The organism is Streptococcus sp. FSL W7-1342, assembly GCF_037966635.1.
Classification (GTDB): domain Bacteria; phylum Bacillota; class Bacilli; order Lactobacillales; family Streptococcaceae; genus Streptococcus; species Streptococcus salivarius_D.
In genome coordinates, this window is record NZ_CP150200.1 from 115343 (window position 1) to 230685 (window position 115343).

97 protein-coding genes, 12 tRNA genes and 6 rRNA genes (2 of these 115 running past the window's edge) are annotated in these 115343 nt (G+C 41.2%); 99 read left to right on the forward strand and 16 right to left on the reverse strand.

Translation table 11 applies throughout. The features are described from left to right. The 26 genes from grpE to NSQ79_RS00795 all read left to right on the forward strand — a co-directional run. On the forward strand, positions 1 to 6 hold the final stretch of the coding sequence (gene grpE / locus NSQ79_RS00670) for a nucleotide exchange factor GrpE (protein ID WP_002886396.1). Its footprint begins 519 nt before the window's first position; 6 of the gene's 525 nt are visible here — the last part of the coding sequence; the start codon falls outside the window, past its left edge; its stop codon occupies positions 4 to 6. 85 nt (positions 7 to 91) lie between these two features. Then, positions 92 to 1915: a molecular chaperone DnaK gene (gene dnaK / locus NSQ79_RS00675; protein ID WP_049529382.1), complete on the forward strand. Its 1824-nt coding sequence runs from the start codon at positions 92 to 94 to the stop codon at positions 1913 to 1915. A gap of 3 nt (positions 1916 to 1918) precedes the next feature. Further along, complete coding sequence (locus NSQ79_RS00680) at positions 1919 to 2467, forward strand: hypothetical protein (RefSeq protein WP_049529383.1); 549 nt, start codon at positions 1919 to 1921, stop codon at positions 2465 to 2467. Between the two features lie 352 nt (positions 2468 to 2819). After that, positions 2820 to 3953, forward strand: a complete 1134-nt coding sequence (dnaJ, locus tag NSQ79_RS00685; protein WP_002886399.1) for a molecular chaperone DnaJ — start codon at positions 2820 to 2822, stop codon at positions 3951 to 3953. 104 nt (positions 3954 to 4057) lie between these two features. Further along, on the forward strand, positions 4058 to 4804 hold the full coding sequence (gene truA / locus NSQ79_RS00690; RefSeq protein ID WP_004182157.1) for a tRNA pseudouridine(38-40) synthase TruA: 747 nt from the start codon (positions 4058 to 4060) through the stop codon (positions 4802 to 4804). Beyond that, positions 4797 to 5558 carry a bifunctional hydroxymethylpyrimidine kinase/phosphomethylpyrimidine kinase gene (locus NSQ79_RS00695; RefSeq protein ID WP_049529384.1) on the forward strand — a complete coding sequence of 254 codons (762 nt, stop codon included), beginning with the start codon at positions 4797 to 4799 and terminating at the stop codon, positions 5556 to 5558. Before truA ends, NSQ79_RS00695 begins: the two co-directional genes overlap by 8 nt. Beyond that, positions 5548 to 6021: an ECF transporter S component gene (locus tag NSQ79_RS00700; protein WP_022496745.1), complete on the forward strand. Its 474-nt coding sequence runs from the start codon at positions 5548 to 5550 to the stop codon at positions 6019 to 6021. Before NSQ79_RS00695 ends, NSQ79_RS00700 begins: the two co-directional genes overlap by 11 nt. A gap of 378 nt (positions 6022 to 6399) precedes the next feature. Next, a 16S ribosomal RNA gene (locus NSQ79_RS00705) occupies positions 6400 to 7947 on the forward strand. Positions 7948 to 8001: 54 nt separating this feature from the next. Further along, positions 8002 to 8074: transfer RNA gene (locus NSQ79_RS00710), tRNA-Ala, on the forward strand. A 146-nt stretch (positions 8075 to 8220) separates the two neighbouring features. Beyond that, positions 8221 to 11120 (forward strand): 23S ribosomal RNA (locus tag NSQ79_RS00715). Positions 11121 to 11203: 83 nt separating this feature from the next. Continuing rightward, positions 11204 to 11319: ribosomal RNA gene (gene rrf, locus NSQ79_RS00720) — 5S ribosomal RNA — on the forward strand. 5 nt (positions 11320 to 11324) lie between these two features. Further along, a tRNA-Val gene (locus tag NSQ79_RS00725) sits at positions 11325 to 11397 on the forward strand. A gap of 2 nt (positions 11398 to 11399) precedes the next feature. Further along, positions 11400 to 11472, forward strand: a tRNA-Asp gene (locus NSQ79_RS00730). Between the two features lie 19 nt (positions 11473 to 11491). After that, positions 11492 to 11564 (forward strand) — tRNA-Lys (locus NSQ79_RS00735). A gap of 5 nt (positions 11565 to 11569) precedes the next feature. Further along, a tRNA-Leu gene (locus NSQ79_RS00740) sits at positions 11570 to 11651 on the forward strand. A 14-nt stretch (positions 11652 to 11665) separates the two neighbouring features. Beyond that, positions 11666 to 11738: transfer RNA gene (locus NSQ79_RS00745), tRNA-Thr, on the forward strand. Between the two features lie 6 nt (positions 11739 to 11744). Next, positions 11745 to 11816 (forward strand) — tRNA-Gly (locus NSQ79_RS00750). A gap of 6 nt (positions 11817 to 11822) precedes the next feature. Next, positions 11823 to 11908: transfer RNA gene (locus NSQ79_RS00755), tRNA-Leu, on the forward strand. Between the two features lie 14 nt (positions 11909 to 11922). After that, positions 11923 to 11996, forward strand: a tRNA-Arg gene (locus tag NSQ79_RS00760). Between the two features lie 6 nt (positions 11997 to 12002). Further along, a tRNA-Pro gene (locus NSQ79_RS00765) sits at positions 12003 to 12076 on the forward strand. 127 nt (positions 12077 to 12203) lie between these two features. Next, a 16S ribosomal RNA gene (locus NSQ79_RS00770) occupies positions 12204 to 13751 on the forward strand. Positions 13752 to 13805: 54 nt separating this feature from the next. Then, positions 13806 to 13878 (forward strand) — tRNA-Ala (locus NSQ79_RS00775). 146 nt (positions 13879 to 14024) lie between these two features. Beyond that, a 23S ribosomal RNA gene (locus tag NSQ79_RS00780) occupies positions 14025 to 16924 on the forward strand. A gap of 83 nt (positions 16925 to 17007) precedes the next feature. Continuing rightward, positions 17008 to 17123 (forward strand): 5S ribosomal RNA (gene rrf / locus NSQ79_RS00785). Together the 16S, 23S and 5S rRNA genes with 12 tRNA genes alongside form the textbook arrangement of a ribosomal RNA operon. Positions 17124 to 17128: 5 nt before the next feature. Continuing rightward, a tRNA-Asn gene (locus tag NSQ79_RS00790) sits at positions 17129 to 17202 on the forward strand. A 154-nt stretch (positions 17203 to 17356) separates the two neighbouring features. Beyond that, the gene (locus NSQ79_RS00795) at positions 17357 to 17854 is read left to right on the forward strand and encodes a sigma factor (RefSeq protein ID WP_049529225.1); all 498 of its coding nucleotides are present in this window, start codon (positions 17357 to 17359) and stop codon (positions 17852 to 17854) included. A gap of 107 nt (positions 17855 to 17961) precedes the next feature. Here NSQ79_RS00795 and NSQ79_RS00800 read toward each other — a convergent pair whose 3' ends face one another. Beyond that, positions 17962 to 18804 carry a mechanosensitive ion channel family protein gene (locus NSQ79_RS00800; RefSeq protein WP_049529224.1) on the reverse strand — a complete coding sequence of 281 codons (843 nt, stop codon included), beginning with the start codon at positions 18802 to 18804 and terminating at the stop codon, positions 17962 to 17964. Positions 18805 to 18946: 142 nt separating this feature from the next. On the opposite strand from NSQ79_RS00800, the gene tig reads away from it, so the two are divergent. The 9 genes from tig (at position 18947) to NSQ79_RS00845 (ending at position 28763) form a co-directional block, all read left to right on the forward strand. Beyond that, positions 18947 to 20230: a trigger factor gene (gene tig, locus NSQ79_RS00805; protein WP_002885606.1), complete on the forward strand. Its 1284-nt coding sequence runs from the start codon at positions 18947 to 18949 to the stop codon at positions 20228 to 20230. Between the two features lie 157 nt (positions 20231 to 20387). Beyond that, on the forward strand, positions 20388 to 20963 hold the full coding sequence (gene rpoE / locus NSQ79_RS00810; RefSeq protein WP_002885605.1) for a DNA-directed RNA polymerase subunit delta: 576 nt from the start codon (positions 20388 to 20390) through the stop codon (positions 20961 to 20963). A 252-nt stretch (positions 20964 to 21215) separates the two neighbouring features. After that, entirely contained in the window at positions 21216 to 22820 is a 1605-nt protein-coding gene (locus NSQ79_RS00815; RefSeq protein WP_073686610.1) for a CTP synthase, read from the forward strand. 94 nt (positions 22821 to 22914) lie between these two features. Further along, on the forward strand, positions 22915 to 23385 hold the full coding sequence (locus NSQ79_RS00820; RefSeq protein WP_014633685.1) for a DUF3013 family protein: 471 nt from the start codon (positions 22915 to 22917) through the stop codon (positions 23383 to 23385). A gap of 15 nt (positions 23386 to 23400) precedes the next feature. Then, positions 23401 to 23835 (forward strand): NUDIX hydrolase, encoded by a 435-nt coding sequence (locus NSQ79_RS00825; RefSeq protein ID WP_013989958.1) that lies wholly within the window; start codon positions 23401 to 23403, stop codon positions 23833 to 23835. Then, complete coding sequence (locus NSQ79_RS00830) at positions 23835 to 24308, forward strand: GNAT family N-acetyltransferase (protein ID WP_041817322.1); 474 nt, start codon at positions 23835 to 23837, stop codon at positions 24306 to 24308. The genes NSQ79_RS00825 and NSQ79_RS00830 overlap by 1 nt, the downstream gene beginning before the upstream one ends. Positions 24309 to 24360: 52 nt before the next feature. Then, entirely contained in the window at positions 24361 to 25314 is a 954-nt protein-coding gene (gene prmA, locus NSQ79_RS00835; protein WP_013989960.1) for a 50S ribosomal protein L11 methyltransferase, read from the forward strand. Continuing rightward, positions 25315 to 26058: a 16S rRNA (uracil(1498)-N(3))-methyltransferase gene (locus NSQ79_RS00840; protein WP_048790369.1), complete on the forward strand. Its 744-nt coding sequence runs from the start codon at positions 25315 to 25317 to the stop codon at positions 26056 to 26058. It abuts the gene before it with no gap. A 164-nt stretch (positions 26059 to 26222) separates the two neighbouring features. Next, on the forward strand, positions 26223 to 28763 hold the full coding sequence (locus NSQ79_RS00845; RefSeq protein WP_049529221.1) for a bifunctional 2',3'-cyclic-nucleotide 2'-phosphodiesterase/3'-nucleotidase: 2541 nt from the start codon (positions 26223 to 26225) through the stop codon (positions 28761 to 28763). Positions 28764 to 28804: 41 nt separating this feature from the next. Here the strand turns inward: NSQ79_RS00845 and nrdI are convergent, their stop codons facing one another. Next, on the reverse strand, positions 28805 to 29263 hold the full coding sequence (gene nrdI, locus NSQ79_RS00850; RefSeq protein ID WP_013989963.1) for a class Ib ribonucleoside-diphosphate reductase assembly flavoprotein NrdI: 459 nt from the start codon (positions 29261 to 29263) through the stop codon (positions 28805 to 28807). 167 nt (positions 29264 to 29430) lie between these two features. Between nrdI and NSQ79_RS00855 the strand changes: the two genes are divergently transcribed. From NSQ79_RS00855 to ilvA, 6 genes are all read left to right on the forward strand, one after another. Continuing rightward, on the forward strand, positions 29431 to 31650 hold the full coding sequence (locus NSQ79_RS00855; RefSeq protein ID WP_049529220.1) for a bifunctional (p)ppGpp synthetase/guanosine-3',5'-bis(diphosphate) 3'-pyrophosphohydrolase: 2220 nt from the start codon (positions 29431 to 29433) through the stop codon (positions 31648 to 31650). A gap of 12 nt (positions 31651 to 31662) precedes the next feature. After that, positions 31663 to 32106: a D-aminoacyl-tRNA deacylase gene (dtd, locus tag NSQ79_RS00860; RefSeq protein ID WP_049529219.1), complete on the forward strand. Its 444-nt coding sequence runs from the start codon at positions 31663 to 31665 to the stop codon at positions 32104 to 32106. A gap of 79 nt (positions 32107 to 32185) precedes the next feature. Next, positions 32186 to 32863 (forward strand): helix-turn-helix domain-containing protein, encoded by a 678-nt coding sequence (locus NSQ79_RS00865; protein ID WP_175062532.1) that lies wholly within the window; start codon positions 32186 to 32188, stop codon positions 32861 to 32863. Then, positions 32860 to 33825 (forward strand): IS3 family transposase, encoded by a 966-nt coding sequence (locus tag NSQ79_RS00870; protein ID WP_045771628.1) that lies wholly within the window; start codon positions 32860 to 32862, stop codon positions 33823 to 33825. Before NSQ79_RS00865 ends, NSQ79_RS00870 begins: the two co-directional genes overlap by 4 nt. A 460-nt stretch (positions 33826 to 34285) precedes the next feature. After that, complete coding sequence (locus NSQ79_RS00875) at positions 34286 to 38089, forward strand: glycoside hydrolase family 66 protein (protein WP_175062533.1); 3804 nt, start codon at positions 34286 to 34288, stop codon at positions 38087 to 38089. Between the two features lie 110 nt (positions 38090 to 38199). Beyond that, positions 38200 to 39450: a threonine ammonia-lyase IlvA gene (gene ilvA / locus NSQ79_RS00880; RefSeq protein ID WP_002883616.1), complete on the forward strand. Its 1251-nt coding sequence runs from the start codon at positions 38200 to 38202 to the stop codon at positions 39448 to 39450. 125 nt (positions 39451 to 39575) lie between these two features. On the opposite strand, the gene def is transcribed toward ilvA, so the two are convergent. Together def and NSQ79_RS00890 are read right to left on the reverse strand one after the other, a co-directional pair. After that, the gene (gene def, locus NSQ79_RS00885; protein WP_002883663.1) at positions 39576 to 40190 is read right to left on the reverse strand and encodes a peptide deformylase; all 615 of its coding nucleotides are present in this window, start codon (positions 40188 to 40190) and stop codon (positions 39576 to 39578) included. Between the two features lie 93 nt (positions 40191 to 40283). After that, positions 40284 to 40922 (reverse strand): cyclic nucleotide-binding domain-containing protein, encoded by a 639-nt coding sequence (locus tag NSQ79_RS00890; protein ID WP_155213060.1) that lies wholly within the window; start codon positions 40920 to 40922, stop codon positions 40284 to 40286. 107 nt (positions 40923 to 41029) lie between these two features. On the opposite strand from NSQ79_RS00890, the gene NSQ79_RS00895 reads away from it, so the two are divergent. Together NSQ79_RS00895 and rpsO are read left to right on the forward strand one after the other, a co-directional pair. Then, positions 41030 to 42187, forward strand: a complete 1158-nt coding sequence (locus NSQ79_RS00895) for an MFS transporter (protein ID WP_084915097.1) — start codon at positions 41030 to 41032, stop codon at positions 42185 to 42187. Between the two features lie 149 nt (positions 42188 to 42336). Next, positions 42337 to 42606, forward strand: a complete 270-nt coding sequence (rpsO, locus tag NSQ79_RS00900) for a 30S ribosomal protein S15 (RefSeq protein ID WP_002883618.1) — start codon at positions 42337 to 42339, stop codon at positions 42604 to 42606. A 216-nt stretch (positions 42607 to 42822) separates the two neighbouring features. Here the strand turns inward: rpsO and NSQ79_RS00905 are convergent, their stop codons facing one another. Beyond that, the gene (locus NSQ79_RS00905; RefSeq protein WP_014633812.1) at positions 42823 to 43413 is read right to left on the reverse strand and encodes a VanZ family protein; all 591 of its coding nucleotides are present in this window, start codon (positions 43411 to 43413) and stop codon (positions 42823 to 42825) included. A 298-nt stretch (positions 43414 to 43711) separates the two neighbouring features. On the opposite strand from NSQ79_RS00905, the gene NSQ79_RS00910 reads away from it, so the two are divergent. After that, a complete protein-coding gene (locus NSQ79_RS00910; RefSeq protein WP_175062534.1) occupies positions 43712 to 46279 on the forward strand; it encodes an SEC10/PgrA surface exclusion domain-containing protein in 2568 nt (855 codons plus the stop codon). Between the two features lie 87 nt (positions 46280 to 46366). Here the strand turns inward: NSQ79_RS00910 and NSQ79_RS00915 are convergent, their stop codons facing one another. Beyond that, the gene (locus NSQ79_RS00915) at positions 46367 to 47107 is read right to left on the reverse strand and encodes an amino acid ABC transporter ATP-binding protein (RefSeq protein WP_002886432.1); all 741 of its coding nucleotides are present in this window, start codon (positions 47105 to 47107) and stop codon (positions 46367 to 46369) included. Then, the gene (locus NSQ79_RS00920) at positions 47107 to 48654 is read right to left on the reverse strand and encodes an ABC transporter substrate-binding protein/permease (protein ID WP_002886433.1); all 1548 of its coding nucleotides are present in this window, start codon (positions 48652 to 48654) and stop codon (positions 47107 to 47109) included. The genes NSQ79_RS00915 and NSQ79_RS00920 overlap by 1 nt, the downstream gene beginning before the upstream one ends. Before the next feature lie 205 nt (positions 48655 to 48859). Between NSQ79_RS00920 and NSQ79_RS00925 the strand changes: the two genes are divergently transcribed. Further along, positions 48860 to 49714 (forward strand): undecaprenyl-diphosphate phosphatase, encoded by an 855-nt coding sequence (locus tag NSQ79_RS00925; RefSeq protein ID WP_002883622.1) that lies wholly within the window; start codon positions 48860 to 48862, stop codon positions 49712 to 49714. 59 nt (positions 49715 to 49773) lie between these two features. Here the strand turns inward: NSQ79_RS00925 and NSQ79_RS00930 are convergent, their stop codons facing one another. Beyond that, the gene (locus NSQ79_RS00930; RefSeq protein ID WP_045001980.1) at positions 49774 to 50145 is read right to left on the reverse strand and encodes a DUF3021 family protein; all 372 of its coding nucleotides are present in this window, start codon (positions 50143 to 50145) and stop codon (positions 49774 to 49776) included. Positions 50146 to 50351: 206 nt separating this feature from the next. Between NSQ79_RS00930 and mecA the strand changes: the two genes are divergently transcribed. The 35 genes from mecA to groL all read left to right on the forward strand — a co-directional run bounded on the left by mecA (position 50352) and on the right by groL (position 89566). Next, complete coding sequence (gene mecA, locus NSQ79_RS00935) at positions 50352 to 51101, forward strand: adaptor protein MecA (protein WP_014633671.1); 750 nt, start codon at positions 50352 to 50354, stop codon at positions 51099 to 51101. A 3-nt stretch (positions 51102 to 51104) separates the two neighbouring features. Beyond that, entirely contained in the window at positions 51105 to 52262 is a 1158-nt protein-coding gene (locus tag NSQ79_RS00940; RefSeq protein WP_014633670.1) for an MraY family glycosyltransferase, read from the forward strand. Between the two features lie 161 nt (positions 52263 to 52423). After that, the gene (gene sufC / locus NSQ79_RS00945) at positions 52424 to 53194 is read left to right on the forward strand and encodes a Fe-S cluster assembly ATPase SufC (protein ID WP_002883600.1); all 771 of its coding nucleotides are present in this window, start codon (positions 52424 to 52426) and stop codon (positions 53192 to 53194) included. A gap of 36 nt (positions 53195 to 53230) precedes the next feature. After that, complete coding sequence (sufD, locus tag NSQ79_RS00950; protein ID WP_002886437.1) at positions 53231 to 54493, forward strand: Fe-S cluster assembly protein SufD; 1263 nt, start codon at positions 53231 to 53233, stop codon at positions 54491 to 54493. A gap of 53 nt (positions 54494 to 54546) precedes the next feature. Beyond that, a complete protein-coding gene (locus NSQ79_RS00955; protein ID WP_084871118.1) occupies positions 54547 to 55779 on the forward strand; it encodes a cysteine desulfurase in 1233 nt (410 codons plus the stop codon). Beyond that, positions 55766 to 56200 (forward strand): Fe-S cluster assembly sulfur transfer protein SufU, encoded by a 435-nt coding sequence (gene sufU / locus NSQ79_RS00960; RefSeq protein WP_002886440.1) that lies wholly within the window; start codon positions 55766 to 55768, stop codon positions 56198 to 56200. Before NSQ79_RS00955 ends, sufU begins: the two co-directional genes overlap by 14 nt. A 75-nt stretch (positions 56201 to 56275) precedes the next feature. Next, positions 56276 to 57694, forward strand: coding sequence for a Fe-S cluster assembly protein SufB (sufB, locus tag NSQ79_RS00965; RefSeq protein ID WP_045001978.1), 1419 nt, complete (start codon positions 56276 to 56278; stop codon positions 57692 to 57694). Positions 57695 to 57976: 282 nt separating this feature from the next. After that, positions 57977 to 59623: a peptide ABC transporter substrate-binding protein gene (locus NSQ79_RS00970; protein WP_014633665.1), complete on the forward strand. Its 1647-nt coding sequence runs from the start codon at positions 57977 to 57979 to the stop codon at positions 59621 to 59623. Between the two features lie 130 nt (positions 59624 to 59753). Further along, a complete protein-coding gene (locus NSQ79_RS00975) occupies positions 59754 to 60668 on the forward strand; it encodes an ABC transporter permease (protein WP_045001977.1) in 915 nt (304 codons plus the stop codon). Between the two features lie 7 nt (positions 60669 to 60675). After that, entirely contained in the window at positions 60676 to 61710 is a 1035-nt protein-coding gene (locus NSQ79_RS00980) for an ABC transporter permease (protein WP_045001975.1), read from the forward strand. Positions 61711 to 61723: 13 nt separating this feature from the next. After that, a complete protein-coding gene (locus NSQ79_RS00985) occupies positions 61724 to 62764 on the forward strand; it encodes an ABC transporter ATP-binding protein (RefSeq protein ID WP_014633662.1) in 1041 nt (346 codons plus the stop codon). A gap of 1 nt (position 62765) precedes the next feature. Further along, complete coding sequence (locus NSQ79_RS00990) at positions 62766 to 63695, forward strand: ATP-binding cassette domain-containing protein (RefSeq protein ID WP_045771698.1); 930 nt, start codon at positions 62766 to 62768, stop codon at positions 63693 to 63695. Between the two features lie 126 nt (positions 63696 to 63821). Beyond that, positions 63822 to 64181, forward strand: coding sequence for a hypothetical protein (locus tag NSQ79_RS00995; RefSeq protein WP_002883594.1), 360 nt, complete (start codon positions 63822 to 63824; stop codon positions 64179 to 64181). 79 nt (positions 64182 to 64260) lie between these two features. After that, positions 64261 to 65127 carry an Hsp33 family molecular chaperone HslO gene (gene hslO, locus NSQ79_RS01000; RefSeq protein ID WP_045769213.1) on the forward strand — a complete coding sequence of 289 codons (867 nt, stop codon included), beginning with the start codon at positions 64261 to 64263 and terminating at the stop codon, positions 65125 to 65127. Continuing rightward, positions 65120 to 66097, forward strand: a complete 978-nt coding sequence (gene dusB / locus NSQ79_RS01005; protein ID WP_002883588.1) for a tRNA dihydrouridine synthase DusB — start codon at positions 65120 to 65122, stop codon at positions 66095 to 66097. The genes hslO and dusB overlap by 8 nt, the downstream gene beginning before the upstream one ends. A gap of 163 nt (positions 66098 to 66260) precedes the next feature. After that, a complete protein-coding gene (locus NSQ79_RS01010) occupies positions 66261 to 66704 on the forward strand; it encodes a zinc-dependent MarR family transcriptional regulator (RefSeq protein ID WP_045771699.1) in 444 nt (147 codons plus the stop codon). 1 nt (position 66705) lies between these two features. Then, positions 66706 to 67413 (forward strand): metal ABC transporter ATP-binding protein, encoded by a 708-nt coding sequence (locus tag NSQ79_RS01015; RefSeq protein ID WP_002883613.1) that lies wholly within the window; start codon positions 66706 to 66708, stop codon positions 67411 to 67413. Beyond that, positions 67406 to 68218, forward strand: a complete 813-nt coding sequence (locus NSQ79_RS01020) for a metal ABC transporter permease (RefSeq protein WP_045769215.1) — start codon at positions 67406 to 67408, stop codon at positions 68216 to 68218. The genes NSQ79_RS01015 and NSQ79_RS01020 overlap by 8 nt, the downstream gene beginning before the upstream one ends. Before the next feature lie 162 nt (positions 68219 to 68380). Further along, the gene (locus NSQ79_RS01025; RefSeq protein WP_045769216.1) at positions 68381 to 69319 is read left to right on the forward strand and encodes an AEC family transporter; all 939 of its coding nucleotides are present in this window, start codon (positions 68381 to 68383) and stop codon (positions 69317 to 69319) included. A gap of 129 nt (positions 69320 to 69448) precedes the next feature. Beyond that, positions 69449 to 70468 (forward strand): IS30-like element IS1139 family transposase, encoded by a 1020-nt coding sequence (locus NSQ79_RS01030; protein WP_171021848.1) that lies wholly within the window; start codon positions 69449 to 69451, stop codon positions 70466 to 70468. Between the two features lie 180 nt (positions 70469 to 70648). Further along, positions 70649 to 72835, forward strand: a complete 2187-nt coding sequence (locus NSQ79_RS01035; protein ID WP_014633653.1) for a PTS transporter subunit IIBC — start codon at positions 70649 to 70651, stop codon at positions 72833 to 72835. A gap of 97 nt (positions 72836 to 72932) precedes the next feature. Beyond that, positions 72933 to 73748, forward strand: a complete 816-nt coding sequence (locus NSQ79_RS01040; RefSeq protein ID WP_002886451.1) for an endonuclease/exonuclease/phosphatase family protein — start codon at positions 72933 to 72935, stop codon at positions 73746 to 73748. Positions 73749 to 73851: 103 nt separating this feature from the next. After that, a complete protein-coding gene (locus NSQ79_RS01045; protein ID WP_002883580.1) occupies positions 73852 to 75201 on the forward strand; it encodes a glucose-6-phosphate isomerase in 1350 nt (449 codons plus the stop codon). A gap of 192 nt (positions 75202 to 75393) precedes the next feature. Continuing rightward, positions 75394 to 76266 carry an Rgg/GadR/MutR family transcriptional regulator gene (locus NSQ79_RS01050; protein WP_014633652.1) on the forward strand — a complete coding sequence of 291 codons (873 nt, stop codon included), beginning with the start codon at positions 75394 to 75396 and terminating at the stop codon, positions 76264 to 76266. Between the two features lie 153 nt (positions 76267 to 76419). Then, positions 76420 to 77997, forward strand: coding sequence for an ABC transporter ATP-binding protein (locus tag NSQ79_RS01055; RefSeq protein ID WP_014633651.1), 1578 nt, complete (start codon positions 76420 to 76422; stop codon positions 77995 to 77997). Positions 77998 to 78153: 156 nt separating this feature from the next. Continuing rightward, the gene (locus NSQ79_RS01060) at positions 78154 to 78870 is read left to right on the forward strand and encodes a YebC/PmpR family DNA-binding transcriptional regulator (RefSeq protein WP_014633650.1); all 717 of its coding nucleotides are present in this window, start codon (positions 78154 to 78156) and stop codon (positions 78868 to 78870) included. A gap of 125 nt (positions 78871 to 78995) precedes the next feature. Then, on the forward strand, positions 78996 to 79325 hold the full coding sequence (locus NSQ79_RS01065) for a preprotein translocase subunit YajC (RefSeq protein WP_014633649.1): 330 nt from the start codon (positions 78996 to 78998) through the stop codon (positions 79323 to 79325). 128 nt (positions 79326 to 79453) lie between these two features. Further along, the gene (locus NSQ79_RS01070) at positions 79454 to 80203 is read left to right on the forward strand and encodes an isoprenyl transferase (RefSeq protein WP_002886457.1); all 750 of its coding nucleotides are present in this window, start codon (positions 79454 to 79456) and stop codon (positions 80201 to 80203) included. Between the two features lie 12 nt (positions 80204 to 80215). Further along, entirely contained in the window at positions 80216 to 81010 is a 795-nt protein-coding gene (locus tag NSQ79_RS01075) for a phosphatidate cytidylyltransferase (RefSeq protein ID WP_014633648.1), read from the forward strand. A 16-nt stretch (positions 81011 to 81026) separates the two neighbouring features. Continuing rightward, a complete protein-coding gene (gene rseP / locus NSQ79_RS01080) occupies positions 81027 to 82289 on the forward strand; it encodes an RIP metalloprotease RseP (protein WP_045769221.1) in 1263 nt (420 codons plus the stop codon). A 70-nt stretch (positions 82290 to 82359) separates the two neighbouring features. Further along, complete coding sequence (locus NSQ79_RS01085; RefSeq protein WP_096832809.1) at positions 82360 to 84222, forward strand: proline--tRNA ligase; 1863 nt, start codon at positions 82360 to 82362, stop codon at positions 84220 to 84222. A 481-nt stretch (positions 84223 to 84703) separates the two neighbouring features. Next, a complete protein-coding gene (locus NSQ79_RS01090) occupies positions 84704 to 86644 on the forward strand; it encodes an ABC transporter substrate binding protein (protein WP_002883690.1) in 1941 nt (646 codons plus the stop codon). After that, positions 86644 to 87447, forward strand: coding sequence for an ATP-binding cassette domain-containing protein (locus NSQ79_RS01095; RefSeq protein ID WP_002883592.1), 804 nt, complete (start codon positions 86644 to 86646; stop codon positions 87445 to 87447). The genes NSQ79_RS01090 and NSQ79_RS01095 overlap by 1 nt, the downstream gene beginning before the upstream one ends. A 167-nt stretch (positions 87448 to 87614) precedes the next feature. After that, positions 87615 to 87902 carry a co-chaperone GroES gene (groES, locus tag NSQ79_RS01100; protein WP_060775843.1) on the forward strand — a complete coding sequence of 96 codons (288 nt, stop codon included), beginning with the start codon at positions 87615 to 87617 and terminating at the stop codon, positions 87900 to 87902. A 44-nt stretch (positions 87903 to 87946) separates the two neighbouring features. Beyond that, a complete protein-coding gene (gene groL / locus NSQ79_RS01105) occupies positions 87947 to 89566 on the forward strand; it encodes a chaperonin GroEL (protein WP_175061612.1) in 1620 nt (539 codons plus the stop codon). A gap of 83 nt (positions 89567 to 89649) precedes the next feature. Here the strand turns inward: groL and NSQ79_RS01110 are convergent, their stop codons facing one another. The 4 genes from NSQ79_RS01110 to NSQ79_RS01125 form a co-directional block, all read right to left on the reverse strand. Continuing rightward, positions 89650 to 90495: a superinfection immunity protein gene (locus tag NSQ79_RS01110; protein ID WP_038675223.1), complete on the reverse strand. Its 846-nt coding sequence runs from the start codon at positions 90493 to 90495 to the stop codon at positions 89650 to 89652. Between the two features lie 86 nt (positions 90496 to 90581). Further along, positions 90582 to 90887: a DUF2752 domain-containing protein gene (locus NSQ79_RS01115; RefSeq protein ID WP_339313723.1), complete on the reverse strand. Its 306-nt coding sequence runs from the start codon at positions 90885 to 90887 to the stop codon at positions 90582 to 90584. Beyond that, on the reverse strand, positions 90887 to 91219 hold the full coding sequence (locus NSQ79_RS01120) for a TM2 domain-containing protein (protein WP_002889819.1): 333 nt from the start codon (positions 91217 to 91219) through the stop codon (positions 90887 to 90889). Before NSQ79_RS01120 ends, NSQ79_RS01115 begins: the two co-directional genes overlap by 1 nt. A gap of 184 nt (positions 91220 to 91403) precedes the next feature. Further along, on the reverse strand, positions 91404 to 92273 hold the full coding sequence (locus NSQ79_RS01125) for an RluA family pseudouridine synthase (protein ID WP_038675224.1): 870 nt from the start codon (positions 92271 to 92273) through the stop codon (positions 91404 to 91406). 65 nt (positions 92274 to 92338) lie between these two features. Here NSQ79_RS01125 and pbp2a point away from each other — a divergent pair, with 65 nt between their 5' ends. From pbp2a to NSQ79_RS01150, 5 genes are all read left to right on the forward strand, one after another. Beyond that, positions 92339 to 94666 carry a penicillin-binding protein PBP2A gene (gene pbp2a / locus NSQ79_RS01130; protein WP_038675226.1) on the forward strand — a complete coding sequence of 776 codons (2328 nt, stop codon included), beginning with the start codon at positions 92339 to 92341 and terminating at the stop codon, positions 94664 to 94666. Positions 94667 to 94714: 48 nt separating this feature from the next. Next, positions 94715 to 94867: a 50S ribosomal protein L33 gene (rpmG, locus tag NSQ79_RS01135; protein WP_002886472.1), complete on the forward strand. Its 153-nt coding sequence runs from the start codon at positions 94715 to 94717 to the stop codon at positions 94865 to 94867. Between the two features lie 8 nt (positions 94868 to 94875). Then, positions 94876 to 95052 (forward strand): preprotein translocase subunit SecE, encoded by a 177-nt coding sequence (secE, locus tag NSQ79_RS01140; RefSeq protein ID WP_002883656.1) that lies wholly within the window; start codon positions 94876 to 94878, stop codon positions 95050 to 95052. A 200-nt stretch (positions 95053 to 95252) separates the two neighbouring features. Continuing rightward, positions 95253 to 95792: a transcription termination/antitermination protein NusG gene (gene nusG / locus NSQ79_RS01145; RefSeq protein ID WP_002883644.1), complete on the forward strand. Its 540-nt coding sequence runs from the start codon at positions 95253 to 95255 to the stop codon at positions 95790 to 95792. Positions 95793 to 95922: 130 nt separating this feature from the next. Next, the gene (locus NSQ79_RS01150; protein ID WP_175061613.1) at positions 95923 to 96411 is read left to right on the forward strand and encodes a phosphatase PAP2 family protein; all 489 of its coding nucleotides are present in this window, start codon (positions 95923 to 95925) and stop codon (positions 96409 to 96411) included. Between the two features lie 131 nt (positions 96412 to 96542). Here NSQ79_RS01150 and NSQ79_RS01155 read toward each other — a convergent pair whose 3' ends face one another. Beyond that, a complete protein-coding gene (locus NSQ79_RS01155) occupies positions 96543 to 97352 on the reverse strand; it encodes a Cof-type HAD-IIB family hydrolase (protein ID WP_175061614.1) in 810 nt (269 codons plus the stop codon). Next, the gene (locus NSQ79_RS01160) at positions 97345 to 98112 is read right to left on the reverse strand and encodes a DeoR/GlpR family DNA-binding transcription regulator (RefSeq protein ID WP_175061615.1); all 768 of its coding nucleotides are present in this window, start codon (positions 98110 to 98112) and stop codon (positions 97345 to 97347) included. The genes NSQ79_RS01155 and NSQ79_RS01160 overlap by 8 nt, the downstream gene beginning before the upstream one ends. A 194-nt stretch (positions 98113 to 98306) precedes the next feature. On the opposite strand from NSQ79_RS01160, the gene leuS reads away from it, so the two are divergent. From leuS to pepC, 14 genes are all read left to right on the forward strand, one after another. Beyond that, positions 98307 to 100808, forward strand: a complete 2502-nt coding sequence (leuS, locus tag NSQ79_RS01165) for a leucine--tRNA ligase (RefSeq protein ID WP_049553851.1) — start codon at positions 98307 to 98309, stop codon at positions 100806 to 100808. A 98-nt stretch (positions 100809 to 100906) separates the two neighbouring features. Continuing rightward, positions 100907 to 101362, forward strand: a complete 456-nt coding sequence (locus NSQ79_RS01170; RefSeq protein WP_080611250.1) for a MarR family transcriptional regulator — start codon at positions 100907 to 100909, stop codon at positions 101360 to 101362. A 57-nt stretch (positions 101363 to 101419) separates the two neighbouring features. Further along, on the forward strand, positions 101420 to 102649 hold the full coding sequence (locus NSQ79_RS01175; RefSeq protein ID WP_175061616.1) for an acyl-CoA thioesterase/BAAT N-terminal domain-containing protein: 1230 nt from the start codon (positions 101420 to 101422) through the stop codon (positions 102647 to 102649). Positions 102650 to 102915: 266 nt separating this feature from the next. Further along, positions 102916 to 103782: an ABC transporter ATP-binding protein gene (locus NSQ79_RS01180; RefSeq protein WP_118189622.1), complete on the forward strand. Its 867-nt coding sequence runs from the start codon at positions 102916 to 102918 to the stop codon at positions 103780 to 103782. Further along, complete coding sequence (locus tag NSQ79_RS01185) at positions 103782 to 104624, forward strand: ABC transporter permease (RefSeq protein WP_148512927.1); 843 nt, start codon at positions 103782 to 103784, stop codon at positions 104622 to 104624. Before NSQ79_RS01180 ends, NSQ79_RS01185 begins: the two co-directional genes overlap by 1 nt. An 18-nt stretch (positions 104625 to 104642) precedes the next feature. After that, positions 104643 to 105098, forward strand: coding sequence for a LytTR family DNA-binding domain-containing protein (locus NSQ79_RS01190; protein WP_037610678.1), 456 nt, complete (start codon positions 104643 to 104645; stop codon positions 105096 to 105098). Between the two features lie 9 nt (positions 105099 to 105107). Beyond that, positions 105108 to 105533, forward strand: coding sequence for a DUF3021 domain-containing protein (locus tag NSQ79_RS01195; RefSeq protein ID WP_129852178.1), 426 nt, complete (start codon positions 105108 to 105110; stop codon positions 105531 to 105533). Positions 105534 to 105623: 90 nt separating this feature from the next. After that, positions 105624 to 106334 carry a MerR family transcriptional regulator gene (locus NSQ79_RS01200; protein WP_164332154.1) on the forward strand — a complete coding sequence of 237 codons (711 nt, stop codon included), beginning with the start codon at positions 105624 to 105626 and terminating at the stop codon, positions 106332 to 106334. 211 nt (positions 106335 to 106545) lie between these two features. After that, complete coding sequence (locus NSQ79_RS01205; protein WP_164332153.1) at positions 106546 to 107229, forward strand: ABC transporter ATP-binding protein; 684 nt, start codon at positions 106546 to 106548, stop codon at positions 107227 to 107229. Continuing rightward, a complete protein-coding gene (locus NSQ79_RS01210) occupies positions 107198 to 108499 on the forward strand; it encodes an FtsX-like permease family protein (RefSeq protein WP_148512929.1) in 1302 nt (433 codons plus the stop codon). Before NSQ79_RS01205 ends, NSQ79_RS01210 begins: the two co-directional genes overlap by 32 nt. Positions 108500 to 108683: 184 nt before the next feature. Then, positions 108684 to 110138 (forward strand): nicotinate phosphoribosyltransferase, encoded by a 1455-nt coding sequence (locus NSQ79_RS01215; RefSeq protein WP_037597395.1) that lies wholly within the window; start codon positions 108684 to 108686, stop codon positions 110136 to 110138. 11 nt (positions 110139 to 110149) lie between these two features. Then, positions 110150 to 110971 (forward strand): ammonia-dependent NAD(+) synthetase, encoded by an 822-nt coding sequence (nadE, locus tag NSQ79_RS01220; RefSeq protein ID WP_339313732.1) that lies wholly within the window; start codon positions 110150 to 110152, stop codon positions 110969 to 110971. 15 nt (positions 110972 to 110986) lie between these two features. Beyond that, positions 110987 to 111430 (forward strand): DUF805 domain-containing protein, encoded by a 444-nt coding sequence (locus tag NSQ79_RS01225; protein WP_080611570.1) that lies wholly within the window; start codon positions 110987 to 110989, stop codon positions 111428 to 111430. A 101-nt stretch (positions 111431 to 111531) separates the two neighbouring features. Further along, entirely contained in the window at positions 111532 to 112869 is a 1338-nt protein-coding gene (pepC, locus tag NSQ79_RS01230; protein ID WP_195968958.1) for an aminopeptidase C, read from the forward strand. Positions 112870 to 112975: 106 nt separating this feature from the next. On the opposite strand, the gene pbp1a is transcribed toward pepC, so the two are convergent. Beyond that, the gene (gene pbp1a, locus NSQ79_RS01235; RefSeq protein ID WP_339313735.1) at positions 112976 to 115267 is read right to left on the reverse strand and encodes a penicillin-binding protein PBP1A; all 2292 of its coding nucleotides are present in this window, start codon (positions 115265 to 115267) and stop codon (positions 112976 to 112978) included. Beyond that, positions 115267 to 115343, reverse strand: the 3' end of a protein-coding gene (gene recU / locus NSQ79_RS01240) for a Holliday junction resolvase RecU (RefSeq protein ID WP_175061017.1). The gene runs 520 nt beyond the window's last position; only the last 77 of its 597 coding nucleotides appear in the window; the start codon falls outside the window, past its right edge; it ends in the stop codon at positions 115267 to 115269. The genes pbp1a and recU overlap by 1 nt, the downstream gene beginning before the upstream one ends.

A 115343-nucleotide genomic window follows, 5' to 3' on the forward strand; every position in this document is an offset into this window, starting at 1 on the left:
AATTAATTGAAAACTTGTCCGAAATGACAGAAAACTATGAATGAAAGATAAAAAAAGCAAAATAGAAATTAAAGTAAAAAGGGGAAAACATATGTCTAAAATCATTGGTATTGACTTAGGTACAACAAACTCAGCAGTAGCAGTTCTTGAAGGAACTGAATCAAAAATTATCGCAAACCCAGAAGGTAACCGCACAACTCCATCTGTTGTGTCATTCAAAAACGGTGAAATCATCGTTGGTGACGCTGCAAAACGTCAAGCAGTAACAAACCCAGATACAATCATCTCTATCAAATCTAAGATGGGTACTTCTGAAAAAGTTTCTGCAAACGGTAAAGAATACACACCACAAGAGATTTCAGCTATGATTCTTCAATACTTGAAAGGTTATGCTGAAGATTACCTTGGTGAAAAAGTAACTAAAGCAGTTATCACAGTTCCTGCTTACTTCAATGATGCACAACGTCAAGCAACAAAAGACGCTGGTAAAATCGCTGGTCTTGAAGTAGAACGTATCGTCAACGAACCAACAGCAGCAGCCCTTGCTTACGGTTTGGATAAGACTGATAAAGAAGAAAAAATCTTGGTATTCGACCTTGGTGGTGGTACATTCGACGTATCTATCCTTGAACTTGGTGATGGTGTCTTTGACGTATTGGCAACTGCAGGGGATAACAAACTCGGTGGTGATGACTTTGACCAAAAAATCATCGACCACATGGTTGAAGAATTCAAGAAAGAAAATGGAATCGACTTGTCAACAGACAAGATGGCTCTTCAACGTTTGAAAGACGCAGCTGAAAAAGCTAAGAAAGACCTTTCTGGTGTCACTTCAACACAAATCAGCTTGCCATTCATCACTGCTGGTGAGGCTGGACCTCTTCACTTGGAAATGACATTGACTCGTGCGAAATTCGATGATTTGACTCGTGACCTTGTAGAACGTACGAAAACTCCAGTTCGTCAAGCTCTTTCAGATGCAGGTTTGAGCTTGTCAGATATTGACGAAGTTATCCTTGTCGGTGGTTCAACTCGTATCCCTGCCGTTGTAGAAGCTGTTAAAGCTGAAACTGGTAAAGAACCAAACAAATCAGTTAACCCTGATGAAGTAGTTGCCATGGGTGCTGCTATTCAAGGTGGTGTTATTACTGGTGATGTCAAAGACGTTGTCCTTCTTGATGTAACGCCATTGTCACTTGGTATCGAAACAATGGGTGGAGTGTTCACAAAACTTATTGACCGCAACACTACTATTCCAACATCTAAATCACAAGTCTTCTCAACTGCAGCAGATAACCAACCAGCCGTTGACATCCACGTTCTTCAAGGTGAACGCCCAATGGCAGCGGATAACAAGACTCTTGGGCGCTTCCAATTGACTGATATCCCAGCTGCACCTCGTGGTATCCCACAAATCGAAGTTACTTTCGATATTGATAAGAACGGTATCGTATCTGTTAAAGCTAAAGACCTTGGAACTCAAAAAGAACAAACAATTGTCATCCAATCTAACTCTGGTTTGACAGACGAAGAAATTGAAAAGATGATGAAAGATGCTGAAGCAAATGCTGAAGCAGATGCAAAACGTAAAGAAGAAGTAGATCTTCGTAACGAAGTTGACCAAGCTATCTTTGCGACTGAAAAAACAATCAAAGAAACAGAAGGTAAAGGCTTCGACACAGAACGTGATGCTGCTCAATCAGCTCTTGATGACCTTAAGAAAGCTCAAGAATCAGGCAATCTTGATGACATGAAGGCTAAATTGGAAGCTCTTAACGAAAAAGCTCAAGCTCTTGCAGTTAAACTTTATGAACAAGCTGCAGTAGCACAACAAGCTCAAGCAGGAGCAGAAGGTGCACAAACAGCAGATAACTCAGGCGACGACGTCGTAGACGGAGAGTTTACTGAAAAATAAGAAATGGGTAAGAAAGTTTTAAAGTATTTAAAAGAAAATTTTTTAACTATTGTCTCAATATTCGTTTCAAGTTTCATTGCTTTTTCTGCTTATACTGTATCTAAAGAGTCTCAAAAGATTAGTGTTAATTCTGGTGTACTACGTTATGAGATCAAAGCAAGTATGGATAAAAATGATGATTTAGAGGTAACAATAAAACCAACAGTTGGTTTCATTCGTAAGGTAAGTTATATTAAATTTTCAGATGGAAAAGTTAATGGTGTTAATGTTAGTGATGGTACGTACACTGAAAATAAAATTGAAGGAAGGATTTCAGCAGTCAGTACCATTCCATCGGAACTAATGACTAAAAGAGACGATAAGCAATATGTTTTTTGTCTTGTTGAAGGAGGAAATGGAACTCGTTACTTAAGCATGGTGGTAACTAGAAATGGGAAGAAACCGATTGTTTATGATGAGTTACAAACCTTAAACGATTCAGAAAGCCCAGAGTTTAACGATTTTAGGAATCTGAGAAATAAATTACTTCAAGATAAATTTATTGCGGGTTAGTTTTATTGGAAAGCTTTTTTCTAGTGGAGTCGGTTCATACTTCCGACTCCTATTTTAGATAATTATGTGAATCAATCGCTTATTAATTCTATACTGTGTAAAAAATGAGAATAAAAACACAAGCTAATCTTATTTTTGTATTTAGTTTAAACGTAATAAAGAAATTATAATGTCCGCAATTGAACACGGGTTCTGAAGTTGTTGTAATTATTATTAAAGAAAGGAACAAAGAGCGTTCGGGGAATTGAACTCGAGCGGAAAGCTTGGAAATTAGATAAACCTCCTAAGAAATCAGGATTTCTTGTCGGTTTCCTAAATTTCAGTCGCTTTCTGTTCGCTCTTAGTATCTTGTATGAACAATACTGAATATTACGATCGTCTTGGGGTATCTAAGGATGCCTCTCAAGATGAAATTAAACGTGCCTATCGTAAGATGTCTAAGAAATACCACCCAGACATTAATAAAGAACCAGGTGCGGAAGAAAAATATAAAGAGGTCCAAGAGGCCTACGAAACTTTAAGTGATGACCAAAAACGTGCAGCCTATGACCAATACGGACCAGATGGTGCGAATGGTTTTGGTGGTCAAGGAGGCTTTGGTGGCTTCGATGGTGGTGCAGGCTTTGGTGGCTTTGAGGATATCTTCTCTAGCTTCTTTGGTGGTGGTGCTACTCGTAACCCGAATGCTCCACGTCAAGGTGATGATCTTCAGTACCGTGTCAACCTAAGCTTCGAAGAGGCGATTTTTGGTGCCGAAAAAGAAGTTCACTACAATCGTGAAGCAACATGTAAGACATGTTCAGGATCTGGTGCAAAACCTGGAACTAGCCCTGTAACTTGTGGTCGCTGTCATGGTCAAGGGGTTATCAATGTCGATACGCAAACGCCACTTGGTATGATGCGTCGTCAAGTAACCTGTGATGTCTGTCATGGAACAGGTCAAGAAATTAAAGAGCCATGTCAAACTTGTCACGGAACAGGACATGAAAAACAAAGCCACAAAGTATCTGTCAAGATTCCAGCAGGTGTTGAAACAGGTCAACAAATCCGTCTTGCAGGTCAAGGTGAAGCTGGTTTCAATGGTGGTCCTTATGGAGACCTCTTTGTAATCATCAATGTTAATCCAAGCGATAAGTTTACTCGTGATGGATCAACAATTTACTATACACTTAACATTTCTTTTGTCCAAGCCGCTCTTGGTGATACTGTCGAAGTACCAACAGTTCACGGAAACGTTGAGATGACTATTCCAGCAGGAACTCAAACAGGCAAAACTTTCCGTCTAAAAGGAAAGGGTGCTCCACGTCTTCGTGGAGGTTCACAAGGAGACCAACACGTTACAGTTAAGATTGTAACTCCTACGAAGCTAAACGATGCTCAAAAAGAAGCTCTCCTTGCATTCGCCAAGGCAAGTGGAGATGAAAAAATCGCACCACAGAAAAAAGGTTTCTTCAATAAAGTAAAGGATGCCTTAGAAGATTTATAAAGGAAGGACGCTGAAAGCGTCTTTTTCTTTATGTCAAAGCTGTATGGGGTCAGTTGACAATCGACCTACTTTTTATCCTTGAAAAAATCTGATATGATAATTTTATGGTTAGATACAAAGCGACAATTTCCTATGATGGTACACTTTTCTCAGGTTTTCAAAGACAACCAAATGCACGTTCTATTCAAGAAGAACTTGAAAAGACTCTCTTACGGTTAAATAGCGGAACACCTGTCACCGTTCATGGAGCGGGTCGTACAGATGCAGGTGTTCATGCCTATGGACAAGTTATACACTTCGATTTGCCCCAGGAGCGGGATCCAGAGAAGTTACGTTTTGGTTTGGATACGCAATGTCCAGATGATATTGATGTTGTTAGTATCGAACTCGTATCAGAAGAATTTCATGCACGATACAATAAACACAGTAAAACTTATGAGTTCTTAGTAGATGCAGGGCGACCTAAGAACCCTATGATGCGTAATTATGCGACCCACTATCCCTACCCTCTAAGTTTAGCACCTATGCAGGAGGCTGCTAAGGATTTGGTCGGCACACATGATTTTACAGGCTTCACAGCTTCAGGAACTTCTGTAGAAAATAAAGTACGCACAATTACACAAGCTAGTGTATCTATCGATGAGAAAACTGGATTTTATATCTTTACTTTTTCTGGGAATGGTTTTCTCTATAAGCAAGTTAGAAATATGGTCGGCACCTTGTTGAAGATTGGCAATGGTCGCATGCCTGTTTCGCAAGTTAAGACAGTGTTGGAAAGTCGTGATCGTAATCTCGCAGGACCAACAGCAGCAGGAAATGGATTATATTTGAAGGAGATAAGATATGAGTGATGAATTGATTTTAGCGATTTCGGGGAATGATATTTTTAGTGGTGGCGGACTTCATGCAGACTTAGCGACGTTTACCACTAATAAACAACATGGATTTGTGGCTCTTACCTGTCTGACAGCTATGACTGAGAATGGTTTTGAGGTTATTCCGGTTGATACTAATGTTTTTAAACAACAACTTGACTCACTAAAAGATATCCCATTCTCAGCAATTAAAATTGGTTTGTTGCCTAACGTTGAAATCGCGGAATTAACGTTGGATTTTGTTAAAAAACATTCTGATATTCCAATTGTCTTGGATCCTGTTTTAGTATGTAAGGAGACTCATGACGTTGAAGTTTCTCAACTACGTGATGAATTGGTTAAATTTTTCCCTTATACCACGGTTATCACTCCGAACTTACCTGAAGTCGAACTGCTTATAGATAGAAAGGTTAAGACTCTTGATGATATGAAGCATGCGGCTAGCTATCTCAATGAATTAGGTGCTAAGACTGTCGTTGTCAAAGGTGGAAATCGCTTGGATGGTAATAAAGCGATAGATGTCTTTTATGATGGAACAGATTACAAATTGTTTGAAGAAGCTGTGCTAGACAAAAACAATACAGGTGCAGGATGTACATTTGCTTCAAGTATAGCTAGTGAATTAGTTAAAGGATGTTCAGAAACTGAAGCTGTGACAAATGCTAAAGCATTTGTTTATGAATCAATTAAACAATCAAATGAATTTGGAGTAGTTCAATATGCAAAATAAGAAAACAAAAGAGCTAACATTATTAGCTATCTTAACAGCTTTATCAGTGACCTTTGGATTCGTAGCTAAAATTCCGACTCCAACAGGGCTTTTAACTTTGGTAGATGCAGGAATCTACTTCACAGCCTTCTATCTTGGCAAGAAAGAAGGGGCAATTGTGGGAGGACTATCTGCATTTTTGATAGATTTGCTATCATCTGCTCCGCAATGGATGTTTATCAGTTTGTTAATCCATGGTGCACAAGGTTATTTTGCTGGATTTAAGGGTAACTATCGTATCCTAGGTCTTCTGATTGCTACAATTGTGATGGTGGGTGGCTATGCACTTGCTTCAGTATTTATGTATGGAACAGGAGCTTCAATCGCAGAAGTGATTCCTAATTTCTGCCAAAACGCTCTCGGCCTAGTCGTTGGATGGGTATTGTATCAAGGATTCAAAAAGGTTCAATCTAAAAAAGATTAATAGCTTTACTAAAATCCTATTGACAAGCATTAATTTGGGTGTTAAGATATAAAATTTGTCTTAACTGACTTGCCACAAACTTGAAAAGGTTCCAAAACTTTAAAAAAGTTATTGACAAGACAAGCTAGAGATGATATTATAAATAAGCTGTTTCGCGAGAGACAGCGGACACGAGAAGTGAAAAAACTTCAAAAAAAGTGTTGACAAGGCATTCTAAATTTGCTAGAATATAGAAGTTGTCTTAAGAGAGACAAAGACCTTTGAGAACTGAATAAGAAACCAAGTGCAGGGTTATAGAAGAAATTATAACCTGTCAATTTACAAGAATAAATCGTCAGACGACGGTAATGAGTTAACGCTCGAACAATTATTAAATTTTTTAATGAGAGTTTGATCCTGGCTCAGGACGAACGCTGGCGGCGTGCCTAATACATGCAAGTAGAACGCTGAAGAGAGGAGCTTGCTCTTCTTGGATGAGTTGCGAACGGGTGAGTAACGCGTAGGTAACCTGCCTTGTAGCGGGGGATAACTATTGGAAACGATAGCTAATACCGCATAACAATGGATGACCCATGTCATTTATTTGAAAGGGGCAAATGCTCCACTACAAGATGGACCTGCGTTGTATTAGCTAGTAGGTGAGGTAACGGCTCACCTAGGCGACGATACATAGCCGACCTGAGAGGGTGATCGGCCACACTGGGACTGAGACACGGCCCAGACTCCTACGGGAGGCAGCAGTAGGGAATCTTCGGCAATGGGGGCAACCCTGACCGAGCAACGCCGCGTGAGTGAAGAAGGTTTTCGGATCGTAAAGCTCTGTTGTAAGTCAAGAACGAGTGTGAGAGTGGAAAGTTCACACTGTGACGGTAGCTTACCAGAAAGGGACGGCTAACTACGTGCCAGCAGCCGCGGTAATACGTAGGTCCCGAGCGTTGTCCGGATTTATTGGGCGTAAAGCGAGCGCAGGCGGTTTGATAAGTCTGAAGTTAAAGGCTGTGGCTCAACCATAGTTCGCTTTGGAAACTGTCAAACTTGAGTGCAGAAGGGGAGAGTGGAATTCCATGTGTAGCGGTGAAATGCGTAGATATATGGAGGAACACCGGTGGCGAAAGCGGCTCTCTGGTCTGTAACTGACGCTGAGGCTCGAAAGCGTGGGGAGCGAACAGGATTAGATACCCTGGTAGTCCACGCCGTAAACGATGAGTGCTAGGTGTTGGATCCTTTCCGGGATTCAGTGCCGCAGCTAACGCATTAAGCACTCCGCCTGGGGAGTACGACCGCAAGGTTGAAACTCAAAGGAATTGACGGGGGCCCGCACAAGCGGTGGAGCATGTGGTTTAATTCGAAGCAACGCGAAGAACCTTACCAGGTCTTGACATCCCGATGCTATTTCTAGAGATAGAAAGTTACTTCGGTACATCGGTGACAGGTGGTGCATGGTTGTCGTCAGCTCGTGTCGTGAGATGTTGGGTTAAGTCCCGCAACGAGCGCAACCCCTATTGTTAGTTGCCATCATTCAGTTGGGCACTCTAGCGAGACTGCCGGTAATAAACCGGAGGAAGGTGGGGATGACGTCAAATCATCATGCCCCTTATGACCTGGGCTACACACGTGCTACAATGGTTGGTACAACGAGTTGCGAGTCGGTGACGGCAAGCTAATCTCTTAAAGCCAATCTCAGTTCGGATTGTAGGCTGCAACTCGCCTACATGAAGTCGGAATCGCTAGTAATCGCGGATCAGCACGCCGCGGTGAATACGTTCCCGGGCCTTGTACACACCGCCCGTCACACCACGAGAGTTTGTAACACCCGAAGTCGGTGAGGTAACCTTTTGGAGCCAGCCGCCTAAGGTGGGATAGATGATTGGGGTGAAGTCGTAACAAGGTAGCCGTATCGGAAGGTGCGGCTGGATCACCTCCTTTCTAAGGAAAAACGGAATGTACTTGAGTTTCTTATTTAGTTTTGAGAGGTCTTGTGGGGCCTTAGCTCAGCTGGGAGAGCGCCTGCTTTGCACGCAGGAGGTCAGCGGTTCGATCCCGCTAGGCTCCATTGAATCGCAAGATTCAAGTATTGTCCATTGAAAATTGAATATCTATATCAAATTCCATATGTAATTAATTACATATAGATAGTAACAAGAAAATAAACCGAAACGCTGTGAATATTTAATGAGTTAGGTCGAAAGACCAAAATAAGGTTAAGTTAATAAGGGCGCACGGTGGATGCCTTGGCACTAGAAGCCGATGAAGGACGTGACTAACGACGAAATGCTTTGGGGAGCTGTAAGTGAGCAATGATCCAGAGATGTCCGAATGGGGGAACCCGGCAGGTAATGCCTGTCACTCATTACTGTTAAGGTAATGTAGAGGAAGACGCAGTGAACTGAAACATCTAAGTAGCTGCAGGAAGAGAAAGCAAAAGCGATTGCCTTAGTAGCGGCGAGCGAAACGGCAAGAGGGCAAACCGAAGAGTTTACTCTTCGGGGTTGTAGGACTGCAACGTGGACTTAAAGATTATAGAAGAACTACCTGGGAAGGTAGGCCAAAGAGAGTAATAGCCTCGTATTCGAAATAGTCTTTATACCTAGCAGTATCCTGAGTACGGCGAGACACGAGAAATCTCGTCGGAATCTGGGAGGACCATCTCCCAACCCTAAATACTCTCTAGTGACCGATAGTGAACCAGTACCGTGAGGGAAAGGTGAAAAGCACCCCGGGAGGGGAGTGAAATAGAACCTGAAACCGTGTGCCTACAACAAGTTCGAGCCCGTTAATGGGTGAGAGCGTGCCTTTTGTAGAATGAACCGGCGAGTTACGATATGATGCGAGGTTAAGTTGAAGAGACGGAGCCGTAGGGAAACCGAGTCTTAATAGGGCGTATTAGTATCATGTCGTAGACCCGAAACCATGTGACCTACCCATGAGCAGGTTGAAGGTGAGGTAAAACTCACTGGAGGACCGAACCAGGGCACGTTGAAAAGTGCTTGGATGACTTGTGGGTAGCGGAGAAATTCCAAACGAACTTGGAGATAGCTGGTTCTCTCCGAAATAGCTTTAGGGCTAGCGTCGATGTTAAGTCTCTTGGAGGTAGAGCACTGTTTGGGTGAGGGGTCCATCCCGGATTACCAATCTCAGATAAACTCCGAATGCCAACGAGATATAATCGGCAGTCAGACTGCGAGTGCTAAGATCCGTAGTCGAAAGGGAAACAGCCCAGACCACCAGCTAAGGTCCCAAAATATATGTTAAGTGGAAAAGGATGTGGGGTTGCACAGACAACTAGGATGTTAGCTTAGAAGCAGCTATTCATTCAAAGAGTGCGTAATAGCTCACTAGTCGAGTGACCCTGCGCCGAAAATGTACCGGGGCTAAAACATATTACCGAAGCTGTGGATACCTTTATAGGTATGGTAGGAGAGCGTTCTATGTGCGAAGAAGGTGTACCGTGAGGAGTGCTGGAGCGCATAGAAGTGAGAATGCCGGTATGAGTAGCGAAAGACAGGTGAGAATCCTGTCCACCGTAAGACTAAGGTTTCCAGGGGAAGGCTCGTCCGCCCTGGGTTAGTCGGGACCTAAGGAGAGACCGAAAGGTGTATCCGATGGACAACAGGTTGATATTCCTGTACTAGAGTATATAGTGATGGAGGGACGCAGTAGGCTAACTAAACCAGACGATTGGAAGTGTCTGGCCAAGCAGTGAGGTGTGATATGAGTCAAATGCTTATATCTATAACATTGAGCTGTGATGGGGAGCGAAGTTTAGTAGCGAAGTTAGTGATGTCACACTGCCGAGAAAAGCTTCTAGCGTTAATTATACTCTACCCGTACCGCAAACCGACACAGGTAGTCGAGGCGAGTAGCCTCAGGTGAGCGAGAGAACTCTCGTTAAGGAACTCGGCAAAATGGCCCCGTAACTTCGGGAGAAGGGGCGCTGACTTATGGTCAGCCGCAGTGAATAGGCCCAAGCAACTGTTTATCAAAAACACAGCTCTCTGCTAAATCGTAAGATGATGTATAGGGGGTGACGCCTGCCCGGTGCTGGAAGGTTAAGAGGAGTGCTTAGCAATAGCGAAGGTATGAATTGAAGCCCCAGTAAACGGCGGCCGTAACTATAACGGTCCTAAGGTAGCGAAATTCCTTGTCGGGTAAGTTCCGACCCGCACGAAAGGCGTAATGATTTGGGCACTGTCTCAACGAGAGACTCGGTGAAATTTTAGTACCTGTGAAGATGCAGGTTACCCGCGACAGGACGGAAAGACCCCATGGAGCTTTACTGCAGTTTGATATTGAGTATCTGTACCACATGTACAGGATAGGTAGGAGCCTATGACCTCGGGACGCCAGTTTCGAGTGAGGCGTTGTTGGGATACTACCCTTGTGTTATGGCTACTCTAACCCAGATAGGTTATCCCTATCGGAGACAGTGTCTGACGGGCAGTTTGACTGGGGCGGTCGCCTCCTAAAAGGTAACGGAGGCGCCCAAAGGTTCCCTCAGAATGGTTGGAAATCATTCGCAGAGTGTAAAGGTATAAGGGAGCTTGACTGCGAGAGTTACAACTCGAGCAGGGACGAAAGTCGGGCTTAGTGATCCGGTGGTTCCGCATGGAAGGGCCATCGCTCAACGGATAAAAGCTACCCTGGGGATAACAGGCTTATCTCCCCCAAGAGTTCACATCGACGGGGAGGTTTGGCACCTCGATGTCGGCTCGTCGCATCCTGGGGCTGTAGTCGGTCCCAAGGGTTGGGCTGTTCGCCCATTAAAGCGGCACGCGAGCTGGGTTCAGAACGTCGTGAGACAGTTCGGTCCCTATCCGTCGCGGGCGTAGGAAATTTGAGAGGATCTGCTCCTAGTACGAGAGGACCAGAGTGGACTTACCGCTGGTGTACCAGTTGTTCTGCCAAGAGCATCGCTGGGTAGCTATGTAGGGAAGGGATAAACGCTGAAAGCATCTAAGTGTGAAGCCCACCTCAAGATGAGATTTCCCATGATTTTATATCAGTAAGAGCCCTGAGAGATGATCAGGTTGATAGGTTAGAAGTGGAAGTGTGGTGACACATGTAGCGGACTAATACTAATAGCTCGAGGACTTATCCAAAGAAAGTAACTGAGACATATTGACAACGATTTGGTTTCTTGATACAGTATAGATATTCAATTTTGAGTTGAGAATACTCAGAGTTAAGTGACGATAGCCTAGGAGATACACCTGTTCCCATGCCGAACACAGAAGTTAAGCCCTAGTACGCCTGATGTAGTTGGGGGTTGCCCCCTGTTAGATACGGTAGTCGCTTAGCGCAAAGGGAGTTTAGCTCAGCTGGGAGAGCATCTGCCTTACAAGCAGAGGGTCAGCGGTTCGATCCCGTTAACTCCCATAGGTCCCGTGGTGTAGCGGTTATCACGTCGCCCTGTCACGGCGAAGATCGCGGGTTCGATTCCCGTCGGGACCGTTCAAATAGAAATATTTGAGACTCGTTAGCTCAGTTGGTAGAGCAATTGACTTTTAATCAATGGGTCACTGGTTCGAGCCCAGTACGGGTCATATATGCGGGTGTGGCGGAATTGGCAGACGCACCAGATTTAGGATCTGGCGCTTAACGGCGTGGGGGTTCAAGTCCCTTCACCCGCATTATAGAAAAGTTAGCCGGCTTAGCTCAGTTGGTAGAGCATCTGATTTGTAATCAGAGGGTCGCGTGTTCAAGTCATGTAGCCGGCATAAAATGCGAACGTAGTTCAGTGGTAGAACACCACCTTGCCAAGGTGGGGGTCGCGGGTTCGAATCCCGTCGTTCGCTTGAGGAGCCGGGGTGGCGGAACTGGCAGACGCACAGGACTTAAAATCCTGCGAAAGGAAACTTTCGTACCGGTTCGATCCCGGTCCTCGGCATAATATAATAATGAGCACCCTTAGCTCAACTGGATAGAGTACCTGACTACGAATCAGGCGGTTAGAGGTTCGACTCCTCTAGGGTGCATTTTATCGGGAAGTAGCTCAGCTTGGTAGAGCACTTGGTTTGGGACCAAGGGGTCGCAGGTTCGAATCCTGTCTTCCCGATTTAGACCTTTGAGAACTGAATAAGAAACCAAGTGCAGGGTTATAGAAGAAATTATAACCTGTCAATTTACAAGAATAAATCGTCAGACGACGGTAATGAGTTAACGCTCGAACAATTATTAAATTTTTTAATGAGAGTTTGATCCTGGCTCAGGACGAACGCTGGCGGCGTGCCTAATACATGCAAGTAGAACGCTGAAGAGAGGAGCTTGCTCTTCTTGGATGAGTTGCGAACGGGTGAGTAACGCGTAGGTAACCTGCCTTGTAGCGGGGGATAACTATTGGAAACGATAGCTAATACCGCATAACAATGGATGACCCATGTCATTTATTTGAAAGGGGCAAATGCTCCACTACAAGATGGACCTGCGTTGTATTAGCTAGTAGGTGAGGTAACGGCTCACCTAGGCGACGATACATAGCCGACCTGAGAGGGTGATCGGCCACACTGGGACTGAGACACGGCCCAGACTCCTACGGGAGGCAGCAGTAGGGAATCTTCGGCAATGGGGGCAACCCTGACCGAGCAACGCCGCGTGAGTGAAGAAGGTTTTCGGATCGTAAAGCTCTGTTGTAAGTCAAGAACGAGTGTGAGAGTGGAAAGTTCACACTGTGACGGTAGCTTACCAGAAAGGGACGGCTAACTACGTGCCAGCAGCCGCGGTAATACGTAGGTCCCGAGCGTTGTCCGGATTTATTGGGCGTAAAGCGAGCGCAGGCGGTTTGATAAGTCTGAAGTTAAAGGCTGTGGCTCAACCATAGTTCGCTTTGGAAACTGTCAAACTTGAGTGCAGAAGGGGAGAGTGGAATTCCATGTGTAGCGGTGAAATGCGTAGATATATGGAGGAACACCGGTGGCGAAAGCGGCTCTCTGGTCTGTAACTGACGCTGAGGCTCGAAAGCGTGGGGAGCGAACAGGATTAGATACCCTGGTAGTCCACGCCGTAAACGATGAGTGCTAGGTGTTGGATCCTTTCCGGGATTCAGTGCCGCAGCTAACGCATTAAGCACTCCGCCTGGGGAGTACGACCGCAAGGTTGAAACTCAAAGGAATTGACGGGGGCCCGCACAAGCGGTGGAGCATGTGGTTTAATTCGAAGCAACGCGAAGAACCTTACCAGGTCTTGACATCCCGATGCTATTTCTAGAGATAGAAAGTTACTTCGGTACATCGGTGACAGGTGGTGCATGGTTGTCGTCAGCTCGTGTCGTGAGATGTTGGGTTAAGTCCCGCAACGAGCGCAACCCCTATTGTTAGTTGCCATCATTCAGTTGGGCACTCTAGCGAGACTGCCGGTAATAAACCGGAGGAAGGTGGGGATGACGTCAAATCATCATGCCCCTTATGACCTGGGCTACACACGTGCTACAATGGTTGGTACAACGAGTTGCGAGTCGGTGACGGCAAGCTAATCTCTTAAAGCCAATCTCAGTTCGGATTGTAGGCTGCAACTCGCCTACATGAAGTCGGAATCGCTAGTAATCGCGGATCAGCACGCCGCGGTGAATACGTTCCCGGGCCTTGTACACACCGCCCGTCACACCACGAGAGTTTGTAACACCCGAAGTCGGTGAGGTAACCTTTTGGAGCCAGCCGCCTAAGGTGGGATAGATGATTGGGGTGAAGTCGTAACAAGGTAGCCGTATCGGAAGGTGCGGCTGGATCACCTCCTTTCTAAGGAAAAACGGAATGTACTTGAGTTTCTTATTTAGTTTTGAGAGGTCTTGTGGGGCCTTAGCTCAGCTGGGAGAGCGCCTGCTTTGCACGCAGGAGGTCAGCGGTTCGATCCCGCTAGGCTCCATTGAATCGCAAGATTCAAGTATTGTCCATTGAAAATTGAATATCTATATCAAATTCCATATGTAATTAATTACATATAGATAGTAACAAGAAAATAAACCGAAACGCTGTGAATATTTAATGAGTTAGGTCGAAAGACCAAAATAAGGTTAAGTTAATAAGGGCGCACGGTGGATGCCTTGGCACTAGAAGCCGATGAAGGACGTGACTAACGACGAAATGCTTTGGGGAGCTGTAAGTGAGCAATGATCCAGAGATGTCCGAATGGGGGAACCCGGCAGGTAATGCCTGTCACTCATTACTGTTAAGGTAATGTAGAGGAAGACGCAGTGAACTGAAACATCTAAGTAGCTGCAGGAAGAGAAAGCAAAAGCGATTGCCTTAGTAGCGGCGAGCGAAACGGCAAGAGGGCAAACCGAAGAGTTTACTCTTCGGGGTTGTAGGACTGCAACGTGGACTTAAAGATTATAGAAGAACTACCTGGGAAGGTAGGCCAAAGAGAGTAATAGCCTCGTATTCGAAATAGTCTTTATACCTAGCAGTATCCTGAGTACGGCGAGACACGAGAAATCTCGTCGGAATCTGGGAGGACCATCTCCCAACCCTAAATACTCTCTAGTGACCGATAGTGAACCAGTACCGTGAGGGAAAGGTGAAAAGCACCCCGGGAGGGGAGTGAAATAGAACCTGAAACCGTGTGCCTACAACAAGTTCGAGCCCGTTAATGGGTGAGAGCGTGCCTTTTGTAGAATGAACCGGCGAGTTACGATATGATGCGAGGTTAAGTTGAAGAGACGGAGCCGTAGGGAAACCGAGTCTTAATAGGGCGTATTAGTATCATGTCGTAGACCCGAAACCATGTGACCTACCCATGAGCAGGTTGAAGGTGAGGTAAAACTCACTGGAGGACCGAACCAGGGCACGTTGAAAAGTGCTTGGATGACTTGTGGGTAGCGGAGAAATTCCAAACGAACTTGGAGATAGCTGGTTCTCTCCGAAATAGCTTTAGGGCTAGCGTCGATGTTAAGTCTCTTGGAGGTAGAGCACTGTTTGGGTGAGGGGTCCATCCCGGATTACCAATCTCAGATAAACTCCGAATGCCAACGAGATATAATCGGCAGTCAGACTGCGAGTGCTAAGATCCGTAGTCGAAAGGGAAACAGCCCAGACCACCAGCTAAGGTCCCAAAATATATGTTAAGTGGAAAAGGATGTGGGGTTGCACAGACAACTAGGATGTTAGCTTAGAAGCAGCTATTCATTCAAAGAGTGCGTAATAGCTCACTAGTCGAGTGACCCTGCGCCGAAAATGTACCGGGGCTAAAACATATTACCGAAGCTGTGGATACCTTTATAGGTATGGTAGGAGAGCGTTCTATGTGCGAAGAAGGTGTACCGTGAGGAGTGCTGGAGCGCATAGAAGTGAGAATGCCGGTATGAGTAGCGAAAGACAGGTGAGAATCCTGTCCACCGTAAGACTAAGGTTTCCAGGGGAAGGCTCGTCCGCCCTGGGTTAGTCGGGACCTAAGGAGAGACCGAAAGGTGTATCCGATGGACAACAGGTTGATATTCCTGTACTAGAGTATATAGTGATGGAGGGACGCAGTAGGCTAACTAAACCAGACGATTGGAAGTGTCTGGCCAAGCAGTGAGGTGTGATATGAGTCAAATGCTTATATCTATAACATTGAGCTGTGATGGGGAGCGAAGTTTAGTAGCGAAGTTAGTGATGTCACACTGCCGAGAAAAGCTTCTAGCGTTAATTATACTCTACCCGTACCGCAAACCGACACAGGTAGTCGAGGCGAGTAGCCTCAGGTGAGCGAGAGAACTCTCGTTAAGGAACTCGGCAAAATGGCCCCGTAACTTCGGGAGAAGGGGCGCTGACTTATGGTCAGCCGCAGTGAATAGGCCCAAGCAACTGTTTATCAAAAACACAGCTCTCTGCTAAATCGTAAGATGATGTATAGGGGGTGACGCCTGCCCGGTGCTGGAAGGTTAAGAGGAGTGCTTAGCAATAGCGAAGGTATGAATTGAAGCCCCAGTAAACGGCGGCCGTAACTATAACGGTCCTAAGGTAGCGAAATTCCTTGTCGGGTAAGTTCCGACCCGCACGAAAGGCGTAATGATTTGGGCACTGTCTCAACGAGAGACTCGGTGAAATTTTAGTACCTGTGAAGATGCAGGTTACCCGCGACAGGACGGAAAGACCCCATGGAGCTTTACTGCAGTTTGATATTGAGTATCTGTACCACATGTACAGGATAGGTAGGAGCCTATGACCTCGGGACGCCAGTTTCGAGTGAGGCGTTGTTGGGATACTACCCTTGTGTTATGGCTACTCTAACCCAGATAGGTTATCCCTATCGGAGACAGTGTCTGACGGGCAGTTTGACTGGGGCGGTCGCCTCCTAAAAGGTAACGGAGGCGCCCAAAGGTTCCCTCAGAATGGTTGGAAATCATTCGCAGAGTGTAAAGGTATAAGGGAGCTTGACTGCGAGAGTTACAACTCGAGCAGGGACGAAAGTCGGGCTTAGTGATCCGGTGGTTCCGCATGGAAGGGCCATCGCTCAACGGATAAAAGCTACCCTGGGGATAACAGGCTTATCTCCCCCAAGAGTTCACATCGACGGGGAGGTTTGGCACCTCGATGTCGGCTCGTCGCATCCTGGGGCTGTAGTCGGTCCCAAGGGTTGGGCTGTTCGCCCATTAAAGCGGCACGCGAGCTGGGTTCAGAACGTCGTGAGACAGTTCGGTCCCTATCCGTCGCGGGCGTAGGAAATTTGAGAGGATCTGCTCCTAGTACGAGAGGACCAGAGTGGACTTACCGCTGGTGTACCAGTTGTTCTGCCAAGAGCATCGCTGGGTAGCTATGTAGGGAAGGGATAAACGCTGAAAGCATCTAAGTGTGAAGCCCACCTCAAGATGAGATTTCCCATGATTTTATATCAGTAAGAGCCCTGAGAGATGATCAGGTTGATAGGTTAGAAGTGGAAGTGTGGTGACACATGTAGCGGACTAATACTAATAGCTCGAGGACTTATCCAAAGAAAGTAACTGAGACATATTGACAACGATTTGGTTTCTTGATACAGTATAGATATTCAATTTTGAGTTGAGAATACTCAGAGTTAAGTGACGATAGCCTAGGAGATACACCTGTTCCCATGCCGAACACAGAAGTTAAGCCCTAGTACGCCTGATGTAGTTGGGGGTTGCCCCCTGTTAGATACGGTAGTCGCTTAGCGTTTATCCGCCATAGCTCAGTTGGTAGTAGCGCATGACTGTTAATCATGATGTCGTAGGTTCGAGTCCTACTGGCGGAGTATAGATTTCATTGCTGGATTTAGGTCTAGCTTTTTTTGTTTTTATCAGTTTTATAGTGACATAAATGTCGCTATTTTATTTCTTATCTATCTCTTATAATAGGTTTCGTAATTAATTTAATTACAAAAATTATATCTATTAATAGGAGGTTGAATGGAACAAGAAATTTTTGTTCACGCATATGAAGTTGTAAGGCCGATTGTACTTAAGGCTAGTAGACAATATTTCATCCAACTTTGGGACCAAGCTGATATGGAGCAAGAGGCTATGATGACGCTTTATCAGCTTTTAGAAAAGTTTCCTGAATTAAAGTCTGATGATGATAAGCTACGGCGTTATTTTAAAACGAAATTTAGGAATAGACTTAATGATGAGGTTAGAAGGCAGGAGTCTGTAAAACGACAAGCTAATCGACAATGTTATATCGAAATTTCAGATATTGCTTTTTGTCTTCCAAATAAAGAGTTAGATGCTGTTGATAGGCTTGTTTATGATGAGCAGCTTAATGCTTTCCGTAATCAGTTGTCTTCGGAAGATGCTACTAAGTTAGACCGTTTGCTAGCTGGGGAGTGTTTTAGAGGTCGAAAAAAGATGATCAGAGAGTTAAAATTTTGGATGGTTGATTTTGATCCTTACAATGAAGATGATTAATTCTTAATATAGAACCTTGACTGGCAATATTGTTTAATATGAATAAAAAACACTTCGAAAGTAGATTCATCTTATCTATCTTTTGAAGTGTTTTTAATGTAATGAATTTATTTTACTGCTATAGGGTTTCCAATGAATCTTGGAAGTTCAATATTTTCTTTGATTAGGGCTTCTTGGTAAAGTTTCAAGAAGTCTGCATAGATATGAGTTTGTTGTCCATTTTTTGTAAAGATGTCAATACGAAATACTAGTTGTCCGGAAGGAGTTGTGCTTAATCCAATGATATTTGGTGCTCCACAGATTTGAGGATAGTTTTCAATGTTTTTTTGATTTACTTCTTGGATGATGCTTGTCACCTTATTGATATCGGTTGATGGATAGACTGGGATATCAATTTGAGCTCTCATATCCCCTCGAGATTTGTTGGATACAATTGTGATATTTCTGTTAGGTATAAAGTGGAGAGTTCCATCAAATCCTCGAATTTGAGTAGTTCGAATACCTACGGTTGAAATAAGGCCTGTAACGGGTCCTACTTCAACTGAGTCACCGACTTCAAATTGGTTTTCTAACAAGATGAAAAAACCATTAACGACATCTGATAGGAAGCCTTGAGCTCCTAGACCAAGAGCAACCCCAGCAAGTCCTGCACCAGCAAGGAGGCTTGATACTGGAACCCCAAGGATACTAAGAAGCCAGTAAACAAGGAAAAAGTATAGCACGTAGTTCATGCAATTGTGTAGTAAACGTTCAATGGTTTTTTGTCGAGCAGGTGTTTGAATTGTCCAAGCTAGAGAGCGTCCGACTGTATGTTTAAAAAGGAAGTTGATAATCTTCTTACTAAGAAGAAAGATGATGAGAAGAATGAGGAGCTTAATCCCTTTTGTAATGAGTACCATTAGGGTCTCTTCAAAATTAAATTGTTGGATGTATCTTTGTAAAATATTCATAGCTTTAGTTTATCAAAAATTTGAAAAAGTAGCAGTTCCTAACGATTTTCTTGTGATTAAATTGGAGAAAAAAACTTTTAAAAGGCTTTGAAATATGGTAAACTAAACTGTATCTATAAAAAATTTTAAGGAGAATGACTACATGTCTGTATCATTTGAAAACACAGCCACTAACCGTGGTGTGGTGACATTCACTATCGGTCAAGATAAAATTCAACCAGCTTTGGATCAAGCGTTTAACAAGGTTAAAAAGAATTTGAACGCTCCAGGCTTCCGTAAAGGACACATGCCTCGTGCCGTATTTAACCAAAAATTTGGTGAAGAAGCTCTTTACGATGATGCTTTGAATGCAATTCTTCCAGCAGCTTATGAAGCAGCGATTGCTGAACTTGGTCTTGATGTTGTTGCACAACCAAAAATTGATGTAAAATCAATTGAAAAAGGTCAAGATTGGACACTTACTGCAGAAGTTGTTACAAAACCTGAAGTAAAACTTGGTGCATATAAAGATCTTGAAGTTTCAGTTGAAGCTTCTAAAGAAGTTACTGATGAAGAAGTTGATGCTAAGCTTGAAAACGAACGCAAAAACTTGGCTGAATTGGTCGTTAAAGAAGGTGCAGCTGAAAATGGCGACACTGTTGTTATCGACTTTGTTGGTTCAGTAGATGGTGTTGAATTCGACGGTGGTAAAGGTGAAAACCACTCTCTTGAACTTGGTTCAGGTCAATTTATCCCAGGATTCGAAGACCAATTGGTTGGAGCAAAAGCTGGTGATGAAGTAGAAGTTAAAGTAACTTTCCCAGAAGACTATCAAGCTACTGATCTTGCAGGTAAAGCTGCTGTATTTGTTACTAAAGTTAACGAAGTTAAAGCTAAAGAAGTTCCTGCTCTTGATGATGAGTTGGCTAAAGATCTTGACGATGAAGTTGAAACTCTTGATGAGTTGAAAGCTAAATACCGTAAAGAACTTGAAGCAGCTAAAGAAATCGCATATGATGACGCTGTTGAAGGTGCTGCACTTGATTTGGCTGTTGAAAACGCTGAAATCGTTGAATTGCCAGCAGAAATGGTTGAAGACGAAGTTCACCGTGCTATGAACGAATTCATGGGTAACATGCAACGTCAAGGTATCTCTCCTGAAATGTACTTCCAAATCACTGGTACAACTCAAGAAGATCTTCACAAACAATATGAAGCTGACGCTGACAAACGTGTGAAAACTAACCTTGTTATCGAAGCTGTTGCTGCTGCTGAAGGATTCGACGCTACAGAAGAAGAAATCCAAAAAGAAATCAATGATCTTGCAGCTGAGTACAACATGGAAGTATCACAAGTTTCTGCACTTCTTTCACCTGAAATGCTTAAACACGATATCACTATGAAGAAAGCTGTTGAAGTTATCACAAGCACAGCAAAAGTTAAATAATATGACTAAAATCAAGTTTCTGTTGAGACTTGATTTTTTCTTCTATAAATGCTTTGACTATTGACTCTTTTTAGCGTAAAATAAAAGGTAGCGAAAAATTGATTGCTGAGCTATTTCTGATAGAAACTAGCTTGAGTAAGAATGAAGGAGAACCACTTTGGAACTAGACGTATTTGCTGGACAAGAAAAAAGTGAATTATCAATGATTGAAGTGGCCCGTGCTATCTTAGAAACACGTGGTCGTGATAATGAAATGTATTTCAATGATTTGGTCAATGAAATTCAAAATTACTTAGAAAAATCGGATGCTGATATCCGCAATGCTTTGCCATTCTTTTATTCAGATTTGAATACGGATGGAAGTTTCATTCCACTAGGTGATAACAAATGGGGCTTGCGTTCATGGTATGCAATTGATGAAATCGATGAAGAGGTCATCACATTGGAAGATACTGATGAAAATGCACCAAAACGCAAGAATAAGAAAGTTAATGCCTTCATGGATGGTGATGAAGATGCCATCGATTATAATGACGATGATCCAGAAGACGAAAACTTCACACCTGATTCTGATAGTCTTGAATATGACGACGATAGCGAAGATGATGAGAAAGCCGAAGTGGAATCTTATGACTCTGAGTTGAATGAAATTATTCCAGATGATGATTTGGATGATGTTGAGTTGTCAGAAGAAGATGATGACGATGACTATGAGGATGAGTCAAACGACTAAGTTTTCATTGACAAATGGTCTTGGATAGTTTAGACTATTTATCGGGCACCTCTTTTGAAGAGGTCATGATTAAGGCTCCCAGAGTGAAACTCTTGGGGGTCATTTTTGTTTTTAGTCATTTACTGGACTTGTCTAAGGTGAGGTACTTTGTACCGCTCCCATCAGGTACTAGGAAAGGGCTGTCGTGATTATCTGAGTGGGTAATCAATCTACTATCTGTTGTTGTTTTGAATTATATTATAAGGAGTTAACATGACAAAATATATTTTCGTCACTGGTGGTGTGGTATCTTCAATTGGTAAAGGGATTGTAGCTGCAAGTCTTGGACGTTTGCTTAAGAATCGTGGTCTTAAGGTTACGATTCAAAAATTCGATCCTTACATCAATATTGACCCAGGGACAATGAGTCCTTACCAACACGGTGAAGTTTATGTGACTGATGATGGTGCTGAAACTGACCTTGACCTTGGTCACTACGAACGTTTTATTGATATCAATCTTAATAAATACTCTAACGTGACTACTGGTAAGATTTATAGCGAAGTTTTGCGTAAGGAACGTAAAGGGGAGTATCTTGGTGCGACTGTTCAGGTGATTCCGCATATCACAGATGCTTTGAAAGACAAGATTAAGCGTGCAGCGACAACGACTGATTCAGATGTCATTATCACTGAAGTTGGTGGTACGGTTGGGGATATTGAAAGTCTCCCATTCCTTGAAGCACTTCGTCAAATGAAGGCTGATGTTGGTTCTGACAACGTTATGTATATCCACACAACGCTTCTTCCTTATTTGAAGGCTGCTGGTGAAATGAAGACAAAACCAACGCAACACTCTGTTAAGGAATTGCGTGGTTTGGGTATCCAACCAAATATGTTGGTTATTCGTACAGAACAACCTGCTGGTCAAGGGATCAAGAATAAATTGGCTCAGTTCTGTGATGTTGCACCTGAGGCTGTTATCGAATCACTCGACGTGGAACATATCTATCAAGTGCCACTTAATATGCAGGCTCAAGGTATGGATCAAATCGTTTGTGATCATTTGAAACTAGATGCTCCAGCTGCAGATATGACAGAATGGTCTGCTATGGTTGATAAGGTACTTAATCTTAAGAAGACAACTAAGATTGCCCTTGTTGGTAAGTACGTGGAGCTTCATGATGCTTACTTGTCAGTGGTTGAGGCACTTAAACACTCTGGTTTGGCAAATGATACTGCTATTGATATTGACTGGGTCAATGCTAATGATTTGACTGTCGAAAATGTTGCTTCTCGTTTGGCTGATGCTGATGGAATCATCGTGCCTGGTGGTTTCGGTCAACGTGGTACGGAAGGTAAGATTCAAGCTATTCGTTATGCACGTGAAAATGATGTGCCAATGTTGGGTGTCTGTCTTGGTATGCAATTGACATGTATTGAGTTTGCTCGTCATGTTCTTCACTTGGATGGCGCTAATTCAGCTGAGCTTGATCCAAACACAAAATATCCAATTATCGATATTATGCGTGATCAAATTGACATTGAAGACATGGGTGGTACTCTTCGTCTTGGTCTTTACCCATGTAAGTTGAAACCAGGTTCTAAGGCAGCTGCAGCTTATGGCAACCAAGAAGTTGTTCAACGTCGTCACCGTCACCGTTATGAATTTAATACTAAGTTCCGTGAACAGTTTGAGGCTGAGGGCTTTGTATTCTCAGGTGTGTCACCAGATAATCGTTTGATGGAAGTTGTAGAACTCCCAGACAAGAAATTCTTTGTGGCAGCGCAATACCACCCAGAATACCATAGTCGTCCAAATCATGCTGAAGAACTTTACACTGCCTTTGTGACAGCAGCGGTTGAAAATGCTAAATAATAAACTAGGACAGAGTGGGACAGCCTACTCTGTTTTTTATTGGCTCCTTTTATGCTAAAATAAAGGGAATAATAAGAAAGAACGAGGAAAACAAATGGCTAAATTCGGCTTTTTGTCAGTATTAGAAGAAGAATTGGATAAGCACCTGGACTATGATTTTGCGATGGACTGGGATAAAAAGAATCACGCTGTGGAAGTAACCTTTATCCTAGAAGCGCAAAACAGTAGCAATGTGGAGACTATTGATGATAAGGGTGAAGTATCTGATGAAGATGTTATTTTTGAAGACTACGTACTCTTTTATAATCCAGCAAAATCACGTTTTGATGAAGAGGACTACCTAGTGACAATCCCATATGAACCTAAGAAAGGTCTATCTCGTGAGTTTTTGGCCTATTTTGCGGAGACCTTGAATGAGGTGGCGACAGAAGGATTGAGTGACTTGATGGATTTTCTATCTGATGATGGACCTGAGGAATTTGGTTTGGTTTGGGACAAAGAAGCTTTCGAAAAAGGGAAAGCTCAACTTGAAGAGAAGGAATTTTTTGCTTATCCGAGGTATTAAAGGGAGCGAAAAGGGATGGATGCTTATTTAAAAGATCAGTTTGATTTTACAGGTGTTAAGGCTGCCTTACTCGTAGAGCAAAGTATTTTGGTCATTCTCAGAGATAATAAACCAGATATTCCTTGGCCAAATACATGGGAATTGCCAGGTGGTGGAAGAGAAGGTCAAGAAACGCCTCTTGAATGTCTTCAACGTGAGGTCTGGGAGGAGCTGGGCTTGACTTTGACAGAGGAATCGATTATTTGGTCGAAAATCTATCCTAGTATGTTGGATAAAGATAGGTCAGCTGTCTTTGTGGTTGGCCGAATTAGCCAAGAGCAGTATCGTGAGATTCGTTTTGGTGACGAGGGGCAGGAATTTAAACTAATGCCTGTAGAGGATTTTATAAAAGCAGAAGGTGTCATTCCCCAGTTGCAGGAACGAGTACGTGATTATGTGGAGAAGAAATGATGATAACACTTGAGAGAGTCGGAGCAGAAGATTTAGAAACGATTATTGCCATTCAAAGAGCCAGTTTTAAGGCAGTTTATGACAAATACCAAGATGAATATGATCCCTATCTAGAGGATTGCGAACGAATCAAGTGGAAACTGGTAGAGCGTCCCAATAGCTATTACTACTTTGTGAAAGACAACGAAGAGAAGATCGGATTTTTACGAGTTCAGACCAATGAAGAATTAACGGAAGCTTGGTTGGGAACGGCAGCGATTTTGCCCCAGTATCAAGGGAAAGGTTATGGTTCTGAGGGTCTGAGATTGCTAGAAATGGAATTTCCAACTGTCACACAATGGGATTTGTGTACGGTGTTACAGGATGCAGGCATGGTCACATTCTACGAGAAAAACGGCTATCGTCAAACCCATATCGAACCTGAAAAAGAAGGTATGGATATGGTCTACATGAAAAAAATGATAGAGAAATAGAAAGGAAGGTTCAGTTCTTCGACTGAATCTCTTATATAGGTTGATAAAATATATGGACAAATGGCAAGAACTAACGATTGAGGTTAATCGTGAGGTCGAAGAGGCGGCTTCTAATATTTTAATTGAATCTGGTAGTCAAGGTGTGGCTATTGATGATAGTGCAGATTATTTGGAAAATGCAGACCGTTTTGGTGAGCTTTATCCTGAGGTTGAACAGGTTGAGACGGTTAAAATTACGGCTTACTATCCTGAATCGGCAGATATCGAGGCTATTACTAAGCAGGTTAATGAGCGTTTGGCTGAGTTAACGGATTTTGGTCTTGAAACTGGAGATATTCACTTGGCTACTCAAGAATTGGTTGAAGAAGACTGGGCTGAGAATTGGAAGAAGTACTATGAACCAGCTCGCATTACCCACGATTTGACTATCGTACCGTCATGGACGGATTATGAGGCATCAGTAGGTGAGAAGATTATCAAGCTAGATCCTGGCATGGCCTTTGGAACCGGAACACACCCAACGACTAAGATGAGTCTTTTTGCACTCGAACAGGTGCTTCGTGGTGGCGAGACGGTGATTGATGTGGGAACTGGTTCGGGTGTCCTCTCGATTGCTAGCTCTCTTCTTGGAGCTAAGGAAATCTATGCCTATGACCTTGACGATGTGGCGGTTCGAGTGGCACAGGAAAACATTGATATGAATCCTGGCATGGAAAATATCCACGTTGCGGCAGGTGATCTTTTGAAGGGTGTAACTCAAGAAGCTGATGTTATCGTGGCTAATATTTTGGCGGATATTCTCATCCATCTGACGGAAGATGCCTACCGTTTGGTTAAGGATGAAGGTTATTTGATTATGTCAGGGATTATCTCTGAAAAATGGGATATGGTGCGTGAATCGGCTGAGAAAGCTGGTTTCTTCCTAGAAACTCACATGGTTCAGGGAGAGTGGAATGCCTGTGTCTTCAAAAAGACGGATGATATTTCAGGTGTGATCGGAGGCTAAATGCAACAGTATTTTATAAAGGGGCAGGTTGAAAATCCAGTAATCATCAAAGACAAGGATACTGTAAAGCATATGTTTAACGTTATGCGTTTAACAGAGGATGATCAGGTTGTCTTGGTTTTTGAAGACGGTATCAAGCGTCTTGCGCGTGTGACTGACCGTGAGAATCATATCTTTGAAGTGATTGAAGACTTAAATGATAATGTTGAGATGCCTGTATCTGTAACCATTGCCTCTGGCTTTCCCAAGGGAGATAAGCTAGAGTTGGTGACACAAAAGGCAACAGAGCTTGGAGCTCAGGCTATTTGGTCCTTCCCTGCCGACTGGTCTGTGGTTAAGTGGGATGGTAAGAAGCTTGCCAAGAAGGAAGATAAACTTGCCAAGATTGCTCTAGGAGCTGCAGAACAATCCAAGCGTAATCGTGTTCCAGAAGTTAGATTGTTCGAGAAGAAGGGGGAATTTCTACCAGAATTAGATAATTTTGATAAGATTTTTATCGCTTATGAGGAAACAGCCAAAGCAGGCGAGTTGGCTACTCTAGCTCGTGAGTTGGCTCAGGTAGAGAGTGGTCAGAAAATTCTCTTTATCTTTGGACCAGAAGGTGGTATTTCTCCGTCTGAGATTGATGCTTTTGAGGAAGCTGGTGGCCTTAAAATTGGCCTTGGACCGCGTATTATGCGGACGGAAACGGCTCCTCTCTACGCTTTGAGTAGTGTGAGTTATGCCCTAGAATTGAATAAATAAGAGAAAGTTGGCCTTGTTCCAACTTTTTCGTATTTGACACTTTTAAGCTAAGATTGAATCTTCTCATTGGTTTTGTATGACGAATCGAGTAATTCTAAAAAAGTTGATAATCTTATTTAGGTTTAATATAATTGTATTATCTTTATAAAAGGGGAAGATTTTTAATGAAAACGAATCGTTATGTGACTCAATCCGCTGTGGTTTTGGGCCTCTTTGCTCTCTTGACTGTGCCACAAGTCGTAGGGCAAGCCGATGAAGCAACGGCACCAGTACCAACTGCTTCTACCGAAACTGTGGCAGATAGTGGTGCATCAGTAGTATCAGGACAAGGAACTTCTGGGACAGCTGTTCAAGGAGGAACAGAGACTGTCTCTGCTACACCAACAACAGTAGCGACAAATGCATCTACAGAGCCATCAGCTAATACCTCAACGACCCAAGAGAGTCAAGAAGCCAGTGCTGTTTTGACGAATGCCAATCAGGTGACACCAGCAGTGCCAGTACAGGCTGAAACTGTTACAGAGCCTGCTCATGAGGGGCAGACCGTTGATATGCAGATTTTGTCAACAACAGACCTTCATACCAACTTAGTTAACTATGATTATTATCAAGATAAGCCGTCTCAAACAGTTGGTTTGTCTAAAACTGCTGTCCTTATCAAAAAAGCCCGTGAAACTAATCCCAATACGGTCTTAGTGGATAGTGGGGATACGATTCAGGGAACTCCTTTTGGGACTTATAAGGCCTTGATTGATCCTGTTGCCCAAGGTGAGACTCACCCTATGTACAAGGCTTTCGAGATGCTTGGGTATGACGCCGAAACGCTTGGAAACCACGAGTTTAACTATGGTCTAGAATTTTTGGATCGTATGGTTAAGGCTGCTAAGATTAACATTATCAATGCTAATGTGCGTAATGCTCAGACTGGTGATTACTATTACAATCCTTATAAGATTGTTAACAAGACCTTTACCGATACGGACGGCAAACAGGTAACACTAAAAATCGGTATTACTGGTGTCCTTCCAACACAAATTTTGGTTTGGGATAAGGCCAACCTTGAAGGTAAGGTAACCGTTGATGATCCAATGGAGGCTGTTAAGGCTATCGTTCCTAAGATGAAGGCTGCAGGAGCTGACTATATTCTTGTTGCTGCTCACTCTGGTATTGGTGACAATGAATACACTAAGAACGAGGAAAATGAAGGTTACCAAATTGCTGGTATCGAAGGTGTTGATGCTGTTGCGACAGGGCATTCTCATGCGGATTTCCCAAATGGAGATGGCACAAGTTTTTATGCGAAATACCCTGGTGTAGATGATGTCAATGGTCTAATCAATGGGAAACCTGTGGTTATGGCTGGTAAATTCGGGGATCATCTAGGTATCATGGATGTCAAATTGACTTACACGAATGGCAAATGGAAAGTTGTTAACAGTAAGGCTAAGCTTGAAAAGATTGACACTAAGTCAGATGTTGCGGACAAGGACTTAATTGACATGGCAGCTCATGATCATAATGGAACAATCAACTATGTTCGTAAGGAAGTTGGTGAGACTACAGCACCGATTACTAGCTACTTTGCTCAGGTTCAGGATGATCCATCTATTCAAATCGTTAATAATGCACAACTATGGTATGCTAAAAAACAAGTAGCGGGAACAGCAGATGAAAATCTCCCAATCCTCTCAGCAGCTGCACCTTTCAAGGCAGGGACTCGTGGAGATGCGACCTACTATACCGATATTCCAGCTGGTCCATTGGCCATTAAGAACGTAGCGGACCTCTACCTCTACGACAATGTTACTGCCCTACTCAAAGTGACTGGGGCACAAATTAAAGAATGGTTGGAAATGTCTGCAGGACAGTTCAATCAAATTGATCCTAACAGTAAAGAACCACAGCAACTCATTAACAGTAGCTATCGCTCATACAATTACGATGTGATTGATGGGTTGACTTATAAATTCGATTTGACACAACCTAACAAATATGATCGCGAAGGTAAGTTGGTTAACCCAGACGCTAGTCGTGTTCGTGACTTGGCTTATCAAGGGAAACCTATTGATTTGAATCAGACTTTCCTTGTCGTGACTAACAACTATCGTGCGACTGGTAACTTCCCTGGTGTTAAAGATGCTGCAGAAAAACGTCTCCTCAATCTTGAGAATCGTCAGGCCATCATTGACTATATTGTTAGTGAGAAAACGATTAATCCGAGTGCCGATGGAAATTGGAGTTTCGTCCCTAATATCACGAATGCAGATATCCGTTTTGCTTCATCTGACAATGCGCGTGCCCACCTTGCTGGTCAGGATGCCATTAGTTATGTAGGACCATCAACACAAGCCGGATTTGCAGAGTATCGTTTGGTTGTTAAGGAAAAGGCAAATCAAGTTGAGGATACGACTAAGAAAGAATCTGAGAAGTTACCAAAAGGTTCTGAGACAGCGGATCAAACTAAGCGTGAGACACCAAAAGCTATTGTAGGTGCCAGCGTGGCTAAACCTGTTCCAGCTATCCAATTGTCAAATGCTCAAGTCGTTATCTTGCCTCAAGCTCAAGTACAAGAAGCCCAAGGTTCAAGTTCAGTTAAGGCCTTGCCAAACACTGGTTCAGACGAATCTGTGTCAGCAACTTTAGCTGGTCTGGTTCTTATGACCTTGGCTGGATTCTTTGGAATCAAAAAACACGAAAAAAATTAAGCAAAGGAAAAAGCCCCTATCAGGGCTTTTTTGCTCTAGTTTTATCGTTGGTTAAAGTTCTTTTGTGCTTCTAGGATAATAGGTGCTAGACGTTCGATATCAGACTGTGTGCCGCGTAGCTCGAAGTCTCCCAACATTGGAAAGCCAAAACGTTGACTGTACTGTTTGGCGGTTAGGCAGTACTGGTTATTGAAGTTACGGTTACCAGAACCGATGATACCAAAGCAACGTTCATGATTGTCATGGGCTGCGATAAAGTCCCCCAGTGGATTGGTTAGGATTTCAACATCTCCATTGTCAACGCCATTTCCTCCTTCAAGGTAGGTTGGCAAGAGTGCGACAAAGGGTTCATCTACTTGGAAGGTTTCATGATTAAGTTCTTTAATATTGATTTGGCGACATTCAATCCCGTGGTTGAGGGACAGATAGTCAGACATACGTTTGACAAAGCTTTGGGTATTACCGCTTAGACTAATATAAACGAGGGTAAGTTGAGACATAAGCGTCCTCTTTCTATCTATATCTTGTGTTTGTTCAATCATTCTAACACAAGATATTGTGCTTTTCAAGTTAGCTCCTTGCGCTTAAGAATTGCCTATCTAGCTCTTTTTCTTTACTTGTAAAAGTGATAAAATAAAGGTTATTAAAAGAAGCGAAGGAAGAAATCATGGCTAAAGATAAAAATGTAACAGGAGAAGAAATTTTAGACATTTGCTCGGCCTACATGTCAGCAGATGATTTGAAATTAGTTGAAAAAGCCTGGCATTATGCGACAGATGCTCATAGTGGGCAATCTCGTCAGTCAGGAGAACCTTATATTATTCACCCTATTCAAGTGGCAGGTATCCTGGCAGATCTCCATCTTGATGCAGTGACAGTAGCCTGTGGTTTCTTACACGATGTCGTTGAAGACACCGAAAAAACGCTCGATGATTTGGAAGCGGATTTTGGTACGGATGTACGAAATATCGTGGACGGTGTTACTAAGCTTGGTAAGGTTGAGTACAAGTCCCACGAGGAGCAGTTGGCTGAAAATCACCGTAAGATGCTTATGGCCATGTCTAAGGATATCCGTGTCATCTTGGTTAAATTGGCCGATCGTTTGCACAATATGCGTACCCTTAAGCATCTTCGTAAGGATAAGCAAGAGCGCATTTCTCGCGAAACTATGGAAATCTATGCTCCTTTGGCTCACCGTTTGGGTATCAGCCGTATCAAATGGGAACTGGAAGATATGGCCTTCCGTTATCTTAATGAGGTGGAATTTTACAAGATTTCTCACATGATGAAGGAAAAACGTCGTGAGCGTGAGGAACTTGTGGACGAGATTGTCGATAAAATTAAGACTTACACAGCTGAGCAAGGACTTGTTGGTGATGTTTATGGTCGTCCAAAGCACATCTACTCTATTTATCGTAAGATGCGCGACAAGAAAAAGCGCTTCGATCAAATCTATGATTTGATTGCCATCCGTTGTGTCATGAAGACGCATAGTGATGTTTATGCCATGTTGGGATACATCCATGAGCTCTGGCGTCCGATGCCTGGCCGTTTTAAAGACTATATTGCCAATCCTAAATCCAATGGTTACCAGTCTATCCATACAACGGTTTATGGACCAAAAGGGCCTATTGAAATCCAAATTCGTACCAAGGAAATGCACCAAGTTGCCGAATACGGGGTTGCAGCTCACTGGGCTTACAAGAAAGGTATCAAGGGCAAGGTAGATTCGAAAGAGTCTGCTTTGGGAATGAACTGGATCAAAGATCTTGTTGAACTTCAAGATGCCTCAAATGGTGATGCTATGGGGTTTGTTGACTCTGTTAAGGAGGATATCTTCTCAGAGCGTATTTATGTCTTTACGCCAAATGGTGCTGTTCAGGAATTACCTAAAGATTCAGGACCTATTGACTTTGCCTATGCCATCCATACTCAAGTCGGTGAGAAGGCCACAGGTGCTAAGGTTAATGGCCGTATGGTACCCTTGACTGCCAAACTCAAGACAGGCGATGTGGTTGAAATTGTCACCAATGCCAATTCCTTTGGTCCTAGCCGTGACTGGATTAAGATGGTTAAGACCACCAAGGCCAGAAATAAAATTCGTCAATTCTTTAAAAATCAGGACAAGGAAGCCTCTATCACCAAAGGTCGTGAGCTGTTGATTGCCTACTTCCAAGAGCATGGCTATATTGCCAATAAGTACCTAGACAAGAAACATATTGAGGAGATTCTCCCTCGTATGAGTGTGCGTAGTGAAGAAGCTCTCTATGCCGCTGTTGGTTTTGGTGAAATTAGTGCTGCTGCTGTTTTCAATCGTTTGACAGAAAAAGAACGCCGTGAGGAAGAGCGTGCTAAGGCAAAAGCTGAAGCTGAAGAGCTAATGAACGGTGGCGAAGTTAAGACTGAGAAGAAAGAAGTTCTCAAGGTTAAGAGTGAAAATGGCGTCATCATTCAAGGTGCTTCAGGTCTCCTCATGCGTATCGCTAAGTGTTGTAACCCAGTACCTGGAGATGAGATTGAAGGTTATATCACCAAGGGCCGTGGAATTGCTATTCACCGTTCAGATTGTAATAATATCAAGAGTCAAGAAGGTTATGAGCAACGTCTAATCGAAGTGGAGTGGGATGAACGTAATGCCAATAAATCTTATTTGGCAGAGATTGACATCTATGGCCTTAACCGTTCTGGTCTGTTGAATGATGTTCTTCAAATCTTGTCAAATACGACCAAGAGCATTGCTACGGTCAATGCACAACCGACTAAGGACATGAAGTTTGCCAATATTCACGTTAGCTTTGAAATTGCAAACCTTATTGAATTGACTGGTCTTGTGGATAAGATTAAAATTATCCCTGATGTTTACAGTGTTAAACGTACGAATGGTTAAGGAGTTACTGCGATGAAGATTGTAATTCAGCGTGTGCAAAGTGCCTCTGTGGTTATTGAGGATTTTACGGTTGGTGCTATTAATCAGGGCCTCTTACTTTTGGTCGGGGTTGGTCCAGAGGATACCAAAGAGGATCTGGATTATGCGGTTCGTAAGATTGTCAATATGCGCATTTTTTCAGATGAAGATGGCAAGATGAATCTTTCTGTTAAGGATATTGGCGGCCAGATTTTGTCGATTTCTCAGTTTACGCTTTTTGCAGATACGAAAAAGGGGAATCGACCAGCATTTACGGGTGCTGCAAAGCCCGACATGGCTAGCCAGTTCTATGACGATTTCAACCAATCCTTGTCAACTCATGTTCCTGTAGAAAGAGGCCGCTTTGGTGCAGATATGCAGGTTAGTCTGGTCAATGACGGACCTGTGACCATTATTTTAGATACTAAAAATAGATAAACAAACTATTTCTCGCCTTGATATGATACCTCTTAAGTAGACAAGGTAAATACCTAAAATCTACTTAAGAGGTATTTTTATGTCTAGAAGAGAAAGATTCACCCCATACGAGAAAGAACAAGCTTGTCTCGATTATATTAATGGAAATCGTTCCAGATCTGAAATATGTAACTGTCTCCATATTTCCACAAGGACGATTCAAGATTGGGCCGCCATCTATAAAAAATATGGGATTTTAGGATTCACAAAGAAAACAAAAAACAGTTCCTATTCAAAAGAATTTAAAATGGAACTTGTAGAAAAATGTATTAGTGGTGAGGCTTCATCTATTGATTTAGGTCATCAGTATGATATTTCTTCAGGACTTTTAAGAAAGTGGATTAGGATGTGTAATGCCAATATAGAACTTAAGGATTACAATCCAAAACAGGGGGTCTATATGGCAAAAGCAAGACGTAAAACTACTATTGATGAGCGTAAAGAGATTGTCAATTATTGTATTGAACACAATCGCAATTATAAGGAAACGGCGTCACTTTATGATGTTTCTTATAGCCAAGTGTATTCGTGGGTGAAAAAGTATGATAGTGATGGTGAAGAAGGTTTAGTTGACAAAAGGGGTCATCACAAACTAGATGATGAGGTTGATGAATTAGAACGTTTACGAAGAGAAAATGTGCGCTTAAAACGTCAGTTAGAAGAAAAGGATATGGCTGTTGAACTCTTAAAAAAAGTGAAAGAATTCGGAAGGATGTGAGGCTAGGGAAACAGCGCCACGAATCAAAATACTTAGCGATTGAAGACTTCAACACAAATAAAGGGTGGAGCATTAGCTGGATGTGTCATCAGCTCGGCATTACGAGGTCTGCATTTTATAAATGGAAACATAGAATAGTTCCAGAACAAGAACAATTAAACAGCGAAATTGCGGAATTAATTAAAGAATATGACGAACGTTTTTCACACATCTTGGGATACCGAAGAATGACCGATTGGATCAATCATTTCAATCATACGAATTACTCAAGAAAGAGAATTCACCGAATTATGAAAATACTCGATATTCACGCTTTTATCCGTAAGAAAAGGAAAAAATACAAGACTGCCAAGTCTGAAGAAACTGCAGAAAATAAGTTATCAAGAAACTTCTATACGACTGCTCCGAACAAAAAATGGGTAACAGATGTTACAGAGTTTAAGATTCCTAACTCTCATAAGAAACTTTATCTGAGTGCCATACTTGATTTATATGACCGCTATCCTATTGCTTTTGTCATAAGTGGTCGAAATGACAATCGGCTAGTCTTCAAAACATTTGACAAAGCTATTGAAAAAAATCCCACAGCTAAGCCTATATTTCACAGCGATAGAGGGTTTCAATATACCAATAAAAACTTTCAAAAAAAGCTGAAAGATACTGATATGATTCAATCCATGTCAAGAGTAGGCCATTGTATTGATAACGGACCAATAGAAGGTTTTTGGGGAATTATAAAATCGGAAATGTATCAGATGTATGAGATTTCAGATGAGGCCTCCCTCCGATATGCCATCAAAGACTATATCCGATTTTACTGTCAAGAGCGTCCACAAAGCAGATATGACTGTAGAACGCCTTTGGAAGTCAGAAACGCTGCCTTAACATCAGAACATCCTTTGTCATACCCAATCGCTAAGAATAACAAAATTGAAAAGTACAAGTCAAAGTGGTCTGCATAAAAAAACAGCCGTACATTTATTTTGTACGACTGACCTTCAAAAACAGACACTTTTTTAGATATTTAACCTGTCTACTTGACAGGGGGCATATCACCTTGTGTGAGAGGTGGTTTTTTTTAATTCTCTCACATGAACTATTTAGGTGATGGATTTTCATTATTTAGGATTTATTTTTTCATTTTAAGTAGACTGAATCAAGTGAATATTTAATGAAATTAGAAAATGTTGCTCTCAAATTTCTGAAAAAACCTGACCATTCATGATGAAAAAATTACCGTTTACGAGGATTACCGGAAATTCCCTTGTCTTACAAAAAAGATTAAGTTAACATTAGTTTCATAAGAAACACCAAGCGATTTTTATGAAACTAAAAATAACTCGAGTTTACAGCATGCAAATACAAATAGTGATAATTTGAAACGCCGAGGTGATTTAAACTTTTTTAGAGGGATAGAGAGATATGTCAAAGAAAGTAGCGTCAACTAAATTATTATCAGGTTTGTTTGTAGCCGGTGGTGTCCTAGGGATGAATCAGGTCGCCAAGGCAGATAACGTGGTCAGTTCAGAAGCAACAAAACCAGTTATTACAACTGAAGCAGATAACTTGGTGGTGGTACCAACTGAGGCCGTTGCTCCAGTAGCGACAACAGAAGTAGGTCCATCATCTGCCGCTGTTGCGACAGATACTGCAACAACAGCGACAGCTTCTACAATCTTTTCACAAGCTGTGCCAGAAGAGAGTGCTAGTTCAGAAACGCTTGTAGCCAGTGAAGCATTAGCTCCTGAGTCAGCTGCTGTGGAAACTATCACATCATCATCTGATAATGCTACTGAAGCAGGACGCCATTCAACTGCTCAAGTAACACCAGTTACAGAAGTGACAGAGCAAAACTTGAATGGTGATGCCTACTTGACAGATCCAGAAACAACAAAAGCAGCCTATAGCAAGACAGATGGTGATATTAATTATTCCGTTGTTGTATCTAATCCAACAGCAGAAACTAAGACGATGACTGTCAACTTGACACTTCAACATGCTTCAGAAATCATCGGTCAAGATAACGTTGACCTTACGCTAGCGGCAGGAGCTTCAGCTAAGGTTTCAAACTTGACAGTAGCGTCAGAGTGGTTGACAAACAATACAGGTTACTTGGTGACAATCAGTGTCAATGATAAATCAGGTAGTACTTTGTCAAGCAAGCGTGCTGGCTTGTCTGTTGAAGATGATTGGACAGTTTTCCCACGTTACGGTATCGTAGCAGGTTCGCCAACTGATCAAAACAGTATTCTTGTTAAAAATCTTGAAGCCTACCGTAAAGAGCTTGAGCTCATGAAGTCTATGAATATCAACTCATATTTCTTCTATGATGCTTATAACGAAGCTACAGATCCTTTCCCAGAGGGTGTCGATAGCTTTGTTCAAAAATGGAATACCTGGAGTCACACTCAAGTTGACACTAAGGCTGTTAAAGAATTGGTTGACCAAGTTCATAAGTCAGGTGCTGTTGCCATGCTTTATAACATGATTTCAGCAGATTCAAATCCAAAGAATCCAGCCCTTCCACTTGCTGCTTTGGCTTATAACTTCTACGATAGCTTTGGTAAGAAGGGTGAACCGATGACTTACACTATCGGTGATAACCCAACTCAAGTTTACTATGATCCGGCGAATCCAGATTGGCAAAAATACATCGCAGGTGTCATGAAATCAGCTATGGATCGTATGGGATTCGATGGTTGGCAAGGTGATACAATTGGTGACAACCGTGTGACTGATTATGAGCACCGTAACAGCACAGACGAGGCTGACTCACACATGATGTCTGATTCATATGCGTCATTTATTAATGCCATGAAAGACCTCATCGGTGAAAAGTACTACATCACAATCAATGATGTTAATGGTGGTAATGATGATAAACTAGCCAAGGCACGTCAAGATGTTGTGTATAATGAGCTTTGGACAAACGGTGGTTCAGTTATTCCAGGACGTATGCAGGTTGCCTATGGTGATTTGAAAGCACGTATCGATATGGTACGCAATAAAACTGGTAAATCACTTATCGTTGGTGCCTACATGGAAGAACCAGGTATTGACTATACTGTTCCTGGCGGAAAAGCAACTAACGGTGCGGGTAAAGATGCCCTTGCTGGTAAACCATTGCAAGCTGATGCGACACTTCTCGTAGATGCGACAGTAGCTGCAGCCGGTGGCTATCACATGTCCATTGCAGCCCTTGCCAATGCTAATGCAGCCCTTAACGTTCTTCAAAGTGCCTATTACCCAACGCAATACCTCAGTGTAGCTAAGGACACTATTCGTAAGCTTTACAATTACCAACAGTTTATCACTGCTTATGAAAATCTTCTCCGTGGTGAGGGTGTGACTAACAGCACTCAGTCTGTATCTACCAAGAATGCGGCTGGTGAAATCCTTTCTAAGGATGCTCTAGGTGTAACAGGAGATCAAGTTTGGACATTTGCTAAATCAGGAAAAGGTTTCTCAACTGTTCAAATGATTAACATGATGGGCATCAATGCGGGCTGGCATAATGAAGAGGGTTATGCGGACAATAAAACACCGGACGCACAAGAAAATCTCACAGTTCGTCTTAGCCTAGCAGGTAAAACAGCTCAAGAAGCTGCTAAAATTGCCAATCAAGTCTATGTGACGTCACCAGATGATTGGGCAACTTCAAACATGAAGAAGGCACAAGCAAGTCTTGAAACAGATGAAAATGGTCAACCAGTGCTTGTCATTTCAGTTCCTAAACTAACTCTTTGGAACATGCTCTATATCAAGGAAGACACAACAGCAACACCGGTAGAACCAGTTATCTTGAAACCAGTTACTAACCAAGCTGGTAAGAAAGTAGATAATACCGTAACATCTGAAGCAAGCTCAGAAACAGCTAAATCAGAAAATACAACAGTAACCAAAGATTCAGAGTCTCCAACTGATAAGAAACCATCTGTTGAAGCTCCTAAACTCGATGAAACAACTAAACCAGCACCATCAGTTGACGAGTTGGTAAACTCAGCAGCTGTTCCAGTGGCGATAGCTGTGTCAGAGACCGCACATGATAAGAAAGATGACAACTCAGTATCTAAGACGACAGCAATTTCAGAATCACATGCAGTAGTTGAACCAGTGGCTTCTTTGACAGAATCAGAAAGTCAGGCAAGCACTAGCCTTGTTTCAGAAACTACAAGCACAATTGTCTCAGTTGCTCCGTCAGAAGTCTCAGAAAGCACAACAGTATCATCGGAAGCATCAGAAACTGAAAATAGTTCAGAAGCATCGACTTCAGAGTCAACAATTTCAACGACGACAGCAATTTCAGAATCACATGCAGTAGTTGAACCAGTGGCTTCTTTGACAGAATCAGAAGGTCAGGCAAGCACTAGCCTTGTTTCAGAAACTACAAGCACAATTGTCTCAGTTGCTCCGTCAGAAGTATCAGAAAGCACAACAGTATCATCGAAGGTCTCAGAAACTGAAAATAGTTCAGAAGCATCAACTTCAGAGACTTCAGCATCTGAATCAGAGAATTCAATCAGCACAGTCGTTTCAGAATCAGAAGTAGTTGAAGAACCAGCTGTTTCATTGACAGAATCAGAAAGTCAAGTGAGCACTTCAGAAGTAACTTCGGCGATTTCAGAAACAGTAAGCACGTCTGAGGAAGTCCTCCTTGATGGACTATCAGAAAACATCAATAGTTGGAATAGACTCTCTGTAGCTCCTCGCGTCTCAGAAAACTTACCAAGTACTTCTGAAACGATTACAGAAGCAGCATCACTCTTTAGCAACTATGCAAGATATTCAGAAACAGCAAGTTCAGAAGCTCACTCTATGGTAGCAGCTTCTTCAGAAGTTTCTATTGAAAAATTAGCAGTATCTATCTTGAAAGATACTGAGGGAGGCTTGTATGATGCAACAACAATCAGAAATATTGTTGAGATGATTGATAGCATTACAACAAATGTCAGCTATACTCGCAGTAGCCGTCAAGACCTTGTCAATACAGCTTCGTCAGATAACACTTACAGTGGTAGTCAAGATCTTAACCTTGCAAGTAAGACAACGACGCAAACAGGTGAAAAAGGAACAACTGAAGACCTTAAGGCTACAATTGCTAAAACAGCAAAATCTCACAAGTGGGGAGAACATGCTGTAGCTATCCTTACAGCTATTGTCCTTGCAGGTGCGGCAACCCTTGCAGCTCTTCGTAACTTCTTGATGTCAAAAAAAGTTGATAAATAATAAGTAGAACTCTTTGTGTAAACAAGGAGTTTTCTTTATACTGGCTGCTATTTTTTCTGAAAATTGTGATACAATAGAAATAGTTTGAATATTGTGTCAAAGGAGAGCCAATGATTACTGCAAATGATATCGTAAAGGCTAATGAAGTCTTAAAAAACGTGGTGGAACGCACACCACTAGATTTTGATCGCTACCTATCTGAAAAATACGGGGCGACCATTTATATTAAAAAAGAAAATATGCAAAAGGTACGCTCTTTCAAATTGCGTGGAGCCTACTATGCTATCCATCAATTGAGTGATGAGGACAAGGCGCGTGGTGTGGTTTGTGCATCAGCCGGAAACCATGCTCAGGGGGTTGCCTACACTTGTAACGAGATGAAGATTCCGGCAACCATCTTTATGCCAGTAACAACACCTCTCCAAAAAATTGGTCAAGTCCGTTTCTTTGGTGGCAAGTTTGTAACAATCAAATTGGTGGGAGATACCTTTGATGCTTCTGCTCAAGCAGCACAAGAATATACTAAGTCTGAAGGGATGACTTTCATTGATCCGTTCGACGATTATAATGTCCAAGCAGGGCAAGGAACTGTTGCTTATGAAATTTATGAGCAGGCTCAAGAGGAAGGTGTTTCCTTTGATAGTATCTTGGTTCCAGTCGGAGGCGGTGGCCTTATCTCTGGTGTAGCTACTTATATCAAAGATGTAGCACCGTCTATGGAGGTTATTGGTGTTGAGGCTAGTGGTGCTCGTAGTATGCGTGCTGCCTTTGACCGTGGTTATCCTGTAAAACTTGAAGAAATTGATAAGTTTGCGGACGGGATTGCTGTTCAAAAGGTAGGTGTCAAGACCTATGAAGTCGCACGTAAATATGTTGACCGCCTCTTGGGAGTTGATGAAGGATTGATTTCAGAAACCCTAATTGATATGTACTCTAAGGTTGGTACCATTGCAGAACCCGCAGGTGCGGCATCAGTGGCAGCTTTGGAAGTGATCAAAGATGAGATTAAAGGAAAAACCATCGTCTGCATCATTTCAGGTGGTAACAATGACATCAACCGTATGCCAGAGATGGAAGAACGTGCGCTTATCTACGATGGTATCAAGCATTATTTTGTGGTTAACTTCCCACAACGTCCTGGTGCCCTTCGTGAATTTGTAAATGATATCTTGGGACCAAATGATGATATCACTCGTTTTGAGTACATCAAACGTGCTAATAAAGGAAAAGGTCCGGTTCTCATTGGTATAGCTCTTAGTGACAAGAACGACTATGATGGACTTCTCGAGCGTCTCTCTGCCTTTGACCCAAGTTATATCAACCTTCACGGTAACGAAACACTATACAATATGCTTGTCTGAGGATAGGTTCATATAATGAAAAAAGAACTGACAAAGTCGGTTCTTTTCTACTTTAACTTAGCTATAAAGTGGCACTAAGGCCTTATCTTCAAACTAAAACCCCAGTATTTCTACTGAGGTTTTCTTTATTCGATAATTAAGAGTCCATCTTTGATGGCGAATGGATTGTCTTTATTGATGCGGTCGTAGAACATGATACCGTTAGTATGGTCGATTTCATGTTGAACAACGATTGAGTTGTAACCACGGAGTTTAACACGTTGCTTTTCGCCTTCTTTGTTGAAGTATTCAACAGTTACACGAGCATGACGAACCACGTAACCAGGAACGTCGCGGTCAACTGAGAGGCATCCTTCGCCATCGCCCAAAGCAGCATCTTGAACAGAATGGGCAACTACTTTAGGGTTGTACATGATTTCTTGAAGGCTATATGCTTCTTTTGGTGGATTACCTTCAGCGTCTTCAGGGTTTGGAACGAGAACAGCGATAATGCGTTTTGAAATATCTAATTGAGGGGCTGCAAGACCGACTCCCCCACGAAGCCCCATTTTTTCGGCAATAACAGGATCTTGTGAGTTACGAAGAAACTGCATCATTTTTTCGCCTAGGATAATGTCTTCGTCTGATAGTGGGAAGGTTACATCTTCAGCGACAGCACGCAAGGTTGGATTTCCTTCGCGAATGATATCATTCATATCAATCATATGGCTGGCGCGGATAATTTTGGTTTGAGCGTCCATTTGTTTACCTCTATTTTCTTTGATTTACTTGTTTATAACTATAGCACAAAAGGGTTGAAAATTAAACCATCAAGGGTTAAAGTGAGGCTTTTTCTAATCGATAAAAGCCAGTTTTTCCAAGGTTTTTTTCTCTAAAATACGATAGGTTTTAAAGGCCTCTTTTTCGATAATTCCCTGGTCGATAAATTGTTTGATGACTCGCTGTACATGACGATAGCTAGTCCCAAAACGGGAAGCTAAAATGGATGGCGATAATTGAAAGATATTCTCTTCTTCACTATTCAAAATATGGGTGGCCAGACGCTCTTTGACAGAGTAGCTAGCATTCGTTGAAGCAGTGATACCTTGCTTATGCAGTGCCATAGCTAGGTTACGTCCAATTTGGTAGAGAAAAACAGGGTCTTTGAGGAGTTCTTCTTTATTATTTAATGGGAGCTGAACTGCTTGAACCTCTTCTAAAGCAATGACTGATGATCCTGCTGGTTGGTTGGTCATGAGTTCTACATCTCCCAATATCTGAGGCTGATTGAGCGTTTCTAGGATATGTTCTTTACCATTGAAGAGAGAACGAACAATTTTTACCTTTCCTGATAAAATGTAGGTCAGCTCAGTGATAGCTTGCCCTTGGGTACAAATATAATCGTTTTTTTGAAAGGTGACTTTCTGTAATTGGTTGAGGTAGGGGGGTGGAAAGACCTGGTCAAGTTGAGGTCTTATGGCATGATTACGCATACATCTCCTTTTTTAGGACCTAGGTCCTATTTTTTAAAGTCTCCTTAGATTATAATGAAAAAATAACTATTAGACAAGTAAGGAAAGGATGTTCTTATCCCTATATTATGACACGAATTTTAGAAAAAATGAGCCTGCTTGGGCTATCCTTGCTCTTGATTTCGGCCTTTTCGATTTCAACAGCGTTACCACCTATGTTGGACTACTATAGCCCAAGTTTTTCTGCCGCGCAAGTGGAGCTTTTAGTATCTGTCCCTTCATTTTCCGTAGTCGCGATGCTCTTACTTAATTCATTTATTGACAAATGGCTAAGTGATAGACAGCTAATTGTGACTGGGCTGCTCTTACTTAGTAGTGCTGGGATTTTTCCTTTTTTTGTACAAGCCTATCCTCTTGTCTTACTGTCACGTATTGCTTTTGGAATGGGGATTGGTCTTATCAATGCTAAGGCGATTGCCATCATCAGTCAACGTTATCAAGGTAAAGAGCGAGTTCAGATGTTAGGTATTCGTGGCTCCATGGAGTTGATTGGTGGAGCTTCTTGTTCCCTTTTGGTTGGACAGTTACTGAAAATTCATTGGACCTTTGCCTTTCTTATCTATGGTTTTGGTTTTGTGATTTTGATTATGTATCTCCTTTTTGTGCCAACGATGGAGCAGGTGGAGAAGAAGCAGATTACAAAAAGAAAACAAGTTCTGAACAAAAAAGACCTTGGTATGATTCTTGGCATGGCTCTTTTAGCAGGTTTTGTCATCTGTATCAATTCTTCGATTAGTTTGCGCGTGCCTCTGTTTCAAGTTGCTGGTAAGACTATTGAGAGTGGTCAATCAGCCTTAGTACTGAGTTTAGAGCAGGGAATTGGAATTGTAGCTGGACTGAGTTTCGCCTCGCTTATAGGACATTTTAAAAATCGTCTTTTGCCTATAGTGATGTTCTTGTTAGCGGTTTGTCTCTTTGGGATGTCAGTGGCTGGTAACTTACCGATTTTGATTTTATCTTCAGTTGGTGTTGGTTTCTTTTATAGTATTATTTTGACAATTATCTTTAACCGACTTTCTGAGTCTATTGCTAGAAATCTGTTGAACAAGGCGACAGCCTATGTCCTCTTAGGGTGTAACCTAGGGTCAGCCATTTCCCCTTATGTTTTGAAATTGTTAGCACTCATATCTCCAAGTTTTAGTTGGATTTTTCTAGCCTATGCAATCGTAAGTTTCCTACTTTTCCTTGGATTCTTTCTGAATGCAAAAATGGCCAAAAAAGTCTAAGCTTCAAAAACTTAATCAGTGAAATCTTGCGATTGACAAAGATTAGTAGATGAGCTAAAATAGAGAGGTCGTAAAGACAAACCAACTCTTTCTTGGTTTTAGGAGAGCCAATCCTAAGACTCGGATGGAGCAAAAAAAGGAGAAAAAACATGGCAATCTCAAAAGAGAAAAAAAATGAAATCATTGCTCAATACGCACGTCACGAAGGTGACACTGGTTCAGTAGAGGTTCAAGTTGCTGTCCTTACTTGGGAAATCAACCACCTTAACGAACACATTAAACAACACAAAAAAGACCACGCTACTTACCGTGGTTTGATGAAAAAAATCGGTCACCGTCGTAACTTGTTGGCATACCTTCGCCGCACAGACGTTAACCGTTACCGTGAGTTGATCAGCTCACTCGGACTTCGTCGTTAATAACGATGCTAAGGGCGTAAAAAATCCGTATGAAAATAGGGGGACGACGTCGTGTTTGAGGAACACAAGGAGTTTCATCTTTTTCACTAGGATTTTAGCCCGAATTCAAAACAGCTCTCTAGATATAGAGGGCTGTTTTTCTGTGTTCCTTTAAAAAATTCTGACGATGATTAATCTATAGAACAAAAAAACTCCCAAATTAATTCTGGAAGTTTTTTAACTTAAAATTTTTTTGATAACTGTTTGAAATTGAGGGAGTTGATGGATAGCAGTTCCGACAAGGATACCTAACATATTTAAGGTGATATCTCCCAAATCAAAGACTCCCAAATGTCCGAAGTACTGAATGGATTCGACGGAGAAAAGGGTAAGGAGGCAGAGTAGGAGATTACTCAATCGTGAAGAAAAGAGGAGTCCCAGAGGGATGAACATTAACAGGTTCATGATGGGAACGAAGTGGCTGCCCCAGTATAATTCCCGAGCGAAGGAAAGGGGGTTAAGTGAGAGACCTTGGGTACCAATGTTTTTCAAGAAAAGTAGGTAGAAGAGAGCAAGAAAGTAAATGAAGTAGAGTAGGAGCAGTGTCTGTTTTTTCAGCTGTCTAGTAAGAAGGAGTTTCAAAAAAGCATAGACAAAGTAACTAAGCAGGACTATGATGACTAGGTTGAGTAAGACTTGGAAGTAGGAGCCATAATGGGCGATGTAATGAACGTACTGTTCGAGATGGCCCCTATAAAACCAATAAGACAAGCACAGTGATAGGCTTCCTAGTAAGATGTTACTCAATGTTTTTAATGTTTTTGCCACTTTGCTCCTCCATTTGCATATGATGAGTACACATTATATCAAAAAAACGTTTAAAGAAAGTTAAGAAACTGTAACGAAGTTTTGATAGAATGGAAGGATAAGGCAGAATCAAAGACTAAAAAAGGACTTTGAAACAGCAACTCTACTTTTGACTAACAATTTAATGGTTTTTGTAAACAGGCTATGAAAGCTTATAAAATAATTAAATTTTAAAAATTAGGAGTCAGCATCTTGTTTCAAGATTATTAAAATGTTATTATATAGTAGTGAATTTTTAACATAAAAAGGAGTTCGTCTTATGAATAAAAAGGTTTTGGCGACAGCCGGAATTGCAGCACTTGCAGTTTCTGCTACAGTTGCTAAAGCTGATGAGGTAACGACAAACGATCAAGCCTCAACAACAGCATCAGTATCATCGACAGCTACACAAGCTGTCCCAACTCAAGCCCAAGTCGAAGCGGCTAGAGAACAAGCCAGCGCTGCAAATCAAGCAGTATCGCAACAAGAGTCAGTAGTTGCTAATCATGAAGCAGCTGCCAACCAGGCTCAAGCAAACCTAGCGACAGCAGATGCTAACTTGCAAAAGGCACAAACAGCAGCCGATGAAGCAAGTCCAGAAACTATTGCTGCCGCTCAAGGTCAAGTAACTACTGCTGAAAATGCAGCTAAGGAAGCTAAGTCAGCAGTCGAAACAGCTCAATCAGCAGAAAAAACTGCTAAAGATGCAGCAGACAAACAGCAAGCTGTCGTTAATACAGATCAAGCTAATGTCAATGCTAAGGCTAGTGAAGTTGCTAATGCTCAAAAATCAGTAGATGCCGCTAAAGCAGCCTTTAATGGTTCTAGCGCTTCTGAGGCAGCTTCAAACCAAGCTAAAGCACAATCAGCTTTTGATGCTGCAACAGCAGCTGAGAAAAAAGCTCAAGAAGAATTGGCAGCCGCTCAGGCAGCTGATAAAGAAAAAGCTACTGCTATTTCAGCTAAAGAAGGGCAATTGACTGCAGACCAAAATGCAGCAAACCAAGCTAAAGCAGCTTATGAGACTGCTCAAACAGTAGCTAATGAAAAGGCAGCTGCTCTTGCAGCCGCTGAAGCAGCTAAGAAAAAAGCAGAATCTTCAACAACTTCAACAGCTAATGTTCGTCAAAAATTCTCAGTTTCACAAGAATATGTCAATGCTCTTAAGATTCATGAGTCTAAAACAGCGACCGCAGCAGAAAAAGCTCAAGCTGAACAAGTCTTGAAGAACGTTAATAAACGTGATCGTGGTAACAATAGTTATCAAGATAATGAAGCGGATAAAAATGTTAAAATTAGTGATTTGAATAACCTTAGTGAAGCTCAAATTACAGATTTGTCATTGTATGCTTCAAGTTTGATTAACCAAATTCGTACAGCCTTTGGTACAACTCAAACATCTGTTTCAAAAGGTAGTGTTCTTGCGGCTGACCGTGTTTCAGACGGTTATGTAGCAGATAACTGGGGTTGGGAAGCTATTACCCATCAACGACATGATAGTGCCGCCCTTGACCGTGCTGGTAAGTCATTTAATAGTGTAAGTATTGGTGAAAACCTTAATACATGGCAAGGTTTGACAGGACCATTTACTCTTAACGACATTAAGAAATATGTCTATGAAGCTATGCTTGACTTCATGTTTAACGGTAATGAGTGGAACCATGCTCGTTCTATCTCTGGACTTACAGCAGATGGTGGTGAGTCTTACATTGGAACAGACATCAGTGTTGTTGCCGGTGCCTTTAACGTTCACGTAAACAATGTCAATAAAAATTCTATCGCTTCTGATAGTAGCTTTGACACAACTAAGATTGCTAACCCATATGAAGGTAACCAATCTCAATCATCTTCAAATGCAAATCTTGCTGCTGCAAAAGCAGCTTATGAAGCTGCTAAGCAAGCTAACGATCAAGCTCAAAGTGATTTGGCTAGCAAGAAAGCGGCTTCTGAGTCAGCAACTCTTAAGCTTAAGAATACTCAGTCAGAACTTGCAGCTCTTAAAGCGACTGCAAGCAAGTTGGCAGCTGCTCAGAATAACCTTTCTGAAAAACAAGCAGCCCTTGCAACTGCTAAATCAGAATTGGAAAAAGCTAACGCTGCAGTTGAAAACCTTAATGCTAACGCACAAGAAAAAGCAGCAGCCCTTAGCAAAGCTAAAGCAACTCTTGATGAAAAACAAGCAGAGCTTCAAACAGCTAAAGATAAACTTGCGACAAGTTCTGCAACCTTGCAACGTTTGACAAATGCCTACAACGCTGCTAAGCAAGATACTGCTAAGAAACAAGTAGCATTGACACAAGCTAACCAAGCCTTGACTGCTGCTAAGAACCGTCTAGCAGCCCTTACAAATGCTTCAGGTAACCTAGCTAAGGCTAAAGCAGAACGTGCAACAGCCTTTGCTAAATTTACTGCAGCCAAAGGTGCTCTTTCAACTGAACGTGCGAAACTTGTTGAATTGTCTGCTAAACGTGATAAATTAACGAGCGAATACACAACTGTTCAAACAGCCTTCGATAACTACATGAAAGCTAAGGCAGACAAAGAGCGTCAAACACAATTGGCTAAAGAGTTCGCTAACATTACATCTAAAGGTCTCACACCAGTACCTGTTTACGATGTAGATGGTAAAGTTATTGCTTTCACAACACAAGAAAAAGCAGCTCAAACGGTGGCTCAAATTCCTGTAAATTATGGTCAAGCAAAAGCAGAGAAACAAGCTCCTGTACAAGAAACAGACAGCTTGCCAGAAACAGGTGAGTCAACTGCAGTAGGATTCAGTCTTGTAGGTCTCTTTATGACACTATTGGCCTTCCTTGGTTTTGTTGACAGACGTACACGTCGTAACTAATCATAGACAAAAAAACGGCAGATGCCGTTTTTTTATATATTTGAGAATCTAAAAAAAGTTAAGGTCGAAACCTTAACTTTTTCGTTTTTAACCCAAGAAACGTTTGAGGAATTCCTTGGTACGTTCTTCTTTAGGATTTTCAAAGATTTGTTCTGGGCTACCTTGTTCAGCGATTACTCCTTTATCCATGAAGATGACACGGTCTGAAACATCACGTGCGAACTCCATTTCATGGGTAACGATAATCATGGTCAAACCAGTTTCAGATAGCTCCTGCATAGTCTTGAGTACTTCCCCTACCATTTCTGGGTCAAGGGCTGAAGTTGGCTCGTCAAAGAGGATGGCTTCTGGATCAACAGAGAGGGCACGGGCAATGGCCACACGTTGTTTTTGTCCCCCTGAGAGTTGTTTTGGTTTAGCTTTCCAGTATTGTTCCCCCATACCAACTTTCTCCAAGTTAGCTTTGGCGATACTCTCAGCTTCTTTACGGTCACGTTTGAGAACGGTTGTTTGAGCTACGATAGCATTTTCCAAAACATTAAGGTTTTCAAAGAGGTTGAAAGATTGGAAAACCATACCGAGTCTTTCACGATAGGTAGTGAGGTCGTAACCTTTTTCAAGGACATTGTCTCCATGATAGAGGATTTCACCACCTGAAGGTGACTCGAGTAGGTTAATAGAGCGAAGGAAGGTTGATTTCCCTGAACCTGAAGAACCAATAATTGAGATAACTTCACCTTTCTTGACGCTGAGGGAGATATCTTTGAGGACTTCGTTTTTTCCGTATGATTTTTTGAGGTTTTTAATTTCTAAAATCGTTTCAGTCATTAGTGAACCCCTCCTTGTGTGTAAGTATCTTGATCCAAACGGCGTTCTACATAACGCAAGATGCGTGTCACTGTGAAGGTGAGGACAAAGTAGATTGCTGCGATAACAAAGAATGTTTGGAAGTATTGATATGTTTGACTTGCAACAGTGTTACCTGCGAAGTAAAGTTCCACAACAGAGATAACGTTCAAAACAGAGGTATCCTTGATATTGATAACGAACTCATTACCAGTAGCTGGCAAGATGTTACGGATAACCTGTGGAAGAACAATCTTACGCATGGTTTGACCGTGGGTAAATCCAAGAGCAGTTGCAGCTTCAAATTGTCCTTTATCTACGGCGAAGATACCACCACGAACGATTTCACTCATGTAGGCTCCGGTGTTGATAGAAACGATGAAGACAGCTGCTAGGGTACGGTCAATATTGATACCAAAGGCCTGGGCAGTACCGTAGTAGATAACCATAGATTGTACAATCATTGGCGTACCACGGAAAACTTCGATATAGACATTAAGCACCCAACCGAAGAGTTTTTGGAGCAAGGCTACAAATTTATTAGTAGCCTTAGGAGCTGTGCGGTAAACACCAATCATAAGACCGATGAAAGTACCCACAACTGTACCGATAATTGAGATAAGAAGGGTAATTCCTGTACCACGTAAGAATTGTGGCCAGTTCTTAGCGATGATATTGCTCATCTGACTAAAGAAGTTTCCTTTTTTAGCCTCATCAGTCTTATCTGCAGGTTGGATGTCAATGATGTGATCCATCAGTTTAACACGTTCCTCTTGGCTGATTCCAGCAAGGACCTTATTGACTTGTTCCATTTGCTGGCTGTCTCCTTTGCGAAGACCGACGGCCAAGGAGACGTCATCGTCTGAAACCTGGAAACCACCATCTTTAAGCGTAATCATCTTATATTTTGAGCTAGCTTCTTCGGCAGTTTTTGCTTCAGGACGCTCTGAAACATAACCATCGATGATACCTGATGCAAGGGCTTGGCGCATAGCCCCAAAGTCTCCCATAGCCGTTTGTTTGCTGACACCTGGGATTTGGTCAATCAAATTATAGAGATAAACCCCTTGTTGAGCTGTGATTTTAGCATCCTTGAAGTCTTTGAGACTCTTAGCGTTGGCATAATCACCGTCTGAGCTGACAACCATGACAGGTTCGCTTCGGTAGTAGCTGTCTGAAAAGTCGATTTCTTGACGACGTTCAGCTGTTGGGCTCATACCTGCGATGATCATATCGATTTTGCCGGAAGTGAGGGCAGGAATCAAACCTGTCCAAGCTGTTTTGACTACCAAGGGTTTCTTGCCTTGAGCTTCAGCGATTTTTTTAGCGATTTGCACGTCATAACCGTTGGCATACTGTTTGGTACCTTCGATTGGAACGGCTCCGTTTGAGTTATCGTCCTGCGTCCAGTTGAAAGGTGCATAGGCAGCCTCCATACCGACACGGAGATACTCGTCTGCTTGAGCGCTTGATACCCCACCAAAAACGAGGAGGAGCGCTGCAAAGCAGGCTACAATAATTTTTTTCATTGAAACAATGTCTCCTATAAAAATGTCATACCTTACCATTTTACAGGAAATTAGGATTAATGACAATAAGTTGGGATTAGAAAAACAATCTCTATACCAAGATTGTCTTCAAATACAAGTTGTAATTTGATATAATGGGAAGGACGATTTGGAGCCTTAATCATTTTTGGTGTGATGAGGCTAGCATTTTAAAACGGAGATAATTATGCAAACGGCACAATTTATTATTGAATTACTAAAAGCAGTCTTTCTTGGGATTGTCGAAGGTATCACTGAGTGGCTACCGATTTCATCTACAGGTCACTTGATTTTGGTGAATGAATTCTTGAACTTGAGACAAAGTAAAGATTTCATCGATATGTTTAATATCGTTATCCAACTTGGTGCTATTCTTGCGGTTATGGTCATTTACTTTAAACGTTTGAATCCCTTCCAACCTGGTAAGACAGCACGTGAAGTGCAATTGACTTGGCAACTTTGGCTCAAGGTGGTCATTGCCTGTATTCCTTCAGCCTTCTTTGGTCTTCTTTTAGATGACTGGATGGAGGCCCATCTCAGTAATTTCTTTGTAGTAGCTATCATGTTGGTAGTCTACGGGATTGCCTTTATTTGGATTGAGGACCGCAATCGACGTGTAGAACCTAAGGTAACGGATTTGGCACGTATGTCTTACAAGACAGCTTTCTATATTGGTCTTTTCCAAGTCTTGAGTATCATTCCAGGGACAAGCCGTTCAGGTGCTACTATTCTTGGGGGTATCATCGTTGGTACTAGTCGTAGCGTAGCTGCTGACTTTACCTTCTTCCTTGGTATTCCAACCATGTTTGGTTATAGTGGCCTTAAGGCGGTTAAGTATTTCATTGACGGGAATACCTTGACAGGTGGACAAGTGGCTATTCTCTTGGTAGCTAGTGTGACAGCCTTTGTTGTCAGCTTGTTCGTGATTCGCTTCTTGATGAATTATATTAAGAAACATGATTTCACAGTTTTCGGAAAATACCGTATCGTGCTTGGTATTATTGTGCTTCTCTATGGAGCTGTCAAACTTATTTTCGGATAATTACTTTTAAGTAAACTGAAAAGGACTTCAATTGAAGTCCTTTTTAGCTGGTTTAGAGATCATTTGTGGAGAAGTTTTCCAAAGATAAGGTAAGCTAGCGACCATAGGACCAGTCCGCAAGTCAAAAAGCTGGCTAGGATTTTCAAGAAGTCCACGACATTATGCAAGGGATACCATCCGGACAAACAGAGAATTGGAAGGATGGTAACACACATGATTGAGAAGTGGAGAAGAGATTGCTGTTTGAGCGATAAACGATTATCGTCGTAAATGGGTGCAGTTGCTAGTATGATGGCGACGATTAGCCCTGTAAGAAAGGTAGATTTGTTTACTTGATAAGGTTGCCCCGATAAGTAGAGAAAGAGCGTCAATAAACTCGTTATTCCTCCAGCAATGCTAGCTCGTAGCCACCCTTTTTTATAGGCAGTCATGGTCATCACCTCCATGTATATCTTCACTTTTATTATACTCCAATCTAGGATAGATGACAGGTATAAATGGGGAAATACAAGGTTTTGTTAGTATTAAGAAGTTTTTAGAAATCCTTTCCAAAATAAGACTCAAACTTGCTCAGAAATTGCTATCTCTTGGCTTTTCTAGTATAATGAAATAACTACTCGTGCGAGGTTTTTTACATATGGAAATGAAACAAATAAGCGAGACAACTCTAAAAATCATGATTACCATGGAAGATCTTGAAGAACATGGTATGGAATTGAAGGATTTCTTGATTCCCCAGGAAAAAACAGAGGAATTTTTCTATACTGTCATGGATGAGTTGGACTTGCCTGATAACTTTAAAAATAGTGGGATGCTGAGCTTCCGTGTCACGCCACGCAAGGATCGTGTGGATGTCTTTGTGACTAAATCAGATCTTAAGGAAGACCTTGATTTCAACGATTTGTCATATATGGATGACTACTCAGGGCTTTCTCCAGAAGAGTTCCTCAAGGCTCTTGAGGGTAACTTTATGGACAAGGGTGACATCGAAGCACACCATAAGCTCGAAGAGCTTGAAAAGACCTTGGAAGAGGTTGATAAGGCTATGACAGAGCCTACCAAGGAAGTGCCCGAAGAAAATATTCGTGAAGACTATACCCACTATGTCTTGGCCTTCTCTGACTTTGATCAAGTGGTGACCTTTACACAAGGCTTGAAGGATGTGCCTGTTGAAGGTTCTGAGCTTTATAAACTTGGGGATGTCTACTATATGACAGTCCTTCTTTACTTGGCTGATGAGCCTGATTATTACGCGAACAATATGTATGCGCGTTTTCTTGAATATGCGAATGTAGCAGACCGAACACGTGCCTACCTACAAGAGCATGCAACAATCTTGATGGAAGAGGACGCCTTACCGGTACTACAAGCAACGAAATGGAGCTAAGACATGCCTTGGACCATTAATTATATATTCGTTTTGATTGGGACCTTTTTGATAGCCATCGTGACGACCCCTTTGGTACGCTCTTTGGCCTTACGTGTCGGAGCTGTTGACAATCCCAATGCAAGACGTATCAATAAAAAGCCAATGCCTAGTGCTGGTGGTCTAGCTATTTTGTTGGCCTTTGTACTAGCGACCTTGGTCTTTATGCCTATGATTATCCATAAGGATATTTGGCATGTTTCTTACATCAGGTACATCTTGCCGGTTGTTGTGGGGGGATCTGTCGTAGCTCTGACGGGCTTCGTTGATGATATCTTGGAATTAAAGCCTCTACCTAAGATGCTTGGTATTGTTATTGGAGCTGTCATTGTTTGGGCTTTTACAGACTTCCGATTTGATAGCTTTAAGATTCCATTTGGTGGTCCTATGATTCATTTTGGACCGGTCTTGACCTTGATTTTAACGGTGTTATGGATTGTGGCCATCACCAATGCCATTAATCTGATTGATGGTTTGGACGGCTTGGTTGGAGGCGTTTCCATCATTTCCCTTATGACTATGGGGGTGATCTCTTATTTCTTCCTCTATGATACTGATATTTTCTTGACCATGACTATCTTTGTCTTGGTGGCTGCCATTATGGGCTTCTTCCCTTACAATTATCATCCAGCAATTATCTATCTAGGTGATACAGGGGCGCTCTTTATTGGCTTTATGATAGGTGTTTTGTCATTACAAGGGTTGAAAAATGCAACTGCAGTGGCTATTTTGTCACCTGTTATTATCCTTGGAGTGCCTATTGTTGACACAGTGGTAGCTATTGTCCGCCGTAAATTGTCAGGGCGCCCAGCCATGGAGGCTGACAAGATGCACTTGCATCATCGCCTTCTAGCTATGGGCTTCACTCATCGAGGAGCGGTTCTGGTGGTTTATGCCATCGCTATCCTCTTTTCATTGATTGCCCTCCTGTTAAACGTTTCTAGCCGTCTCGGTGGTATTCTCTTGCTCTTGAGTTTGATTTTGGGAATGGAAATTCTGATTGAAGGGCTTGAGATTTGGGGCGTTGGTCGAACACCACTCTTCAACCTTCTGAAATTTATCGGGAATAGTGATTATCGCCAAGCAACCATGTTAAAATGGAAGCAAGGGCGAAAAAATTAAACATTTGAAAAGCCAAGTAATGGCTTTTTTGTTATAATGACTCTAATTAAGGAAAATGGAAGTTCTCTTTTTATTTTCCAGAAAATAGCAAGACTATTTTCGAAAAAATAATGCAATTTAGCGAGCAAGTGCTCGCTGTATATATGAAAAAGGAGTATACAATGTCTGTACTTGAAATCAAAAATCTTCATGTTTCTGTTGAAGATAAAGAAATCTTGAAGGGTCTTAATTTGACTCTTAAAACTGGTGAGATTGCTGCTATCATGGGTCCTAACGGAACTGGTAAATCTACCCTCTCAGCTGCTATTATGGGTAACCCAAACTATGAAATCACAGAAGGGGACATCCTTTTTGATGGTGAAAGCATCCTTGACTTGGAAGTTGACGAACGTGCACGCCTAGGTCTTTTCCTTGCTATGCAATACCCAGCTGAAATCCCAGGGATCACAAATGCTGAGTTCATCCGTGCAGCTATGAACGCTGGTAAAGAAGATGACGAAAAGATTTCTGTTCTTGATTTCATCACTAAATTGGATGAAAAGATGGAATTGCTAGGTATGCGTGAAGAAATGGCTGAGCGTTACCTTAATGAAGGTTTCTCAGGTGGTGAGAAAAAACGTAACGAAATCCTTCAATTGCTCATGTTGGAACCTAAGTTTGCTCTTCTCGATGAGATTGACTCAGGTCTTGATATCGATGCCCTTAAAGTGGTTTCAAAAGGGGTTAACGCTATGCGTGGCGAAGGCTTCGGTGCTATGATTATCACTCACTACCAACGTCTCTTGAACTATATCACTCCAGATGTCGTACACGTAATGATGGAAGGTAAAGTGGTTCTTTCAGGCGGTCCTGAATTGGCTGCTCGTCTTGAGCAAGAAGGTTATGCGAAAATCGCTGAAGAGCTCGGTTACGAGTACCACGAAGAAGCGTAAGTCTGTTACTCGAAATAACTAGAAAAGGAGTAACCTATGTCAAAAGAATCTATTATCGCTTTTTCACAAGCAAAAGCAGAGCTACTTTGGTTGCAAGACCTTCGTCAAGCAGCCTTTGATAAGCTTGAAAGTTTGGCTCTTCCAAAAATTGAGTGTGTTAAATTCCACCGTTGGAATCTCGGTGATGGAACGATTACTGAAAATGAACCATCAGCAAATGTGCCTGATTTTACAGCGCTTGGAAACAACCCTAAATTGGTCCAAGTAGGAACAAATACTGTTCTTGAACAATTGCCAGCTGACTTGATTAGCCAAGGTGTGGTCTTTACAGATCTTACGACTGCTCTTGAGGAAATCCCAGAAGTCGTTGAAGCCTTCTTTGGTAAGGCTGTGGCCTACGATGAGGACAAATTGGCAGCTTATAACTATGCTTATTTCAATAGTGCAGCAGTCCTTTATGTACCAGATAATGTTGAAATTGACTTGCCAGTTGAAAGCTATTTTTACCAAGATGGAACTTCAAATGTTCCATTTAACAAACACGTTTTGATCGTAGCTGGTAAAAACAGTAAATTGACTTACCTTGAGCGTTTTGAAACGCTAGGTGAAGCGACTGAAAAAGCTAGTGCCAACATTTCGGTTGAAGTCATTGCTCAAGATGGTGCACAAGTTAAGTTTGCGGCTATTGACCGTTTGGGTGAAAACGTCACAACTTATATTAGTCGTCGTGGTCGTATCGGTCGTGATGCCAGCATTGACTGGGCTCTCGGGATCATGAACGAAGGCAATGTTATTGCTGACTTTGATAGTGACTTGATTGGCAATGGAAGTCATGCCAACCTCAAAGTTATTGGTCTTTCATCAGGGCGTCAGGTTCAAGGAATTGATACTCGTGTGACTAACTACGGTAACAACTCTGTGGGACATATCCTACAACATGGTGTTATTTTGGAACGTGGTACTTTGACTTTCAATGGTATTGGTCACATTGTCAAAGGTGCTAAGGGTGCTGATGCACAACAAGAAAGCCGTGTGCTTATGCTTTCTGACAAGGCACGTTCAGACGCTAACCCAATTCTCTTGATTGACGAAAATGAAGTTACAGCAGGGCATGCTGCTTCAATCGGTCAGGTAGATCCAGAGGATATGTATTACCTCATGAGTCGTGGACTTGATCAAGACACTGCAGAACGTTTGGTTATTCGCGGTTTCTTAGGAGCAGTTATTACTGAAATCCCAGTTAAAGAAGTGCGCGATGAAATGATTTCTGTAACTGATACAAAACTAAACAAACGTTAGGAACTATCGACGCAGATAGTCTAACCTATGATATATCTAGATAGGGAGATAAGATGTCAGCTTTAGATGCCTATAAGATTCGACAAAATTTTGCCATTTTAGATCAGGTAGTTAATGATGAACCTTTGGTATACTTGGATAATGCAGCAACGACTCAGAAGCCTCAAGTAGTTTTGGACACTCTCATGGCCTACTATCATGAGGACAATGCCAATGTTCACCGTGGTGTGCACACTTTGGCTGAGCGTGCAACAGCTGCTTACGAAGCTAGTCGTGAAAAGCTTCGTCAGTTTATCAATGCTAAATCAACCAAAGAGGTCCTCTTTACACGTGGAACGACAACTGGTCTTAACTGGGTTGGTCGTTTTGCAGAGCAGGTTCTTGAGCCAGGAGATGAGGTGGTTATTTCAATTATGGAACACCACTCAAATATCATTCCTTGGCAGGAAGCTTGTAAGAAGACAGGGGCTAAACTTGTTTACGCCTACTTGAAAGATGGCCAATTGGATATGGAAGATTTGGCCAACAAGATTACTGAAAAGACAAAATTTGTCAGTCTAGCTCAGGTCTCTAACGTTTTAGGCTGCATCAATCCTGTCAAAGAAATTGCCAAGCTTGCCCACCAAGTTGGTGCCTATATGGTAGTGGACGGTGCCCAATCGGCGCCCCACATGGCCATTGATGTTCAGGATTTAGATTGTGATTTCTTCACCCTTTCTGGCCATAAGATGTTAGGTCCAACAGGGATTGGGGTTCTTTATGGCAAGGAAGAGATTCTTAACCAGATGAATCCGATTGAATTCGGTGGTGAGATGATTGATTTTGTTTATGAACAAGAAGCCACTTGGAAGGAATTGCCTTGGAAATTTGAGGCTGGTACACCTAACATTGCGGGGGCTATTGCTCTTGGAGCTGCTGTGGACTACCTCTCTGCTTTAGGCATGGAAAATATTCATGCTTACGAGCAAGAATTGGTAGACTATGTTTTGCCTAAGCTTCAGGCGATTGATGGTCTGACAGTCTACGGTCCAGAAGATCCTAGCCAGCATGCAGGTGTTATTGCCTTTAATATTGATGGGCTTCACCCTCATGATGTGGCGACAGCTCTTGATTATGAAGGAGTGGCAGTGCGTGCGGGTCACCACTGTGCTCAGCCTTTAATTAATCATTTAGGAATCTCATCAGCTGCCCGAGCAAGTTTCTATATTTACAATACTAAAGAGGATTGCGACAAGCTTGTGGAGGCAATTCTTGCGACGAAGGAGTTTTTCAATGGCACTCTCTAGACTAGATAGTTTATATATGGCTGTTGTGGCCGATCACTCTAAGAGCCCTCACCATCATGGTGTCCTACCAGATGTGGAGCAACTTCAACTGAATAATCCGACTTGTGGAGATGTTATCAATCTGTCAGTTAAATTTGATGGTGACGTGATTGAAGACATTGCCTTTGCTGGTGATGGTTGTACTATTTCTACAGCTTCATCAAGTATGATGACGGATGCAGTTATTGGAAAAACCAAGGCAGAGGCTTTGGAACTAGCGGAGATTTTCTCTCTTATGATTCAAGGAAAACATGACATCGCTACAGGTAAATTAGGTGAAGCTAAGCTTTTGGCGGGGGTTTCTAAATTTCCACAACGTATCAAATGTGCAACACTCTCTTGGAATGCGCTCAAAAAAGCCATAGAGAGAAGCGAGCTTTAGGAAGTCAAGGAGCAGTTAGTCTCCTTGCCCAAGTAAAAAGGAAAACGAATCAAACCTTTAATAAAGGAAAATACTATGACTGAAACAAATGAAAAAGTAGAACCAAAACCCATTGATTTGGGGGAATATAAATATGGTTTCCATGATGATGTGACACCAGTCTTTTCAACAGGAAAAGGAATCAGTGAAGATGTGGTCCGTGCCATGTCTGCTGAAAAAGGGGAGCCTGAGTGGATGCTTGAATTCCGCTTGAAATCACTAGAAACCTTTAAGAAAATGCCTATGCAAGAGTGGGGGCCAGATCTTTCGGAAATCGACTTCGATGACTTGACATATTTCCAAAAAGCGTCAGACCGACCTGCTCGTGACTGGGAAGATGTACCTGAAAAAATCAAGGAAACCTTTGAACGTATTGGTATCCCCGAAGCTGAACGTGCTTACCTGGCAGGGGCTTCAGCTCAGTATGAATCAGAAGTGGTTTACCACAACATGAAAGAAGAGTATGACAAGTTGGGTATTATCTTTACAGATACGGACTCAGCTCTTAAAGAGTACCCAGAACTCTTCAAGAAGTACTTCTCAAAACTGGTTCCACCAACAGACAATAAATTTGCGGCCCTTAACTCTGCCTTCTGGTCAGGCGGTACCTTTATTTATGTACCTAAAGGCGTCAAGGTGGATATTCCGCTTCAAACCTACTTCCGTATTAACAATGAAGCAACTGCCCAGTTTGAACGTACCCTTATCATCGTTGATGAAGGTGCCAGCGTTCACTATGTGGAAGGCTGTACGGCACCAACCTATACTTCAGCCAGTCTTCATGCAGCCATCGTTGAAATCTTTGCACTTGAAGGAGCTTATATGCGTTATTCAACCATTCAAAACTGGTCAGATAGCGTCTATAATTTGGTAACCAAACGTGCCACTGCTAAGAAAAATGCTACGGTTGAGTGGATTGACGGTAACCTTGGTGCTAAGAAAACAATGAAGTACCCTTCGGTTTACCTAGATGGTGAAGGTGCACGTGGGACTATGCTTTCTATAGCTTTTGCCAATGCTGGTCAGCACCAGGATACAGGAGCTAAGATGATTCATAATGCGCCACATACATCATCATCTATTGTCTCTAAATCAATCGCCCGTAATGGTGGTAAGGTTGACTATCGTGGCCAAGTAACTTTCAATAAGGACTCTAAGAAATCTGGTTCCCACATTGAATGTGATACGATCTTGATGGATGATTTATCTAAGTCAGATACGATTCCATTTAATGAAATTCACAACTCACAAGTTGCTCTTGAACACGAAGCTAAAGTTTCTAAGATTTCTGAAGAGCAACTCTACTACCTCATGAGCCGTGGACTTTCAGAACAAGAAGCAACTGAAATGATTGTCATGGGATTTGTGGAACCATTTACCAAAGAACTTCCAATGGAGTATGCTGTTGAGCTTAACCGCTTGATTAGTTATGAAATGGAAGGATCAGTTGGTTAAAAATAAGCTTGTGTATAAATACAAAGTAAACTGAGAATTAGTCCAAAATACTATAAGGTTAAGATATGCATCTTAGCCTTTTTGTTTGGATTGATTGTAAAAATTCTATAGCATTGTGAAAGAAGAGCTATAGATGCACAATTTTTGGATATTTATAGTCTTTTTAGAGGCAAACATAACTGAGTTGTCGAATTATTCAGAATTAGGTCTTTACTTTAGAATGTTTTAAGGTATAATTATACACGAAAGTAAATTTTTTATTGGAGGAGGTTTCTTATAAACATGATTAAGAAACGTAACTTTAAAAGTATTGTAGCTACTGGAGTAATTGCTTTGGCTTCTGCAACACTTCTTGCTGCTTGTGGTTCAAAATCAACCTCAAGTAAAGATGAAATTAACTGGTACACACCTACTGAAATATTGACACTTGATGTTTCTAAAAATACAGACCACTATTCGGCCTTGGCGATTGGGAATTCAGAAAGCAACTTGCTCCGTGTTGATAAAAATGGTAAGTTGCAACCTGATTTGGCTGAAAAGGTTGATGTGTCGGCCGATGGTTTGACTTATACAGCTACTCTTAGAGATGACTTGAAGTATTCAGATGGTACTAAACTTACTGCTGAGGACTTTGTCTATACTTGGCAACGTATGGTTGATCCTGCTACAGCTTCTGAATATGCTTACCTCGCTTCAGATTCTCACCTTGTTAATGCTGCAGATATTATTGCTGGTAAGAAGAGTGTTGAAGAGTTGGGTGTTAAGGCTGAGGGTAATAAAGTTATCTTTACCTTGTCAAATCCTTCTCCACAATTTAAGAGTCTTTTGTCATTCTCAAATTTTGTTCCGCAACATAAGGAATTTGTAGAAAAGACTGGAAAACAATATGGAACGAAGTCTGATAAACAAATTTATTCTGGACCTTTTAAAGTTGAAAATTGGAATGGTACAAGTGGTAGCTTTAAACTTGTCAAAAATGACAATTATTGGGATGCTAAGCACGTCAAAACAAAGACAATCAATATTCAAACGGTTAAGAAACCTGATACAGCCGTTCAAATGTATAAACAAGGTCAACTTGACTTTGCAAGCATTTCAAGTACGTCAGCAATTTTTAATTCTAATAAAAAGAATAAAGATGTTGTTACAGTTCCAGAAGCAACAACAAGTTATATGACCTATAATGAAACTGGCAAAGTTAAAGGTCTAGATAATCTTAAAATCCGTCAAGCCCTCAACCTTGCTACTGATCGTAAAGGTATTGTCGAAGCTGCGGTTGATACAGGTTCAGTTCCAGCAACTAGTCTTGTACCTACTGGATTGGAAAAATTACCTGATGGTACTGATTTATCTAAATATGTAGCACCTGGCTATAGCTATAACAAGGAAGAAGCAGCTAAGCTCTTTAAAGAAGGTCTTGCTGAAGCTGGTTTAAGTGACTTGAAATTGACAATTACAGCAGATTCAGATTCACCTGTTTCAAAAGCTGCAGTTGATTACATTAAGGAAACTTGGGAGAAAGCTCTTCCTGGTTTGACTGTTGAAGAAAAATTTGTGACATTCAAACAACGTCTTGAAGATACCAAGAATCAAAACTTTGATGTTGCTCTTGTTCTTTGGGGTGGTGACTATCCAGAAGGATCAACATTCTATGGCTTGTTCACTTCAAATTCAGCTTATAACTATGGTAAGGCAAATAGCTCTACATACGATGCAGCCTATGAAAAAGCACTTTCAACTGATGCATTAGATCCAACAGCTGCTGCAAATGATTATAAAACTGCTGAAAAAGCACTTTATGATGAAGCAATGTATAATCCGATTTACTTCCGATTTACAAAAGGTTTGCAAAATCCTTCAATCAAAGGACTTGTACGTAACTCAACTGGTCTTGATGTTGACTTCACCTATGCTTATAAAGATAAATAGTTGCTATCATTATAATGACAGAGTAAAGTAGAACATTCATCAGCTACTGTATGTACGTTTATCACAAAATGAACTAAGAAGCTGGCGGCTTTAGTCCCAGCTTCTTTCGTTGTTAGATAAAGGAAATTTTATGACGAAATATTTATTGAAAAGGATAGCTATTTTGCTAGTTACCTTATGGGTGGTTGTCACTCTATCTTTCTTCCTAATGCAGGTTATGCCGGGGTCACCATTCAATAATCCCAAATTAACGAATGATATGATTGCGGTTATGAATAAGCAATATGGGTTAGATAAGCCTGTATGGCAACAGTATTTGCAATATCTTTGGAATGTACTGCACGGTGATTTAGGAACAAGCTATCAGTCTGCTAATCAGCCTGTTAGCATGATGATTAGTCAGCGTTTGGCAGTTTCAGCGCAACTGGGTATTCAAGCCCTTGTTGTTGGGGTGTTAGCTGGTCTTTTTGTAGGAGCAGTGTCAGCGCGTAATAAAAATAATTGGATTGATAATATCTTGAGCGTGCTATCAACACTCGGTATTTCAGTACCTTCATTCATTATTGGTCTTTTACTTTTGGATTATCTCGGATTTAAGTGGGGAGTTCTTCCTTTATCTGGATGGGGTTCATTTAGCCAAACTATTTTACCTACTTTAGCTCTGGCTATTCCAGTATTTGCTCAAGTTACCCGTTTTTTCCGTAGTGAAATGATTGAAACCATGAATACTGATTTTATTCAACTAGCTAGGGCCAAGGGATTAACAGCTCGTCAAATTAGTAATCGACATGCTTATCGAAATTCAATGATTCCTGTTCTTACCTTAATCGGTCCAATGGCTGCTAATATCCTAACAGGTTCAGCACTCATAGAGCAGATTTTCTCAATTCCTGGGATTGGCCAACAGTTTGTTACCTCTATTCCAACAAAAGATTATCCTGTCATTATGGGAACCACTATTGTTTATGCTGTTATGCTTATGGTAGCTATCCTATTGACAGATATCATTACTAGTTTTGTGGATCCACGTGTCCGTCTGAAGTAAGGAGAGTATCATGGAAGAAAAACAACTATTCAAACTTGTTGGTGCTGGAAATACTGAATCACAAGAAAAAATTGAAAAACCGACTCTCTCTTTTACGCAAGATGCTTGGAGACGTCTGAAAAAAAATAAATTGGCGACCATATCACTTTGGTTTTTAGCGATTCTGTTGGTCTTTTCAATTGGATCAAATTTCTTTGTTAAAGCCAAGGATGCTAATAGTTTTAATGGTGATGAAGTTAAGACATATCGTAATTTACCCCCAAAAATATCAGATAGTTTACCATTCTGGAATGGTAGTATCGTGTTTTCAGGCAATACGGAACCTAATGATGTGTATTCTGACCAATCTGTTCCAAAAGGTGATAAATTTATTTTAGGAACTGATAATCTAGGACGTAGCTTAGCGAAACGTGTGATTATTGGTATACGTATCTCTCTCTTGATTGCCATTGTTGCGACCTTGATTGATTTGATTATTGGAGTGACCTATGGTCTGGTGTCAGGGTTCTTGGGTGGGAAAATTGACCTCTTCATGCAACGTGTTATTGAGGTCATCTCATCTATCCCTAATTTGGTCATAGTAACTATGTTAGGACTTCTCTTGGGTAATGGTGTAATGTCAATCATTATATCCATTGCCATTGTCGGATGGACATCTATGGCACGTCAAGTACGCAATTTAACTTTATCTTATCGAGAACGTGAATTTGTTTTAGCCTCACGCGCTTTGGGTGAAAACAAATTTAAGATAGCTTTTAAACATGTTTTACCAAATATCTCAGGTATCATTATTGTTCAAATTATGATGACAGTTCCAAGTGCTATTATGTATGAAGCAGTTCTGTCAGCTATCAATTTGGGGGTTAAGCCACCAACAGCTTCTTTAGGTTCGTTGATTACAGATGCGTCTGAAAATCTCCAATACTACCCTTATCAGGTGGTTATTCCTGCTTTGGCTCTTGTTTTTATCTCTCTTGCCTTCATTCTTTTAGGGGACGGCTTGCGTGATGCATTTGACCCTAAATCTAACAAAGAAAACTAATAGGAGCGTAATAATGACGAAAGAAACGATTTTAAGTGTAAAAAATCTCCATGTTAATTTTCATACTTACGCTGGAGAAGTAAAAGCGATTCGTGATGTTAATTTTGACTTAAAAAAAGGTGAAACATTAGCGATTGTTGGTGAGTCTGGTTCAGGAAAATCTGTAACGACAAGGACACTAATGGGGCTATCAGATAAAAATGCTGAGGTAATTGGAGAAATTACCTTTAAGGGACGCAATATGCAAACCTTGAAGGAGCAAGATTGGGTTGAAGTTCGTGGAAATGATATTGCTATGATTTTTCAGGATCCTATGACCAGCCTTGACCCTACTATGAAAATTGGACACCAAATTGCTGAGCCTATCATGCTTCATGCCAAGGTATCTCAGAAGGAAGCCTTAGAAATGGCTTTACAATTAATGAAAGATGTTGGTATACCTAATGCCGAAGAACATATAAATGATTATCCTCATCAATGGTCAGGAGGAATGCGTCAAAGAGCAGTAATTGCCATTGCTCTAGCGGCAGATCCTGAAATTTTGATTGCTGATGAGCCTACGACAGCCTTAGATGTAACGATTCAAGCACAAATTCTTCATCTTATGAAAAAAATTCAAGAAGAGCGTAATTCATCTATTATTTTTATTACTCATGACTTGGGCGTTGTCGCTGGTATGGCTGATCGTGTAGCGGTAATGTATGCCGGTAAAATTGTGGAATATGGTACTGTGGATGAGGTTTTCTACAATCCGAAACACCCATACACGTGGGGGCTTCTTAACTCAATGCCTACAACAGAAACAGAATCTGGTAGTCTAGAAGCTATTCCAGGAACTCCCCCAGACTTACTTTATCCTCCTAAAGGAGATGCCTTTGCTGCTCGAAATGCCTTTGCTTTAGATATTGATTATCAGGAAGAACCGCCAATGTTTAAAGTATCAGATACGCATTTTGCAGCAACATGGCTCTTAGATGAACGAGCTCCTAAAGTAACCCCTCCTTCACCAATATTGAAACGATGGGAAAAATGGTCAAAGATGAAGGAGAAATAAGATGACACAAGAACGTAAGAAGTTAGTAGAATTAAAAAATGTGTCTCTAACTTTTAATAAAGGAAAATCAAACGAAGTTAAGGCCATTGATGACGTTAGCTTTGATATCTATGAGGGCGAAATTTTCGGCCTAGTTGGAGAATCTGGTTCAGGTAAAACGACCATTGGGCGTTCTATTCTAAAGCTTTATGATATTGATTCGGGTACTGTTACCTTTGCTGGTAATGATATATCAAGTTTAAAAGGGAAAGACCTTCATGATTTCCGTAAGACAGCTCAGATGATTTTTCAAGATCCTCAAGCTAGTCTTAATGGACGAATGAAGATTCGTGATATTATTGCTGAGGGGATTGATATTCATAAATTGGCTAAATCCAAGGAAGAACGTGAAGCCAAGGTTAAAGAACTTATTAATTTGGTGGGATTAAATGAAGATCACTTATCAAGATATCCTCATGAATTTTCTGGTGGTCAGCGTCAAAGAATTGGTATTGCGCGTGCTTTAGCGGTCAATCCTCATTTTATTGTAGCAGACGAACCTATCTCTGCTTTAGATGTTTCTATTCAAGCACAAGTAGTTAATTTGATGCAAAAGTTACAACACGAACAGGGGTTAACTTATTTGTTTATTGCACATGACTTGTCAATGGTTAAATATATATCCGATCGTATTGGTGTAATGCATTGGGGTAAACTTCTTGAGGTAGGACCAGCAGATGAGATTTACCATAATCCGATCCATCCTTATACAAAGAGTTTATTGTCTGCCATTCCAGAACCAGACCCAGAAAGAGAGCGTAAACGTCAACATTTGATTTATGATTCCTCTATTGAAAATGATGGGGAAAAGAGACAAATGTATGAAATCCGACCAGGACATTTTGTTTATGCTACAGAAGCAGAGGCTAAAAATTATAAAGAAGAAGCCTAAATTAGACTGTAAAAAGGTGGTGATTTTTAGTCACCTCCTTTTTATTTGCTAGAGCAAGAAAGCGTTTACAACTTATATTTAAAAAGATATAATAGATTTGAATAGCAAGTAATGGAGGGGACTAATATGGGAGTGTATAACAGTGACTGGCTACTCAATCAAATTCGAGGAACAGCTAATGTGGTCAGTAAGGCTTTTAAGTTTGAGACTCTGGATATTGATTTAGGTCAGGTGGAGGACGAGCAAGGTCACACGATTGATGGCAATGACTACATTGACGACTTGTTGATCCATGAACAGTATGATCAGGCAACTACCTTCATTCATAGTCAACTCAAACGTTTGACAACTAATGACTATAATCTCCTTGTCAGCGTCTATATTGAGTATTTGGAGAATTTACCACCTGTAATAAGGCAAAAACACCATTTTGATGATAGAAAAATAGCAAGTTTGAGGGAAAAACTATCCGAATTTTCATGGTAATTTGGTAGAGAGTGTGGAAGAGAAACGCCGAGCGTTTACGATTTTTCCACCCTCTTTTTTGTGTTATAATAGAATCACTATGGATAAATTAATTAAAACAATTTCAGAATCAGGTTCTTTCCGTGCTTATGTTCTTGATAGCACAGAAACTGTTAGAACCGCACAAGAAAAACACAATACTCTATCATCATCGACAGTTGCTTTGGGGCGTACCCTTATTGCCAACCAAATCTTGGCTGCTAACCAAAAAGGTGAAAGCAAAATTACGGTTAAGGTTATCGGAAATAGCTCTTTTGGGCATATCATCTCTGTAGCTGATACCAAAGGACATGTTAAGGGCTACATCCAAAATCCAGGTGTGGATATCAAGAAAACAGCGACTGGTGAAGTTTTAGTGGGTCCTTTCATGGGACAAGGACAGTTTGTCTCAATCATCGATTATGGAACTGGTAATCCTTACACGTCATCAACACCACTTATTTCTGGTGAAATTGGTGAAGACTTTGCCTACTATTTGACAGAATCTGAGCAAACGCCATCTGCTGTTGGTCTTAATGTACTTCTTGACGAAGAGGACAAGGTTAAGGTTGCTGGTGGTTTCATGCTTCAGGTTTTACCAGGAGCTAGCGAAGAAGAAATCGCTCGTTACGAAAAACGCATTCAAGAGATGCCAGCCATTTCAACGCTTTTGGAGTCTGATGACCATATCGAAGCTCTCTTGAATGCCATTTATGGGGATGAACCTTTCAAACGTTTGTCTGAAGAGGAGCTTAGCTTTGAGTGTGATTGCTCACTTGAACGTTTTGAAAATACCCTCTTGACGCTTGGTAAGGATGAACTTCAAGCCATGAAAGACGAGGATCATGGGGCTGAAATCGTCTGCCAATTCTGCCAAACCAAGTATGAGTTTTCAGAAGCTGACTTGGAGGAACTCATCAATGACTAAACTTAATTCGTCCTTCATGATTGGAAATGTGGAGATTCCTCATCGTACAGTACTAGCTCCTATGGCAGGTGTGACCAACTCGGCTTTCCGTACCATTGCCAAGGAATTTGGTGCAGGTCTCGTGGTTATGGAGATGATCTCTGAAAAAGGGCTCCTCTATAACAATGAGAAAACCCTTCATATGCTTCATATCGATGAGAATGAGCATCCAATGTCTATCCAGCTTTTCGGTGGTGATGCTGAGGGCTTGAAGCGTGCAGCCGACTTTATCCAGACCAATACCAAGGCTGATATTGTTGATATCAACATGGGTTGTCCAGTCAATAAGGTCGTTAAAAATGAAGCGGGTGCCAAGTGGCTCAAGGATCCAGACAAGATTTACCACATCGTCAAGGAAGTAACGTCAGTACTTGATATTCCTTTGACTGTTAAGATGCGTACAGGTTGGTCAGACAGTGACTTGGCTGTAGAAAATGCCCTTGCAGCTGAGTCTGCAGGTGTTTCTGCCCTTGCTATGCACGGCCGTACTCGTGAGCAAATGTACACAGGTCACTGTGATCATGAGACTTTGGCCCGTGTTGCTAAGGCTATCACTAAGATTCCATTTATCGGGAATGGTGATGTTCGTAGCGTTCAAGATGCTAAACTTATGATTGAGGAACTTGGTGTAGATGCTGTTATGGTGGGTCGTGCAGCTATGAACAATCCTTACATTTTCACGCAAATCAACCACTTCTTCGAAACAGGAGAGGAGTTGCCAGAGCTTCCATTTGATAAGAAATTGGACATCGCTGAAGACCACCTCAAACGCTTGGTAGACCTTAAAGGTGAGAAGATTGCCGTCCGTGAATTCCGTGGTCTTGCGCCACACTATCTTCGTGGAACAGCGGGAGCAGCCAAGGTTCGTGGCGAAGTCTCACGTGCCGAGTCTGTGGCTCAGGTCGAAGAAATCTTTGCAACTTTGCGATAAATCTATATCTGATGAAAACTTAACCAGCTTGGTTAGGTTTTTATTTTACCTTTATTCTTCCTTGATAGTGATGATAGCCCATCACCAATCTTTTTCTTGCTCCACCCTTGCAAAATCTCAGTGTTTTCGATATAATTAACTGGTTAAGTAAATGGAGAAAGCAATGCTAGAACTAGAAGAACAAGTCAATCAATTGATTAATCAAATCGTGCTCAAGTCTGAAAATCAGCATGAGCTCCTCATTGGTCAGTGCCGTAGTCAGGTTAAGTTGACCAATACTCAGGAGCATATTCTCATGCTTTTGTCTGAGGGACGAAAGACCAATTCTGAGTTGGCTAAGACCCTCAATGTCAGCCAGGCTGCTGTTACCAAGGCAGTAAAAACCTTGGTCAAAGAGGGCATGTTGGAGGCTAAGAAAGACAAGGATGATGGGCGCGTGACCTACTTTGTCTTGACACAAGAAGCTCAACCCATAGCCCAAGAGCATGAGGAACACCACCAAGAGACCTTGGGGGTCTATCGGTCTGTATTGGATCAGTTCGATAATCAAGAGCGTCAGGTGATTGGACGTTTCTTGACAAAATTAGCAGAAAAAATCGAGGAATAAGATGCGCTATATTACAGTTGAAGGACTGAGCTTCCAGTATGATGCGGAGCCTGTTCTGGACAATATTCATTATCATTTGGATTCTGGGGAGTTTGTAACCCTAACTGGGGAGAATGGAGCTGCCAAGTCAACGCTTATTAAGGCTACCCTAGGAATTCTCAAGCCTAAGAAGGGAACTGTAACCATCTCTGAAACCAATAAAGATGGTAAAAAACTTCGCATGGCCTATCTTCCACAGCAGATTGCCAGCTTTAATGCAGGTTTTCCAAGCACGGTCTACGAGTTTGTTAAGTCTGGTCGTTATCCTCGTCAGGGCTGGTTCCGTCGTTTGACTAAGCACGACTTGGAGCACGTTCAACGTGCCCTTGAGTCTGTAGGTATGTGGGAAAATCGTCACAAGCAAATTGGACGTCTCTCAGGTGGGCAAAAGCAACGTGCTGTTATTGCTCGTATTTTTGCCTCGGATCCAGATATTTTTGTTTTGGATGAGCCAACGACGGGTATGGATGCAGGAACAGCCAATACTTTCTATGAACTCATGCACCATTCGGCTCACAAGCATGGCAAGTCTGTCTTGATGATTACCCACGACCCAGAGGAAGTCAAGGAGTACACAGACCGTAATATTCATCTGGTTCGTAACCAGAAATTGCCTTGGCGTTGTTTCAATGTCCATGAAAAGGATGGAGAGGAGCACAAACATGATTAGTGAATTATTAGCCTATGATTTTATGCAACGTGCTATTCTCGCCGTGATTGCTATCAGCATCTTCTCGCCAATTTTGGGGCTTTTCTTAATTCTTCGTCGTCAAAGTCTGATGAGCGATACCTTGAGTCACGTGTCCCTAGCTGGGGTGGCTGTTGGGATTTTCTTGGGACAATCAACCACTTGGATGACCCTTGTGGTTGTGGTTATCGCTGCTTTGGTTTTAGAATATCTCCGGGTTAGTTACAAGCATTATATGGAGATTTCAACGGCTATCCTTATGTCAATGGGATTGGCAGTGGCTCTTATTCTTAGTAACAAGGCGGGTAGCAGTAGCATGAGTCTGGATAGCTATCTTTTTGGTTCTATCATCACGATTAGCTCTGAGCAGGTGCGTGCCCTCTTTGTTATTGCGGCTATTGTATTGGTCTTGACCCTACTCTTTATTCGTCCTATGTATCTTTTGACCTTTGACGAGGATACCGCTCATGTGGATGGCTTGCCAGTTCGTCTCATGTCCCTCCTCTTCAATATTGTGACAGGGATAGCGATTGCTTTGATGATTCCAGCAGCAGGATCACTTTTGGTTTCTACTATCATGATTCTTCCTGCAGCTATTGGTATGAAAATAGGTCAAACCTTTAAATCTGTCATTTTCTGGGCTATTGGTATTGGTTTGGTTGGCATGCTTTCTGGTATCTTTATTTCCTATTATTGGGAAACACCAGCTAGTGCAACCATTACCCTTATCTTCATCGCCTTCTTTGCTCTGGTATCCATCTTTGAACCTCTCTTAAAAGCGGAATAAATAATAGAAGAAAAGTGCTTGAGAAATCAAGCTCTTTTTGTGATATACTAAAGTGGTTTTTGAGAGAAGTTGAAATAAGAATGGTAGATTTCTAGGCAGAAAAATGATTAGATTTTTCTGGTGTTCACTATCATTTGTAACAGTAACGAAAAAGGAGAAAACATGGAAATCTTTTTAACGAGTATATCGGGAATACTAGTCATCTTGGGTATGATTTTAGTGGGCTTCGTTATGGGCGAAAAAGGCTGGTTTGACGACAAATCACGTGGTCTTATAGCTAAGCTAGTCACTCAAATTGCCTTGCCTTGTTACATGCTCTATACGATCACACAGCGTTTCACAGCGACAGACCTGCTCAAGATGTTACCAGAATTGCGCTTTCCTGCACTATCCATGGTGATTTTGCTTGGGATTGCGACAGCGGTGGCTGGCATTTTTGCAGTAAAAAAGGAGCGTCGTGGTCTCTTTATTTCCATGTTTTTTAATTCGAACACCATTTTTGTGGGGCTCCCTATCAATCAAGCCCTCTTTGGCGATACTAGTATTCCCTATGTCCTTATCTATTATATGTGCAATACGACCTTTTTCTGGACCTTGGGAACTTACCTTATTCAGCGAGATGGGGAAGGAGAGGCAGAATTTGATTTAAAAACAAGTCTAAAAAAGATTTTCTCACCCCCTCTAATGGGTTTCATGTTAGGTCTTATTATTGTTATCCTTCATATTAAATTACCAACTTTTTTAGCCAGTGACTTGCAGTATTTGGGTAGTTTGACGACTCCTTTATCTATGATTTTCATCGGTTTGTCGGTATCCAATGCAGGTGTGAAGCAGTTGGTTCTTAAAAAGGATCAGTTATTGATTTTGTTGGGACGCTTTGTAGTTGCTCCTCTTTTGATGGCTGCCATTGTTTACTGGGCACCTCTCCCAACTTTGATGAAACAAGTTTTTATCATCCAGTCTGCCATGCCTGTCATGACCAATGCTCCAGTAGTTGCTAAACTCTATGGAGCTGATAGTGATTACGCGGCTGTTATGGTTACTGAGACTACCCTTGCAACCATGGTTGTTATCCCAATTTTGATGGTTCTTATGGCTTAAAAATAATCAAGTAACCCCTGTTTTTCTGGGGGTTTTTAAATTTGCCCTATTGTAAAATGAAGTGCAACACAAAAGACATGTTCATCTGATATACTAGAGTTGCGAAAAACAGTATAAAGGAAGATGAACATGTCCACTAATTATTCTACCACAAATCAATCATACAAGCACTTATCTGAAGCTGAGCGAGGGGAAATTGAAGCTTATTTAAGCGTAGGACTCAAACCTGCTGAGATTGCTCGTAGACTAGGGAGAAATCGCTCTACTATTACTCGTGAAATTAATCGTGGTTCCATAACACAAGTGAAAAAAGTAAATGGGCAAAAGGTCTATTACCAACACTATTATGCAGATGCTGCTCATAACCGTTATCGTCATGCTAGAGAAGCCAGCTATTATTTGAAACTGGATTCCGTATCGGATGACTTTCTGAGAGCATTTACAGAAGCAATGAGAGAGAAACCAAGGGTGCATAGCGTGGATACCTTTGTTCATACCTATAGACTCCAACATGTAGATGCAGTTGTTCCTTCAACCAAGACGCTCTATAACTATATCCATCAAGGATTGTTAGAGATTAAGGTCATTGATTTGCCAAGAGCAGTGCGGATCCGTAAGAAATTTACCAAGCGCCCCTCTACCAAGAAACATCTAGGAAAGTCAATTGAAGAAAGGCCAGAAGAAATCAATAATCGTTCCCGTTTTGGAGATTGGGAAATCGATTCTGTTCTGGGTGGAAAGACAATAGGAGAACCTTCTATTCTAACCTTGGTAGAACGACAAACACGCTATGCTGTCACAAAGAAACTCGTGGAAAAGAAAGCAGAGTATGTCAATCAAGCAGTCTTAGAGTGTATGAAACTTTATCCCATTAAGTCCATAACTGCAGATAATGGAAACGAATTTTCATCATTGAGTAAGATAGAGGGATTAGATGTTTATTTTGCACATGCCTATTCATCTTATGAACGAGGTACAAATGAGAATTTCAATGGACTACTAAGAGAGTTCATTCCGAAGGGGTGTTCGTTAAAAGAACTAAATCAGAATCTTTTAGAGGACTATACAAAGGCTATCAATGAAAGACCTAGACGAATTCATGGCTATCAGTCCGCAAAAAAGCTGTTTGAGCTAACTCAAACAGCTTGAAAGATACTCACTTAATCAGAGGAACATCTTTGTTGCACTTGACTTGACAATTAGGGGGTTTTTAAATTTGTAAAAAAATTCAAAAAAAGTTTACGAAAACGCTTTACAAATCGTAAAAAGATGCTATAATAATTACATAAGTTATGCAAGCGTTTGCATCGAAACGTAGGAGGAAATGAAATGAATAAGCTAAAAGAAAAATTTGGCTTTGAGTTCTGGCAAAAATTCGGTAAAGCCCTCATGGTTGTTATCGCAGTTATGCCAGCAGCAGGTCTCATGATCTCACTCGGTAAAACAGTTGCCATGATTAATCCAAACGTGGCACCACTCGTTATTACTGGTGGATTTCTTGAGCAGATTGGTTGGGGGGTTATTGGTAACCTTCACATCTTGTTCGCCCTTGCCATTGGTGGTAGCTGGGCTAAGGAACGTGCAGGCGGTGCCTTTGCGGCAGGTCTTGCCTTTATCTTGATTAACCGTTTGACTGGTTCAATCTTTGGTGTTACTTCAGATATTCTTGCTGATAAGGCTGCTACAGTCCACACCATTTTTGGTCAATCAATCAAGGTATCTGATTACTTCATCAGTGTTATGGAAGCTCCAGCCCTCAACATGGGTGTGTTCGTAGGTATCATCTCTGGTTTCATCGGAGCTACTGCCTTCAACAAATACTATAACTTCCGTAAATTGCCAGAAGCTTTGTCATTCTTCAATGGTAAACGCTTCGTACCATTCGTAGTTATTCTTCGTTCAGCTATCGCAGCTATCGTCCTTGCTATCGTATGGCCAGTTATCCAATCAGGAATCAACGGCTTCGGTATGTGGATTGCCAACTCAAAAGAAACTGCTCCAATCTTGGCACCGTTCTTGTTCGGTACTTTGGAACGTCTTCTCTTGCCATTTGGTCTCCACCACATGTTGACTATCCCAATTAACTACACTCAATTGGGTGGTACTTACCACGTATTGACTGGTGCCGCTAAAGGTACTGAAGTATTGGGTCAAGACCCACTCTGGCTTGCCTGGGTTACTGACCTTGCAAACCTTAAAGGTGCACACCCAGAACAATACAAACACCTTCTTGAATCTGTTACACCAGCCCGCTTTAAAGTTGGTCAAATGATTGGTTCATTTGGTATCTTGATGGGTATGGTGGTAGCTATCTACCGTAACGTTGATGATGATAAGAAACATCAATACAAAGGGATGTTGACTGCAACTGCACTTGCAACATTCTTGACAGGGGTAACAGAGCCAATCGAGTACATGTTCATGTTCGTGGCTACTCCACTTTACATCATTTATGCTTTGGTGCAAGGATGTGCCTTTGCCATGGCTGATATCGTTCACCTTCGTGTTCACTCATTCGGTTCTATCGAGTTCTTGACACGTACACCACTTGCTATTAACGCTGGTTTGGCGATGGATATCGTTAACTTCATTTGGGTAACTGTACTCTTTGGTGTTATCATGTTCTTCATCGCAAACTTCATGATTAAGAAATTTGACTACGCTACACCAGGACGTAACGGTAACTATGAGCAAGGTGAAGATTCTTCATCAGAATCTGCTGGATCAGCAAGTGCTGGAACAAGCTCAGCAAGCTCACAAGTTATCAACATCATCAACCTTCTTGGTGGACGTGCTAACATCGTCGATGTTGACGCATGTATGACTCGTCTCCGTGTTACTGTTAAAGACGCTGAAAAAGTCGGAACTGAAGAACAATGGAAAGCTGAAGGAGCTATGGGTCTTGTCATGAAAGGACAAGGGGTTCAAGCTATCTATGGTCCTAAAGCAGACGTATTGAAATCTGATATCCAAGACGTTCTTGATTCAGGTGAAGTTATTCCTGAAACACTTCCAAGTCAAATGACTGCTGTTCAAAAAGCAGAAGCTAACTTCAAAGGTGTGACTGATGAAGTGCATTCAGTTGCTGATGGTCAAGTTATCAACATCGAAGATGTTAAAGACCCAGTATTCTCACAAAAAATGATGGGTGACGGCTTCGCTGTAGAACCAGAAAACGGTAAAATCGTTTCACCAGTAGCTGGTAAAGTGACAAGCATCTTCCCAACTAAACACGCTCTTGGTTTGGTAACAGACAATGGTCTTGAAGTTTTGGTTCACATCGGACTTGACACTGTTAGTCTTGAAGGTAAACCATTCGACGTTAAAGTTACTGAAGGTCAAACAGTTGCTGCAGGTGATCTCTTGGTTGAAGCAAACCTTGATGCTATCCGTGAAGCAGGTCGTGAAACATCTACAGTTGTTGTCTTTACAAATGCAGATGCAATCAAATCAGTTAAAGTAGAACATACAGGTAAATTGGCTGCTAACGCTCCAGTTGCAAAAGTAGAACTTTAATTTGCTAAACGATAAACAAGCAGACAGCCCTTGGGCTGTTTTGTTTGTAAATGACCCTATGTCATTTCTAGATGCAAGTCAGAAGAGGGATAAACTTATGAAATTTCTAACTTTAAATACTCACAGTTGGATGGAAGAAGATGCAGAAGGAAAATTCCAAACCTTAAAGGAACAGATCCTAAAGGCTCAGTATGATATTATTTGCTTCCAGGAAGTTAACCAAGAAATAGAGACTTCTGTTGTGGACACGGATGCTTACTATCATGCACTTCCATCAGCAACACCAATCCACCAAGATCACTTTGTCCGTCTTCTTGTGGAAAAGTTAGCTGAAGAAGGGCTTCAATACCATTGGACTTGGGCCTATAATCACATTGGTTATGATCACCTTAATGAGGGGGTTGCCGTCTTGTCACGTCAACCATTGACAGCTAGCGAAATCTTGGTTTCAGATGTTGATGATCCAACTGACTACCATACACGCCGTGTAGCAGTTGCTGAAACTACTGTAGATGGCCGAGAAGTTGCTGTTGCTAGTGTTCACCTTTCATGGTGGGACAAAGGTTTCCAAGAAGAGTGGGCACGTATTGAGGAACGTTTCAAAGCTATTGGGAAACCGCTCATCCTAGCAGGTGACTTTAACAACCCAGCAGGTCGCGAAGGGCATCAAGCCATTTTGGCTAGCTCACTCAATCTTCAAGATAGTTTTGAAGTAGCTAAAGAAACAACTGGTAGCTATACAGTTGGACCAGGTATCGATGGTTGGAAGGGCAATGAAGAGCCTTTACGTATCGATTATGTCTTTGCTAGCCAAGATTGGACAGTAGAGCGCCTTAGCGTGATTTTTGATGGCAACAATCAACCTTTGGTAAGCGACCACTACGGTCTTGAAGCAGAATTAACATTTAAGTAGAAACTGTATCCTATTATGACCTAATAAGGGTAAAAAACATTGTCAAAAGACAAATAAAAGAGTAAACTAGAAGCTATAATTGAATTTTTATAAGGAGAGACTAATGGCTCATATTACATTTGATTATTCAAAAGTTTTGGATAAATTTGTAGCACCACACGAAGTGGACAACCTTCAAGCACAAGTAACAGTAGCAGACGAAATGATTCGCAAAGGAACTGGCCCAGGGGCAGACTTCCTTGGATGGCGTGACCTTCCAGAAAACTACGATCGTGAAGAATTTGATCGTATCTTGAAAGCTGCTGAAAAAATCAAAGAAGAAAGCGATGTTTTGGTTGTTATCGGTATCGGTGGTTCTTACCTTGGTGCCAAAGCAGCCATTGACTTCTTGAATCATCACTTTGCTAACCTTCAAACAAAAGAAGAACGCAAAGCTCCACAAATTGTTTACGCTGGTAACTCAATTTCATCAACTTATCTTGCAGACTTGCTTGAGTATGTTGAAGATAAAGACTTCTCAGTTAACGTTATCTCTAAATCAGGTACAACAACTGAACCAGCTATCGCTTTCCGTGTTTTCAAGGAACTCCTTGTTAAGAAATACGGTCAAGAGGAAGCAAACAAACGTATCTACGCAACAACTGACCGCCAAAAAGGTGCAGTTAAAGTTGAAGCAGATGCTAATGGTTGGGAAACTTTCGTTGTTCCAGATGACATCGGTGGACGTTTCTCAGTATTGACAGCTGTAGGTCTCTTGCCAATTGCAGCTTCAGGTGCTGATATCAAAGCCCTTATGGAAGGTGCTAACGCTGCACGTAAAGAGTATTCTTCATCTAAAATCTCTGAAAACGAAGCTTACCAATACGCTGCACTTCGTAACATCCTTTACCGTAAAGGTTACACAACTGAAATCTTGGCTAACTACGAACCATCACTTCAATACTTCTCAGAATGGTGGAAACAATTGGCTGGTGAATCTGAAGGTAAAGACCAAAGAGGTATCTACCCAACATCAGCAAACTTCTCAACAGACTTGCACTCTCTTGGACAATTTATCCAAGAAGGTACACGTAACCTCTTTGAGACAGTTGTTCGTGTGGAAAAACCACGTAAGAACGTGATTATCCCTGAATTGGAAGAAGATCTTGATGGACTTGGTTACCTCCAAGGTAAAGATGTTGACTTTGTTAACAAAAAAGCAACAGACGGTGTTCTTCTTGCTCACACAGATGGTGATGTGCCAAACATGTTCATCACTCTTCCTGAACAAGATGCCTTTACATTGGGTTACATCATCTACTTCTTTGAAATTGCTATCGCCCTTTCAGGTTACTTGAATGCTATCAACCCATTCGACCAACCAGGTGTAGAAGCATACAAGAAAAACATGTTCGCTCTTCTTGGTAAACCAGGATTTGAAGAACTTGGAGCAGAACTTAACGCTCGCTTGTAATTCTCAGATAAGATCAGCTTTGGCTGGTCTTTTTTTATTCATTTGTAGGCTAAAACTCTCCATTAATGATTTCTTGTAGGTTAATTTACGAATTTTTATTTTAAATATTTTGGACTGGCTAGTTGGGTTTTGTGGCTCTTTAATTTAGAAATGATTGTTGTTATAATTAGTTCAAGCATAGGAGGATGAATCATGATTGGACCTGTGGAAATGGGTGCTTTGTTGAAAAAAATTCGTTTATCAAAGAATTTGACATTGAAAGAGCTTGCTAGTGATTATTTATCAGTATCTTTCCTATCAAAATTTGAACGTGGAGAATCTGATATCTCATTATCTAGATTTTTTCTTTTGTTAGATAAATTGGATGTCAGTATTGAAGAGTTCTATGGTATTTTATCTCAAGATAATCCAACTCATACTGAAAAGTTATTAGAAAGTGCTAGTAAGGCTTATTATCAAAACGATAGTTTATCGTTACAGAAGTACGCTGGAGAAGAGCGTCGTAAATTTGAGGTTACACAAGACAAATCATTTCTCTATAACAGTATTATGCTAGAATCTTTTTTGGCAAGTGTTTCAAATAAAGAGGTTGATGAAAATAAGGTAAGGGAATTAACAGACTATCTTTTTAGCATTGAACAATGGGGAAAAAGAGAGTTAATCATATTAGGAAATAGTATGTCGTTTATTTCCACCCAGACACTTAATGTTTTGACCAAGGAGATTGTGTATAAAACTAGACTTTTTGGAAATAGCGACTCAAATCAAAGAATCCGAATTAGTCTTCTTATTAATGCAGCTTATGAATTTTTACGACGTGATGAACTAGATTCAGCGAAATACTATTTAGATTTAGTCAATGATAGTGGAATTCCTGAGGTCCTCTTATATGAAAGACATGAGTTGATATTTGTGATGGGGTCTTACTTGATAAAGTCGGGCGAAGTTGCTGAAGGGAGAAATCTAATTGAGGGGTGCTTAGAAACTCTTAGGACTTTAGGTGCGGAAAAGTTATTGCTTGCTAAGGAATCAGAGTATCAAGAGTTGTTAAATTCCACTATATGACAATTTTATAGAGTGAGTTAAAAAATAGAATAAACTAAGACCATAGTATGACATCACTATGGTTTTTAATTTTCAATGGATATATGGTATTCCAATGTCTTCAATTTATCCAACTGATTATATACCAAGGTGATTTAGATTGTGAGGAAATCTATGAGAACCTATATTCTTAAATACAAGTATGACAATTTAGTTCATATCTTACTGTTAGCACTGAATGCTGCTATTTTTGTAAGTGCCTCGGTAACCTTAGCTTTAATGACGAATCAGCTGGTATCGAAGCGAATCCAATCTTTTTTAGCTCTATTAGGTCTAGAGGTGGGGCTTTACGTTATTTATTTAGTTTTGAATTACATTATTGCTGTACATCAAACAAAATTAATCCAAAAAATGACTTTGTCTATTCGTCAGTCTTATCTTAGTAAAATTATTCACCATTCTTTTAGTGAATTCAGAAAGACTGATATTGGAGAGCATCTCTCAGTATTAAATAATGATATCCAATTGATTGAATCAAATGGCTTTACAAGTATTTATACCCTTTGTTCAACAGTATTCACAACTTTGTTTTCAATTATTGCCTTATTAAGTTATGATGTAAGAATTGTTCTGTTAGCCATTTTTTTAACTTTATGTCTGACTTATCTTCCCAAACCATTTACCAATAAAATGCAGAAATCAATGGAGATATTTTCCAAAGCGAATGAGGAGCTTGTTTCTGGAATAAGCGATCAGTTATATGGATATGCGGATGTTTATTACGCTAGTCGTAAACAGATATTTCTTAGACAAGTGAGGTCCATTGTTGAGAAATATATTGTACAAAAAATTATTTTTACAAAAAGAAAGACTAGCACTGAGACACTGATGGCTTTATTTTCAGTTATCGCCCAGATGTTGATACTTCTTCTAACTGGTTTGTTAATTATTTTTGGAAATATTACTGTTGGAACCATTGCCTCGGTAGGACAGATATCAGGTAATATTTTTAACTCTCTATCCACTATTAATCAGCTGCAAGTGACCATTAAGTCTGTCGATCCTATCTTAAAAAAATTTCACGATTTTCCAGAGGGTCCAAAGACTTGCATAGCGACTATTCAGGATGTTCGTTTTGAGAATGTAAGTTATCATTTTGGAGATAAGGCTATTTTTGAGGGATTCACCCAAACCTTTAAAAAAGGAGGCAAGTATGCTATTACTGGATGCTCAGGTAGTGGGAAGTCAACCCTGCTTAATATATTCCTAGGCAATCTTAAAGATTACGAGGGAAAAATCTTGTTTGGAAAATTGGAGTCAAAAGAGATTGATGAGAACTCAATCGTGTCTGAATGTGCCTATGTTGGGAGTCAAACTCATATCTATAATGATACCTTGAGGAACAATTTAACCCTTTGGAATGAAGCTATTACTGATACACAAATCAAGAAAGTTCTTGAAAGAGTTAATCTTTTATCTTTCTTAAACCGTATAGATGAGCAAGTAAGCGACGGTAGCTTTTCGGAGGGTCAAAAACAAAGAATAGGCCTGATAAGAGCGTTTTTAAAAGGAAGTTCTGTTGTGATTTTTGATGAAGCAACTGCCAATCTTGACCATAATAACGCTACTCGTATTGAGCACCTATTATTAAGCAATCCCAATATCACTTATATCACGGTTACCCACCATCTTATAAAGGAAAATGAAGCATATTTTGATAAGATTATTCGTTTGGGAGAGGCCACTGAGTAAATGTTTCATATGATAAATGTTTAGGATTTATTTCAATTTTACTAACGGCAGTCAAAGTGCTATAATGTAAGGGATTGTGAATTTAGCAAGCTTTGCTATTTTCAAAAAAAGAAAAAACAAATCAGAGATACAAATCTCTTAGAAGAGGTGAATCCCATGGGACGTAAATGGGCTAATATCGTTGCTAAGAAAACTGCTAAAGATGGTGCAAACTCTAAGGTTTACGCTAAGTTTGGTGTCGAAATTTATGTGGCTGCTAAACAAGGTGAACCAGATCCAGAATCAAATTCAGCTTTGAAATTTGTTTTGGAGCGTGCTAAACAAGCGCAAGTGCCAAAACACGTTATTGATAAGGCCATTGATAAGGCTAAAGGTAACACTGATGAAACTTTCGTTGAAGGACGTTATGAAGGTTTTGGACCAAATGGTTCTATGATTATCGTAGATACTTTGACTTCAAACGTTAACCGTACAGCTGCTAACGTACGTACTGCCTTTGGTAAAAACGGTGGTAACATGGGTGCTTCAGGTTCTGTTTCATACATGTTTGATAAAAAAGGTGTTATCGTATTTGCAGGTGAAGATGCAGATGCTATCTTTGAACAATTGCTTGAAGCAGATGTAGAAGTTGAAGATGTGGAAGCAGAAGATGGTACTATCACTGTTTATACTGAGCCAACAGCTCTTCACAAAGCTTTGGAAGCTCTCCGTGCTAACGGACAAGAAGAGTTCCAAGTAACTGAACTTGAAATGATTCCACAAACTGAGGTTACTCTTGAAGGTGAAGACCTTGAAGTTTTCGAAGGACTTATTGATGCGCTTGAAGCAGACGATGATGTTCAAAAGGTATATCACAACGTAGCAGATATGTAATCTCATTCAGCACTTTCCGTCATAAGGAAAGTGTTTTTATGTGGTCTGTCTAAGGATTTGTCTTGCTTGTCCTGCCTTAATCTGATATAGTAGTAGCCAAGTGAATTATTGGAGGAATACGAAATATGAATATGATGCTAGTTTTGGCCATTTATGTGGTCGCAATTGTTGCTTATGTGGCTTTCAGCCGTCGTCGCCAAGCAAAGGCACAGGAAGATCGTTTTGCAGGTCTTGCTAAGGGTGCTGAGGTTGAAACAATCGGTGGTTTGATTGCTATTGTCGATGAGATTGACAAAGAAAATAACCGTATTGTTTTGGATGCAGAAGGTGTCTTCTTGACATTTGATTTGAGTCGTTCAATCATGAAAGTGATCACACCAGCACCAACTACAGAAACAACTAAAAAGACAATTATCGAAGAAGATTCAGCAATTGAGTCTGCTGATGAAAAGTAAGATATGTATTTGAGACTAGGTTAAATCCTGGTCTTTTTGCGTTTTCTAATCTTATCGGTATTAAAAGCTGTTCAGAACCCCTGAAAATGTGGTAAAATAAAGGGTAAACTATATTTAGAGGATATTCCATGTTTAAATTTAGAAAAAAATCTCATCAAGAGGTTCTAGACAATATTCCCAACCATATCGGTATTATTATGGATGGAAATGGCCGTTGGGCTAAAAAACGTCTACAACCACGTGTGATGGGGCATAAGGCTGGGATGGATGCCTTGCAAAAGGTAACTATCGAAGCATCACAACTTGGAGTTAAGGTATTAACAGTTTATGCCTTCTCAACTGAAAACTGGTCACGCCCACAAGATGAAGTGAAATTCATCATGAATTTGCCAGTTGAATTCTTTAACAAATATGTACCAGAATTAGACAAAAACAATGTTCGTATTTTGACAATCGGAGATAACAGTCGTCTGCCTAAGGAAACCTTAGATGCTCTTGAAAAGGCAGTTGAGCAGACAAAACATAATTCCGGTTTGGTTCTCAACTTTGCACTGAACTATGGTGGTCGTGCGGAGATTGTATCTGCAGTTCAAGCGATTGCTAAAGAGGTTGAAGCAGGCAAACTCAGTCCTGAAGCTATTGATGAAGATCTCATTGCTAAGCATTTGATGACAGATAAATTGCCTTACCTCTACCGTGATCCAGATTTGATTATCCGTACGAGTGGCGAGCTTCGTCTTAGTAACTTCTTGCCTTGGCAATCTGCCTACAGTGAGTTTTACTTCACAGATGTTTTCTGGCCAGATTTTGACCAGCAAGGACTACGTCAAGCCATCTCTGACTACAATAAACGTCACCGTCGCTTCGGTGGTGTCTAGAAAGGACCTCTCATGCAAGAACGTTTAATTGGTGGGGGTGTGGCAGCAGCCATTTTCCTCCCATTGCTCTTTATCGGTGGTCTTCCTTTCCAACTTTTGGTTGGAGCTATGGCCATGGTTGCAGTGTCTGAGATGCTTCGCATGAAGCACTTGGAGATTTTCTCTATCGAGGGTATTTTATCAATGGTAGCAGCTTTTATCTTGGCTGTGCCGATTGATCAGTATTTTATCAGTCTTCCAACAAATGCTAGTGTGACAGGTTTCGCTGTTATTTCATTTTTGATTCTAGCTGGGACTGTCCTTAATAGCGACCATTATTTTTTTGATGATGCAGCTTATCCAATCGCATCTGCCTTTTATGTTGGTTTTGGTTTTCAAAATCTTATTGCGGCACGTTTGGATAGTTGGGAAAAAGTTCTCTTTGCCCTTTTTATTGTTTGGGCAACAGATATTGGAGCTTACCTCTTTGGTCGTCAATTTGGTCAGAATAAGCTATTGCCAAAAGTATCACCAAATAAGACTATTGAGGGTAGTGTCGGTGGTATCTTATCCGCAATTATTGTGGCTCTTATCTTTGGTTTGATTAACCACGGCGTTTATGCCCCTCATAACTTCTTCTGGTTGCTTATCTGTACGATTCTCTTTAGTATCTTTGGTCAATTTGGTGATTTGGTTGAATCAGCTATTAAACGTCACTTTGGCGTTAAAGACTCAGGCAATCTCATTCCTGGGCATGGTGGTATTTTGGACCGTTGTGATAGCTGGATCTTCGTTTTCCCAATCATGCACTTCCTAGGACTTTTTTAAGAGTGGAGGTGTCTAGATGAAAGCTATTATTACCTTTTTACTGATTTTCTGTGTGATTGTCGTCTTCCATGAGTTTGGTCATTTCTTTTTCGCCAAACGCTCAGGGATTTTGGTTCGTGAATTTGCCATTGGTATGGGACCGAAAATTTTTGCACATACAGGTAAGGATGGTACCGTTTATACTATCCGTATCCTCCCTTTGGGTGGTTATGTTCGTATGGCTGGTTGGGGTGAAGATACAACTGAGATTAAAACAGGTAGTCCTGCCAGTCTAACGATTGGATCAGATGGTAAGGTAAGACGTATCAACCTTTCGGATCGCCAGATTGATCAGACGGCTTTACCTATGAACGTCACTGCCTATGATTTGGAAGATAAGTTAACCATCACAGGTCTAGTCCTAGATGAGACCAAGACCTATGAGGTTGACCATGATGCCACTATCGTTGAGGAGGATGGTACAGAACTTCGTATCGCTCCTAAGGATGTCCAATATCAAAATGCGAGCATTTGGGGACGTTTAATTACCAACTTTGCTGGTCCTATGAATAACTTCATTCTTGGGGTGCTTGTCTTTATTATCTTAGCCTTTGTTCAGGGTGGTGTTCAAGATATATCGACCAACCGTATCCAGGTAGCCAATGGAGGTGCTGCTCAGGTGGCAGGCTTGAAAAATGGTGATGCCATCGAGGCTATCAATAAGGACAAGGTTACTGATTGGGACAGCTTGAAGGAATCATTGACAGAGAATACCCAAAAATTCTCCAAAGGTGACAGCCTTTCTGTGACGGTTAAGAGAAGTAACGGTCAGGAAGAAACAATCTCTGTTAAACCTCAAGAGAATCAAGGTAGCTACTTTTTGGGTGTTTCTCCTGCTTTAAAAACAGGTCTTAAAGATAAGATTTTTGGTGGTTTCCAAATGGCTTGGGAAGGGGCCTTCAAAATTCTCGTAGCACTTAAGGGGCTTATCACCAACTTTAGTTTGAATAAACTTGGTGGACCGGTTGCTATGTTCCAGATGTCTGCCCAGGCTTCAGAAAATGGCTTAATTTCCATTCTTAACCTTATGGGGATGCTCTCAATTAACCTGGGAATTTTCAATCTTATCCCAATTCCAGCCCTTGACGGTGGAAAAATTGTTATGAATATTATTGAAGCCATTCGTCGTAAACCACTTAATCAAGAAATTGAAAGCTATATTACACTTGCAGGTGTTGCTATCATGGTTGTTCTTATGATTGCAGTCACTTGGAATGATATTATGCGTGCTTTCTTTTAATTAGAAACAAAGAAACGAAAGGAAGTCTAAGGGACTTGAGCCAAGGGCCAGCCTCCTTAGTATGTAAATGATGAAACAAAGTAAAATGTTGATTCCAACACTTCGTGAAATGCCAAGTGATGCTCAAGTTATCAGTCATGCCCTTATGGTACGTGCGGGTTACGTGCGTCAGGTTTCTGCTGGTATTTACGCTTATATGCCATTGGCAAATCGTGCTATCGAGAAATTCAAAACCATCATGCGTGAGGAGTTTGAAAAAATCGGTGCGGTTGAAATGTTGGCACCAGCGCTTTTGACAGCAGATTTGTGGCGTGAGTCAGGCCGTTATGAAACTTACGGTGAAGACCTTTATAAACTTAAAAACCGCGATAAATCTGACTTTATCCTCGGTCCAACTCACGAAGAAACGTTTACAGCCTTGGTTCGTGATGCGGTTAAATCATACAAACAATTGCCACTTAATCTCTACCAAATCCAATCAAAATACCGTGATGAAAAACGTCCTCGTAACGGTCTTCTTCGTACACGCGAATTTATCATGAAGGATGCTTATAGTTTCCACCAAAACTATGAAGATTTGGATGTCACTTATGAAGACTACCGTAAAGCTTATGAGGCTATCTTTACACGTGCTGGCCTTGAATTTAAGGGTATCATCGGTGATGGTGGTGCCATGGGTGGTAAGGATTCTCAAGAATTCATGGCGGTCACTCCTGAGCGTACAGACCTCAACCGTTGGGTAGTTCTTGACAAGTCAATTGCTTCATTGGATGAGATTCCAGAAGATGTCATGGAAGAAATCAAGAAAGAATTGACATCATGGTTGGTATCTGGTGAAGACACAATTGCTTACTCTACAGAGTCAAGCTATGCAGCTAACCTTGAGATGGCAACAAACGCCTACACACCAGCGACCAAGGTTGTGACTCAAGAAGAAGTGACTCGAGTTGAAACACCAGATTGCAAGTCAATTGATGAAGTTGCTGCTTTCTTGAATGTTCCAGAAGAACAAACCATCAAGACTTTGCTTTTCATTGCTGATGATGAACCAGTGGTGGCTCTTCTTGTCGGTAATGATCAGGTTAACGATGTGAAGTTGAAAAACTACCTTGCTGCTGATTTCCTTGAACCAGCTACAGAAGATGAGGCACGTCAAGTCTTTGGTGCTAACTTCGGTTCTCTTGGTCCAGTTAACCTTCCTGAAAATGTTCGTATCGTTGCGGACCGTAAGGTTCAAGACGTGGCTAATGCAGTTGTTGGAGCCAATGAAGATGGTTACCACTTGACAGGTGTTAACCCAGAGCGTGACTTCAAGGCAGAATACGTGGATATTCGTGAAGTTAAAGAGGGTGAAATTTCACCAGATGGTCAAGGTGTCCTTCAGTTTGCGCGTGGTATCGAGATTGGTCATATCTTTAAACTTGGGACACGTTACTCTGAAAGTATGGGTGCTAACGTTCTTGATGAAAATGGCCGTGCTGTTCCAATTATCATGGGATGTTACGGTATCGGTGTTAGCCGTATCTTGTCAGCTGTGATTGAACAACATGCCCGTCTCTTTGTTAACAAGACACCAAAAGGTCAGTACCGCTATGCATGGGGAATTAACTTCCCTAAAGAATTGGCTCCGTATGATGTTCACTTGATTACAGTTAACACTAAGGATGAGGAAGCCAATGCTTTGACAGAACGTTTAGAAGCTGCTCTTATGGCTGAAGGCTATGATGTCTTGACAGATGATCGTAATGAGCGTGTTGGTTCTAAATTCTCTGACAGTGACCTTATCGGACTTCCAATTCGTGTGACAGTTGGTAAAAAAGCCAGCGAAGGTGTTGTCGAAGTTAAAATCAAGGCAACTGGTGATACTATTGAAGTTAATGCCGATAACTTGATTGAAACACTTGCTATCTTAACAACCGAACAAGATGCTTAATCTAAAAAATCTTTTCTTGCAGGAGCAGGAAGAGATTTTTCTTTTGCAGTGACAATGATAAATTGAGAGAAAAGAGAGTAAATTCCAATTTGACAGAATTGTCTAAATAGTGTAAACTTAAAACTATCATAACTACGGAGGCATCACATGCTTAACAAAGCGACCCATTTGGGAAATCTTAAAGCTTTTTATTACTTTAGTTTCTTTAGATAGGACGTTTGTGTTTCAGGATACAAGCGTCAGTCAGTTTGTATCTATGAAGCTAAAGCATTTTGTGATGGATTAGCCGATTAGATGAATAGGTCTAACCGGTGACATAAGCTAGCCTGTGCTAGTCAAGATGCATAAAACCAGTTGGGCCTGTCCTAACTGGTTTTTTTCATACCGTGGTCTATTTTTAATTTTCTTTTGACTCTATCATCTCGGAAAAAAGATGACAGAAAATTGGAAATAGATAGAATAAAAAATAGAGGTATACAAGATGAAGAAATTCTTGGTCAGTATGATGGCTGTTATTACAGCTGTCCTCTTGGTAGCATGTTCCAATGCTTCTAATAAAGATTTGGTTCACGTCGGTGTGCTCCAATATGTGGAACATCCTTCCTTGTCAGCGACACGTAAAGGGTTCATTGAAGAACTCAAAGAGGAAGGTTATGTCGACGGTAAGAACATCAAAATCGATTATCAGAATGCACAAGGAGATCAGTCTAACTTGCAGACGATTTCTCAGTCGCTTATTGAAGATAATGATGTCATGTTAGCTATCGCAACCCCAGCAGCCCAGTCTTTGAGTAGTTTGACAAAGGACAAGCCAATTCTCTTTACAGCTGTCACAGATCCAGTTTCAGCTAAATTGGTTAAGTCTATGGACAATGTTGGAGGAAATGTGACAGGGACAAGCGACATGTCACCAATCAACAAACAAGTCGAGTTGTTGAAAAAGGTCCTTCCAAACACTAAAAAAGTTGGGATTATGTACACGACCAGCGAGCGTAACTCAGAAGTTCAGGTTGAAGAAGCCAAGAAATACTTCAAGGAAGCTGGTATTGAAACGGTTATCAAAGGAATTTCATCAACCAATGATATCCAAGACACAGCCAAGAGCTTGATGAGTCAAACCGAAGTGATTTTCATCCCAACTGATAATACTATTGTTAGTGCTATTAATACCTTGGTAGATCTTTCTAAAGAGACTAAGGTTCCAGTTGTTGGTAGTGACGCTGGTAGTGTAGAAAAAGGTGTCCTGTTCACTTATGGAACTAACTATGAAGCGCTTGGACGTCAAACAGGTAAGTTGGCAGGCCGTGTTCTCCGAGGTGAGAAGGTCAAGGATGTCGATGCCGAGTATCCTAAAACCCTAAATGTTGTGGTTAACCATGACATGGCTAAAGAACTTGGTATTGATGTTTCTAGCATTAGTGACGAGGAATCTAAAGCATCAACACAAGATGACAAACCAATTGCTAAAAAAGATAAGGGTGTCATTAAGCTTAAGGTCAATAAGTCTTCTAAAAAAGGATTTTCAAATGTGGTGCTAACAGCCATTTCTCAGGGACTCCTCTGGGCTATTATGGCTATCGGGGTCTTCATTACCTTCCGTATTTTGGACCTTGCTGATTTGACAGCTGAGGGGGCCTTCCCACTTGGTGCTGCTACGACAACTATCATGATTATCCGTGGGATCAACCCAATCTTTGCGACTCTAGGTGGTTTTGTAGCTGGTATGCTTGCTGGAGCTGTGTCTGGCTTTATGCATACGAAAATGAAGATACCAGCACTCTTAACAGGGATTATTACCTTAACAGGGCTCTATTCAGTTAACCTTTTGGTTCTTGGAAGTGCCAATGTCTCTCTTTCAGGCCACAACACGCTGGTGACTATGGTGATGGATCTTGGTCTATCTAAGCTGAATGGTGTGATTCTATTAGGACTGATTTTTGTTAGTCTGGTAGTACTTATGTTGGTTGTTCTCCTTAATACACAGGTTGGACTTGCTCTTCGTGCAACAGGTGATAACCTTGCCATGGGTGAAGCTAATGGTATCAAGGTTGACCGTATGAAGATTCTTGGCTACATGATTTCCAATGGTTTGATTGCCCTATCAGGTGCCCTCCTAGCTCAAAACAATGGCTATGCGGATATGAATATGGGTACTGGTACAATCGTAAATGGCTTGGCTGCAATCATCTTGGCTGAGGTTATCGTCAAGTATCTACCACTTGGCAAACGCCTCTGGTCAATTGTCGTAGGTGCTGTTCTCTACCGTTTGGTCTTGGTTATTATCCTTGCCATGAACGTTGATGCTCAAATGTTGAAATTGGCTTCAGCCATCTTGCTTGCTATCATCCTTTATGTGCCAGAAGTACGACAAAAATTGAAAATCAGACCTAACAAATCCTTGACTCCAGGAGGTGACAAGTAATGGCTTTACTTAGTTTACAACAGATTCATAAAACCTTTGAAAAAGGCACAGTCAATGAAAATCACGTCCTTCGTGGTTTGGATCTCGACATTGAGCAGGGAGATTTTATCTCTGTCATTGGGGGAAATGGTGCTGGTAAATCAACCTTGATGAATTCAATTGCTGGTGTTCTTAGTATTGATGAGGGGGATATCTTGTTGGAGGGGCAATCTATTAAGAAAGCATCTGTAGATGAGCGCTCTAAAGACATTAGTCGTGTTTTCCAAGATCCTCGAATGGGGACAGCGACAAACCTTTCTATCGAAGAAAATATGGCGATTGCCTATCGTCGTGGTAAGAAACGTAGCTTTTTTAAAAAGTCTATCACTGAAAGCGAACGTCAAGTCTTCAAGGAAGCCTTGGTAGATCTTGGTCTTGGTCTTGAGAATCGTATGAAGACTGATGCTAATTTCTTGTCAGGTGGACAACGTCAGGCCTTGACACTTGCTATGGCAACCTTGGTGCGTCCAAAAATCTTGCTTTTGGATGAACATACAGCAGCCCTAGATCCTAAGACAAGTGATATGGTCATGAATTTGACACGTAAGATCGTTGAAGAACAAGAATTGACAACCCTTATGATTACCCATAATATGGAACATGCTATCGAATATGGGAACCGTCTAGTCATGCTCTATCACGGAAAAATCGTCGTCGATGTGCGAGGTGAGGAAAAGAAAAACCTCACTGTTGCAGAACTTATGGACCTCTTCCACAAAAATAGTGGACAAGTCCTCAATGACGATGCCTTGGTGCTCGGTTAATAAACAAAAAAAGAAACTATCCAAAGTTCAGATTTTGGGTAGTTTTTTCTTGACTATTTTTGACCAAGTGCTAAAATAAATATATGGATTAGCACTCATAGTTTATGAGTGCTAAAAATAACGTTTCACACGTTACTAATAACAAATAACATTTGGAGGTAATTGGTATGGCATTGAAACCATTGGGCGATCGTATCGTTGTCCATTTTGAAGAAACAGAAGAAAAAACAGCTAGTGGCTTTGTATTGGCAGGAGCTAGTCATGAAGCTACAAAGACTGCTGAGGTTTTGGCAGTAGGTGAAGGAATCCGTACTCTTACTGGTGAATTGATTGCACTTAGTGTTGCAGCAGGCGATAAAGTTCTTGTTGAAAATGGTGCAGGTGTCAATGTTAAAGACGGAGATGATTCCGTTTCAATTATCCGTGAAGCAGATATTTTAGCAGTCCTAGCTTAGGTCTATGCTAATCAGATATAAAGTAAGATAAAGAAGGAGTAACTATGGCAAAAGATATTAAATTTTCATCAGATGCACGCGCAGCAATGGTCCGTGGTGTTGATACTTTGGCTGATACAGTTAAGGTAACGCTTGGTCCTAAAGGTCGTAACGTGGTTTTGGAAAAAGCTTTTGGCTCACCTCTTATCACTAATGATGGTGTGACAATTGCTAAAGAAATTGAACTCGAAGATCACTTTGAAAATATGGGTGCTAAGCTTGTCAGCGAAGTGGCTTCAAAAACGAACGATATTGCCGGTGACGGAACAACTACAGCCACTGTTTTGACACAAGCTATTGTCCGTGAAGGTCTCAAAAATGTAACGGCTGGTGCTAATCCAATCGGTATCCGTCGTGGGATTGAAGCAGCTGTAGCTACAGCCGTGGAAGAGCTTAAAGCCATTGCACAACCAGTTGCTAATAAGGAAGCTATTGCCCAGGTCGCAGCGGTTTCATCACGTTCTGAAAAAGTTGGTGAATACATTTCAGAAGCTATGGAACGTGTTGGTAATGATGGTGTTATCACTATTGAAGAGTCTCGTGGTATGGAGACAGAACTCGAAGTGGTTGAAGGTATGCAGTTTGACCGTGGTTATCTTTCTCAGTACATGGTTACTGATAATGAAAAGATGGTCTCTGACCTTGATAATCCATTTATCCTTGTGACTGACAAGAAAATTTCAAATATCCAAGATGTCCTTCCACTCTTGGAAGAAGTGCTTAAGACAAGCCGTCCACTCTTGATCATTGCTGATGATGTGGATGGTGAAGCTCTTCCTACACTTGTTCTTAACAAGATTCGTGGAACTTTCAATGTCGTTGCTGTTAAGGCACCTGGCTTTGGTGACCGTCGTAAAGCCATGTTGGAAGACATTGCCGTATTGACAGGAGCAACTGTCATTACTGAAGATCTTGGTCTTGAACTTAAGGATGCAACTATGGCAGCACTTGGTCAAGCTTCGAAAGTAACTGTGGATAAAGATAGCACAGTTATCGTTGAAGGTGCAGGAAGCACAGAAGCGATTGCTAACCGTGTTAACCTCATCAAGTCTCAATTGGAAACAACAACATCTGAATTTGACCGTGAAAAACTTCAAGAACGTTTGGCTAAATTGTCAGGTGGGGTTGCAGTTGTTAAGGTTGGTGCGGCCACTGAAACAGCCCTTAAAGAAATGAAACTTCGTATCGAAGATGCCCTTAACGCTACTCGTGCCGCTGTTGAAGAAGGTATCGTAGCAGGTGGTGGTACAGCCCTTGTTAACGTCATTGCTAAGGTTGCTGAACTTGATCTTGAAGGTGACGACGCTACAGGACGTAACATTGTCCTCCGTGCCTTGGAAGAACCAGTTCGTCAAATTGCTTATAACGCTGGTTATGAAGGTTCAGTTATCATCGATAAATTGAAGAACAGCCCAGTTGGTACAGGCTTTAACGCTGCTAACGGTGAATGGGTAGATATGGTCGAAGCAGGAATCATTGATCCAGTTAAGGTCACACGTTCTGCTCTCCAAAATGCCGCTTCTGTAGCTAGTCTTATCTTGACAACTGAAGCAGTCGTTGCCAACAAACCTGAACCAGAAGCTCCAGCAGCACCAGCTATGGATCCAGGAATGATGGGCTACTAAGAGTTTAAAAAGCAAAAGAAAAAACCTAGGAAAAGTTGAGAAACTTTTTCTGGGTTTTCTTTTTTTCATTTATTTGTTGTTAATTACTGAAAAGGGTTAAATGTATCAGAACTTCCTTGTTGACCTGCCATTTGCATCATCATTTGTTGTTGTCTAATGCGTTCTGCTTCCTTATTCGTATTGATAGAAACAGCAAGAAGGATGATCCAACCGATGAATGTCCAGCCTAGAAGAAAGGATAGGATAAAGATTGGCCATTTTTTATCTGTTTTATTTAGAAGAGCTGGTAATATAAGAAGTACAACCAAGGGGAAATTAATGATGACGGAGAGAAGAGCCGTGATCAATCCGGCACTAAGATCATCACTGGCAATTCCTAAGAGTATCATTCCAAGAGCCCAGAGGATAGCTGGGATGGAAGCGACGGCTAACATGATGAGGTTTGTTTGGGTTTTCTTGTCTTGTTTCTTCCAAGTTTCATTTAGATTTTTGCTTGCTTGTTGGAAAGTTTCACCAGTTTGATTCGCAAATTGGTTAACAGTCTGACTGGCAGTTTCTACAACAGGTTTAACTTGTTCCTGGAAGGTCTTTGATTGATTTTCTTGAGCTAGGTTAGTTGCTTGGAAAGTCTCTTCTTCATCTACCATAGAGTTAGTGAGTGGCTCTTCAGCAACATCATAGCTGTCAACATCTTTTTCGGCAGTTTCTACAACCTCTGTTGATGGTGCAGATTCTACTGGTTCAACAACCTTTGAATCTTGCTTAGTTTCTACAGTCTCTTTTTGTGAGACAGTTTCTGTTACTTCGACAGTTTGTTTGGGAGTTTCTCGGACAAACTCGCCTTTCTGAGCTGCTTCAGCCATTTCTTGAATACTTGGATTACGACCATTAACTGCTTGGAAAAAATCGATCCAATCTTGTTGCTTCATGTGTATAACCTCCAGAGATCTTGATTATAAAAATGTTGACAATTACAATTATATCAATAGTGTAAGGGGCAATGGGAGTCTTTACTTTATTTCCTTATAATCTTCTTTACACTGAAGATGGGAAAGAGAAAGAAATAGGTTAGGATATAGACCACTAGAGGATATATCAGTGGATTATAGTCCCAGGCTCCTTGCCAATCTAGGTGTAAGAGTCTAACACTAGCGCGTGTTAGGCCTGCGCTCCAAGCTTTAAGGCCAAATGGTCTTAGGATTAAACTGAGTGGTGTTGGAAGATGTAAAAGGTAGACTCCATAAACTGCCACTGAAACTAAGAGATATAATCTAAAAAAACGCTGGTGGTAGGCCCACAAGCGTGTAAAATAGTTTTTCATTAGCCAATAACTGCAAAGAGTTTTTGAGCGTTTGATTGGCGAGTAGCATCCATGATAAGGAACCAGTCAACGATTGACCAGATACCACATCCACCACATGTCAAAAGTTTACCAACACCAAGACCAACTTGTCCCAAAATAAAGCGGTCGATTCCAAGAGAACCACCAAAAAGTGAGATGACAAGCATCATCGTAGGATCTTGGAAGCTGATTGAGTAAAGCATTGAAAGTTGTTGTTCAGGAAGTGCCTCAAGACGTTGGCGGATGTACTGAACTTGTTCTGTTGGGAAATACTTGGCGTTAATTGCTAGCCATTGATCGACTGGATTCATAAATTAAATACCCCTCAAATTTTAAATGATATGTAAAGGATAACATATTGTAAAGGGAGATTCAAGGCGGTCAAGGCTTTTGAAGTTAATAAAAGCAACTTATTTGCAAGCTTCCACTGTGTCATAACTAGAGGATCATTAGGATAATCCTTTCGCACTATGCTTGAGAATGAGCCTACTTCTATTATTTGTGATTTTTTAACCCTTGTTCAAAACTGTCTGAGCTGGCCTTAACAGTGATTTTGTCGAGTGTTAAGGGATGGGTGAAACTAAGAGTGTGAGCGTGGAGCATGAGTCGAGATGCGGGGCGGTGGCTATAAAGAGGGTCCCCCAGAATGGCATGCCCATGGTGGGCCAGATGCACACGAATTTGGTGGGTCCGACCGGTTTTTAGTTGACAGTTGACCAGACTAGCTCCTTTGAAGGCTTTGAGGCGCGTGATGGTTGTATAGGCAACCTGCCCTTTTCTAGGATCAACCACTCGTTTTCTACGGTCATGGCGGTCGCGTCCAATCTTGTCTTTGTACACAGTCTCCTTGGTCTGAAATTTACCTTCAGCCAAAGCCCAGTATTGACGCTGAATCTTCTTATCTTCCAAGAGTCTATTGAGAATTGGCAGGATAAACGGATTTTTTGCGAAGAGTACAGCCCCACTAGTTTCCATGTCTAGTCGATGAACGACGTAACAGGTTTGCCCACAATAGGCCGAAACATGGTTAAGTAGAGCAATTTCTGTGGGTTCATTACCATGTGTTTTCATTCCTTCAGGTTTATTGACCACGATGAGATGCTGATCTTCATAGAGAGGTTCTACTAAACTGGCATTTCCCATAGGGATAATTTTTTCAGGGTAGTCCTCTGTATCAAAGGTCAGGCTAATCTTATCACCTTTTTCAACAGGACTCTGCCAATTAATAGTCTCTCCATTGATGAGGACGTGCTTTTTCGTGCGTAGGAAATGACGAATCTTACGAGGAATGAGGAGCTTAGTTTCGAGCAAGTCTTTGACGGTTGTTACAGGATAGGGATTGATAATTTCTACGTGTAAAGTCATGGTTTCATTATATCATGAACGTTTAAAAGAGGACAGAATCTGTAAAAACTTGGTATAATAGGGTTATGACATTTTTTGATAATCTAAAAAACAAACTTTTTAAAGAAGAAAATAGCGGAAAGGGCAAGGATTCCCAGCCTGCTGAAAAATCGAAGAATTTACAAAATAAGATAAAGGGACTCTTTGCTAAGAAACCTGATGAGGTTGAACAAGCCGTTGAAGACTTAGATATGTCTCAGGAAAGTCAAGAGACGTCACGTTATCAACGTTCTAAGCAAAAGAAACCTATTGATACGACCCAACCTTTAGGTAAGGTTCAGGCGTTCTTGAGCAAGTTTACACTTTCGCCAAGAAATCCTATTCGTCGTTTCTGGCGTCGTTATCATATTGGTAAAATTCTCTTTATCTTGGTAGCTATGTTGGTTCTGACAGTAGGTTCCTACCTTTTCTATATTGCCAAGACGACCAATGTTTCAGATCTTCAAGATGCCTTGAAAGCAACTACGGTTATCTATGACAAAGAAGGCAATCAAGCTGGTTCTTTGTCAGGGCAAAAAGGGACTTATGTGGAGCTGGATGCCATTAGTGATAGCCTGGAGAATGCTGTTATTGCAACTGAGGACCGTACCTTCTATGAAAATAGCGGGGTTAACGTCAAGCGATTCCTCTTGGCCATTGTATCTATGGGACGCTTTGGTGGTGGCTCGACCATTACCCAACAGTTGGCTAAAAATGCCTTCTTGACACAAGAACAGACAGTCACTCGTAAGGCCAAGGAATTCTTCCTCTCTTTGGAATTAACCAAGAAATACAGCAAGCAAGAAATACTTACCATGTACCTCAATAATGCCTACTTTGGAAATGGGGTTTGGGGTGTTGAAGATGCTAGTCAAAAATACTTCGGGACAAGTGCTGCCAATCTAACCGTTGATGAAGCAGCGACCCTCGCTGGTATGCTTAAGGGACCTGAAATTTACAACCCAATTGATAATATCAAAAATGCGACCAACCGTAGAAACACTGTCCTCGCCAATATGGTTGATGACAAGAAGTTGAGTCAGGCAGATGCCGACAGTGCGGCTGGAGTTGATATGGCTAGTCGTCTGGATGATACCTATCAAGGGACTGGCGATGACTACAAGTATCCGTCTTACTTTGATGCCGTCATTGAAGAAGCTACGAAAACTTATGGCTTGAGTGAGGATGAAATCGTTAAAAATGGCTACAAAATCTACACAGAGATGGATGCCAACTCACAAGCTAACATGCAGCAAACCTACGAAAATACCTATCTCTTCCCTACATCAGAAAGTGATGGTAGTACAGCCCAGTCAGCTAGTGTGGCACTTGATCCAACAACTGGAGCTGTCCGCGGTCTGGTAGGTCGTGTAGGTGGTACCAGTGATACAACCTTCCGTAACTTTAACTATGCAACTCAAGGGAAGCGTAGTCCTGGTTCAACTATCAAACCTTTAGTGGTCTATGCACCAGCTCTGGCTTCAGGATGGAGCATCAATAAGGATCTTCCGAATAAACCAATCGACTATAATGGCTATACCCCAACCAACTACGGTGGTGTTGAGACAGAGGATGTGCCCATGTATCAAGCTTTGGCCAACTCCTACAATATCCCAGCAGTTTACCTCTTTAATCAAATCGGTATTCAAAAAGGGATCAGTTACGGTCAAAAATTCGGTCTCAACTTTGACAATGTTCCAGAAGAACTGGGAATTTCACTTGGTGGTGGTGTGACAGCTAGTCCTCTTCAAATGGCTCAGGCTTATGCGACCTTTGCTAATGGTGGTGAGATGAACACGGCTTATTTCATCACTAAAATTGAAAATGCCAGTGGTGACATTATTGCTACCCATAGTAAGAAGTCTAAACGTGTTATCAGCCAGTCAGTAGCTAACCAGATGACCAGCATGATGCTTGGTACCTTCTCAAATGGTTCTGCTGTGAATGCCAACTACACAGGTTATACTATGGCAGGTAAGACAGGTACTGTTCAGGCTGAATTTAACAAGGATTTGACTAGTGACCAGTGGGTGATTGGTTATACTCCTGATGTGGTTATGACGACCTGGATCGGTTTTGATAAGACTGACGAGAGTCACTACCTAACAGGGGCTAGCTCGGGAACAGCTTCGACGATTTTCAGCTACATCGCTGCGGATGTTTTGCCAAATACACCAGGTACTGAGTTTACCGTTGAAAATGCCTATGCAGCTGATGGTCAAACACTAGACTATACGGCAGATCCAAATGACTCGCGCAATAGCAGTAACAAGTCATGGACAGACAAGGCATCAGACGTTGTGAATGACGTTAAAGATCAGGCAAGCAGCCTTTGGGATAAGATTACAGACTCCTTCTCAGGTCTATTCAGATAGCTTGTCAATTGCATTTAAAAGTGGTAAGATAAAAAGAACGGAGGCGTTATGGCACAGAAAAAAGCAAGCCTAGCGTGTGCTGAATGTGGGAGCCGAAACTACTCAATTAATGTGAGTAGCACTCCCAAACCAACACGACTAGAAGTTAACAAATTTTGTAAACATTGTAAAAAATACACCTTGCATAAGGAAACAAGATAGGAGACACCGTGAGACAAACTGGAAGTATTTTCAAAGTCTTGAAAGACACGACTTGGCCAGACCGTAAACAACGCTGGCACGATTTTATTTCAGTTCTTGAGTATACTGCGTTCTTCACTGTCATCATCTATGCGTTTGATGAATTGTTGAGTCGCGCTATGTCAGCACTGATTAACTTTTTCTAAAGAAAACACAAAAAGAGTGGGAATGCCTGCTCTTTTTTGTTATAATAAATGCAGATAAAAGCGAGAACGAGGGCCACCAGGCTTTTTTATTACGCTTTGAATTAAACCATAGACATTCATTGACATTTAATACTCGAAGCTAGAAGATAGCTAGCCAAAGGTGTTTAAATGTCATTTAGAAAAAAGAAAGGAATCCTAAAATGCTAGATTCATTCGACAAGGGCTGGTTCGTCCTTCAAACCTATTCAGGATACGAAAACAAAGTTAAAGAAAACCTTTTGCAACGTGCCCAAACTTATAACATGCTTGAAAATATCTTGCGTGTTGAAATCCCAACTCAAACGGTCAATGTTGAGAAAAACGGTAAAGTTAAAGAAGTAGAAGAAAACCGCTTCCCTGGTTACGTTCTTGTTGAGATGGTAATGACAGACGAAGCCTGGTTCGTTGTTCGTAATACTCCGAACGTTACTGGTTTCGTTGGTTCTCACGGTAACCGTTCTAAACCAACACCACTTTTGGAAGAAGAAATCCGTCAAATCTTGATTTCAATGGGTCAAACCGTTGATGTCTTTGATACTAATATCAAGGTTGGTGACGTGGTTCAAATCATCGATGGTGCCTTTATGGGTCAAGAAGGCCGTGTTGTAGAAATTGAAAACAACAAGGTTAAAATCATGATTAACATGTTTGGTTCAGAAACAGCTGCTGAACTTGAACTTTACCAAATCGCTGAACTTTAAGATAGATAAAAAGAGGTTGGGCTAAGAGACTTCAACCTTGGAAGACTATCTCATTAAACTTGAGGGGAGAGGCTAGAAGCTAGATTTTTGAAATTTAGTTCTGTGTCACTCCCTTTTTTTCTAACGGATGATGATGAATTACAAACGATTTTACGATAGGATTAGCGGTCCTTTGCGTTCTTACGCTAAGGTTTTAGAAGGGTTGAACAGGCTTATAACTAGGACTTTTTACCTGCTTTTTCCTATATTTCTTATTTGTGTTTGGCTAAGGAATGGTTGGTTTGTTCTCTCTACGACGGTGCTTATTATGGGGGGAGGCTTTTTCCTTCTTTCTCTTGGTCGTAGCCTCTACAATCGACCGCGTCCATACCAGACCTGGGCTATTCAACCCCTTATTAAGAAGGACAGTCTGGGTAAGTCCTTTCCCAGTCGGCATGTTTTCTCAGCGACTGTCATTGCTATGTTGGCACTGATGCTTAACCCCTGGCTAGGTGGGGCTATGCTTTTTCTGGCGGGGGCTCTAGCTTTTTTGCGCGTGCTAGGTGGTGTTCACTATCCTAGTGATGTTATGGCAGGCTATGCCATTGGGATTCTTGTAGGTCTCCTTCTTTATCTTTAGAAAATTTGGGTCTTCTTCGAGAGAGGAAGGCTTTTTTCGTTGAAAAAGGAAAGGCACCTCTAGGGCACCTTTTCTTTTGTTCTAAAATTCGAGTTGGCAATTAAAGGCTGTTCCCACCATTAGATATTAGCTTAGTTTAGGACATGTTCTCTAATAGCTTGAGCGACTCCATGCTCATCATTTGAAGCCGTTACTAAGTTTGCAGTTTCCTTAACCTCTTCAGGTGCATTGCCCATAGCAATTCCTAGGCCAGCTAGAGCTAGCATAGGACTATCGTTGAAGTTATCTCCGATAGTCATGACTTGTTCAAGAGGAAGGTCATAATATTTGGCAACCTCAAGGAGAGCGTGTTCTTTAGAAACATGTTTGGCAGTGACTTCAAGGTAGTTATCTTTAGATAAGTAGAAGGCTGTCTGTGGAAAATCCATGCTTAGGAGTTTTTGGTGGAGGTCCTGGATAACTTCAGGCTCATCAATCAACAATAGCTTGTGGATAGGTGGTTCTGAGTCTGAGACCGTGTCTTGCAGTTCCTTAATGATAGGAGATTCACCCGTGATACTTCCTTCCAACTGAGACCATTTGTCTAGTTCGTTGGTGATCCAGTCCTTGCCAGAGTAGATATTCACAGAGACACTTGGATAATCTTTGGATAAGTAGTTAAGAAGGTCTTGAATCTCAGCTTTATCCACAGGGTGTTGGATGATAGTACGATCACCCTCAAGTACTAAGGCACCGTTGTAGCAGGCGATGGGATTGTCATGAAGTCCCAGTTTATGAGCAATTGGTTGCATCCCCAGCGGCGAACGGGCAGAAGCTAAAACAAAGGGAATATTTGCTTTTTCAAGCTCTGGCATTACCTCAATCAGTTGCTCGTCCACCTGGTGGTTACTAGTGAGAATAGTGCCATCAATGTCACTAATAATCAAACGAATATTACTCATAATCGCTATCCTTTCCATCGTATAAAATCGTTACTTTATCTTTAAGAGACTCGACCAAATCAGGATTTGGTTCCTTATCTGTAATCCAGTAGTCAAAGTCTTCAATCTTGCCCAAGATATATTTGGAGTGCTTTTCATATTTATCAGATTCAGCAATAAGTATCTTGGTTCGAGCAGCTTGCATGGCTAGTTGTTTGACAGCAACGTCCTCTTCATCTTCATAGCTGACCACTCCTTGACTGAGACTAGCCGCTCCAAAGAAGGCTAAGTCAAATTGTAGATGTTGCAAGAGCCGGGCTTCGTGAAGCGAATAGTAGAAGCGGTTTTTGCTGTAAAATCTTCCTCCCAAGAGATGAAAGTCGATTCCTTCTTTGCCACTTAGGACCAAGGCGTTGTCCAAAGAGTGGGAGTAGACAGTGACGCTCTTAGTCAATTTTTGTGAAACTTCAAGCATCAGGGTAGAGACATCGAAGAAGAGGAGAGATTGGTCTTTGACCAAGCTAAGCGCTAGGTCTGCCATTTTTTTCTTGTCTTCAGTGAGTCCTTTCTGACGTTCCTGGAAGCCAAGAACAGTGGTATTTTTTACTGGGAGAATGCCACCATGGGTACGCTGAGCCAGATTCCTCTGGCTGAGGCAGTCGAAATCTCTTCTGACAGTGTCTTTGGAAACACCTAATGCGTCAACCATTTCCTTAACAGATAGGTTTCCGCGCTCCTCCAAAAGTGTTAATATTTTCTCTAATCGTTGTTCCTGATACATGAGTCACCTTCTTTCTGATACTAGTATAGCATCTTTTTGCTTTTTTGTTACATAAAAGCGCAAAAAAACTTAAAAAGAATGAAAAAAAGTGCAAAATAGATTCAGGCGAATTTGCCTCTTAAAGTTCCCTTATCATCTTTAAAAATCCTTCAAAAATGCTATAATAGAAGCATTACGAATATTGGAGAGAAACCATGAGTTTTTACAATCATAAAGAAATCGAGCCTAAGTGGCAAAAATACTGGGCTGACAATCACACTTTTAAGACAGGAACAGATGCCTCAAAACCTAAGTTTTATGCGCTCGACATGTTCCCTTACCCATCTGGAGCGGGTCTTCACGTAGGACACCCAGAAGGTTATACGGCAACAGATATCCTTAGCCGTTTCAAACGTGCGCAAGGCTACAACGTCCTTCACCCAATGGGATGGGATGCCTTTGGTTTGCCTGCAGAGCAATACGCTATGGATACTGGTAATGACCCAGCAGAATTCACAGCGGAAAACATTGCCAACTTCAAACGCCAAATCAATGCGCTTGGCTTCTCTTACGACTGGGACCGTGAAGTCAATACTACAGATCCGAACTACTACAAGTGGACACAATGGATCTTCACCAAGCTTTACGAAAAAGGCTTGGCTTATGAAGCTGAAGTACCAGTAAACTGGGTTGAAGAATTGGGAACAGCTATCGCCAACGAAGAAGTTCTTCCTGATGGAACGTCTGAGCGTGGAGGCTATCCAGTTGTCCGCAAACCAATGCGTCAATGGATGCTTAAAATCACTGCCTATGCTGAGCGTTTGCTCAATGACTTGGATGATCTTGATTGGCCAGAGTCTATCAAGGACATGCAACGCAACTGGATTGGTAAATCAACTGGTGCCAATGTCACTTTCAAAGTAAAAGGGACAGACAAGGAATTCACAGTCTTTACGACACGTCCAGATACTCTTTTTGGTGCGACCTTCACTGTTTTGGCTCCTGAGCATGACTTGGTAGATGCTATCACAACACCTGAACAAGCTGAGGCTGTAGCTGATTACAAACATCAAGCTAGCCTTAAATCAGACTTGGCCCGTACAGACCTTGCTAAGGAAAAAACAGGAGTTTGGACTGGTGCTTATGCCGTCAACCCTGTCAATGGTAAAGAAATCCCAATCTGGATTGCGGACTATGTTCTTGCCAGCTACGGAACAGGTGCTGTTATGGCCGTACCTGCCCACGATGAGCGTGACTGGGAATTTGCAAAACAGTTTGACCTTCCAATCGTAGAAGTCTTGGAAGGTGGAAACGTTGAAGAGGCTGCTTATACAGAAGATGGCCTTCACGTCAACTCTGACTTCTTGAACGGTCTCAACAAAGAAGAAGCGATTGCTAAAATCGTGGCTTGGTTGGAAGAAAAAGGCTTTGGTCAAGAAAAAATCACTTACCGTCTTCGTGACTGGCTCTTTAGCCGTCAACGTTACTGGGGTGAACCAATCCCAATTATTCATTGGGAAGATGGTACTTCAACAGCTGTTCCAGAAAGTGAACTCCCACTTGTCTTGCCAGTAACCAAGGACATTCGCCCTTCAGGTACTGGTGAAAGCCCATTGGCTAACTTGACAGACTGGCTTGAAGTGACTCGTGAGGATGGTGTCAAAGGTCGTCGTGAGACGAATACTATGCCACAATGGGCAGGCTCAAGCTGGTACTACCTCCGCTATATCGATCCACACAACACTGAGAAATTGGCTGATGAGGACCTTCTCAAACAATGGTTGCCAGTAGATATCTATGTGGGTGGTGCAGAACACGCCGTGCTCCACTTGCTTTACGCTCGTTTCTGGCATAAATTCCTCTATGACCTTGGTGTTGTACCGACTAAAGAGCCATTCCAAAAACTCTTTAACCAAGGAATGATTTTGGGAACAAGCTACCGTGATCACCGTGGAGCTCTTGTGGCAACTGACAAGGTTGAAAAACGTGATGGTTCATTCTTCCATGTGGAAACAGGAGAAGAATTGGAGCAAGCACCAGCCAAGATGTCTAAATCCCTCAAGAACGTTGTCAACCCAGACGATGTGGTGGAACAATACGGTGCTGACACCCTTCGTGTCTATGAAATGTTCATGGGACCCCTTGATGCTTCAATCGCTTGGTCTGAAGAAGGATTGGAAGGAAGCCGTAAATTCCTTGACCGTGTTTACCGTTTGATTACAAGTAAAGAAATCGTTGCGGAAAACAATGGCGCTCTTGACAAGGTTTATAACGAAACTGTTAAATCTGTTACTGAGCAAATCGAGTCTATGAAATTCAACACAGCCATTGCTCAGCTCATGGTCTTTGTTAATGCTGCTAACAAGGAAGATAAACTCTATGTGGATTACGCCAAAGGATTTATCCAATTGATTGCTCCATTTGCGCCTCACTTGGCAGAAGAACTCTGGCAAACAGTCGCAGAAACAGGTGAGTCTATCTCTTATGTAGCTTGGCCAACATGGGATGAAAGCAAATTGGTTGAAGACGAAATCGAAATCGTCGTTCAAATCAAAGGTAAAGTCCGTGCCAAACTCATGGTTGCTAAAGACCTTTCACGTGAAGAGTTGCAAGAAGTAGCACTTGCTAACGAAAAAGTCAAAGCAGAGATTGATGGCAAGGAAATCGTTAAAGTGATTGCGGTACCTAATAAACTCGTTAATATCGTTGTGAAATAAAAATAAATCCTTCGGAGCTTAGCTCTGGAGGATTTTTTAGGTTCAGCTTGACAAGAAATAGTAGTTTTGTTAATGTTATTAACAAAAAGAGGGACACTATGAATAAGAAAGAACTGCATAAGTTTAATAATCGTTTTAACAGTTTTGTTTTAGCCTTTGAACAGTTGAAAAAGGATCAACATCGGAACAGTATTGATAAATCAATCACTATTAATGAAGTCCATTTGATTGATCTAATAGGCCGCAATCAGCCTGTGAATCTAGTGAAATTATCTGAGTTACTTGAAGTATCTAGGAGTGCCATTACTCAGAGTGTTAGACGTTTAATCAAGAAAGACCTCGTTTCTTTTGAATTTGCACCGGATAATGAAAAAAATAAATATCTGATATTATCCCAAAAAGGGGTTGACGTTTTTAACATTCATAAAGAGCAGCAAGAACATATTGAGACAGCCATTTTTTCAGTTTTAAAAAACTATAGTGATGAGGACCTTCAAATGGTTATGAAATTGATGGATGATGTTGAAAAGGTATGGCAAGAATTACCGTGGTAAAAATCACGGTAATTTTAAAACTATATTGTTAATTACATTAACAAAAAAGAGGAAGATATGAATATACAAATTGAACTGATCTCAGAGTCTGATTTAGCAGACGAATCTTTTAATATTGTCATTGATGGCTTAAAACCAAGAGAAATCTATCGAGTCGAAATGTTTCTATCCGATTATTATTGTATCAATGCTCCCATGCTTTTAACTCATGATGTTTTATGGAAATCAACAGCGATTTTTGTATCAGATAAGAATGGTATTATTGATATTTCACAAACTCCATCTTGTTCTGGCTCTTATGAAGACATTGCAACAATGGGGTTATTCTTTAATGCCAAACCTTTGACCAATAGGAAAAAGAAACTTCCAAACTCTCTTTCTAAAATTCCCTTATTAGATCACTTTTTTGTGGAAATCAAAATTATACAAGGTAATACTGTCGTCGCAGAGAGAACTTTCACAAGACATTACATGAGTTCGCAAATTAGTCATCAAGATATTTACGGGAAACATTTTCAAGGGAGAGTCTTTTATGATAAAAAGGCAATAAAAGCACCAGCATTGATTATTGTGAGCGGTAGTGAAGGAAGGATTGAAGAGGCACAGAATATAGCGCAGCTTTTATCTTCTAGAGGTTATATTTGTCTAGCAGTTGCCTACTTTGGTTTAGAGGGGTTGCCAAAACATTTGGAACGTATTCCTTTAGAGTGCCTTGTGGAAGCAAAGGATTATCTACGTCAGCATCCTCAAGTAGATAGTGAAAGAATTGGAATCTATGGACGGTCTAAGGGAGCAGAGTTAGTTTTAGCTGAGGAGAGCATTTTTAATGACGTTCAATGTTTGGTACTAAATTCACCCTCTGATGTGGTGTATGAAGGGATAAAAGGAAAATGGAACTCTCATACTTCTTCTTGGACGTATTTGCAAAAAGAACTTCCTTATCAAAAGTTTCGACTTAGAGATTATCTGTTCAGCAAACTTTTAAAAAAATCCTTCCCTAATGATTGCTCTGCTAGGATAGATATTGGTCAAATGTATTCACCAATCTTACTACTCGGAAGTACTGTTGATGAAATATGGGATGCCTCGTCAGCAATTGATGATATTGTCTCACATTATAAAGGACACCACATTACATTTAAAAAATATCATGAAACAGGTCACATGTTGACAGTGGCTTATCAACCCAATCATCGCTATCGAAAAGATTGGCGTTTACTGATGAAAGAGAGCAAGGATTCTTGGTTGGCTACGATTCATTTTTTTGATAGGCATTTGAAGAAGTGATGCTACAAATCCTATGGAAAGGATATAAAAAAGTAATTCATTCCCCCTTTTGATGGGTTCTTATAGTGAGAGATTTTGTTCTGTTTTACCGGCAATTAAAATTGAAAGTCAGTTTGTCTTTTTTTATTGGGGAAATTGATTTTTATGAAAAACACTGTTAATCTCTTCCGCTTCACCACTTAGACTCTCATTTTGACCACTTATCCCCAAAAGCCGTTTTTTAAACGGCTTTTTTGCTAGACTGATACTGTTAAAAGGAGAGAAAAATGATATTACAAGCAAAAAACATAAGCAAACGATATGGAAATTATCTAGCCGTAAACGATATTCATTTACAGTTTGAAAAGGGAACGTTCAATGCGATTCTAGGACCAAATGGGGCGGGGAAATCAACGACGATTTCCATGTTGATTGGTTTGAAACAACCAACGCAAGGTGAAATCATCTATGAACCCGGTACTAAAATTGGTGTGGTCTTCCAGACTAGTGTTTTAGATGAGATGCTGACGGTTAGGGAAAATTTGACTATTCGTGCGAAACAGTATAAAGGCTTAAAACCCGATCGTGTGTCTGATCTCATTGGTCGGCTAGGGCTATCAGTTTTTCAAAAGCAGAAATATGGGACGCTTTCAGGTGGCCAAAAGCGTCGGGTTGACATTGCACGTGCTCTGCTCTCACAACCAGATATTCTGTTCTTAGATGAACCAACGACAGGTCTGGATATCCAAACCCGGAAGTCTATTTGGGATTTGCTCTATCAATTGCAGAGAGAAGAGGGAATGACCGTTGTACTGACCACGCATTATCTTGACGAAGCAGATGAAGCTGATCAGATTTATATTGTGGACCATGGGAAAGTGATTGCTCAGGGATCGGCATTAGATATTAAGAGCCAGTATGCAAAAAACATCTTGAAGATTCGTTTCAAGGGGATAGAGCAGATAGAAAGTCTTAAAACTTCGGGAATGTCAGTAGAGCAACAAAGTCAACTGGAGTATGTTTTTCAACCTGAGAGTGAAAGGGAAGCCATTGATTACCTGGCACAAGTTAGAGATAGAATAGCCCATTTTGAGTTTCGTCCAGGGACCATGGATGATGCCTTTATTGCACTTACAGGAAGGGAGGTTCGCTAATGCTAGCCTTACTAAAGCGAAATTTTTTATTGTACTTCAGGAATCGTTCAGGAGTTTTCTTCTCCTTGTTGGGAGCCTTGATTTCCTTTATTCTCTATATTATTTTTCTTCAAAAAAATCTAACAGATGCTTGGGCTCAGCTCCCCAATAGTGGCCCTTTGTTAAATAATTGGTTGATGAGTGGGACGCTAGCTGTGACAGGGATTACGACGAGTCTGGCTGCCCTAACTCAGTTGGTAAAGGACCGTGAACATCAAGTAGATAAGGATCTTTATTTATCGAATCATGGGAAATGGCGGTTACCATTTTCGTATCTAGTGAGTGCAATCATCATTTCTTTTGCCATGCAGGTCCTTATGTATGTACTGATGTGTGGCTATTTTAGAGAAGTTCCAACCCTTTCTCTATTACCTGAGGTGCTCCTCATCATGCTGCTTAGTAGCCTGCTTTCTAGTTTAGTGAATGCCATTTTTGTTTATTTTTTCCAATCTGTAGACAGTTTGGGGAAGTTTGCGACCATAGTGGGTACAGCTTCTGGTTTTTTGGTAGGAACTTATGTACCTTTGGGCGTTCTACCTGATTTTGCACAACTACTAATGAAATGTACTCCAGCAACTTATATTGCATCACTTTATCGGCAAGTACTCATGAAAGAAACATTAAGTGAGACCTTTAAAGGTCAAGATAACCTTCTTCGAGAGTTCCAAGAAAAAATGGGCGTTCAGATCAAGTGGCAAGGTTTGTTGACAAAGGAAAATACTTACCTTATAGTGTTAGGAGGTATTCTTCTAGCAAGTATTCTTTGGATTGTTTTAGTGAAAAGAACTAGCCAGAAAAAATAAGTGAGAGTTGGAATAGGAATGAAACTTCGTTTTGAAGAAAAATCAGATATTTCGGTAAAGGATCCCTGTGTGGTCATCCAAGCAGAGCGATTGTCTGATCAAGCACGAGAGGTAATGGATTATCTCGAACAATTTTCAGTTGTAAATCAAGTGGTGATTCCTATTAAAACGGATGATCATTTGGTTATGGTAAAAATTGATGACATTATTCTAGCTGAGATTGAGAAGAATGTGTTAACGATTTATACCGTAAACAATACCTATACGATGAGAGAGACACTGACAAACTTTCAGCATCGCATCAATCGTCGAAGTTTTTTACAGATATCACGTCATGCTGTTATGAATATAGATCATTTGGAATCACTATCGGATAGTTTTTCTGGCAATATGATGGCTAAAATGACAGGTGGAGTAAAGTCCAGTGTCAGCCGAAAATATGTCAAATCTTTGATGGATTATTTAGGGGTGTAGGAGGAACCAATGAAACGTTTAATTGCTTATTTTGTATCCGGCGTGAGAACGGGATCGTTCTTTTATCTTGCACTCCTTTTACTTGGTCAATTATTTCCCCAGCTTATCTATCCCAAAGTTAGTGTAGGAAATATTTTAGCCCTCTTTATGATGAGTGGCTTAATGGGAATGCTCTCGTGGATTTTGGAAGAGCTTGACCGTATGTCGTATAGGCTTAGAGTAATCTTGCATTTCTTGTTGACGGCGATTGTACTTACACTGACTTGTCTGATATCAGGTTGGTGTGAGGCTTTAACGAACCCTGCTATCTGGATTATTTTCATTTCCGTTTATAGTATTATCTGGCTATATCTCATTTGGCAAATGCATATGAGAACGCAGCGTATTAATCAAGCTTTACTACATCGTCGAAGCCAGAAAAAGAAAGAAAAGTAATAAATTATAGAAAACTTCAAAAAATCCTCTTTTTCCTCTTGACCCTCACGCCACGTCATAGCCTATACTCTTAATCAGAGAGGAGTTCTAATGAAATCTGTAAAAGAAGTGAGCCAACTATCAGGTGTCAGTGTGCGCACCCTTCATTATTATGACGAAATTGATTTACTGAAACCGTCAGTTGTGGCTGAAAATGGTTACCGTTACTATAATCGCGATGCGGTTGTCCGTTTGCAAGAAATATTGCTTTACCGTGAGTTAGACTTTCCTCTCAAAAAAATTAAGGAAATCGTAGGTCAACCAGGTTATGACAAAGCCCAAGCTCTGAGGGACCAAATCAAACTTTTAGAATTGAAGAAGTCCCGTTTGGAAGCCGTCATAGCCCATGCCAAGGCCTTACAAATGGAGGAAGAAGAAATGTCATTTGAAGCATTTGATCAAAAAGCTGTGGAAGCATTTCAGGAAGAAGCTCAGGCAAGATGGGGTCAGACAGAAGCTTATCAAGTTTTTGCGGCTAAGGGAGAGGAATCCTTCCCTGAAGTTACCAAAGATATGGCCGCAATCATGTCTATCTTTGGACAGCTCAAGGAGTATAATCCTGGTGATGATAGTGTTCAGGAGCAAGTAAAGGTATTACAAGACTATATTAGTCAGCATTTTTATCCATGTGACCAAACGGTATTAGCTGGCCTAGGTCAGATGTACCAAACAGATAATCGCTTTTCTAGTTTTATCGATAAAGTCGGAGGATCGGGTACTGCCGCCTTTCTCGCAGAAGCTATTCGTATTTATTGTCAATAAACTAAGGCCAAAGTCTATAAGACTTTGGCTTTTCTCGTGTCATAGTGACATTTATGTCACTATTTTTATAATCTCTTAATGTTTATAATTAATGTATCGTTTTAGAAGGCGACGAGTTAACGGTTTCTGCTGATTTGCTTGAAATTTTCTTGCAGGTAATCAGAGGAAAGTTAATTGAATTCTAATCTAAATCAAATTCATGGAGGAAATCATGTCCATTTTAACCATCGACCACATCTCAAAGTACTATAATCTCGACGGTACGAACCAAGAGCGCGCTTTGAACGATGTTACACTTGAGATTGCACCAGGAAAGATCACAGCTATCTACGGTCCATCTGGCTGTGGTAAGACCAGTCTGCTTAGTATTATTAGTGGCCTGGATAGTCAGTATCAGGGAAATCTTTATTTCAAGAATCAGAACATGCGTGATTTTTCAGAGCGTGATTTGACCTATTTTAGAAAGGCACACATTGGCTTTGTCTTTCAAAATTTCAATCTGATCCCTCATCAATCAGTCCTTGAAAATGTCAAGATGCCTCTTTACGTTAAAAATATGACTGATAAAGAGATGGCCGAAATTGCGGAAAGGGAGCTTACCCGTCTTGGAATCGGAGACTTTATCAAGAAAAATGTTAAGCAGCTTTCTGGTGGGCAAAAACAACGTGTAGCCATTGCTCGTGCCCTGGTCAACAATCCAGAAATGATTGTGGCTGATGAACCGACAGGTTCTCTTGATTCTCAGTCTCAGGAAAATGTTCTCGAAATTTTTAAAGAGCTAGCCGAGGCAGGTAAAACTGTGATTATCGTAACCCATAACCCTGAAGTGGCGGATTATGCGGATGTTGTCATTAAAATGAAGGATGGTGAAGTCGTTGAAACAATCGAAAAATAAGGGGTTGACCCTCAAGAATAAACTCAAATTGTCATTGAACAACTTTATGGAACGCAAGTGGCGTAATCTTTTGATTGCGACGGCAACGTCCATTGGTTTTATCGGTGTCTTGATTTCCTTTGGTTTGGGAAATGCTATTGTTGGTATGATTAATGACAGTACCGATGGTGGCAACATTCCATCCCAAATTCAGATTAGTCTTAGTGCTAAATCAGCAGCTAGAGGAGTTCTAAATGCGGATGACGAGAAGTTTATTCGTAGTCAGATTAAGAGTGATGATATTAAGTACTTGGAGAGCCCATTTGGAATGAACATGGCAAGTCTTACCCTTGACGGCAAGACCATGGATTTCAGCAAGGATCTTCCTAACTATTCTCAGGTTATCAGTCTCTACAAGAACACAAAAATCTCCACATCTCGCGATGGTAAGGATAAGATTTCAGCTGGAAAACCTTTTACATCTGCCGATGAAGAGGGCTTGACACTTCCGATGAGCTTTGTCAAACATTACAACGAAGAAACAGGGAAGAAGCTAAAAGCTAAAGACTTTATCGGTAAAGAAATTTCAGCTCAGATTGTTGAAAATACTGCTGAGGGAACTAAAGTAGCGGATATCAAGACTAAGATTGTCCGTATTGTTGATGATAGCGAGGATGCTGAAGAGAGCAATAGCTATATGCCAGCCAAACAATTGGAAGAATTGCTCAAAGAAAATGGCTTTACCAAAACAGTCTCTTACATGCTTTTGGAGCTCAAGGATCCAGCCAAGACTAAGGAAGTCACTAAAAAGTTACAGAAAAACAAGAAGTATCTGGTTCTTTCACAGCAGGCCATCCTAGATGTCATTATTAAATTCATCCGTGTGATCCAGGCCCTCTTGATTATCCTTTCGTCACAAGCTATCCTAGTTTCAGCTGTCATGATTGGAATTATCATCTATATTAACATCATGCAACGCTCAAAAGAGATTGGTGTTATGAAGGCCGTCGGTTACCTTAATCGTGACGTGAAAGCTATCTTTGTTTATGAGGCCCTTTGGATTACGGGTATCTCACTAGCTCTTGCTCTCCTTGTATCGCAGGGTATTGGAAGCTTGGCCAACATGATTGTTTCACATCTTTACCCAAGTGTCAGCAAGGTGTTTGACCTAAATCTGACCTCAATTCTCATCATGTTTGGCTTCTCACTCTTGATGGGCTATGTGTCAGCCTACCTTCCAGCCCGTAAAATCAGTAAAATGGACCCTGTCGAGTCTCTAAGGTATGAATAGAAATAAAGAGTAGTCTCCCTAGGCTACTCTTTTTTGTCAAAACAAGCATTAGAAAAATCTGAAAATCCAAACAATAATTAACTTTCTGAAAAGTGGAGACAATTGCTCAAAAATGCTATAATAGTCAGCATATACAGGCTATTAATAACAAAAAAAGAAGTACCTATTCGATTGGAGGAGTTCCATGTATAAAGATGATAGTTTAACCTTGCACACTGACTTGTATCAAATCAATATGATGCAGGTTTACTTTAACCAAGGTATTCACAATAAAAAGGCCGTTTTTGAAGTTTATTTCCGTCAACTTCCGTTTAAAAATGGCTTTGCTGTGTTCGCAGGTCTGGAGCGTATTGTCAACTATCTTGAAAATCTGACCTTCTCAGAAACTGATATTGCTTATCTAAAAGATTTAGGTTATCCTGAGGATTTTCTGGACTATCTAGCCAACCTAAAACTCGAGTTGACTATCAATTCAGCACTTGAGGGTGATTTGGTATTTGCTAATGAACCGATTTTCCAAGTGGAAGGTCCCTTGGCCCAGTGTCAGCTTGTAGAGACTGCCTTGCTAAATATCCTCAATTACCAGATTCTTATTGCCACTAAGGCAGCTCGTATTCGTTCTGTCATTGAGGATGCTCCTCTGTTGGAATTTGGGACACGTCGTGCACAAGAGATGGATGCAGCAATCTGGGGAACACGTGCAGCCGTGATTGGTGGTGCTGACGCAACGTCAAATGTACGTGCCGGCAAGATTTTTGGAATCCCAGTTTCTGGGACTCATGCCCATGCTCTTGTTCAAGCCTATGGCAATGATTATGACGCTTTTAAAGCCTATGCATCTACTCATAAGGACTGTGTATTCCTTGTAGATACCTATGACACCCTTAAGATTGGTGTACCTAATGCTATCCGTGTCGCTAAAGAGCTAGGTGATAAGATTAATTTCTTGGGTGTTCGTCTTGATTCAGGTGACTTGGCTTATCTATCGAAGCAGGTCCGTAAGCAACTGGATGCAGCTGGTTTCCCTGATGCCAAGATTTACGCTTCAAACGACCTTGATGAAAACACCATCCTCAACTTGAAGATGCAAAAGGCCAAGATTGATGTCTGGGGTGTGGGTACCAAGCTTATCACTGCCTATGACCAACCAGCCTTGGGTGCTGTCTACAAGATTGTTTCAATCGAGGATGATCAGGGAGTCATGCATGATACTATCAAGTTGTCCAATAATGCTGAGAAGGTTTCGACACCAGGTAAGAAGCAAGTTTGGCGTATTACGAGTCGTGCTAAGGGCAAATCAGAAGGTGATTATATCACTTTCGCAGATACAGATGTTAATGCTTTAGATGAGATTAATATGTTCCACCCAACATATACCTACATCAATAAGACTGTTCGTGATTTTGATGCAGTGCCACTCTTGGTCCCAATCTACGACAAGGGGCAACTGATCTATGACTTACCAAGTCTTGATGAAATCAAGGCTTATGCGACTAAGGAATTGGACGAACTTTGGAATGAGTACAAGCGTGTGCTTAACCCTCAAGATTATCCAGTTGACTTGGCTAAAGATGTCTGGGATAACAAGATGACCTTGATTGATAATGTCCGTAAGAAAGCCCATGACTTGTCAGAGTAAAAGGAGAAATTATGACTTTGCAAGAAACTATTATTGCTCAACTAGGCGTTAAACCTAGCATTGATCCAAAGGAAGAAATTCGAAAATCCGTTGATTTTTTGAAGGCCTACATGCTCAAACATCCATTCCTTAAAACATATGTTTTGGGAATCTCAGGAGGTCAAGATTCTACATTGGCTGGCCGTCTGGCACAACTTGCGATTGAAGAGCTCCGTGCAGAGACAGGAAAAGACTATCAGTTTATCGCCATTCGTTTACCATATGGAGTTCAAGCAGATGAAGATGATGCCCAACATGCTCTTGCTTTTATAAAGTCAGATGTGAGTCTTACGGTTAATATCAAAGAGGCTGTTGATGGTCAGGTTGCTGAACTTGCCAAGGCAGGTGTTACCGTTTCTGACTTCAACAAGGGAAATATCAAGGCCCGCCAACGTATGATAACCCAATATGCGGTTGCTGGTGAAAATAGTGGGGCAGTTATCGGGACAGACCACGCCGCTGAAAACCTTACAGGCTTCTTCACAAAATTTGGTGATGGTGGTGCAGATATCTTGCCACTCTTTCGTCTAAACAAACGTCAAGGTGCAGCCCTTCTTGCAGAACTTGGTGCGGACAAGGCCCTTTATGAAAAAGTACCAACAGCTGACTTGGAAGAGGACAAACCAGGAATCGCTGATGAAGTGGCACTTGGAGTGACCTATCGTGAAATTGATGACTACCTTGAAGGTAAGGAAGTCTCAGCCAAAGCTCAGGAAACGATTGAGAATTGGTGGCGTAAAGGTCAACACAAACGTCACCTACCAATCACTATTTTTGATGATTTTTGGAAATAAGAGGAGAAATGAGTTATGATCAAAGCTTATATTGATTTTTGGAAACGTGCCTTTGACTTTAGCGGACGTTCGAATCGTCCAGACTACTGGTGGGCTTACTTGGTTAATGTCATTATTATTACTATTCTTACTGTTTTTTGTGTTCTTATTCCTTTCTTCAGTAATGTTGATCTTAGTGACCCAGCTCTGTCGAATAATCCGACTGAACTGCAAAAAATAATTATTACCTATGCTTGGCCACTAATGCTTTTTAGCTTAATTGAACTTATCCCTCAATTGTCTCTACAAATCCGTCGTTTGAGAGATGCAGGATTTCATCCGGCTTGGGTACTTCTAAGTTATATAGGTCTTATACCAATCTTGGCTATCTTCTCATTGATTGGAAGCATTGTCCTCCTTATCATGTCTTGTCAACCAACGAAACCAGTACCTGAAACGCTGGTTGATAAAGTGGAATAAGATTGTCGTAACCCTAGGTTTAACCTAGGGTTATTTTTAAATTGAATTTTCAGAAATTAGTGATAAAATAGAGAGGAATAAGGCTTAAAAGGAGGAATCTTATGACTTCACTATCAACAGATTTCACAGATAAACTATTTGCAGACTATGAGGCCAATGCCAAATACAGTGCTATCGAAAATGCTGTAACTCACAATGGCTTGCTCAAATCTATCGAAACACGTCAATCAGAAGTTGAAAATGACCATGTTTTCTCAATCGATTTGACTAAAGATGAGGTGTCTAACCAGAAAGCTTCAGGACGTTGCTGGATGTTTGCGGCTCTTAATACTTTCCGTCACAAATTAATCTCAGACTTTAAATTGGAAAGTTTCGAGCTTTCTCAAGCCCACACCTTCTTCTGGGACAAGTATGAAAAATCAAACTGGTTCTTGGAGCAAATCATTGCTACAGCAGATCAAGAGATTGGCAGTCGTAAGGTTAAATTCCTTTTGGATACCCCTCAACAAGATGGTGGACAATGGGATATGGTCGTATCACTTTTTGAAAAATATGGTGTTGTACCAAAATCAGTTTATCCAGAATCTGTAGCTTCAAGCAATAGTCGTGAGCTTAATCAATACCTCAATAAGCTTCTTCGTCAAGATGCTCAAATCTTGCGTGATTTGATTGCTGGTGGTGCTGATCAAGCTGCTGTTCAAGCTAAGAAGGAAGAGTTTCTTCAAGAAATTTTCAATTATCTTGCCATGACTCTTGGTTTACCACCACGTCAGTTTGATTTTGCCTACCGAGATAAAGATGACAACTACCAATCTGAGAAAAATATCACACCACAAGCTTTCTTTGAAAAATATGTGGGTCTTAAACTTAGTGATTATGTGTCAGTTATCAACGCTCCAACAGCTGATAAACCTTACGGAAAATCTTATACTGTTGAGATGTTGGGTAATGTTGTAGGTGCGCCAAGTGTGCGTTATATTAACCTCCCAATGGATCGATTCAAAGAGCTTGCCATTGCACAGATGAAGGCTGGAGAGACTGTTTGGTTTGGTTCAGATGTTGGTCAAGTTTCAGACCGCCAAAAAGGTATTCTTGCAACTAATGTTTACGATTTTACAGCTAGCATGGATATTAACTTGACTCAAGACAAGGCAGGACGTTTGGATTACAGTGAATCTCTTATGACTCACGCCATGGTATTGACTGGGGTTGATTTGGATGCTGATGGCAAACCTGTTAAATGGAAGGTTGAAAACTCTTGGGGAGACAAGGTCGGACAAAAAGGTTACTTTGTCGCTTCTGACGCCTGGATGGATGAATACACTTATCAGATTGTTGTCCGTAAAGACTTCCTTACAGCTGAAGAATTAGCAGCCTATGAAGCAGAGCCACAAGTACTTGCTCCTTGGGATCCAATGGGAGCTCTTGCTTCAAAATAAGATAATATATGAAACCACTGGAAAATGATACCAGTGGTTTTTCATAGCTTCTTTAAAATTTATCGGTAAAAAAAGAGTTATCCATTTGGATAACCCTTTTTATTTCTTATTCTTCTGCTGTAGCAGTGTTTGAATTTGAATGTTCAGAGCCATTAGAGGCCGATGTCGATGGATTTGTTGAAGCATCAGGACCGTACTGTTGACTATCTTGTGAACTTGATGAGTCACTGCTTTGGCTTGAGTCCCAACTTGATGATGAGCTAGATGTTCCAAGTGATCCAGAGTAAACATTTGATGTTGAAGAACCAGTAAGGAAGACATAGCTACCATTATTATAAACACCGCTAGGCATATCGAAATCTTCAGAACCTGCACCATACATCTGGTTAAGGTAGCTACTTGTTACACCATAGATTTGTTTAGCGATATCAAGGTCTGAACCATAAACTGGTGTTTTACGGTTTTTGTAACCTGTCCAAATCGCCATTGCATACTTAGTATTGTAACCAACGAAAGTTTCATCCGGAACCATAAGGTCAGCATAGACACCACTTTCTTTTTGTACTTTATAGTACTCATCGTCATCGTAGTTAGATGTACCAGTCTTACCAGCATTGATTGTACCAGGAACATAAGCTTCAGTTGCTGTACCACCTGTCAATACTTGTTTCAACATACTTGACATCATGTAGGCTGTTTGTGGTGACATGGCTTCGACACCTTTAGAATCAAATGATTTAGTTGAACCGTCTTCAAACTTGATTGATTTAATGTAAGAAGGTTTATAGTAAGTACCACCATTTGCAAAGGCTGCATAAGCTGCTGCCATCTTCTCACTTGATGCACCATACTTAGGATCTGATGATGATGTTGAAGATGAGATGGCATTTGAGTAGTACATTTCTGGATACTCGATACCCAAATCTTTCAAGAAGGATTGTGCATATTCCAAACCAGCAGCTTGGAGAGCTTTAACGGCTGTAACGTTACGTGATTGTTGAAGCGCATAAGTCAATGAAATGCTTCCGTAATACTTACGGTCCCAGTTGTAAACTGGTGTTGAAGAACCTGGGAAATTGTAAGGATTATCGTAAACAGTCGTACCAGTGTTTGTATAAACACCTTTTTCAATAGCAGGAGCATAGTCAGTGATTGGTTTCATTGTAGAACCCCAGTCACGGTCTGTTTGAACAGCTTGGTTAGTACCAAGTGCAACGTTTTCGTCTTGGTGACGTGATCCCAATTGGGCAACGACACGACCATTAGTAACATCAATAATAGTAGAAGCAACTTGGAGACTATCGTTTGGATAGTATACGTAGTCGTTAGTATTATAGACGTTCCAGATATATTTTTGAATATCTGGATTAAGGTTAGTGTAGACGTCGAGACCTGCTGAGTAGATATCAGCATTGGCATCAGTAGATACTTGTTCAATAACTTGTTTGATGTAGTTATCTAAGTATGGCTCATAACTAGCTTTCTTCGTAAGTGGAAGAAGTCCATCTGATACATCAGTTGCTTTAGCTTGCTCGTACTCTTCTTTAGAAATGTTTTTGTCTTCATACATTTCACTAAGAACAGTGTTACGACGCTCTTTGGCAGCATCTGGATTAGCATAAGGGTCATATTGTGTTGGTGCCTGTGGAATACCAGCAAGGAGAGCTGCTTGGGCAACAGAGAGGTCGCTCAAGTCCTTACCAAAGTAAGATTTGGCTGCAGTCTTCATACCGTAGTAACCATTACCCATATAAACCTTATTAATATAGAAGGTCAAGATTTCTTGTTTAGTGAATTGACGCTCCATTTGGAGTGACAACCAGATTTCTTGTGACTTACGTTTAAGGGTTTGGTCAGAAGTGTTAGTTGAGAAGTAAGCCAACTTAATCAACTGTTGGTCAAGTGTAGACCCCCCTTGGGTACTGCTACGACGAAGGTTGTTAACAGCTGCTCCCATGATACGGTAGACGTCAATCCCACGGTGTGTGAAGAAACGTTTATCCTCGATAGAGGTGATGGCATTAACTAGAGTTGTTGGAATTTCATCTGTTGATGCACTCTCACGCTTCTCAGCTCCCAAGTCGGCAATAAGACTACCGTTAGCGTCGTAAATCTTACTTGAGTTTGTTGATTGCAGTTTGTTCTCGGTAAGTTTAGGGACACTGCTAACATAGTAGGCAAAGAGGCTACCACCAGCGATGACACAGACTACAAAGAAAGTGAGCAGTCCAATAAATCCGTATTTTGCAATACGCCAGCCCAAACTTTGGTCTGAAGCGGCAGAGCGTTTTCCTTTGCTATAGCGAGAAGAATCTGAACGCTTGACCTTGATGTTTTTAGCACGTTTAGTCAAACCGTTAAGTGATTCTTTAAAGTTGCTGAAATTAAATTTAGCCATTATGTGTTACCACCTAATAATTTTTCAATGATTTCTAAATAAGGAACTTGAGGATAAGCTGCTTCTGCAATTGCAT

Bases quoted from the DNA above. Each gene is read 5' to 3' on its own strand.
- dnaK (WP_049529382.1), top strand. From the start codon at position 92: ATGTCTAAAATCATTGGTATTGACTTAGGTACAACAAACTCAGCAGTA.
- NSQ79_RS01035 (WP_014633653.1), top strand. From the start codon at position 70,649: ATGAATAAGCTAAAAGAAAAATTTGGCTTTGAGTTCTGGCAAAAATTC.
- hslO (WP_045769213.1), top strand. From the start codon at position 64,261: ATGGATAAATTAATTAAAACAATTTCAGAATCAGGTTCTTTCCGTGCT.
- NSQ79_RS00940 (WP_014633670.1), top strand. From the start codon at position 51,105: ATGCCTTGGACCATTAATTATATATTCGTTTTGATTGGGACCTTTTTG.
- mecA (WP_014633671.1), top strand. From the start codon at position 50,352: ATGGAAATGAAACAAATAAGCGAGACAACTCTAAAAATCATGATTACC.
- NSQ79_RS00910 (WP_175062534.1), top strand. From the start codon at position 43,712: ATGAATAAAAAGGTTTTGGCGACAGCCGGAATTGCAGCACTTGCAGTT.
- NSQ79_RS00955 (WP_084871118.1), top strand. From the start codon at position 54,547: ATGTCAGCTTTAGATGCCTATAAGATTCGACAAAATTTTGCCATTTTA.
- pbp2a (WP_038675226.1), top strand. From the start codon at position 92,339: ATGACATTTTTTGATAATCTAAAAAACAAACTTTTTAAAGAAGAAAAT.
- NSQ79_RS01085 (WP_096832809.1), top strand. From the start codon at position 82,360: ATGAAACAAAGTAAAATGTTGATTCCAACACTTCGTGAAATGCCAAGT.
- NSQ79_RS00820 (WP_014633685.1), top strand. From the start codon at position 22,915: ATGGCTAAATTCGGCTTTTTGTCAGTATTAGAAGAAGAATTGGATAAG.
- NSQ79_RS00895 (WP_084915097.1), top strand. From the start codon at position 41,030: ATGACACGAATTTTAGAAAAAATGAGCCTGCTTGGGCTATCCTTGCTC.
- NSQ79_RS01210 (WP_148512929.1), top strand. From the start codon at position 107,198: ATGGTGAAGTCGTTGAAACAATCGAAAAATAAGGGGTTGACCCTCAAG.
- NSQ79_RS01020 (WP_045769215.1), top strand. From the start codon at position 67,406: ATGATTAGTGAATTATTAGCCTATGATTTTATGCAACGTGCTATTCTC.
- rpsO (WP_002883618.1), top strand. From the start codon at position 42,337: ATGGCAATCTCAAAAGAGAAAAAAAATGAAATCATTGCTCAATACGCA.
- NSQ79_RS01110 (WP_038675223.1), bottom strand. From the start codon at position 90,495: ATGAAGCAACAAGATTGGATCGATTTTTTCCAAGCAGTTAATGGTCGT.
- NSQ79_RS00700 (WP_022496745.1), top strand. From the start codon at position 5,548: ATGCAAAATAAGAAAACAAAAGAGCTAACATTATTAGCTATCTTAACA.
- NSQ79_RS01030 (WP_171021848.1), top strand. From the start codon at position 69,449: ATGTCCACTAATTATTCTACCACAAATCAATCATACAAGCACTTATCT.
- tig (WP_002885606.1), top strand. From the start codon at position 18,947: ATGTCTGTATCATTTGAAAACACAGCCACTAACCGTGGTGTGGTGACA.
- NSQ79_RS00815 (WP_073686610.1), top strand. From the start codon at position 21,216: ATGACAAAATATATTTTCGTCACTGGTGGTGTGGTATCTTCAATTGGT.
- NSQ79_RS00830 (WP_041817322.1), top strand. From the start codon at position 23,835: ATGATAACACTTGAGAGAGTCGGAGCAGAAGATTTAGAAACGATTATT.
- sufC (WP_002883600.1), top strand. From the start codon at position 52,424: ATGTCTGTACTTGAAATCAAAAATCTTCATGTTTCTGTTGAAGATAAA.
- NSQ79_RS01055 (WP_014633651.1), top strand. From the start codon at position 76,420: ATGAGAACCTATATTCTTAAATACAAGTATGACAATTTAGTTCATATC.
- sufU (WP_002886440.1), top strand. From the start codon at position 55,766: ATGGCACTCTCTAGACTAGATAGTTTATATATGGCTGTTGTGGCCGAT.
- ilvA (WP_002883616.1), top strand. From the start codon at position 38,200: ATGATTACTGCAAATGATATCGTAAAGGCTAATGAAGTCTTAAAAAAC.
- NSQ79_RS00890 (WP_155213060.1), bottom strand. From the start codon at position 40,922: ATGCGTAATCATGCCATAAGACCTCAACTTGACCAGGTCTTTCCACCC.
- NSQ79_RS01070 (WP_002886457.1), top strand. From the start codon at position 79,454: ATGTTTAAATTTAGAAAAAAATCTCATCAAGAGGTTCTAGACAATATT.
- NSQ79_RS00985 (WP_014633662.1), top strand. From the start codon at position 61,724: ATGACGAAAGAAACGATTTTAAGTGTAAAAAATCTCCATGTTAATTTT.
- NSQ79_RS00920 (WP_002886433.1), bottom strand. From the start codon at position 48,654: ATGAAAAAAATTATTGTAGCCTGCTTTGCAGCGCTCCTCCTCGTTTTT.
- groL (WP_175061612.1), top strand. From the start codon at position 87,947: ATGGCAAAAGATATTAAATTTTCATCAGATGCACGCGCAGCAATGGTC.
- NSQ79_RS01200 (WP_164332154.1), top strand. From the start codon at position 105,624: ATGAAATCTGTAAAAGAAGTGAGCCAACTATCAGGTGTCAGTGTGCGC.
- NSQ79_RS00825 (WP_013989958.1), top strand. From the start codon at position 23,401: ATGGATGCTTATTTAAAAGATCAGTTTGATTTTACAGGTGTTAAGGCT.
- pbp1a (WP_339313735.1), bottom strand. From the start codon at position 115,267: ATGGCTAAATTTAATTTCAGCAACTTTAAAGAATCACTTAACGGTTTG.
- NSQ79_RS01225 (WP_080611570.1), top strand. From the start codon at position 110,987: ATGATCAAAGCTTATATTGATTTTTGGAAACGTGCCTTTGACTTTAGC.
- NSQ79_RS01160 (WP_175061615.1), bottom strand. From the start codon at position 98,112: ATGTATCAGGAACAACGATTAGAGAAAATATTAACACTTTTGGAGGAG.
- sufB (WP_045001978.1), top strand. From the start codon at position 56,276: ATGACTGAAACAAATGAAAAAGTAGAACCAAAACCCATTGATTTGGGG.
- def (WP_002883663.1), bottom strand. From the start codon at position 40,190: ATGGACGCTCAAACCAAAATTATCCGCGCCAGCCATATGATTGATATG.
- NSQ79_RS00930 (WP_045001980.1), bottom strand. From the start codon at position 50,145: ATGACTGCCTATAAAAAAGGGTGGCTACGAGCTAGCATTGCTGGAGGA.
- NSQ79_RS01065 (WP_014633649.1), top strand. From the start codon at position 78,996: ATGAATATGATGCTAGTTTTGGCCATTTATGTGGTCGCAATTGTTGCT.
- NSQ79_RS00865 (WP_175062532.1), top strand. From the start codon at position 32,186: ATGTCTAGAAGAGAAAGATTCACCCCATACGAGAAAGAACAAGCTTGT.
- NSQ79_RS01090 (WP_002883690.1), top strand. From the start codon at position 84,704: ATGAAGAAATTCTTGGTCAGTATGATGGCTGTTATTACAGCTGTCCTC.
- nusG (WP_002883644.1), top strand. From the start codon at position 95,253: ATGCTAGATTCATTCGACAAGGGCTGGTTCGTCCTTCAAACCTATTCA.
- NSQ79_RS00680 (WP_049529383.1), top strand. From the start codon at position 1,919: ATGGGTAAGAAAGTTTTAAAGTATTTAAAAGAAAATTTTTTAACTATT.
- rseP (WP_045769221.1), top strand. From the start codon at position 81,027: ATGAAAGCTATTATTACCTTTTTACTGATTTTCTGTGTGATTGTCGTC.
- NSQ79_RS01050 (WP_014633652.1), top strand. From the start codon at position 75,394: ATGATTGGACCTGTGGAAATGGGTGCTTTGTTGAAAAAAATTCGTTTA.
- NSQ79_RS01185 (WP_148512927.1), top strand. From the start codon at position 103,782: ATGCTAGCCTTACTAAAGCGAAATTTTTTATTGTACTTCAGGAATCGT.
- NSQ79_RS01170 (WP_080611250.1), top strand. From the start codon at position 100,907: ATGAATAAGAAAGAACTGCATAAGTTTAATAATCGTTTTAACAGTTTT.
- rpmG (WP_002886472.1), top strand. From the start codon at position 94,715: ATGGCACAGAAAAAAGCAAGCCTAGCGTGTGCTGAATGTGGGAGCCGA.
- NSQ79_RS00915 (WP_002886432.1), bottom strand. From the start codon at position 47,107: ATGACTGAAACGATTTTAGAAATTAAAAACCTCAAAAAATCATACGGA.
- NSQ79_RS01040 (WP_002886451.1), top strand. From the start codon at position 72,933: ATGAAATTTCTAACTTTAAATACTCACAGTTGGATGGAAGAAGATGCA.
- NSQ79_RS00990 (WP_045771698.1), top strand. From the start codon at position 62,766: ATGACACAAGAACGTAAGAAGTTAGTAGAATTAAAAAATGTGTCTCTA.
- NSQ79_RS01155 (WP_175061614.1), bottom strand. From the start codon at position 97,352: ATGAGTAATATTCGTTTGATTATTAGTGACATTGATGGCACTATTCTC.
- dtd (WP_049529219.1), top strand. From the start codon at position 31,663: ATGAAGATTGTAATTCAGCGTGTGCAAAGTGCCTCTGTGGTTATTGAG.
- dnaJ (WP_002886399.1), top strand. From the start codon at position 2,820: ATGAACAATACTGAATATTACGATCGTCTTGGGGTATCTAAGGATGCC.
- dusB (WP_002883588.1), top strand. From the start codon at position 65,120: ATGACTAAACTTAATTCGTCCTTCATGATTGGAAATGTGGAGATTCCT.
- NSQ79_RS00970 (WP_014633665.1), top strand. From the start codon at position 57,977: ATGATTAAGAAACGTAACTTTAAAAGTATTGTAGCTACTGGAGTAATT.
- NSQ79_RS01045 (WP_002883580.1), top strand. From the start codon at position 73,852: ATGGCTCATATTACATTTGATTATTCAAAAGTTTTGGATAAATTTGTA.
- NSQ79_RS01180 (WP_118189622.1), top strand. From the start codon at position 102,916: ATGATATTACAAGCAAAAAACATAAGCAAACGATATGGAAATTATCTA.
- NSQ79_RS00875 (WP_175062533.1), top strand. From the start codon at position 34,286: ATGTCAAAGAAAGTAGCGTCAACTAAATTATTATCAGGTTTGTTTGTA.
- NSQ79_RS01025 (WP_045769216.1), top strand. From the start codon at position 68,381: ATGGAAATCTTTTTAACGAGTATATCGGGAATACTAGTCATCTTGGGT.
- nrdI (WP_013989963.1), bottom strand. From the start codon at position 29,263: ATGTCTCAACTTACCCTCGTTTATATTAGTCTAAGCGGTAATACCCAA.
- truA (WP_004182157.1), top strand. From the start codon at position 4,058: ATGGTTAGATACAAAGCGACAATTTCCTATGATGGTACACTTTTCTCA.
- prmA (WP_013989960.1), top strand. From the start codon at position 24,361: ATGGACAAATGGCAAGAACTAACGATTGAGGTTAATCGTGAGGTCGAA.
- nadE (WP_339313732.1), top strand. From the start codon at position 110,150: ATGACTTTGCAAGAAACTATTATTGCTCAACTAGGCGTTAAACCTAGC.
- groES (WP_060775843.1), top strand. From the start codon at position 87,615: ATGGCATTGAAACCATTGGGCGATCGTATCGTTGTCCATTTTGAAGAA.
- NSQ79_RS01195 (WP_129852178.1), top strand. From the start codon at position 105,108: ATGAAACGTTTAATTGCTTATTTTGTATCCGGCGTGAGAACGGGATCG.
- NSQ79_RS01190 (WP_037610678.1), top strand. From the start codon at position 104,643: ATGAAACTTCGTTTTGAAGAAAAATCAGATATTTCGGTAAAGGATCCC.
- NSQ79_RS01015 (WP_002883613.1), top strand. From the start codon at position 66,706: ATGCGCTATATTACAGTTGAAGGACTGAGCTTCCAGTATGATGCGGAG.
- NSQ79_RS00855 (WP_049529220.1), top strand. From the start codon at position 29,431: ATGGCTAAAGATAAAAATGTAACAGGAGAAGAAATTTTAGACATTTGC.
- NSQ79_RS00845 (WP_049529221.1), top strand. From the start codon at position 26,223: ATGAAAACGAATCGTTATGTGACTCAATCCGCTGTGGTTTTGGGCCTC.
- NSQ79_RS00695 (WP_049529384.1), top strand. From the start codon at position 4,797: ATGAGTGATGAATTGATTTTAGCGATTTCGGGGAATGATATTTTTAGT.
- NSQ79_RS01215 (WP_037597395.1), top strand. From the start codon at position 108,684: ATGTATAAAGATGATAGTTTAACCTTGCACACTGACTTGTATCAAATC.
- leuS (WP_049553851.1), top strand. From the start codon at position 98,307: ATGAGTTTTTACAATCATAAAGAAATCGAGCCTAAGTGGCAAAAATAC.
- NSQ79_RS01125 (WP_038675224.1), bottom strand. From the start codon at position 92,273: ATGACTTTACACGTAGAAATTATCAATCCCTATCCTGTAACAACCGTC.
- NSQ79_RS00925 (WP_002883622.1), top strand. From the start codon at position 48,860: ATGCAAACGGCACAATTTATTATTGAATTACTAAAAGCAGTCTTTCTT.
- NSQ79_RS01120 (WP_002889819.1), bottom strand. From the start codon at position 91,219: ATGAATCCAGTCGATCAATGGCTAGCAATTAACGCCAAGTATTTCCCA.
- NSQ79_RS00975 (WP_045001977.1), top strand. From the start codon at position 59,754: ATGACGAAATATTTATTGAAAAGGATAGCTATTTTGCTAGTTACCTTA.
- NSQ79_RS01075 (WP_014633648.1), top strand. From the start codon at position 80,216: ATGCAAGAACGTTTAATTGGTGGGGGTGTGGCAGCAGCCATTTTCCTC.
- NSQ79_RS00840 (WP_048790369.1), top strand. From the start codon at position 25,315: ATGCAACAGTATTTTATAAAGGGGCAGGTTGAAAATCCAGTAATCATC.
- NSQ79_RS01175 (WP_175061616.1), top strand. From the start codon at position 101,420: ATGAATATACAAATTGAACTGATCTCAGAGTCTGATTTAGCAGACGAA.
- NSQ79_RS01095 (WP_002883592.1), top strand. From the start codon at position 86,644: ATGGCTTTACTTAGTTTACAACAGATTCATAAAACCTTTGAAAAAGGC.
- NSQ79_RS00800 (WP_049529224.1), bottom strand. From the start codon at position 18,804: ATGAATATTTTACAAAGATACATCCAACAATTTAATTTTGAAGAGACC.
- NSQ79_RS01115 (WP_339313723.1), bottom strand. From the start codon at position 90,887: ATGAAAAACTATTTTACACGCTTGTGGGCCTACCACCAGCGTTTTTTT.
- pepC (WP_195968958.1), top strand. From the start codon at position 111,532: ATGACTTCACTATCAACAGATTTCACAGATAAACTATTTGCAGACTAT.
- NSQ79_RS01205 (WP_164332153.1), top strand. From the start codon at position 106,546: ATGTCCATTTTAACCATCGACCACATCTCAAAGTACTATAATCTCGAC.
- NSQ79_RS01010 (WP_045771699.1), top strand. From the start codon at position 66,261: ATGCTAGAACTAGAAGAACAAGTCAATCAATTGATTAATCAAATCGTG.
- NSQ79_RS00995 (WP_002883594.1), top strand. From the start codon at position 63,822: ATGGGAGTGTATAACAGTGACTGGCTACTCAATCAAATTCGAGGAACA.
- NSQ79_RS01060 (WP_014633650.1), top strand. From the start codon at position 78,154: ATGGGACGTAAATGGGCTAATATCGTTGCTAAGAAAACTGCTAAAGAT.
- sufD (WP_002886437.1), top strand. From the start codon at position 53,231: ATGTCAAAAGAATCTATTATCGCTTTTTCACAAGCAAAAGCAGAGCTA.
- NSQ79_RS01150 (WP_175061613.1), top strand. From the start codon at position 95,923: ATGATGAATTACAAACGATTTTACGATAGGATTAGCGGTCCTTTGCGT.
- NSQ79_RS00795 (WP_049529225.1), top strand. From the start codon at position 17,357: ATGGAACAAGAAATTTTTGTTCACGCATATGAAGTTGTAAGGCCGATT.